Source organism: Methylophilus sp., from assembly GCF_035460085.1.
Lineage (GTDB): Bacteria > Pseudomonadota > Gammaproteobacteria > Burkholderiales > Methylophilaceae > Methylophilus.
The window spans coordinates 1-97768 of sequence record NZ_DATHWZ010000019.1; the positions used below are offsets into that span (position 1 = coordinate 1).

General features: G+C 49.7%; 82 protein-coding genes and 1 pseudogene. 48 read left to right on the forward strand and 35 right to left on the reverse strand.

The features are described from left to right. Nucleotides 1–297: 297 nt before the first annotated feature. From VK958_RS02675 to VK958_RS02685, 3 genes are read right to left on the reverse strand one after another with little or no spacing between them, the layout of a single operon-like run. Nucleotides 298–1692: an efflux transporter outer membrane subunit gene (locus VK958_RS02675; RefSeq protein WP_325238804.1), complete on the reverse strand. Its 1395-nt coding sequence runs from the start codon at nucleotides 1690–1692 to the stop codon at nucleotides 298–300. Then, nucleotides 1682–4792 carry a multidrug efflux RND transporter permease subunit gene (locus tag VK958_RS02680; RefSeq protein ID WP_325238806.1) on the reverse strand — a complete coding sequence of 1037 codons (3111 nt, stop codon included), beginning with the start codon at nucleotides 4790–4792 and terminating at the stop codon, nucleotides 1682–1684. Before VK958_RS02680 ends, VK958_RS02675 begins: the two co-directional genes overlap by 11 nt. Continuing rightward, complete coding sequence (locus VK958_RS02685; protein ID WP_325238807.1) at nucleotides 4789–5985, reverse strand: efflux RND transporter periplasmic adaptor subunit; 1197 nt, start codon at nucleotides 5983–5985, stop codon at nucleotides 4789–4791. The genes VK958_RS02680 and VK958_RS02685 overlap by 4 nt, the downstream gene beginning before the upstream one ends. Nucleotides 5986–6107: 122 nt before the next feature. On the opposite strand from VK958_RS02685, the gene VK958_RS02690 reads away from it, so the two are divergent. From VK958_RS02690 to VK958_RS02765, 16 genes and pseudogenes are all read left to right on the forward strand, one after another. Beyond that, nucleotides 6108–6704, forward strand: coding sequence for a TetR/AcrR family transcriptional regulator (locus VK958_RS02690; protein WP_325238808.1), 597 nt, complete (start codon nucleotides 6108–6110; stop codon nucleotides 6702–6704). A gap of 201 nt (nucleotides 6705–6905) precedes the next feature. Continuing rightward, nucleotides 6906–8603 carry a cation:proton antiporter gene (locus tag VK958_RS02695; protein ID WP_325238809.1) on the forward strand — a complete coding sequence of 566 codons (1698 nt, stop codon included), beginning with the start codon at nucleotides 6906–6908 and terminating at the stop codon, nucleotides 8601–8603. Between the two features lie 288 nt (nucleotides 8604–8891). After that, nucleotides 8892–10049 carry an efflux RND transporter periplasmic adaptor subunit gene (locus tag VK958_RS02700; protein ID WP_325238811.1) on the forward strand — a complete coding sequence of 386 codons (1158 nt, stop codon included), beginning with the start codon at nucleotides 8892–8894 and terminating at the stop codon, nucleotides 10047–10049. 52 nt (nucleotides 10050–10101) lie between these two features. After that, a complete protein-coding gene (locus VK958_RS02705) occupies nucleotides 10102–13266 on the forward strand; it encodes an efflux RND transporter permease subunit (RefSeq protein WP_325238812.1) in 3165 nt (1054 codons plus the stop codon). Continuing rightward, on the forward strand, nucleotides 13259–14713 hold the full coding sequence (locus tag VK958_RS02710; protein ID WP_325238814.1) for an efflux transporter outer membrane subunit: 1455 nt from the start codon (nucleotides 13259–13261) through the stop codon (nucleotides 14711–14713). The genes VK958_RS02705 and VK958_RS02710 overlap by 8 nt, the downstream gene beginning before the upstream one ends. A gap of 130 nt (nucleotides 14714–14843) precedes the next feature. Continuing rightward, nucleotides 14844–16112, forward strand: coding sequence for a nitrate- and nitrite sensing domain-containing protein (locus VK958_RS02715; RefSeq protein WP_325238815.1), 1269 nt, complete (start codon nucleotides 14844–14846; stop codon nucleotides 16110–16112). Between the two features lie 356 nt (nucleotides 16113–16468). Then, on the forward strand, nucleotides 16469–17773 hold the full coding sequence (locus tag VK958_RS02720; protein WP_325238817.1) for a CmpA/NrtA family ABC transporter substrate-binding protein: 1305 nt from the start codon (nucleotides 16469–16471) through the stop codon (nucleotides 17771–17773). Nucleotides 17774–17794: 21 nt separating this feature from the next. Next, nucleotides 17795–18709 carry a nitrate ABC transporter permease gene (gene ntrB, locus VK958_RS02725; RefSeq protein ID WP_325238819.1) on the forward strand — a complete coding sequence of 305 codons (915 nt, stop codon included), beginning with the start codon at nucleotides 17795–17797 and terminating at the stop codon, nucleotides 18707–18709. A 15-nt stretch (nucleotides 18710–18724) separates the two neighbouring features. Beyond that, nucleotides 18725–19534, forward strand: a complete 810-nt coding sequence (locus VK958_RS02730; RefSeq protein ID WP_414683829.1) for an ABC transporter ATP-binding protein — start codon at nucleotides 18725–18727, stop codon at nucleotides 19532–19534. Nucleotides 19535–19617: 83 nt separating this feature from the next. Beyond that, nucleotides 19618–21063, forward strand: coding sequence for an alginate export family protein (locus VK958_RS02735; RefSeq protein ID WP_325238821.1), 1446 nt, complete (start codon nucleotides 19618–19620; stop codon nucleotides 21061–21063). Nucleotides 21064–21095: 32 nt separating this feature from the next. Continuing rightward, nucleotides 21096–21866, forward strand: a pseudogene (gene cobA, locus VK958_RS02740) (uroporphyrinogen-III C-methyltransferase); the annotation flags it as partial. 57 nt (nucleotides 21867–21923) lie between these two features. Continuing rightward, complete coding sequence (locus tag VK958_RS02745) at nucleotides 21924–23135, forward strand: nitrate/nitrite transporter (protein ID WP_325238825.1); 1212 nt, start codon at nucleotides 21924–21926, stop codon at nucleotides 23133–23135. Between the two features lie 46 nt (nucleotides 23136–23181). Continuing rightward, complete coding sequence (locus tag VK958_RS02750; protein ID WP_325238826.1) at nucleotides 23182–24870, forward strand: bifunctional protein-serine/threonine kinase/phosphatase; 1689 nt, start codon at nucleotides 23182–23184, stop codon at nucleotides 24868–24870. A gap of 462 nt (nucleotides 24871–25332) precedes the next feature. Then, nucleotides 25333–27915 (forward strand): nitrite reductase large subunit NirB, encoded by a 2583-nt coding sequence (gene nirB, locus VK958_RS02755; RefSeq protein WP_325238827.1) that lies wholly within the window; start codon nucleotides 25333–25335, stop codon nucleotides 27913–27915. Between the two features lie 16 nt (nucleotides 27916–27931). Next, on the forward strand, nucleotides 27932–28318 hold the full coding sequence (nirD, locus tag VK958_RS02760) for a nitrite reductase small subunit NirD (protein WP_325238828.1): 387 nt from the start codon (nucleotides 27932–27934) through the stop codon (nucleotides 28316–28318). A 42-nt stretch (nucleotides 28319–28360) separates the two neighbouring features. After that, nucleotides 28361–32509, forward strand: a complete 4149-nt coding sequence (locus VK958_RS02765; RefSeq protein WP_325238829.1) for a bifunctional nitrate reductase/sulfite reductase flavoprotein subunit alpha — start codon at nucleotides 28361–28363, stop codon at nucleotides 32507–32509. Nucleotides 32510–32520: 11 nt separating this feature from the next. Here the strand turns inward: VK958_RS02765 and msrA are convergent, their stop codons facing one another. From msrA to VK958_RS02790, 5 genes are all read right to left on the reverse strand, one after another. Continuing rightward, nucleotides 32521–33795 carry a peptide-methionine (S)-S-oxide reductase MsrA gene (gene msrA / locus VK958_RS02770; RefSeq protein WP_325238831.1) on the reverse strand — a complete coding sequence of 425 codons (1275 nt, stop codon included), beginning with the start codon at nucleotides 33793–33795 and terminating at the stop codon, nucleotides 32521–32523. A gap of 309 nt (nucleotides 33796–34104) precedes the next feature. Further along, complete coding sequence (locus VK958_RS02775) at nucleotides 34105–36504, reverse strand: TonB-dependent receptor (protein WP_325238832.1); 2400 nt, start codon at nucleotides 36502–36504, stop codon at nucleotides 34105–34107. Nucleotides 36505–36580: 76 nt separating this feature from the next. Then, nucleotides 36581–37441: a FecR family protein gene (locus tag VK958_RS02780; RefSeq protein ID WP_325238833.1), complete on the reverse strand. Its 861-nt coding sequence runs from the start codon at nucleotides 37439–37441 to the stop codon at nucleotides 36581–36583. Nucleotides 37442–37477: 36 nt separating this feature from the next. Continuing rightward, complete coding sequence (locus tag VK958_RS02785; RefSeq protein ID WP_325238834.1) at nucleotides 37478–37951, reverse strand: RNA polymerase sigma factor; 474 nt, start codon at nucleotides 37949–37951, stop codon at nucleotides 37478–37480. A 259-nt stretch (nucleotides 37952–38210) separates the two neighbouring features. Beyond that, on the reverse strand, nucleotides 38211–38867 hold the full coding sequence (locus VK958_RS02790) for an SDR family NAD(P)-dependent oxidoreductase (RefSeq protein ID WP_325238835.1): 657 nt from the start codon (nucleotides 38865–38867) through the stop codon (nucleotides 38211–38213). 275 nt (nucleotides 38868–39142) lie between these two features. Here VK958_RS02790 and VK958_RS02795 point away from each other — a divergent pair, with 275 nt between their 5' ends. Next, entirely contained in the window at nucleotides 39143–40006 is an 864-nt protein-coding gene (locus tag VK958_RS02795) for a LysR family transcriptional regulator (RefSeq protein WP_325238836.1), read from the forward strand. 1 nt (nucleotide 40007) lies between these two features. Here VK958_RS02795 and VK958_RS02800 read toward each other — a convergent pair whose 3' ends face one another. Continuing rightward, nucleotides 40008–40331 (reverse strand): ArsR/SmtB family transcription factor, encoded by a 324-nt coding sequence (locus VK958_RS02800; RefSeq protein ID WP_325238837.1) that lies wholly within the window; start codon nucleotides 40329–40331, stop codon nucleotides 40008–40010. Between the two features lie 91 nt (nucleotides 40332–40422). Here VK958_RS02800 and VK958_RS02805 point away from each other — a divergent pair, with 91 nt between their 5' ends. Together VK958_RS02805 and VK958_RS02810 are read left to right on the forward strand one after the other, a co-directional pair. Further along, a complete protein-coding gene (locus VK958_RS02805) occupies nucleotides 40423–41613 on the forward strand; it encodes an MFS transporter (RefSeq protein WP_325238839.1) in 1191 nt (396 codons plus the stop codon). 32 nt (nucleotides 41614–41645) lie between these two features. Further along, on the forward strand, nucleotides 41646–42752 hold the full coding sequence (locus VK958_RS02810; RefSeq protein ID WP_325238840.1) for an NADH:flavin oxidoreductase/NADH oxidase: 1107 nt from the start codon (nucleotides 41646–41648) through the stop codon (nucleotides 42750–42752). A 98-nt stretch (nucleotides 42753–42850) separates the two neighbouring features. On the opposite strand, the gene VK958_RS02815 is transcribed toward VK958_RS02810, so the two are convergent. Next, a complete protein-coding gene (locus tag VK958_RS02815; protein ID WP_325238841.1) occupies nucleotides 42851–43459 on the reverse strand; it encodes a TetR/AcrR family transcriptional regulator in 609 nt (202 codons plus the stop codon). Between the two features lie 142 nt (nucleotides 43460–43601). Between VK958_RS02815 and VK958_RS02820 the strand changes: the two genes are divergently transcribed. The 4 genes from VK958_RS02820 to VK958_RS02835 all read left to right on the forward strand — a co-directional run bounded on the left by VK958_RS02820 (nucleotide 43602) and on the right by VK958_RS02835 (nucleotide 48202). Beyond that, nucleotides 43602–44507 (forward strand): alpha/beta fold hydrolase, encoded by a 906-nt coding sequence (locus tag VK958_RS02820; RefSeq protein WP_325238843.1) that lies wholly within the window; start codon nucleotides 43602–43604, stop codon nucleotides 44505–44507. Between the two features lie 61 nt (nucleotides 44508–44568). Then, nucleotides 44569–45993, forward strand: a complete 1425-nt coding sequence (locus VK958_RS02825) for an MFS transporter (protein ID WP_325238844.1) — start codon at nucleotides 44569–44571, stop codon at nucleotides 45991–45993. A 24-nt stretch (nucleotides 45994–46017) separates the two neighbouring features. Then, complete coding sequence (gene fabF, locus VK958_RS02830) at nucleotides 46018–47286, forward strand: beta-ketoacyl-ACP synthase II (protein ID WP_325238845.1); 1269 nt, start codon at nucleotides 46018–46020, stop codon at nucleotides 47284–47286. Between the two features lie 58 nt (nucleotides 47287–47344). Continuing rightward, the gene (locus tag VK958_RS02835) at nucleotides 47345–48202 is read left to right on the forward strand and encodes an alpha/beta fold hydrolase (RefSeq protein WP_325238846.1); all 858 of its coding nucleotides are present in this window, start codon (nucleotides 47345–47347) and stop codon (nucleotides 48200–48202) included. An 11-nt stretch (nucleotides 48203–48213) separates the two neighbouring features. On the opposite strand, the gene VK958_RS02840 is transcribed toward VK958_RS02835, so the two are convergent. Then, the gene (locus VK958_RS02840; protein ID WP_325238847.1) at nucleotides 48214–48867 is read right to left on the reverse strand and encodes an HAD family hydrolase; all 654 of its coding nucleotides are present in this window, start codon (nucleotides 48865–48867) and stop codon (nucleotides 48214–48216) included. A gap of 276 nt (nucleotides 48868–49143) precedes the next feature. Here VK958_RS02840 and VK958_RS02845 point away from each other — a divergent pair, with 276 nt between their 5' ends. After that, nucleotides 49144–49602: a CBS domain-containing protein gene (locus tag VK958_RS02845; RefSeq protein WP_325238849.1), complete on the forward strand. Its 459-nt coding sequence runs from the start codon at nucleotides 49144–49146 to the stop codon at nucleotides 49600–49602. A 34-nt stretch (nucleotides 49603–49636) separates the two neighbouring features. Beyond that, a complete protein-coding gene (locus VK958_RS02850; RefSeq protein ID WP_325238851.1) occupies nucleotides 49637–50116 on the forward strand; it encodes an acyloxyacyl hydrolase in 480 nt (159 codons plus the stop codon). Nucleotides 50117–50366: 250 nt separating this feature from the next. Here VK958_RS02850 and VK958_RS02855 read toward each other — a convergent pair whose 3' ends face one another. From VK958_RS02855 to VK958_RS02875, 5 genes are all read right to left on the reverse strand, one after another. Next, nucleotides 50367–51644, reverse strand: coding sequence for a cytochrome c (locus VK958_RS02855; protein WP_325238853.1), 1278 nt, complete (start codon nucleotides 51642–51644; stop codon nucleotides 50367–50369). An 8-nt stretch (nucleotides 51645–51652) separates the two neighbouring features. Then, on the reverse strand, nucleotides 51653–53869 hold the full coding sequence (locus VK958_RS02860) for a xanthine dehydrogenase family protein molybdopterin-binding subunit (protein ID WP_325238855.1): 2217 nt from the start codon (nucleotides 53867–53869) through the stop codon (nucleotides 51653–51655). A gap of 2 nt (nucleotides 53870–53871) precedes the next feature. Further along, on the reverse strand, nucleotides 53872–54330 hold the full coding sequence (locus VK958_RS02865) for a (2Fe-2S)-binding protein (protein WP_325238857.1): 459 nt from the start codon (nucleotides 54328–54330) through the stop codon (nucleotides 53872–53874). Between the two features lie 271 nt (nucleotides 54331–54601). Beyond that, nucleotides 54602–55792 carry an ammonium transporter gene (locus VK958_RS02870; protein WP_325238859.1) on the reverse strand — a complete coding sequence of 397 codons (1191 nt, stop codon included), beginning with the start codon at nucleotides 55790–55792 and terminating at the stop codon, nucleotides 54602–54604. Nucleotides 55793–55991: 199 nt separating this feature from the next. Further along, the gene (locus VK958_RS02875; RefSeq protein WP_325238861.1) at nucleotides 55992–56666 is read right to left on the reverse strand and encodes a hypothetical protein; all 675 of its coding nucleotides are present in this window, start codon (nucleotides 56664–56666) and stop codon (nucleotides 55992–55994) included. A 100-nt stretch (nucleotides 56667–56766) separates the two neighbouring features. Here VK958_RS02875 and VK958_RS02880 point away from each other — a divergent pair, with 100 nt between their 5' ends. The 4 genes from VK958_RS02880 to hslO all read left to right on the forward strand — a co-directional run bounded on the left by VK958_RS02880 (nucleotide 56767) and on the right by hslO (nucleotide 61167). Beyond that, complete coding sequence (locus VK958_RS02880; protein ID WP_325238863.1) at nucleotides 56767–57075, forward strand: DUF3301 domain-containing protein; 309 nt, start codon at nucleotides 56767–56769, stop codon at nucleotides 57073–57075. Beyond that, on the forward strand, nucleotides 57075–57944 hold the full coding sequence (gene gluQRS, locus VK958_RS02885; protein WP_325238865.1) for a tRNA glutamyl-Q(34) synthetase GluQRS: 870 nt from the start codon (nucleotides 57075–57077) through the stop codon (nucleotides 57942–57944). Before VK958_RS02880 ends, gluQRS begins: the two co-directional genes overlap by 1 nt. A gap of 102 nt (nucleotides 57945–58046) precedes the next feature. Continuing rightward, nucleotides 58047–60221 carry a TonB-dependent receptor gene (locus tag VK958_RS02890; RefSeq protein WP_325238867.1) on the forward strand — a complete coding sequence of 725 codons (2175 nt, stop codon included), beginning with the start codon at nucleotides 58047–58049 and terminating at the stop codon, nucleotides 60219–60221. Between the two features lie 85 nt (nucleotides 60222–60306). Further along, on the forward strand, nucleotides 60307–61167 hold the full coding sequence (hslO, locus tag VK958_RS02895) for an Hsp33 family molecular chaperone HslO (RefSeq protein ID WP_325238869.1): 861 nt from the start codon (nucleotides 60307–60309) through the stop codon (nucleotides 61165–61167). Between the two features lie 22 nt (nucleotides 61168–61189). Here the strand turns inward: hslO and VK958_RS02900 are convergent, their stop codons facing one another. Further along, entirely contained in the window at nucleotides 61190–61981 is a 792-nt protein-coding gene (locus tag VK958_RS02900; protein ID WP_325238871.1) for a TrmH family RNA methyltransferase, read from the reverse strand. 90 nt (nucleotides 61982–62071) lie between these two features. On the opposite strand from VK958_RS02900, the gene VK958_RS02905 reads away from it, so the two are divergent. Continuing rightward, nucleotides 62072–62785, forward strand: a complete 714-nt coding sequence (locus tag VK958_RS02905; RefSeq protein WP_325238873.1) for a pseudouridine synthase — start codon at nucleotides 62072–62074, stop codon at nucleotides 62783–62785. Between the two features lie 48 nt (nucleotides 62786–62833). Then, a complete protein-coding gene (gene sugE / locus VK958_RS02910; protein WP_325238875.1) occupies nucleotides 62834–63148 on the forward strand; it encodes a quaternary ammonium compound efflux SMR transporter SugE in 315 nt (104 codons plus the stop codon). Between the two features lie 60 nt (nucleotides 63149–63208). On the opposite strand, the gene VK958_RS02915 is transcribed toward sugE, so the two are convergent. After that, nucleotides 63209–63649 carry a glycine zipper domain-containing protein gene (locus tag VK958_RS02915; RefSeq protein WP_325238877.1) on the reverse strand — a complete coding sequence of 147 codons (441 nt, stop codon included), beginning with the start codon at nucleotides 63647–63649 and terminating at the stop codon, nucleotides 63209–63211. A gap of 148 nt (nucleotides 63650–63797) precedes the next feature. Between VK958_RS02915 and VK958_RS02920 the strand changes: the two genes are divergently transcribed. Next, on the forward strand, nucleotides 63798–64325 hold the full coding sequence (locus tag VK958_RS02920; RefSeq protein WP_325238948.1) for a lipocalin family protein: 528 nt from the start codon (nucleotides 63798–63800) through the stop codon (nucleotides 64323–64325). A 45-nt stretch (nucleotides 64326–64370) separates the two neighbouring features. On the opposite strand, the gene VK958_RS02925 is transcribed toward VK958_RS02920, so the two are convergent. From VK958_RS02925 to VK958_RS02935, 3 genes are all read right to left on the reverse strand, one after another. Next, entirely contained in the window at nucleotides 64371–64772 is a 402-nt protein-coding gene (locus VK958_RS02925; RefSeq protein WP_325238879.1) for a BON domain-containing protein, read from the reverse strand. A 141-nt stretch (nucleotides 64773–64913) separates the two neighbouring features. Further along, nucleotides 64914–65432 (reverse strand): BON domain-containing protein, encoded by a 519-nt coding sequence (locus VK958_RS02930; RefSeq protein WP_325238881.1) that lies wholly within the window; start codon nucleotides 65430–65432, stop codon nucleotides 64914–64916. Nucleotides 65433–65564: 132 nt separating this feature from the next. After that, nucleotides 65565–67004 (reverse strand): CHASE3 domain-containing protein, encoded by a 1440-nt coding sequence (locus tag VK958_RS02935; RefSeq protein WP_325238883.1) that lies wholly within the window; start codon nucleotides 67002–67004, stop codon nucleotides 65565–65567. 385 nt (nucleotides 67005–67389) lie between these two features. Here VK958_RS02935 and VK958_RS02940 point away from each other — a divergent pair, with 385 nt between their 5' ends. The 6 genes from VK958_RS02940 (at nucleotide 67390) to VK958_RS02965 (ending at nucleotide 71510) form a co-directional block, all read left to right on the forward strand. After that, the gene (locus tag VK958_RS02940) at nucleotides 67390–67806 is read left to right on the forward strand and encodes a glycine zipper domain-containing protein (RefSeq protein ID WP_325238885.1); all 417 of its coding nucleotides are present in this window, start codon (nucleotides 67390–67392) and stop codon (nucleotides 67804–67806) included. Nucleotides 67807–67889: 83 nt separating this feature from the next. Then, nucleotides 67890–68333, forward strand: coding sequence for a hypothetical protein (locus tag VK958_RS02945; protein ID WP_325238887.1), 444 nt, complete (start codon nucleotides 67890–67892; stop codon nucleotides 68331–68333). 11 nt (nucleotides 68334–68344) lie between these two features. After that, nucleotides 68345–68977 carry a response regulator transcription factor gene (locus VK958_RS02950; protein ID WP_325238889.1) on the forward strand — a complete coding sequence of 211 codons (633 nt, stop codon included), beginning with the start codon at nucleotides 68345–68347 and terminating at the stop codon, nucleotides 68975–68977. Between the two features lie 158 nt (nucleotides 68978–69135). After that, nucleotides 69136–69516: a response regulator gene (locus tag VK958_RS02955; RefSeq protein WP_325238891.1), complete on the forward strand. Its 381-nt coding sequence runs from the start codon at nucleotides 69136–69138 to the stop codon at nucleotides 69514–69516. A 122-nt stretch (nucleotides 69517–69638) separates the two neighbouring features. Next, a complete protein-coding gene (locus VK958_RS02960; protein WP_325238893.1) occupies nucleotides 69639–71012 on the forward strand; it encodes a phospholipase D-like domain-containing protein in 1374 nt (457 codons plus the stop codon). Between the two features lie 18 nt (nucleotides 71013–71030). Beyond that, complete coding sequence (locus VK958_RS02965; RefSeq protein WP_325238895.1) at nucleotides 71031–71510, forward strand: hypothetical protein; 480 nt, start codon at nucleotides 71031–71033, stop codon at nucleotides 71508–71510. Between the two features lie 15 nt (nucleotides 71511–71525). Here the strand turns inward: VK958_RS02965 and VK958_RS02970 are convergent, their stop codons facing one another. Continuing rightward, a complete protein-coding gene (locus tag VK958_RS02970) occupies nucleotides 71526–72374 on the reverse strand; it encodes a TraB/GumN family protein (RefSeq protein WP_325238897.1) in 849 nt (282 codons plus the stop codon). Between the two features lie 301 nt (nucleotides 72375–72675). On the opposite strand from VK958_RS02970, the gene VK958_RS02975 reads away from it, so the two are divergent. Next, nucleotides 72676–73719, forward strand: coding sequence for a DUF2235 domain-containing protein (locus tag VK958_RS02975; RefSeq protein WP_325238899.1), 1044 nt, complete (start codon nucleotides 72676–72678; stop codon nucleotides 73717–73719). Nucleotides 73720–73747: 28 nt separating this feature from the next. Here VK958_RS02975 and VK958_RS02980 read toward each other — a convergent pair whose 3' ends face one another. After that, nucleotides 73748–75937: a YgiQ family radical SAM protein gene (locus VK958_RS02980; RefSeq protein ID WP_325238950.1), complete on the reverse strand. Its 2190-nt coding sequence runs from the start codon at nucleotides 75935–75937 to the stop codon at nucleotides 73748–73750. Between the two features lie 239 nt (nucleotides 75938–76176). Between VK958_RS02980 and VK958_RS02985 the strand changes: the two genes are divergently transcribed. The 5 genes from VK958_RS02985 (at nucleotide 76177) to VK958_RS03005 (ending at nucleotide 81669) form a co-directional block, all read left to right on the forward strand. Continuing rightward, nucleotides 76177–78960: a bifunctional diguanylate cyclase/phosphodiesterase gene (locus VK958_RS02985; RefSeq protein ID WP_325238901.1), complete on the forward strand. Its 2784-nt coding sequence runs from the start codon at nucleotides 76177–76179 to the stop codon at nucleotides 78958–78960. A gap of 5 nt (nucleotides 78961–78965) precedes the next feature. Further along, nucleotides 78966–79685 (forward strand): leucyl/phenylalanyl-tRNA--protein transferase, encoded by a 720-nt coding sequence (gene aat, locus VK958_RS02990; protein WP_325238903.1) that lies wholly within the window; start codon nucleotides 78966–78968, stop codon nucleotides 79683–79685. Beyond that, nucleotides 79682–80413: an arginyltransferase gene (locus VK958_RS02995; protein WP_325238905.1), complete on the forward strand. Its 732-nt coding sequence runs from the start codon at nucleotides 79682–79684 to the stop codon at nucleotides 80411–80413. Before aat ends, VK958_RS02995 begins: the two co-directional genes overlap by 4 nt. Before the next feature lie 26 nt (nucleotides 80414–80439). Further along, entirely contained in the window at nucleotides 80440–80961 is a 522-nt protein-coding gene (locus VK958_RS03000) for a GNAT family N-acetyltransferase (RefSeq protein ID WP_325238907.1), read from the forward strand. Nucleotides 80962–81153: 192 nt separating this feature from the next. Next, on the forward strand, nucleotides 81154–81669 hold the full coding sequence (locus VK958_RS03005; RefSeq protein WP_325238909.1) for a hypothetical protein: 516 nt from the start codon (nucleotides 81154–81156) through the stop codon (nucleotides 81667–81669). Between the two features lie 61 nt (nucleotides 81670–81730). Here VK958_RS03005 and VK958_RS03010 read toward each other — a convergent pair whose 3' ends face one another. The 8 genes from VK958_RS03010 to VK958_RS03045 all read right to left on the reverse strand — a co-directional run bounded on the left by VK958_RS03010 (nucleotide 81731) and on the right by VK958_RS03045 (nucleotide 90357). Then, nucleotides 81731–82372 (reverse strand): class II aldolase/adducin family protein, encoded by a 642-nt coding sequence (locus VK958_RS03010; protein WP_325238911.1) that lies wholly within the window; start codon nucleotides 82370–82372, stop codon nucleotides 81731–81733. A 28-nt stretch (nucleotides 82373–82400) separates the two neighbouring features. Next, a complete protein-coding gene (gene mtnA / locus VK958_RS03015; RefSeq protein ID WP_325238913.1) occupies nucleotides 82401–83471 on the reverse strand; it encodes an S-methyl-5-thioribose-1-phosphate isomerase in 1071 nt (356 codons plus the stop codon). Between the two features lie 273 nt (nucleotides 83472–83744). Beyond that, a complete protein-coding gene (locus VK958_RS03020) occupies nucleotides 83745–84545 on the reverse strand; it encodes a TatD family hydrolase (protein ID WP_325238915.1) in 801 nt (266 codons plus the stop codon). 35 nt (nucleotides 84546–84580) lie between these two features. Beyond that, on the reverse strand, nucleotides 84581–85678 hold the full coding sequence (ribD, locus tag VK958_RS03025) for a bifunctional diaminohydroxyphosphoribosylaminopyrimidine deaminase/5-amino-6-(5-phosphoribosylamino)uracil reductase RibD (RefSeq protein ID WP_325238917.1): 1098 nt from the start codon (nucleotides 85676–85678) through the stop codon (nucleotides 84581–84583). A gap of 54 nt (nucleotides 85679–85732) precedes the next feature. Beyond that, entirely contained in the window at nucleotides 85733–86110 is a 378-nt protein-coding gene (locus VK958_RS03030) for a hypothetical protein (RefSeq protein ID WP_325238920.1), read from the reverse strand. 31 nt (nucleotides 86111–86141) lie between these two features. Next, a complete protein-coding gene (gene nrdR, locus VK958_RS03035) occupies nucleotides 86142–86591 on the reverse strand; it encodes a transcriptional regulator NrdR (protein ID WP_055870676.1) in 450 nt (149 codons plus the stop codon). A gap of 19 nt (nucleotides 86592–86610) precedes the next feature. Further along, nucleotides 86611–87858 (reverse strand): serine hydroxymethyltransferase, encoded by a 1248-nt coding sequence (gene glyA, locus VK958_RS03040; protein ID WP_325238926.1) that lies wholly within the window; start codon nucleotides 87856–87858, stop codon nucleotides 86611–86613. 408 nt (nucleotides 87859–88266) lie between these two features. Beyond that, nucleotides 88267–90357, reverse strand: a complete 2091-nt coding sequence (locus VK958_RS03045) for an AsmA family protein (protein WP_325238928.1) — start codon at nucleotides 90355–90357, stop codon at nucleotides 88267–88269. Nucleotides 90358–90522: 165 nt separating this feature from the next. Here VK958_RS03045 and iscX point away from each other — a divergent pair, with 165 nt between their 5' ends. From iscX to VK958_RS03060, 3 genes are read left to right on the forward strand one after another with little or no spacing between them, the layout of a single operon-like run. Then, complete coding sequence (gene iscX, locus VK958_RS03050) at nucleotides 90523–90717, forward strand: Fe-S cluster assembly protein IscX (RefSeq protein ID WP_325238930.1); 195 nt, start codon at nucleotides 90523–90525, stop codon at nucleotides 90715–90717. Next, nucleotides 90717–92126 (forward strand): phosphomannomutase/phosphoglucomutase, encoded by a 1410-nt coding sequence (locus VK958_RS03055; RefSeq protein WP_325238932.1) that lies wholly within the window; start codon nucleotides 90717–90719, stop codon nucleotides 92124–92126. Before iscX ends, VK958_RS03055 begins: the two co-directional genes overlap by 1 nt. Nucleotides 92127–92143: 17 nt before the next feature. Further along, the gene (locus VK958_RS03060; protein WP_325238934.1) at nucleotides 92144–92659 is read left to right on the forward strand and encodes a retropepsin-like aspartic protease family protein; all 516 of its coding nucleotides are present in this window, start codon (nucleotides 92144–92146) and stop codon (nucleotides 92657–92659) included. Nucleotides 92660–93205: 546 nt separating this feature from the next. Here VK958_RS03060 and VK958_RS03065 read toward each other — a convergent pair. From VK958_RS03065 to VK958_RS03075, 3 genes are all read right to left on the reverse strand, one after another. Continuing rightward, a complete protein-coding gene (locus tag VK958_RS03065; RefSeq protein WP_325238936.1) occupies nucleotides 93206–93568 on the reverse strand; it encodes a putative quinol monooxygenase in 363 nt (120 codons plus the stop codon). 14 nt (nucleotides 93569–93582) lie between these two features. Continuing rightward, a complete protein-coding gene (locus tag VK958_RS03070) occupies nucleotides 93583–95136 on the reverse strand; it encodes a M48 family metalloprotease (protein ID WP_325238939.1) in 1554 nt (517 codons plus the stop codon). A 182-nt stretch (nucleotides 95137–95318) separates the two neighbouring features. Continuing rightward, nucleotides 95319–96953, reverse strand: coding sequence for an alpha-D-glucose phosphate-specific phosphoglucomutase (locus VK958_RS03075; RefSeq protein ID WP_325238942.1), 1635 nt, complete (start codon nucleotides 96951–96953; stop codon nucleotides 95319–95321). A 242-nt stretch (nucleotides 96954–97195) separates the two neighbouring features. Between VK958_RS03075 and pqqA the strand changes: the two genes are divergently transcribed. After that, nucleotides 97196–97267, forward strand: a complete 72-nt coding sequence (pqqA, locus tag VK958_RS03080; protein ID WP_081624291.1) for a pyrroloquinoline quinone precursor peptide PqqA — start codon at nucleotides 97196–97198, stop codon at nucleotides 97265–97267. A 79-nt stretch (nucleotides 97268–97346) separates the two neighbouring features. On the opposite strand, the gene VK958_RS03085 is transcribed toward pqqA, so the two are convergent. Next, nucleotides 97347–97768: sulfite exporter TauE/SafE family protein (locus VK958_RS03085; protein ID WP_325238944.1), on the reverse strand; the 422-nt coding region annotated here is incomplete at its 5' end.

Here is a 97768-nt window from a genome sequence, read left to right on the forward strand (position 1 = left end):
AAAATTGATGCCGCAGCAAAGGCTTGTGTGCATCCGAATGCCAAACTTAAGGCAACTGCAAATTTACTAAGTTGTTTCATGTGGGTCTCCTCAATTAAAAAATAATCACTTCAAAAAACGCTTAAAACCGGGATATCGCCCCTGAAACATTTTCATCTTATTTTAGTAGTGAATTGACTATTACATTTACATACAAAATATGCAATTAGCTTGTGCTTTCGGGCGTGAATTCAAGGTGAAAATTTTTGTAAATTCAACACTTTAGGCAAGTTGTTCGATTCGGTGATATTCCAGTTTTCAATTGCCCCCAAGCGCCTTGTACAGGCTTACCTGGTTCTGCAACGCCTGCTGTTTGATTTGCAGTGCTTGTGCTTGTGCATCCAACACACTACGCTGGGCATCCAGCAGTTCCAGATAATTGACCAGACCTTGATCGAGTTTGCGTTTCACCAGTTGCAAGCGGCTGCTTTCCAGTTCACTTAATCGCGTTCTGGCAGCGGCTTCTTCTGCGATGGCAGTGCGGGTTGACAGTACGTCCATCACCTCTTTAAAAGCGGTTTGTATGGTTTTTTCGTAATTGACAATTTCTATATGCTGGCGCGTTTCTGCCAGGTTGAGATTGGCTTTATTTCTGCCGTAGTTAAAAATCGGGATCACCAGCTGTGGGCTGAAAGCCCAGTAATTACTGCCGGTCTGGGTAAACAGTTTGGAAAAGTCTGAGTTGACCAGGCCGACATTGGTGGTAAGTTGCAAGCGCGGGTAAAAGGCGGCTCTCGCTGCGCCAATATTGGCATTGGCAGCTTTCAGCTGATGCTCGGCAGCGCGGATATCGGCTCTTCTGGTGAGTAGGGTTGAAGGTAATCCAATAGTGGTTGTGCCAAGTTTTAGATCTTCCAGTGGTTTCACTGTCAACGCCGTGCGCTGTGTAGGTTCACCGAGTAATAAATACAGCGCATTTTTTGTTGTTTCCAGCTGGCGTTGCCACTGTGCATATTGTGCTTGTACCTGCTCGACCTGGATTTGGGCAGCTTTGACATCGAGTATCTGGTCTATGCCAGCCTCAAAACGGCGCTGAGTGCGCTGCAGGGTCTGTTTCCTGTCCTCCAGGGTTTGCTGTGCCAGTTTTAGCTGTGCATGTATGGCCAGCAGGTTGACATATTGGGTGGCGATTTCAGTAACCAGTGTTGCCTGTATCACCTGGCGGTTCTCAGCAACAGACAGGTATTGTTCGAGCGCCGACTGGGACAAACTTTTGACGCGGCCAAAAATATCAATCTCGTAATCCGTGATGCCGACTCCAGCCCGGAACAGCTCGGCTTCAAATGCCTGACTGGAGCTGAACACCGTGCGGCTACGATCATAACCGATGTTGCCTTGTATAGTTGGCAAGCGGTCTGCCTTCTGCACGCCATAGGTCGCCTTGGCTTCATCCATGCGCAGCACTGCTGTTTTCAGGTCACGGTTATGTTCAAGGCCAACCTGTATCAGCTTCTGCAAATCTGCATCCGGGAAATAGCTTTGCCAGGTCAGCGGCGGTGCTTCAGTCACTGATTCACTGGCTGGTTGGCCAGGATAAGCTTCAGGAACCGGTGCGGCAGGCCTGAAATACTCAGGCACCAGCGAGCAACTGCTGACGGCGAATGCCAGCGTGACCATGATGGCTAATTTGGCCTGAATACGGCTACACTTCATGGGACATCCTTTGTGTGGATGCTGGTTTGCGCATCCAGCGCCCCACCACAATAAAAAATAACGGTACAAAAAAGATCGCCAGCAAGGTCGCGGTGATAATGCCGCCTAACACACTGGTACCGATCGCCACCTGGGCACCGGAAGCAGCGCCAGTAGAGAACGCGAGCGGGATGACACCGACACCGAAGGCCAGTGACGTCATGACAATCGGGCGCAAACGTTCTTTGGCTGCCAGCAGGCTGGCTTCTATCAAGGGCATGCCTTGCAGCACGTGCTCACGCGCAAATTCTACAATCAGGATGGCGTTTTTGGCAGACAGGCCTATGGTAGCGATCAGGCCCACTTTGAAATAAATATCATTCGGCAATCCACGGATGGTCACACCTAATACGGCGCCTAGCACGCCCAATGGCACTACCAGCATCACGGCGAATGGAATCGCCCAGCTTTCATACAATGCGGCCAGTACCAGGAACACCACCAGGATAGACAAGCCAAACAACAAAGCAGCCTGGCTGCCGGATTGCTTTTCTTCCAGCGATTGGCCGGCCCATTCAAAACCGATGCCTTTACCCAACCCCTGCACGACTGCTTCGATTTTTTTCATGGCGTCGCCGCTGCTGTAGCCAGGCGCTGGTCCACCATTGATATTAAATGAAGGGAAACCATTAAAGCGTGTGCGTTGCGGCGTGCCCATGGCCCAATCCAGCGTCATGATCGAAGACAATGGCACCAGGCTGCCATCTGACGCTTTCAGGCGGATCTTCCTGATATCTTCCAGCGTCTGGCGCTGCTTGCCATCTGCCTGTATCAGCACCCTGCGCACCTGGTTGCCGTAGACAAAATCGCCCAGGTAATTCGAACCGAGCAGGGTCGCCAGGGTGTCATTGATCTCATCCACAGAAACACCCAGCGCATTGGCCTTGCTGCGATTCAGATGCATATTCACAACCGGGGTATCGTAGAGGCCGGCGAACAACACATTGGCCAGTTCAGGATGTTTGGCCGACTCGGCAATCAACTGGTCACGCGCTTTCATCAGCGTGTCTATGCCGACACTCGCCCGGTCCACCAGCTTGAGGTCAAATCCGCCTACGCTACCCAATTCAGGCAACGGTGGCGCATTCATGGCAAAAATAGTTAAATTCGGACGACCATAAAAGTGCTGGTTAACGCGATTCACAATCGCCGATACCTGCTGCTCTGCCTCAGGACGTTCGGTCCAGTCTTTGAGCGTGATAAACAGCATGCCGCTATTGGTACTGGTACCGTAAAAGCTAAAACCGCTGACTTCAAAAATAATATCCACCGGTTCGTTTTTCTGGATATAACTGCTCATATCGCCAAGCACTTGTGCAGTTTCCGCCAGGGTGGCGCCCTGTGGCAATGACACCATGACCATAAAGTTACCCTGATCTTCTTCCGGCAGGAAAGCGCCTGGCAACCGCATGAATAGCCAGCCTACCAGCGTGACTATCAGTGCGAATATGACCAGCCAGCGCAATGGCTTATTAAGCAAACCTCCGGTCAGCCTGGTATATCGCTCGGTCATGCATTTAAAGCTTTGGTTAAACCAGACAAAGAAACGGGCTTTATTACCGGATTCATGGCGTAGCAATGTGGAGCACAACGCCGGTGTCAGCGACAACGCAAGAAATGCCGAGAAGCTGATCGAGACCGAAAGTGCCAGTGAGAACTGACGGTAGATATTGCCCACCGCACCACTGAAAAATGCCATCGGGATAAACACCGATACCAGCACCGCGGTGATGCCGACCACGGCGCCGCTGATCTGAGACATGGCTTTTACGGTCGCATCATAAGCCGACAAGCCTTCCTCAACGATGAGGCGTTCGACATTCTCCACCACGACAATCGCATCATCGACCAGGATACCGATCGCCAGTACGACACCAAACATAGTGAGTACATTGATCGAATAACCTAGCCAGTACATCACCGCGAACGTACCCATTAGGGCGATAGGTACTACGATGGTCGGGATCAGCGTCGCACGCAGGTTTTGCATAAACAGGTACATGACCAGGAACACCAGTACCACCGCTTCAATCAGGGTCTGGATCACTTTCTTGATCGAAATAGACACAAACGCGGAGGAGTCATAAGACAACTGGAACACGACATTCGGCGGAAAGTATGGCTGCATCTGCTCCATGGCGACCTTAACGCGCTTGATGGTTTCTACCGCGTTAGAGCCGGGTGATAGCTTGATCGCCATACCGGCGGCATTCTTGCCGTTCACTTTCGAACTATAGGTATAGTCACTGCTGCCCATTTCGACACGGGCTACGTCCTTGATCAGCAACGCTGAGCCGTCAGGCTGGGTACGGATAGGCACGCTGGCGAAATCTTCCACGGTCTTGAGAGTAGCTTCTGCCTCCAGCGACACGCTCAGCGGCGAGCCTTCAGGCACACCGCTGGCACCGACCTGGCCCAGCGTCAGGCGGGTATTGTAGCTACGCAAGGCATTTGAAATCTCTGTCACGCTGACATTCAGGCCAGCCATTTTCTGCGGGTCGGGCCAGATGCGCATCGCATATTCCGGGCTGAACGACTGCACTTTACCAACACCCTGCACACGTTTCAGTGTCGGCATGACGGTGGCAGAAGACAACTCGCCGAGGTCAATTTCACTGTAGCGGTTATCTTCAGAGGTCAGTGACACGATCAGCTGGAAACTATCTGCCGATTTTTCTACCGTAATGCCGCTACGGCGGACGATTTCAGGCAAACGCACTTCTACGCTTTTGAGTCGGTTCTGCACATCCACCGCCGCCAGGTCAGGGTTAGTACCCTGTCGGAAAGTCACGCTGATAGAAGCCATGCCGACGTTGCTGGTCGCGGAAACATACATCAGGCCAGGCATACCGTTCATCTCGCGCTCGATAATCGACGTCACGGTTTCTTCTACCACTTTGGCTGACGCCCCAGGATAAGTCGCGGCGATATTCACCACCGGGGGCGCGATGTCAGGATATTGCGCAATCGGTAATTGTTTGATGGCGAGGACACCTGCCAGCACAATCAGGATCGCGATCACCCAGGCAAATATCGGGCGATCAATAAAGAATCGGCTCATGAAGCGGCTTTCGTTGTTTTTTCGGCGGTATCGCTTGTGCTAGCGTCTTTATCATTTACGCCGACCACTTTCGGCGTCACTTTAGTACCCGCCACTTGTGTAGCCGCATTGGTGATCACTACCTTTTCGCCTGGTTGCAAGCCCTGCTCAATCACCCACTGTTTGCCGGACAGGCTGCCGGTTTGCACTTCACGTGATTCAAGCACTTGCTGTGCATTCACCACCCAAACTCTTGCTGAGAACTGGTCGCGCAGCAAAGCATCACGTGGTATCAGAATGGCTTTCGGATTTGTTGCCTGGCGTATCTTCAGGCGCACATAGGCACCTGGCATCAACTCTTGCTGCGGGTTTTCAAAAATGGCGCGCATCACCACTGAGTCTGTGGTCTGGTTGACAGACACATCTGAGAATGACAGTTTTCCGGCACTTGGGTAAGCTGATCCGTCTGGAAGGATCAATTCGATTTTAAACTTGCCGTCGCTGCCCTTGAGTTGTCCATCACGCAGTGCTTTGCGCAAGGCAAACACTTCAGAAGAAGATTGTGCGAAGTTGACATACACCGGATTCACCTGCTCTACCGTGGTCATATGTGTGGCTTCATCCTTACCCACCAGCGCACCTTCAGTCACCAGCGCACGCCGGGCCACGCCATCAATCGGCGCCTGTACATTGGCGTAGCCTACGTCAAGTTTGGCGCGGTTCAATTTAGCCTGTGCGGCCGCCACTTCGGCTTTTGCAAGTTGCACTTCTGCCTGCGCAGCACGGTAATCGCGCTGGCTCACAGACTGATCGCTGACCAGGGCCTGGTAGCGCTGTAATTTATCATTGGCATTGACCAGGTTGGCCTCTGTCCTGGCCAACTCGGCTTCGGCTTCCAGCCTGGAAGCCTGTAACTGTTCAGGATTCAGTGCGAACAAGGTAGTTCCGGCTTTGACTACCTGCCCTTCCTGATAAAGGCGCTTGGCGACTATCCCAGTCACCCGCGCCCTCACTTCGGCAATGCGGAACGCTTCCACACGACCTGGCAACTCTACTTCGCTCGGAATTTCTGTATATTGCACCTGCACCACCTCAACTTCAGCTGCGCCAGCAGGACCGACGGCAGCCTCTTCAGTTTTGCTGCAGGCAGCCAATAACAATAGTAGACCCAGAGAAAGTGATAGCGAAATGGAGTGAGAACGGAATAGCGACATACACATGCCTCAAATGCGAATGGCTACTATTCTATCCGCAGTTTTTTAATTAATCAATCGTGACTGATTAATTATTTCTTGCTATGATGGTGTCATTCATTTCTTAATGCATGTCATTTGCCATGGCCAGAAAAACCAAAGAGGATGCCCAGAAAACCCGCGATCAGATCATGGACGCTGCGGAATCCGTTTTTTACGACAAGGGCTTTACGCTGACGACCATGTCGGACATTGCAGAAGCCGCCAAATTGTCGCGCGGGGCGGTGTATGGCCATTACAAAAGCAAGCTTGAATTGGCCACCGCCATGGCTGAGCGTGTGATTGACCAGGTGGCGCCCTTTCAAGGAGATGCAGGCATTAGCCCGCTGCTCAACCTGAAACAGTATTGCCTGCAGGAAATCCGCAGTTACATTGAACCAAGCTCGATCCAGAAAGTATTATTTTTTCTGTATATCGGCATTGATGATTCGCCTGAATTACTGCAACTTCGCTATGCGTGGGAAAAAAAGCGTATTGCCCAGATTGATGCTTTGCTCAAACAATCGATCAGCGTGGGCGAATTGAAACCCGATGCGGATTTTGAACTGATCAGCCTGTATTGCCAATCCATTATTGAAGGCGTGTTCAGCATTGTGCATTTTGGCAATTTGCCGGAAAACCAGTGCTGGCAGAAAGCCGAACAGTTATGTGAATATGGCCTGCAACGGCTACCTACCTGAGATATACGCGCAACTGTCTGAAAAGTTATTTGCCAGAGTTAGTCTGGTAAAACATTGACGAGTTGCCTTGGCATGGGTCAAGATAATAGCGGATTAAATTGATACCAATAAAACTTGTTCAACTTTTTTGAGTGAGCGAGGTCAATGATTCAAACCAATAAAAAAGCCTTTACATTTAGCCAATAGAAAAAACCAAGCCTTATGGATCACAACCTTTCCCTGATTACCACCATCGCTGCAGCGTTCGCTTTATCACTAGTTTTTGGATTGATTGCCGAAAAATTGAAACTTCCGGCGCTGATTGGCTATTTATTTGCCGGGATATTGATCGGACCGGCCACACCTGGCTTCGTGGCAGATATTGAAATCGCCTCTCAACTGTCAGAGATTGGCGTCATGCTGCTGATGTTTGGCGTCGGTTTGCATTTCTCAATACAGGATTTGATGTCCGTCAAACGGATTGCCTTACCCGGCGCACTCGTACAAATGGCATTGGCCACCCTGCTGGGCATGTTAGTCGCCCATTATTGGGGATGGAGTATGGGGCATGGCCTTGTGTTCGGCTTATCCCTTTCCTGCGCCAGTACCGTGGTATTACTGAAAGCATTGGAATCCAGACGCATCCTCGAAAGCATGAATGGCAAAATTGCCGTTGGCTGGTTAGTGGTGGAGGACATGATCACGGTGTTGGTACTGGTGCTGATGCCGGCACTGGCAGGCGCATTAGGTGGTCAGGGTGAGGTCGCCAATGCCGGTGCTATCTGGGAAACCATAGGCATGACCATGCTGGAAATTGCCGGTTTTGTCGCCGTGATGCTGGTGGTGGGCCGGCGTGTACTGCCATGGCTGTTGTGGTACGTCGCAGGCACAGGTTCACGTGAACTATTTACACTTACCGTGATTGCAGTCGCGATCGGCGTCGCCTTTTTTGCATCTTCACTGTTTAACGTATCCTTTGCGCTGGGGGCGTTCTTCGCCGGCATGATCATGCGCGAATCAGAATACAGCCATAGAGCGGCAGAAGACTCCCTGCCGTTCCGCGATGCGTTTGCAGTGTTGTTCTTTGTTGCTGTAGGGATGCTGTTTGACCCGAGTATCCTGATCAAGCAACCCTACCAGGTGCTGGCCGTAGTGGGCATTATTGTGGTCGGCAAATCGCTGGCTGCCGTCGCTATCGTACTGGCGCTGCGCTACCCGCTGAATACCGCATTAACCGTTGCGGCCAGCCTGGCGCAAATCGGTGAGTTTTCATTCATTCTGGCAGGCCTGGGGGTTTCGCTGGGCTTGCTGTCACAGGACGCCATGAGCCTGGTACTGGCCGGGGCATTGATTTCAATCGCACTTAATCCGTTAGTGTTTGCCTCGATTAAACCTTTTGCCAGCTGGGTTGTAAATAAATCTGATGTGGCGCGGCGGTTGTCGCAGCGCATGGACCCTTACGGCGAATTACCCATGACCACTGAAAGAAAATTCCTTGAGGGCCAGGTGGTATTGGTGGGTTATGGCCGCGTGGGTAAACGCATTGCCATGTCACTGGAAGCTTCCAGTATTCCGTTTGTGGTCGCCGAGCAGAACCGTGAATTGGTGGAAAAACTGCGTAAGAAAGGCCAGCCAGCGGTTTCCGGGAACGCGGCTGACCCGATGGTATTGATACAGGCGCATATCGCCAATGCCGCCATGCTGATTATCGCCACCCCGGATTCAATGGATATCCGCAAGATTGTCGATATCGCCAAACAGTTGAAGCCAGATATTGAAGTGGTGATCCGCACCCATCATGAAGACGAATACCAGCGTTTGCAAAAAGAAGTCGGCGATACGGTATTTTTTGGTGAGGAAGAACTGGCCAAAGGGATGTCTGCCCATGTACTGCAGCGGTTTGAACGGCATATCCTTTAAAGCAGTTTATTATCTTTAAAAAATCCCCATCCGGGCCATGCCATGGCCCGGTTTCCTCATGTCTGTTGCCATCACCACGAATCCTGCTGAATTTATCCGTCTATTTCACGCTCAGATACGTATCGTTACATTTCAATGTAATAAAAAACCTTAGAATCTTGTCACAGCAACATAACCATTGAATACAAACGATTGAAAACGGTTTCCATGTACGCCTTCGCGCCCACTGCTCCATTACCAGTATATTTACCTCATGCATTTCCCCTTCGGATATTTTTATCTATCCCTTTGGCGCTGATATGCCTGGCGCTGGCTGGGTGTTCCGCTGATGACAAATCCAAAAATCCCAATACCAAGATACCTGAAGTCGGGGTAATCACCGTGCAGCAGGTTACCCAACCTATCGTGGCAGACCTGCCGGGCCGCACTACTCCCTACCTGATTTCAGAGATCAGGCCCCAGGTCAGCGGTATTATCCGCCAGCGTAACTTTACCGAAGGCGCTTTGGTGAGAGCAGGCGACCTGCTTTACCAGATTGAGCCTGCGCCCTACCTGGCCAGTTACCAAAGTGCCGCAGCCGCGCTGCAAAAAACCGAAGCCACCCTGGTCACCCTGAAACTCAAAGCCGACCGTTATAAAGAGCTGGTGAAGATCAACGCCATCAGCAGGCAGGATAATGACGATACCCAGGCCGCCCTGCAGCAAGGCGAAGCGGATGTCGCGGCAGCCAGGGCCATGTTGAGTACGGCCAGGATCAACCTGGATTTCACCAAGCTGGTTTCTCCAATCACCGGTTTTGTTTCTACTTCAACCTTTACCCCAGGCGCGCTGGTGACTGCCAATCAGGAAGCGGCACTCACGACCGTGCAACAACTGGACCCTATTTATGTTGATGTGATTCAATCCAGTAGCGACCTGTTAACACTGAGACGGGATATTGCGGCCGGGAAACTGACCGGCAACACGCAAAAAGAAGTGCCGGTGCGGGTAGTGCTGGAAGACGGCTCGACCTATGCACATGCAGGTAAACTCAAATTCAGTGGCGTCAGTGTGAATACGGCTTCCGGTGCGGTGACTTTACGTGCAGTGGTGCCTAACCCGGAAGGCGTATTGCTGCCTGGCATGTATGTGCATGCCCTGATCGATGTGGCAATGGATAAAGAGGCCATCCTGGTGCCGCAACGCGCAGTGACCCGGAATACACGGGGTGAACCCACAGTGCTGGTAGTGGATGCAGCGCAAAAAGTGCAACAGAAAATCATAGAAACCAATGGCACTAACGGCGACGCATGGCGGGTCAGCAAAGGCCTGCAGGCCGGTGAGCGTGTGGTGATGGATGGTGTGCAGAAGGCCAGCGTCGGCAGTGTCGTCAAGCCGGTGCCTTTTGTGCCTCCCGCGACGGCTTCAGCGAACAACCCACAGCCTCAACAAGCACCCAAACAATAATGCCGGGCGCTTGGACCAGATACTGAACATCCCACACTAAAAGACTTTATTCATGGCCGCCTTTTTTATACAACGTCCGATTTTTGCCTGGGTGATTGCGATTGTCATCATGCTGGCCGGGATAGGCGCGATTGAGTGGCTGCCACTGGAACAGTATCCAGACATCGCCCCGCCGCGTGTGTCCATCAATGCGACTTATACAGGCGCTGCTGCCGATACGATTGAAAACTCGGTCACCCAGGTGATCGAACAGTATATGAAGGGGATTGATAACCTCACCTATATGTCGGCCAGCAGCACTTCTTCAGGTACTGCGAGCATCAGCCTGACGTTTGACGCCGGCACCAACCCCGATGTGGCGCAGATGCAGGTGCAGAACAAATTGCAGCAAGCCATGCCACGTTTGCCGCAGATCGTACAAAGCCAGGGCGTGACGGTTGCAAAAACCGGTATTGATTTCCTGATGGTGGTGTCGCTGATGTCTGATAACCCCAGCGTTCGGGCAATTGATATCGGCGATTATATTTCCAGCAACCTGATAGACCAGATCAGCCGCCTGGATGGGGTGGGTGATGTGCAAACGCTGGGCTCGGGCTACGCCATGCGTATATGGCTGGATCCGGCCAAACTGCAAAAATACAATCTGATCCCTTCGGATATTTCTGCGGCTGTACAGGCACAGAACACTGAAGTCTCCTCCGGCCAGCTGGGCGCATTACCTGCCGTCAACAGCCAGGAACTGAACGCGCCGATCACCGCACGCAGCAAATTACAGACGGTAGACCAGTTCAAGCAGATCATCGTCAAATCCGGGGCTGACGGTTTCCTGGTGCATTTATCTGATGTTGCCAGAGTAGAGCTGGGCGCTGAGAGTTATACGCCGGTCGCCAGGCTCAATGGTAAAACCTCGGCCGCTTTTGGGGTACGGCTGGCTTCCGGTGCCAATGCGCTGGCGACTGCGCAGGCAGTGAAAGACAAATTGGTCGAACTTGAACCCTACTTTCCTGCTGAGTTGAAGCTTAGCGTGTATATCCCTTATGACACCACGCCATTCGTGCGGCTTTCGATCAAGGAGGTGGTGAAATCGCTGGTGGAAGCGATTTTACTGGTGGTGATCATCATGTACGTGTTCCTGCAGAACCTGCGTGCGACCCTGATTCCGGCGATTGCGGTGCCGGTGGTCTTACTCGGTACTTTCGGCGTGCTGGCAGCATTTGGCTTCTCCATTAACACGTTGACCATGTTTGGCCTGGTACTCGCGATTGGCCTGCTGGTGGATGACGCCATCGTAGTGGTCGAAAACGTGGAGCGTATCATGCGTGAAGAAGGCCTGAGTCCCAAGGAGGCCACCCGCAAATCCATGAGCGAGATCACCAGCGCGCTGGTCGGTATTTCACTGGTATTGTCTGCGGTATTTATCCCGATGGCATTCTTTGGTGGTGCCACCGGCGTGATTTACCGCCAGTTTTCCATCACCATCGTCTCAGCCATGCTGTTGTCCGTGCTGGTCGCATTAACGCTGACACCAGCGCTGTGTGCAACCTTGCTCAAACCGGTGTCGCATGAAAAATCGACCTCGGGAGGCATGTTTGGCTGGTTCTTCCGCTGGTTTAACCCGGCGTTCGATACGATGTCAGCCCGATACCAAGCCTCGGTAGAAACGATACTGCGTAGAAAAATGCTGACCATGCTGGTATATGGCGGCATCATCATAGTGCTGGCAGTGTTATTCGCGCGCCTGCCCAGCTCCTTTCTACCGACCGAAGACCAGGGCACACTGAGCGCACAGATCCAGCTGCCGGTAGGTGCGACTGATGCTCGTATGCAACAGGTGCTGAAACAGGTTGAAAAATACCTGAATAGCCAGGATGCAGTGATAGACCAGTTTTTAACGATTGCCGGACAGGGACAAGGTGGTGGTGGCAGCCAGAACTCGGGGCGCGCATTTATCCGCCTGAAAGACTGGTCGGTACGTGGCGAAGGCGAGGATGCCGCGTCACTGGCCGACAAGGCGACCAAAGCCTTATCCGGGATACGCGATGCTAAGCTATTTGTGACGCAGCCAGCACCGGTGCGCGGTCTGGGCCAGGGCTCCGGCTTTACGCTGGAATTGAAAGATGTAGGTGGTTTGGGCCATGATGGCTTAATGGCGGCCAGAAACCACTTTATTGAACTGGCATCACAAAACCCCAAATTGAACCGGGTGCGCCCGAGCGGGCTGGATGATACGCCTATGTTCAGGGTGAACATCGATGACCAGAAAACCGGTATTTACAATCTGACGACCGCCAGCATTAACTCCACCCTCTCGATTGCCATGGGTGGTACTTATGTCAATGATTTCATTAATAAAGGTCGCGTAAAAAGAGTCTACCTGCAGGGTGATGCGCCGTTCCGCATGCAGCCTGAGGATATCGAACGCTGGTATGTGCGCAACACGACCAATGACATGGTGCCCTTCTCCGCTTTCTCAAATACCAAGTGGGTATCCGGCTCGCCCCTGCTCGAACGCTTTAATGGTATCTCGTCCATGGAGATTGTCGGTGAACCGGCCAAAGGCATCAGTACCGGTGAAGCCATGCTGATCGTCGAGGACATTATCAAGCAATTGCCGACAGGCATAGGCTATGAATGGAGCGCGCAATCTTACCAGGAACGTTTATCCGGATCCCAAGCGCCGTTGCTATACGCGGTGTCTATCATTTTCGTTTTCCTCTGCCTGGCGGCATTATACGAAAGCTGGGCGGTGCCTTTCTCGGTGATCCTGGTGGTGCCGCTTGGCATTCTGGGCGCAGTGCTGGCCACCACCTTGCGTGGGCTGACAGCCGATGTGTACTTCCAGGTCGGCTTGCTGACCACCATAGGCCTGGCGGCCAAGAACGCCATCCTGATTGTTGAATTTGCCAAGCACCTGCAGGAACAGGGCAAGCCGCTGATTGAAGCGACACTGGAAGCCGTACAACTGCGCTTGCGCCCTATCCTGATGACTTCTCTGGCGTTTATTTTCGGCGTATTACCGCTAGCGTTCAGTGAAGGGGCTGGCGCGGTCAGCCGCCAGGCGATAGGCACGGGGGTGTTGGGTGGTATGCTGACGGCCACTTTCCTCGGCATATTCTTTGTACCGCTGTTTTATGTGTTGATACGCTCGCTGTTTCCTTACCAGGCTGAGAATGCTTCACCTGAAACACATCCACAAATCAAAGCTGGCCATGAATAAGTTGCACTTCATACTCAATCCTCTAAAACTGGCCACATTACTCGCCGGCGCACTCGCGTTGACAGCCTGCATCAATCTTGCGCCCTTTTACAGCCGGCCTGAAGCGCCAGTGCCTGCCACACTTGGCGATGTCGCTAATGAACAGAAAGCGCTGGCTGAAATTAAATGGCAGTCTTTCGTCACCAATAAAAGACTGCAGCAGGTAATCGATCTTTCCCTCAAAAATAACCGTGACTTGCGGGTGGCCACCCTGAATATCGAAAGAGCCAGGGCGCAATACCAGGTACAGCGCGCAGACTTGTTTCCTACCGTTGCCGCCACTTTGTCAGAAACTGCCTCTAAAGGGCTTTCTAACGTTGGCAATAATGGCAATGTGGCTGCTGGCACCGTGGCAGCGAGCAATAATAACAGCGGCAACGTATCCCATGTATATCGTGCCACCGTAGGGTTCAGTGCCTATGAGCTGGATTTGTTTGGCCGTATCCGTAATTTAAATGCCCAGGCTTTACAGACATTTTATTCGGAAGAAGAAAACCGCAAAACCACGCAAATCAGCCTGGTGGCTGAAATCTCTACCGCATGGCTGACGCTGGCTGCCGATAAAAAGCGGCTGGCTATCGCGCAGCAGACACTGAAAAGTCAGCAGAATACTTACGATATCAATCAAAAGATGTTTGACCTGGGTGTCGCCAATGCGCTCACTTTAAAACAATTGCAAACCAGTGTGGATAATGCACGCGTCGCCGTCGCAACTTACAATATCCAGATCCAGCAGGATATCAATGCACTTAACCTGCTGGCTGGGAGCATAGTACCGGCGGCCTGGTTGCCGGATAGCGCGTTGTCCAGCGTAGCGCTTTTCACAGCCTTGCCACGCGGTGTGACTTCAAAAACCTTGCAGCAACGTCCTGATGTGCGTGCTGCCGAACACCTGCTGGAAGGTGCCAATGCCAATATTGGTGCACTCCGTGCTGCGTTCTTTCCTACCATCAGCCTGACCACCACAGTAGGCAGTGCAAGCACCGAGCTGAATGGCCTGTTTGGTCCAGGTTCCCGCATATGGACTTTTGTGCCGCAGATCAGCCTGCCTATCTTCAATGGTGGCCGTAACCGCGCCAACCTCACCATTGGTGAAAAGAACCAGCAAATCCTGCTCGCGCAATATGAAAAAACCGTACAAACCGCCTTCAGGGAAGTGGCTGATGTGTTGGTGCAACGCGAGGGAATACAGACACAAATAGAGGCGCAAAAGTCATTGACCGATGCGGCTTCAGCGGCGTTTCAACTGGCTGATGCCCGCTTTAAAAATGGTGTGGATAGTTATCTGGTCGTTCTCGATGCGCAAAGAACACTTTATACTGCCGAGCAATCACTGGTGACCTTGGAATTAAACGATGCCGCCAGCCAATTAACCTTGTATAAAGTGTTAGGCGGCGGCTGGCAATAGACTCTGCATCGCCTGCGCCAGTAAACCCTTAATCTGCATCAGGCTACTTTCCAGGCAGTTTTTTCTATTTTCGTCATCAAAAAAACATGTGCCTGTTTAGTGTGCACATTTTTTGCTTAGTAATTAATTAATGCGTACTGATATCTCTCCCGAACAAACCATCATCCTGGCAAAAATCAGGCATATCGAAGAGCTCGAGCGCCTCGATACCTGTATTCAGTTTGTTGAAAGCATAGGTCAGATGGTGCACCAGATGCAGGCTGAACGGGGGGCAAGCTCCCTGTACCTGGCTTCATCCGGCAAGCGCTTTGCGTCAGAACGCGCTGAGATCATCAGTACGAGCCTTGCGTTGGAATCGCGCTTCAGGCAAGCATTAACACAGCATCTGAATCAAAACGCGCTTGCAGATGCCAAGCAACTGACCTTGATTTCCTGGATACTGCTGGGCCTGGACCAGCAAACATCGTTGCGCCACCAGGTGACCCTGCATAAGATTTCTTTTACCAATTGTATTGAATCATTCAGCCGCCTGATTGCCAGCCTGATCTCGCTGATTTTTGAGATCACGGACAGCTCGGTGAACAATAAAATCTCCACATGCCTGCTCACGCTGTACAACCTGATTCAAGGCAAGGAGTTCGCAGGTCAGGAGCGCGCGGTCGGCTCTTACATCTTTGGTTCAGGCAGCTTGCAATTGCCGCACCAGCAAAAACTGCTGGAACTGGTCGCTCAGCAAGAACGACACTTTGAATTATTCAGCCAGCTGGGCGGTGAAGAATTAAGACAGGCATGGGCCACCTTGCAGGCTACCAGCCAACATCAACAGCACCTGAGATACCGCCACAAACTGACTTCTGCCAAAGACCAGCAGCCACTGAAACCCAGTGATGCACACATCTGGTTTGAGTTATGTACACAGCAGCAAACCGAAATATGGCAGATCCAATGCCAGTTGATTGAGAAAATGCACCGCATGCTGAAAGTGCTGGCGCATCAAGCCAAGCACGATCTTGAACAAACGCAGGAGTATTTGAATACAATTGCGGCCAAGCGATCTTCCGCCTTGGACAGCACATTTTTCAACCTGGCTATTCCTGTGGAAAGTGCGTTGAATTTCCAGGCGAACGACACCCTGAAAACTTACCCGATCGCCTCGATGATCAGCCTGTTGCAGCAGCAATCACAGCAGATCGCTGATATGGAAAGTGAACTGTCGGATACCCGCAAGGCGCTGGTCGAACGCAAGCAGATTGAACGTGCCAAAGGGGTGCTCATGAGCACACTCGGCATCAATGAAATGGAAGCTTACAAGTCTCTGCGCAGCACAGCGATGGAACAAAACCGTAAGGTGATTGATGTCGCTGAGAACATCCTCGCCCTGCACAAAAACACCGGTTAATCACCGTCTACTTGGTGCATCCGCACTTGTATGGTGCGATGCATACTGCTGACAGCTTCCAAAAGAATATCAAAAAACCTCACCAGAACAACCACTTAAACACTACCACATTTCTGGCATAACAATTGCTGAACTGGTTTTAAGTACTCAGCTAACGGCGGTTGGATACGAGTGAAGTAAGTTGAAATTGCGAGCTTGATAAAAATCAGGCCACTCATCGTAAGCAGTTTTTAAAAGATTGAGGACAAAGGCGTCCTGAGTGTAAACGAACCCTCGTTTGCACTCAGGACGCCTTTTTTCGTTTTTACGTTTCCCAAATTCATCATTATCCAGATTCATCATATCAAGGAGCAGCAATGAGCAGTTCAGATAAGAAAACAGTCATTCTTCCTGCAGCAGAGAAACAGGCTGAGCAGGTAGATAGCCAGCGCCGCCATTTCTTCATGCATACCCTGGCCGGTGCCTTTGGCGCCGCCGCCATGATGAACATGGTGCCTTCTGCTATCCGAAGCCAGGCCTGGGCCGCCGGTTCAGACGCCCCTGAAATCACAGAAGTGAAGGTCGGTTTTATTCCGTTAACTGACTGTGCGCCTATCGTGGTCGCCGCGCAAATGGGCTTCGATAAAAAATACGGCATCAAGATTGTGCCTTCCAAAGAAGCCTCCTGGGCTGGCGTGCGCGACAAGCTGGTGAATGGTGAACTGCATGCTGCACATGTTCTGTATGGCCTTATTTATGGTGTGCAATTGGGCATAGGCGGTCAACAGAAAGACATGAATGTGCTGATGACGCTGAACCACAATGGCCAAGGCATCACGCTGGCCAACCAGTTGAAAGAAAAAGGCGTCACCAGCGGCGGTACCCTGAAAAGGCTGCTGGATAACGAAAACCGTGACTTCACGTTTGCGCAGACTTTCCCGACCGGCACCCACGCCATGTGGCTGTATTACTGGCTGGCCAACTACGGCATCAACCCGATGAAAGACGTGAAAACCATCGTCGTGCCACCACCACAAATGGTGGCCAATATGCGTATCGGCAATATGGATGGTTACTGTGTCGGCGAACCATGGAACGCGCGCGCCATTTACGACAAGATCGGTTTCACGGTGACCACCAGCCAGGATATCTGGACTGACCACCCGGAAAAAGTGCTGGGGACTACCGCAGAGTTTATCGCTAAGAACCCGAATACCGCACTGGCATTGACCAAAGCTATCCTCGAAGCCTGCCGCTATATCGACGCCACCAAAAACCGCCCTGAAGTGGCCAAGCTGATCGCTGGCAAAGCCTATGTCAACGCCCCCGAAGAAGTGATCGAAGGACGCTTCCTCGGCCATTACGACAATGGCATCGGCAAAAAATGGGAAGACCCGAACTACATGAAGTTCTTCAACGATGGCAAGGTCAATTTCCCTTACCTGTCTGACGGCATGTGGTTCCTGACGCAGCATAAACGCTGGGGCTTGCTGAAGTCTGACCCGGATTACCTGGGCGTGGCAAAAAAGGTAAACCGTATTGATATCTACACCGAAGCTGCCAAATCGCTGGGCATCTCGGTGCCCACCGATGTGATGCGCAGCAGCAAGCTGATGGATGGTGTGGTGTGGGATGGCAAGGATCCGAAAGCCTATGCCAACAGTTTCAAAGTTAAAGCTTAATTCTTAAACAGGAGAATGACTATGAGTGTCGTCAGCTTTAACAAGGAAGAAATCATGCAGGCAAGCGTAGAGGCTCCTGCGAAACCGGTTGTGGCTGTGGTGAACCCTCTCTCGACCACAGCAACAGCAGCCACCCCGTCGTTGCAGCGGCGGGGCGCATGGGCGGCAGCCGCCAAAGTGGTCGTTGAATGGCTACTGCCGCCCATGATCGGCTTGCTGGTATTTGGCGCTATCTGGGCCACCGTCGCGGCGTTGACACAGGGCGTGCCCGGCCCGGTAAAAACCTGGCTGTCAGCAGTGGAGTTGTTCGGTGATCCCTTCTATATCAACAACCCCAACGATATGGGCATAGGCTGGAACATCCTCAATTCGCTTAAGCGTGTTGCCACCGGTTTTGCACTGGCCGCTATTGTCGGGATCCCGATGGGCTTTGTGATTGGCCGCTACACCTTTATGTCAAGGATGGCGGCACCGATCATCAGCCTGCTGAAACCGGTATCCCCACTTGCCTGGTTACCGATTGGCTTGCTGGTATTCAAAGCGGCTGACCCGGCTGCAATCTGGGTGATCTTCATCACCGCTGTCTGGCCAATGATCATCAACACCGCAGTCGGTGTCAGCAAGGTGCCTGAAGATTACCTGAATGTGGCAAAAGTGCTCAACCTGTCCGAGTGGAAAGTGGTCACCAAAATCCTGCTGCCTTATGTCATGCCTTACATGATGACCGGTGTGCGTTTGTCGATCGGGGCTGCCTGGCTGGTGATTGTCGCTGCAGAAATGCTGACCGGCGGCGTGGGCATCGGTTTCTGGGTATGGGATGAGTGGAACAACCTGAATGTGGAACACATCATCATCGCCATCTTCATTGTCGGCATTGTCGGTTTATTGCTGGAACAGTTGCTGGTTCTGGTGGCTAAACGCTACAGCTACGAATAAACCATAAAGGAATCCATGATGACAACCGTAACGCAAGACCGTTATGTCCTGATTGAAAACGTCAATATGACGTTTCAAACCAAAAAAGGCAGTTTCCAGGCACTGAAAGATATCAACCTGTCTATCCGCGAAGGCGAGTTCATCTCCATCATCGGCCACTCAGGCTGCGGAAAATCTACTGTACTCAACCTGATTGCCGGCTTGTTACAACCAACCGATGGCTATTTATTCTGTGCCGGTCGCGAAATATCCAAACCTGGTCCTGAGCGTGCCGTGGTGTTCCAGAACCACTCTTTGCTGCCGTGGTTGACCTGTTTTGAAAACGTATACCTGGCAGTAGAACGCGTTTTCGGAGACAGCGAAAGTAAAACGCAACTGGCTGATCGCACAACCGCCGCACTGGAACTGGTAGGCCTCAGCCATGCCATCGAAAAACGTCCGAATGAAATCTCAGGCGGCATGAAACAACGGGTAGGCATTGCCCGCGCACTGGCGATGGAACCCAAAGTATTGCTGCTGGATGAACCGTTTGGTGCACTGGATGCATTGACCCGTGCCGGCTTGCAGGATGAGTTGATGAGCATTATGGCGCGCTCGGGCTGTACCGCGGTGATGGTCACGCACGATGTAGATGAAGCCGTGCTGCTGTCTGACCGCATCGTCATGATGACCAATGGCCCGGCGGCGACCATCGGCGAGATCCTGGAAGTGGATCTACCCCGTCCGCGCAATCGACTGCAACTGGTCGAAGACCAGGCCTACACGCGGCTGCGCAGTGAAGTATTGAAGTTTTTGTATGAAAGACACGCCAAAAAAGCGGCATAAAAGTGGTGCTGACGGGCGGCAACCCGCCAGCACCGCATACCTCATCGAAGTATGGTTACCCACTTAAGCAAAGGAGCAACAACATGAAAGCTAACTCTTACCAACGATTGCGTCAAGCCTCATTGGCTGTATTGATGGCAGCAATGAGCATGCAAGTGGTGGCTGAAGAAGAAGTTTTACCTGAATACACATTTATGGATGCGATTAAAACCGGCAAGAATATGACCAGTTTCAGATTACGTTATGAACATGTAGACCAGGATGGCCTGCAGCCAGCCACCTTTGCCAATGGCTCGGCCAACCCGACCGCTAACCGGGAGCTGGACAATGCCAATGCCGTCACCTTACGCAGCCTGATTGGCTGGCAAACCGCGCCATACCATAACTGGAGTTTTGCCGCGCAAATCACCAATGTCAGCAAACTCAAGGATGACTTTAATGACGGAACCAACACCGTCAGAACAAATGGCGCTTCTAACGAAAGCGACAGCATCAACTACGCTAAAGTAGTAGACGCTGACTACACCGATATCAACCAGCTGTTTGTCGATTGGACCGGTATCAAGAACACACGTATCCGTGCAGGTCGCCAGGCGGTCAACCTGGATAATGTGCGTTTTATCGGCGACATTGCCTTCCGCCAGAACACCCAGGTGTTTGATGGTATTTCGGTGTTTAACAAAACCATCCCTGATACAGAAATCTTTTTAGCGCACTTTGACCGTGTCAGGCAGATTTTCACCTCGCACCGCAGTGGCGACCTGGAAATCGCCAATGCCCGCTATCGTATCTCGCCTACCGAATTCCTGGTCGGTTATGGCTATTTTTCAAACTTTGAAAACCTGGGCCTGGGCAACGCGTGGTTTGGTGCTGCTGCACTTAACAATACGTTCAATAATTTGCTGGCGGATCAATCCAACAAGATCATAGGCGTGCGCCTGGATGGCACCCACCCGTTCACGCCTAATTATCGTGCGCATTACACGGCCGAATATGCCAAACAAACAGATTACAAGGGTGGCGACAACCGGATTGATGCCCACTATTACAAACTGGGTGGCGGGTTTGCCATAGACAATTTCAACCTGCGTGTGGACCAGGAACTGCTCTCCAGCAACGATGGCCAGTATGCCTTCCAGACGCCTTTTGGTACCAACCACTTGTTCCAGGGCTGGGTAGACAAGTTTTTGGTGACACCACGCCAGGGCATTAAAGACTCATTCATCACAGCCACTTATAAATATGGCGATTTCCTGTTTTTTGTCGATTACCACGACATCCGTTCAGATGAGGATTTCTTTACCGTGAATGGTGGCGCAACCGCTAATGGCAACCGCTATGGCCATGAATGGAATGCCGCCGTGACCTGGAATATCGACAAAAACTGGATGACCAAATTCGAATACGGCAAATATACCGAAGACGACCAATATGCTGGCGCGGCCAATGCTGTGACAAATGCTTTGACCAACCGCGGACGCATACAGGATACCGAGAAATTATGGTTAACCGCCATGTACACCTTTTGATTGTTTAATGTAAGGAAGACGTTATGACGACAGCCGGAAAAGTTTTTTTAGTAGGTGCCGGACCTGGTGACCCAGACCTGATCACGCTCAAGGCCGTCAAGGCATTGCAGCAAGCCGAAGTCGTGCTGGTCGATGACCTGGTCAACCCGGACCTGCTCACGCATTGCCCGCAGGCACGTATCGTGCACGTGGGTAAGCGTGGCGGCTGCAAGTCTACCCCGCAGCACTTTATCAACCGCATGATGATCGCGCTGGCCGAGCAAGGACAGGTAGTGGTGCGTCTCAAGGGCGGCGACCCGTTCGTGTTTGGCCGTGGCGGTGAAGAAATGCTGGCTTTGCGCGCAGCGGGTGTCAGCTACGAGATTATTCCCGGGATGACTAGCGGCCTGAGCGCTTGCGCCAGTATGGATGTACCGGTCACGCATCGCGGCCTCAACCATGGTGTAACCCTGGTCACCGGCCATACGCAGGATGGCGGGCCATTACCCTGGCGGGCCCTGGTAGAAAGCAATACCACCCTGGTGATTTACATGGGCATGCAGCACCTGGCCGATATCAGCCGCGAATTGATCGCTGCCGGTATGTCAAAAAACATGCCGTGCATGATTGTGGAAAGCGCTACCCGCGTCGATGAACGCGCACTGGTGAGCACCATTGAAGCCATGCCCATGCTGAGTCACCAGCACCAGATGAAGAGCCCGGCCATGATCGTGGTGGGTGAAGTAGTCAACATGGCAAATAGTGCCAAGACCCTAGAAATGCTGGGGCAATTTGAATATTTACAAGCGGTGAATGGCAATTAAAAAAATGCATTCACAAGCATGACAAATACAATGTTTTGAAATACACGGAGATTTAACATGAAAAAAAGTTTTTGGGAGGTAGGCCACAAACCTACACTGTTTTCAGCGTTCTTTTATTTTGACCTGAGCTTTATGGTGTGGGTCATGCTGGGGCCGCTGGCAGTGCAAATTGCCGCTGACCTGCAATTAAACCCGGCACAAAAAGGCCTGATGGTCGCCACGCCGGTACTGACCGGTGCGCTGTTGCGCATCGTGATGGGCGTACTGGTAGACCAGCTCAAGCCTAAAAAAGCCGGCCTGATCGGCCAGGTGATCGTACTGGCTGCCTTGCTCATCGCTTGGTTACATGGCATACATACGTATCAGCAAGCTTTGCTGCTCGGTGTGTTTCTCGGTTTCGCCGGTGCTGCATTTGCTGTGGCGCTGCCGCTGGCTTCACGCTGGTATCCGCCTGAACATCAAGGCACGGCGCTGGGCATTGCGGGTGCGGGCAACTCTGGCACAGCCCTGGCGGCGTTATTTGCGCCCGGACTGGCAGTGGCTTTCGGCTGGAACAATGTGTTTGGCCTGGCCCTGATCCCATTATTGCTGGCCCTGATTGTCTATACCGTGTTTGCCAAAGATGCGCCGGATACACCGGCACCGAAATCATTGTCCCAGTATATGGCTGTACTGAAAGACAAAGATGCCTGGTGGTTTATGCTGTTCTATTGCGTGACTTTCGGTGGCTTTGTCGGCATGGCTTCTTCGCTGACGATTTACTTCCATGACCAGTATGGCCTGGATCCTGTGCATGCCGGTTACTTCACCGCTGCCTGTGTGTTCGCCGGTTCACTGGTACGTCCGTTTGGCGGACTGTTGGCTGACCGTATTGGCGGCATCCGCACGCTGAGTACCATGTATGCGCTGGCCGCTGTGTTCCTGTTCACATTGAGTTTTGGTATGAGCACCCAGCTGACTGGCCTGGGCGTAGTCATCCTGGCAATGGCGGCACTCGGTATGGGTAATGGCGCGGTGTTCCAATTGGTGCCACAGCGCTTCCGTAAGGAAATTGGCGTGATGACCGGCCTGGTCGGCATGGCAGGCGGCATTGGTGGTTTCTACCTGGCGTCCAGCCTGGGGTATTCAAAACAGATCACCGGCAGCTACCAGGTAGGCTTGATTATTTTTGCCGGATTAGCGCTCCTGGCGCTGGTAGGGCTGACGGGTGTGAAAAATCGCTGGCGGACTACCTGGGGCGCCGCGAGCGTGACTGCGGCCAAGGTATAAGAAAACCATATCCGCCAATCCATCATAACCATTAAAATAGCCGCTTATGAGTCTTGTATTTAAAGTGGGTGAACATAGTGTGATCGGCCCCAGGCCGCGTAACGAGGATTACGTCACTGTGGTCACGCCTTCCGAGTCACAACTGGCGATCAAAGGCGCGCTCATGCTGGTGGCAGATGGGGTCAGTGGCGGTGCAGGCGGGGCTGAAGCGTCTGAAATGACGGCCAGGAGCATCTCGGCTGATTACTATGCCACCCCGGAAACCTGGACCATCCAGCATGCCCTGGACAAAGTCGTACAAGCAGCCAACCTGTGGGTACTCTCGCAAGCGCGCAAGGATAGCAAGATGGCTGGCATGGCGACGACGTTGTCCGCCATGGTTTTGCGCGGTCAGCGTTATGTGCTGGCGCATGTGGGAGATACCCGTATCTACCGCCTGCGTGAACAATCATTGCAATGTCTGACTACTGACCATGTATGGGACAGGCCGGATATGCGCCATGTACTCAAACGTGCGGTCGGGCTTGATGACCAGCTCACGGTAGATTATGCCGAAGGCCTGCTGCAACCCGGTGATGTGTATGCCATCCTCAGCGATGGCGTGTGGGATGCCGTCGGCGATGCCGACATACACCGGGCACTGATGCTCTACCACTCACCGCAAATGGTGGCTGAATACCTGACTGCGCTGGCGGTAGAAAAAGGCGGCCAGGATAATGCTTCCGCCGTCATCGTAAACATTGAAAGTGTCGGCCAGGATCATCTGACCGATATGCTGGCCGATGCCCTCAGCCTGCCCCTGCCTCCCAGGTTAGCGGTCGGCAGCCAGATTGACGGTTTTACCGTGACCAGGGTGATTCACGACTCCCGCCTGAGCATCCTCTACCAGGTGAAAAATACCGCCGGGCAACTGTTTGTATTAAAAACCCTGCAACCATCACGGGCAGATGACAAGGAAAGTTGCGAAGCCTTATTGAATGAAGAATGGCTGGCCAAGCGCGTCGTGTCGCAGTGTGTACCGCAAATACTGCCGCTGACGCTGGATCAGCGCAGCGCGCTATATTATGTGATGACCTGGCATGAAGGCTCTACCTTGCAGCAACGTCTGGATGCCGGGCACCATTTCACCATGAATGGGGTTGCCAATATCGGCCAGGATTTATTACGCGGTTTAAGCATGTTGCACCGCCTGAATATCGTGCACCGCGATATCAAGCCGGCCAATATTCATATCGGCAGCGATACCCGCCTGCGAATCCTGGACTTGGGTGTCGCATTGAACCCTACCCTGCCCATGCCTGAGCAAATGGAGAATCCGGGGACGCCGAGTTTTATGGCACCGGAACTGTTTGATGGCAAGGTGGCGGACAGGCAGGCCGATATCTATGCTGCCGGCGTTACGCTTTATCATTTGCTGACCCGTAAATACCCTTATGGCGAGATCGAGCCTTTCCAGTCACCCCGTTTCGGCGAACCGATCAAGCCCAGCCGCTACCGTCCTGAAATTCCGGCCTGGCTTGAAAATGTGATTCTGAAAGCGATTGCCAAGAAACCGTACGACCGGTTTGAAACCGCAGAAGAAATGTTGCTGGCAATAGAACATGGCGAATTGAAAACCCTGGTAATTCCACGCACGCCTTTGATTGGCCGCGCCAGGCTGGTCAAATGGCAGTGGCTCGCTATTTGCTCTTTGCTTGCCAATCTTATCCTGATCTACTTGTTGTTTATTACCTGACCAGGTAACCCTTCCCCTAAAGAACTAAAACATCTCTGAGTTCAGCGTCAAAACTTATCCTTCAATCAAGACCCATTCTGGTGCAAACGCTCTAATTTGCATCATTCCCGTGCGCTCAGCTGGTTTTACAAGCCATGCCACCCCTTACAAAAATATATCCAAACGCTTAACCAACCTGAATTAAACACCAATAAAACAATCACTTAAAAAATTTTCAGGTGTTATCAATACTGCATATCCCAGATTGGCATGTCGCTTGCTAATTGCTCAATAGATATTAAACCTCGTTTTATTAACGATTAGTTTTTATGGACAACGGCGTCCATAGCTTGTTTTTCGAACTGCCATCGGTAGTCGCTAGATAAGCTATGGACGCCTTTTTTCGTTTTTAGCTTAGCAAACCGCAATGCATGTTTTGGAAACAATACCGAGCGCATGCTTGCACCTGATGGGGAACATACGATGAATCAACACACCCGCATAGTAGTCGTCGGCAACGGCATGGTGGGGCATTATTTTATGCAGGAACTGGTTAAACGCCATCCTGACCTGGCCGCCGCCAACCTGCAAGTCACGGTATTGGGCGAAGAACCACGCCCTGCTTATGACCGTGTGCATCTTTCCAGCTTTTTCTCCGGCAGCACGGCTGAAGACCTGTCCCTGGTCGAGCCTGGTTTCTATGACCGCCCCGGACTGGAATTGCGCCTGAATGCCCGTGTGAGCCATATTGATCGCCATCAACATCTCATCACCCTGACAGATAACACCACCCTGTCATATGACAAACTGGTCTTGGCGACCGGTTCGGTGCCCTTCGTGCCTTCAGTTGCAGGGCGTGACCGCGAAAACTGCTTTGTGTACCGCACGATTGAAGACCTGGAAGCCATGACCGCCGCTGGCAAAACTGCCAAGAGCGGCGTGGTGGTCGGCGGTGGCCTGCTGGGCCTGGAATGCGCCAAAGCATTACGAGATATGGGCCTGGATACCCACGTCGTCGAATTCGCGCCGCGCCTGATGGCGGTTCAAGTGGATGAAGCCGGTGGCCGCGTACTGCGTAGCCAGATCGAAAACCTCGGTGTACACGTACACACCAGCCGCAACACTACTGCAATTGTGGATGGTGCGACTGCGCGCCACCGCATGGTATTTTTTGACGAGACCTGGCTGGAAACCGACATGATCGTGTTCTCTGCCGGTATCCGCCCGCGTGATGAACTGGCACGCGAGTCTGGATTAGCGATAGGCGCCCGTGGCGGTATCGCGATTGATGACTTCTCCCGCTCCAGCGACCATGACATTTATGCCATCGGCGAGTGCGCCAGCTGGAACGACGAGATGTTCGGCCTGGTCGCTCCTGGCTACGATATGGCCCGCACGGCCTGCGCACACCTGGCTGGCGAAACCGCGTCAACTTTCCAGGGCGCAGACATGAGCACCAAGCTCAAACTGATGGGCGTAGACGTCGCCAGCGTCGGCGATGCGCATGGCAAGACTCATGGCTGCCGTAGCTACCAGTACACAGATGAAGTACGCAATATCTATAAAAAAATCGTCGTCAGCGAAGATGGCAAAAAACTGCTGGGTGCGGTGCTGATCGGCAATGCCGACGAATACGGCACCTTGCAGCAGATGACCGTCAATGACATGGCATTGCCGGAAAACCCCGAGTTCCTGATTCTGCCTGCCAGCGATGGCAAGGCAAAACCTGGCCTGGGTGTGGATGCGTTACCGGATACCGCCGTACTCTGCTCGTGCAACAACGTCAGCAAAGGTGCCATTGGAGAAGCGGTGGCTGCCGGCAATTGCAGCATAGGTGCCATCAAGTCCTGCACCAAAGCGGGCACTGCCTGCGGCGGTTGTGTGCCGTTAGTGACGCAAGTCATGAAGGCGCAGATGGTAAAGCTGGGCATGACCGTCAACAACCACTTGTGCGAACACTTTCCCTATTCTCGCCAGGAGCTATACCACCTGGTGCGCGTGGGTGAGATCAGGACTTTCAGTGACCTGCTGCACAAGCACGGCAAAGGCCTGGGCTGCGATATCTGCAAACCGACTGCTGCCAGTATATTGGCTTCAGTCTGGAACGATTTCATCCTTAAGAAAGACCTGGCTTCGCTGCAGGATTCCAACGACTACTTCCTCGGCAATATCCAGAAGGATGGCAGTTACTCCGTGGTACCACGCATGCCGGGCGGTGAAGTGACGCCGGATGGCCTGATTGCGATTGGCCAGATCGCCAAGAAATACCAGCTATATACCAAAGTCACCGGTGGTGCGCGTGTGGACATGTTCGGTGCCCGCGTCGAGCAATTACCCAATATCTGGGAAGAGCTGATCGCTGCCGGTTTTGAATCCGGCCATGCCTATGGCAAATCGTTGCGTACCGTGAAAAGCTGCGTCGGTTCCACCTGGTGCCGTTATGGCGTGGACGACAGTGTCGGCCTGGCCGTGCAACTGGAGAACCGTTACAAAGGCCTGCGCGCACCGCACAAAATCAAGTTTGGTGTATCCGGTTGTACCCGTGAATGTGCCGAAGCACAGGGCAAAGATGTGGGGCTGATTGCTACCGAAAGTGGCTGGAACTTGTATGTATGTGGTAACGGCGGCATGAAGCCACGTCATGCAGAATTGATTGCGAGTGACCTCAGTAAAGAAGATGCAATCCGCATGATAGACCGCTTCCTGATGTTCTACATCCGCACTGCCGACCGCCTTCAACGCACCAGCACCTGGCGCGACAACCTGGAAGGCGGCCTCGATTACCTTAAAGACGTAGTTATCCATGACTCGCTGGGCCTGGGTGCAGAACTGGAAGCACAGATGCAACATGTGGTGAATAACTACCAGGATGAATGGAAGACCGCCGTCAACGACCCTGAAGTGCGAAAACGCTTCCGCAGCTTTGTTAACAGCATGGCTGGTGACACGAATATCGTATTCGTGAAAGAACGCGACCAGCTAAGGCCAGCCACGGTAGAAGAAAAACAGCAGGCACAGGAAAAGCAGGCAGCGAAAGTCATTCCTATCCTGGCTGCAACTGAGTAATCCACGGAGTAGAACCATGAGTCAATTACAACAAACAGCTTCATCTGATAGTACAACCACGCAACCCGCCACATCCACTGACGGCGTATGGCAACTGGTGTGTGCACTGGATGACATCTGGCCAAACATGGGCGTGTGCGCCCTGGTGGAAGATCGCCAGGTCGCCATTTTCCGCATGCAGGATGACCTGCTGTATGCCATCGACAACTACGATCCGCACAGTGATGCCAATGTCATTTCGCGCGGCATCATCGGTGACCTGGGCGGTGAACATGTGGTCGCCTCCCCGATCTACAAACACCATTACCAGCTGCGTACCGGCATCTGCGTGGAAGATGCCGATACTTGCCTGCGCACCTACCCGGTGGAAGTGCGGGATGGCGTAGTCTGGGTTCAGGTATAGGTTATCTGGATAGAAGCGAGACCAGCAACAATGGTGAAGCAGGTGAAATCAGTTTGCCCGTATTGTGGCGTAGGTTGCGGCATCGTCATGGAAGTGGAGGATGACTTAGCAACCAAGACCCGGCGCGTGATCAAAGTCTACGGTGACAAGCAGCATCCGACCAACTATGGCCGTCTGTGTACCAAAGGTAGCACCTGTATCCAGGCTATTGCTGAATCCGGGCGGCTGGAATATGCCTATGTACGCCCAGGTCGTGGACAGGAGTCGGTGCGCACCGGCATGGATGAAGCCATTAAGGAAACCGCGCGCCGCTTGCGTGGCATTCTCGATGAGCATGGCCCGGATGCCATTGCCTTGTATGTTTCCGGCCAGATGTCGATTGAGTCCCAGTACCTCGCTAACAAGCTGGTCAAAGGCTATCTCGGTAGCAATAACATCGAGTCAAACTCACGCCTGTGTATGGCCAGTGCCGGTAGCGGCTATAAGTTGTCACTGGGCGCAGATGGTCCGCCGGGCTCTTACCAGGACTTTGACCAGACTGACCTGTTTTTTGTGACCGGCGCCAATATGGCCGATTGCCATCCCATCCTGTTCCTGCGCATGATGGACAGAGTCAAAGCCGGTGCCAAGTTGATCGTGGTCGATCCTCGCCGTAATACCACTGCCGATAAAGCCAGCTTGTTCATGCAGATCAAGCCGGGCACCGACCTCGCTTTACTGAATGGACTGCTGCACCTGCTGGTGAAAAACGGTCATACCGATAACGAATTCATCGCCGAATTTACCGAAGGCTGGGAAGCAATGCCGGCTTTCCTGGAAGACTATACGCCGGAAAAAGTGGCGGCGATTACCGGCCTGAATATTTCGGATATCCGCCAGGCTGCTGAATGGATAGGCACCAGCAAGAACTGGTTAAGCTGCTGGACCATGGGCTTGAACCAAAGCACGCATGGCACCTGGAACACCAACGCGATTTGTAATCTGCATCTGGCCACGGGCGCAATTTGCCGACCCGGTAGCGGCCCGTTTTCTCTGACCGGGCAACCGAATGCCATGGGCGGTCGTGAAATGGGTTATATGGGCCCTGGCCTGCCGGGTCAACGTTCAGTATTGGTAGAGCAAGACCGCCAGTTTATCGAACAATTGTGGCAAGTGCCGGAAGGCACGCTGCATACGCGACTGGGTGGCGGCACCGTCGCCATGTTCGAGCAGATGATCGCAGGCAACATCAAAGCCTGCTGGGTGATCTGTACCAATCCGGTCGCCAGCATGGCTAACCGCAAGAATGTGATTGCCGGGTTTGAGAAAGCTGAACTGGTCATCGCTCAGGATGCCTTCCTCGATACCGAGACCAATCGCTATGCCGATATTTTGCTACCCGGCGCTTTATGGGCCGAAGCAGAAGGCGTAATGATCAACTCCGAACGCAATATGACATTGACCCAGCAGGCAGTGGATGCGCCTGGCGAAGCCATGGCTGACTGGGAGATCATTGCCAGGGTCGCTTGCGAGATGGGCTTTGCGGATGGTTTTCGTTACAACAGTGCCGCCGAAGTGTTTGAAGAAATCACACGCACGACCAACCTCAACACCGGGTATGACATCCGCGGTGCCAGCCATGCCCGCTTGCGCGAAACGCCACTGCAATGGCCTTGCTCACCTGATAGCCAGGCTGACCGGCACCCGATTCGCTACCTAAACGATGGTGTCAATCAAGTATTAAAAGTGCGTGAAGACGGCAGCCAGCCACGCATTGCTTTTGCGACGGCGAGTGGTAAAGCGGTTTTCTTTGCCCGGCCACATATGGAGCCTGCCGAATTACCGGATCACGATTTTCCGTTTGTGCTGAATACAGGCCGCCTGCAACACCAATGGCACACCATGACCAAGACCGGCAAGATCCCTACATTGAACAAACTTAATCCTGGGCCATTTGTAGAACTGCACCCTGAAGATGCCGCTGCACTAGGGATACGCGACAAAGATCAGGTCGAGATTCTTTCACGCAGAGGCAAAGCGATACTACCCTCCATCGTGACTGACCGTGTCCGCGCGGGAAATTGCTTCGTACCCTTCCACTGGAATGATGTCTATGGTGACGATCTCACCATCAATGCGGTGACCAGTGATGCGATTGACCCGATCTCGCAGCAACCGGAATTTAAATTCTGTGCTGTGACGATGAAACGCGTAGCAAGTGCGCCACCTGCACACCAGAAAAATAACAATCTGGCAAACACCGGCACAGGTGAAGCAGTAAGCAATAACAAGGAACTCGACATGAAAGATATCGATGCTTTAGCCAGGTTGCTAGGCCTGGACAAGTCACCGGAAATAACTCTGGAAGCTGAGGAACAACTTTACCTGCAAGGATTTTTAACCGGCTTGCGCACCCAGGAATCACGTCAACATGGTGGCGTTCCGGTACTGCCTGATAACTCCCCGCTTGCCCCGGAAAAACAGGTATTGGTGAACGGTATCCTGGCCGGGCTGTTTGCACGCATCAGGCTGCCAAATAGCGTCACCCCTCCCGCGGGTTTGCCAGAATCTGAGACTGCCGTCACCATTCTTTGGGCTTCACAGACTGGCAATGCCGAGGGCTATGCAGAACAATGTGCCAAGCGATTAAAGGCCAGCGGCCTGAATGCCAGGGTCATGGCGATGGATGATATCAACATGGCAGACTTGGCCAAGGCGTCACAAGTTTTACTACTCACCAGCACATTCGGGGACGGTGACCCGCCGGACAATGGCAATCAATTCTGGAACGGCCTACAGGCGGAAAATGCGCTCCGTTTGGAAAACATCCGCTTTGCCGTGCTGGCATTTGGCGATTCGAACTATGACCAGTTTTGTGGCTTTGGCCGCAAGCTAGATGCAAGACTGGAAGCCATGGGCGCACAACGCCTGCTTGAGCGCGCAGACTGCGAACCGGAATTTGAAGATACCGCCAATGCATGGCTCGATAAAGCTGTTTCAGTGCTGGCGAATGTCGCTGCTCCCGTCAGCCAACCGGCGCTGGCGATGACTGATGTGATGGATGAAACTGCGAGTGACCTTGCAGAACTGCCAGTAGTCCCTGCATACACCCGTCAACATCCATTGAAAACCAGATTGATCATCAACCAACGCCTGAACGCGGATGGTGCAGAAAAAGAGATCCGCCAGTTTGGCTTTGATTTGAGCAACAGCGGTTTCAAATATGAAGCGGGCGATGCCCTGGGGGTGTGGCCAACAAACAACCCGGAGTTAGTAGGTGAAATGTTGCGCGCATTAAAGCTTTCTGCTTCGACCATGGTGACAGTCAAAGAGCATGGCGAGCTTGCATTAGGCGATGCCTTGTTACATCACTACGAAATCGCGCGTATTACCCCGGATATGGTGAAATTTGTGCAAGAACATAGCGCCAGCCCGGCCCTTGCATTATTGATGGAAGATGAAGAACGCCTTAAAGACTGGCTGTGGGGGAAACAGATGATTGATCTGTTACTGGCTTTCCCCTTTAAAGTCGAAGCCTGCAAATGGCTAGGCGCATTAAAACGCTTGCAGCCACGCTTGTACTCCATTTCGTCCAGTCCAAAAATTTATCCGGACCAGGTGCATTTAACGGTATCAACCGTGCGTTACGGCAAAGACCTGGCGCGCGGAGGCATTTGCTCAACGTTTATGGCGGATCGCGCACAAGATAATGACGTATCCATCTTCCTGCAACGCTCAGCGCATTTCCGTCCGCCAAAAAATCAGGATGCACCGCTGATCATGGTGGGCCCAGGCACCGGCATCGCCCCATTCATCGCCTTTTTACAGGAACGCAAGGCGACAGGGGCCAAAGGTAAAAACTGGCTGTTCTTTGGTGAGCAGCATGCCGCCACAGATTTTTACTATAAAGAAGAGCTGGATTCTCTGCAAAAAACAGGTGTGCTGCACAAGCTGGATACTGCTTTCTCACGCGACCAGAAAGAAAAGATCTATGTGCAACATCGCATGCTGGAGCAAGGTGCAGAGTTGTGGCAATGGCTGCAACAGGGCGCGCACTTCTGCGTATGTGGTGATGCCAGCCGTATGGCGAAAGATGTGGATGCCGCTTTGAAAACCATTATCCAGACGCATGGCAACATGACCGCAGAACAAGCAGCTGACTATGTATCGGCCATGGCTACAGAAAAACGCTATGTACGCGATGTGTACTAATGAGACGTGTACTAATGAATTGTGTTTTTATCCGGCACAAACTTCAATACAGCACTATTGATGCAGTAACGCTTGCCAGTGGGTGGTGGGCCATCGTCAAACACATGGCCTAAATGGATACCGGAACTGGCACTGAGTACCTCAGTACGACGCATACCGTGGTCACCATCCTCTTTCATCACTAGCGCGCCTGGCAACGGGTCAAAAAAACTGGGCCAGCCAGTGTTGCTGTTAAATTTCTTGTCGCTTCGGAACAGCCTCTCGCCGGAAACCGGGTCTACATAATAGCCCGAGGCATGGTTATCGAGTAGCGAACCGCTAAACGGCATCTCGGTAGCTTTTTCAAACGCGATCTTCCTCTGCTGAGCGCTCAGTGTCTGTACCCCGAGCCAACGCCAAAAGCGTTGTTTGTTACCGTCATACCCGGTGTAGCGCGACGCTTCTTTGCCATCTTCAAACAAGACGATAGTAGGGGTTGCCCACAAAGACTCTTTCAGCGCCCAACCAGCAGGTGCCTGGGTGGAATAGGTTTTAGCGATACTGGTCCCAGACTTCCACTGACTCATAATGTCTTTTTCAAACATTTTGCAGAAATGGCAGGTTTCAGACTCGAAAACCACTAATTGCTTGTTTGAAAGTTTGCTGCCATCCAGTGGCGCAGTCATCACTGACGTTGCCTGCGTGCTACCAGGAAACGCAACCCCTGTCCCGCCCAACCCGCAATAACCGTTGGGATTTTTCTTCAGGTATTGCTGGTGATAACCTTCAGCCGGGTAAAACGTTTTCAGCGGCGTAATTTCAGTGGTGATTTTCCCCAAACCAGCCTTAGTCAGCGCTTGCTGATAGATTTCCATGGTTTGCAGAGCGGCTTGCTGCTGGCTATCAGAACTATAAAAAATAGCACTGCGATAATTTGAGCCGACATCATTGCCCTGCCGGTTACCCTGGGTTGGGTTATGGTTTTGCCAGAACGCAGCCAGCACTTTCTCAAGCGTACCAGGACTTTTATCGTAGGTAACCTTAACAACTTCTGCGTGGGTATCCGCTTTGTTACCGTGCCCTTCTCTGGAAACGGTTTCATAGGTTGGAGACTTGGTATTGCCACCGGCATAGCCCACTTCAGTGCGAATCACACCAGGGATCTCTGCTATCCGTTTTTCTGCACCCCAAAAGCAACCCATGCCTAAAACAATAGTGTCAGATGCCGTCGTGTTTCCTGCACTTGCAGACATAGCAAAACATGCAAGCAGACATAGCGCTGCTGCCTGAATTCTTTTGATTAACATAGTCATCACTCCTTATGTTTTCACGTCTTTGCCTGTGTAGCAAAACAACAGACGCTTGCGTCGTACCCAGTTTGATTGATGTGCAACGTTAGTATTGCCTCTGATTTTTACAGGCAATATGCACAACCTTTTCTTGCTAGTACGCTGCTGCGCTCTGATTAGTTACAGATGGTGAAAAAATGACTGATTATTTCTGCTAGGTTCTTCGCTACTTGAGTACATCCATATTTTGCGCATTTCACCCAAGAAAAAGGGAAGGCATTCCGCCTTCCCTATCCATTACATACCTGTTTTAGATCAGATTTCCACTTAGAAGTCAGCCGTCACAGAGAGCAGGACAGTTCTCGGCGCCCCTACTGACAACCCTTCACGTGCAGCAGAAAGCCAGTAGTTTTTATCAAACAGGTTCTCGATAGCCCCTCTCACCGTGACAGGTACTTTCCCTGTGGTAAACGCATAACGTGCACCCAAGTCATAGCGATTCCATGACGGGATTTTTTGCGTGTTACCGGCGTCCAGATACTGTTCACCGGTATGCAACATACGGGCGGTTAGGGTAAGACCCGGTAGCATAGGCGCATCCCATTCGGCTGCCAGATTGAATTGCTGTCGTGGTACAGCTGGTGCTGTATTACCATCCGTGTTTCCGCCTTCTGTCTTGACCAGCTTACCCTCAGTCAACGCCAACCCACCCAATAACCGCACATGCTCGACCACTTCCCCTTGTGTTAAAAACTCAATGCCACGGTTACGTTGTTTTCCATTGACTGAAAAAATACCGGTGGAAGGATCCGTGATGCCACTTGGACGTTCAATTTCAAACACACTTACCGTGGTTGCAAAGCGGCCAAAGTCGTACTTCACACCAGCCTCTTTTTGCTTGGACACTTCTGGCGGAAAGACCTTTCCTCTATTAATTGGATCATTGGGCGCAATCTGACCTTGATTAAGCCCCTCAATATAATTCGCGTATAAAGACAACTGTTCTGTCGGGCGAATTACCAAGGCCACAACTGGTGTGAATTTAGATTCATCATAATGTTGTTCAACTACCCTGTTACCTGTTGCCGAGTCAAAGTTATTACTGATGACCTCTTGATGCCTCACGCCCAGCGTGAGTTGCACTTTTTTATCCAGCACGGACAGGGTATCGGCCAGGGCAATACTGCGTAATCTGGTTTCGGCACTTTTCGGGACATTCCCAACCAGTGAAATAGCTGGCTTAGTTAAGTCTGGCGAGGCGTACAGATTTGAAAAACCAAATGCGCTTGTCCGGTTTGATAAAAATCCAGACTCCATAAAATAACTGGTCACACTCAACACTGGCTCGTGATTCAAGGCACCCGTGGCGAATTTACCTCTGACACCCACTTCTCCAGACAGGGTTTTAACATATTGTTTTGTACGGGTTGGTCTGGTTCTCATATCTCCCTGCTGACTCAGCAACTGCCAACTTGTCTGCAAACTGCTGAAATCATATTCAGAGCCACCTAAAGCACCATATACCATCCAATTCGGTGTCAGATCAAATTCCGCACGTCCTGAGCCTGAAATCTGGTTACTATCCCAGTAAGTCCAGCTGGGGAAATAGTTTCTCCGGGCATCCGGCGCTGATCCAATCTGAACGCCACTTGCTACAAACAGCAGGCCACTTCGCGCGTAAGTGAGGCGGTTCTGATAATTCAGGTCACCTTCCAGACGAAATCCATCGCCTTGAAAATCGACTCCGATGGCAATGGCATCCAGCCTTTCCTTGGAGCCATCCATAGGCGTATCTCCAGAACTTTTAATCGCATTCACACGCACACCCAATTGCTGATCTGCGCCAAATCGTCTTGCCACATCCGCATGGGCCGCCAGTTGGCTATCGTCAATATAAGAAAGAGTCATGCGGTTGAGTGGTTGATAGCCGGCACGCTTAGGCACCAGATTAATCGCCCCGCCTACCGAACCGCCAGGCGCGATCCCGTTCAACAGGGCATTCGGCCCTCTGAGCACTTCAACACGCTCGATACCTATCATGGAGCTGGAATCACGCGGTGAAATGCCGTACAAGCCATTGAACATGGCGTCGTAGTTGAACAGCGTAAAACCGCGAATATTGAATTCGTCGCGACCTGAGCCACGTGCATAGGTATTGCGGATGGAGGGATCATTCACCAGCACATCACCAAGATTCTGTGCCTGCTGGTCTTCGATCAGTTTGGAAGTATATTGTGTGGCGCTGAAAGGGGTATCCATCAAATCCTTATTGCCCAGCAAACCCACTTTACCGCCACGGGCAACCTGGCCACCGGCATATTCGGCAGGGATATCTTTAATCGCCTGGTCTTTCACTTGTACTTCAGGCAGTGTTTCAGCTTTACCCTCGATTTGTTTGACCACAGAATAACCAGCCGGTGTCTTTTGGGTGGTTAAGCCAGACCCTTTTAAAAGAATCTCCAGGACTTGCTGAACACTGTAATTACCTTTAACAGCGGGGGCTTTAAGTTTGCTGGCCAGGTCTGAGGGGAAGGCAATATTCTCACCGCTTTGCTTGCCTAGCGTCAAAAGCGCCTGGTCTAGCGATTGCGCGGCGATATCGATATTAGCCGACGCTGCATGGACATGGATGCTCATTGAAAGTAATACGGTCAAAAGTAATGCTGCGATGGATAACTGCCTCAACTTAATACGATGGCTAAGTTGAACATTGGGTCGTGCTGTCATGGTTTCCCTTAATAATATTTGCGGCTGCATTTGCCGCTATACCGTTAAGGCGATTAACACCAATGAAACTAGCACGTCAGGAATGCATTTTTTGAATATTTATTTCGCCGTCATTAGCGCGGGTCACTATTACTGGGAACATGGTATCCATGCTATCCAGTAATTGCTCAACCTTGCTTATGTCATAAATACCGGTGATCAGCAACTCTTCTACGCGTGGGTCCAGCTTTATAGGCGCTTTTCTATAGCGCTGTATGCTGGCAATCGCATCTTTCAGCGGCGTTTTATTAAACAGAATTTTCCCCGAATACCAGGCAGTGACCATCTCCATCTCTGCAAGGTACGGAGCTCCTGCTGCCTGATCAGTCACATGAATAGACTGACCCGCAGTTAACCTGTTTTTTTGCTCTCCGGTTTGCAACTCCACTTCACCTTCGAGCACCGTGGTGACAAAGGATTGCTGCCATTTCGAGATATTAAATACTGTACCTATATCCAGCACTGTGGAATTATTTACTGCGACCATGAATGGCCGTAATTCATGCTTGACCGTAAAAGCGGCCTCCCCTTTGTCCAGCATTATTTCGCGGGAACGCAGCCTGAGTTTGGTGACCAACGTAGTGTTGGAATTTAAATGCACTTTACTCCCATCATGCAATGTGTACTGGGCATTCTCAGCATACCGGGTGGAGTAAGTATCCGTTGAAATGGCCGGATTGACCGTCCACACACCTAAAGCACAAAAGACCAGAACCGCTGTATATTGCACCGTTTTAATGACTTTTTTGCGGTTATCCCTGTCGCGGTTTACCTCGGCAAACAATTCCTCTTTCGAGGGGAATTTACCCTTGGCCGCTTTGATATACGGCATCAAATCCGAAATATTCGATTCGGTTTCTGGTGGCTGTTGCCGCTGGGGCTGCTTGGAAGTATTCATCTGGTTGAAGTGGTGGTGTGTGACAGCTTATTTATTCTAAATGGATAGCTGTTTCCTGGCTACGGTGATATTTACCAGCGCTTTATTGAAATGCCGCGACACCATGTTGGTGGATATGCCCATTTCTACCGCTATTTCATGCTGCGAAATTTCGTATAACTGATGCAATAAAAACACCTGTCTTTGCTTTTTCGGCAAGGCATCAATCATCTGCCTGATTTGCTCTATTTTCTGCGCAAACTCTAAAGCGGCCGCGCCATCATAAAAATGGCTATCGCCATCTGGCGCCAAATTTGCAAGGTAATTTGCGCCCACCTTTTCATGCCGGGTGCGGTCCAGTGCCCGGTTCATGCTTATTTTTCTAAGGTAACTCAGTGGCGTCCTGATCTCGCTGGCAGGCGGGTTCTCCATCAGCTCGATGCAGACATCGTGCACGACATCCTCTGCAAAATGGCGGCTGCCAAAATGATGATTAACGTGATTGACTAACTCACCATAATGCAAGACCAATGATGACAGCAGCCTACTTTTTGTGAGATCAATCTGCAAAGGAAAACTTCTGTGAGCAAGGCGGTTGAAAGACAATGGATTATATTGATAATGATTCTCATTGGCAACCTGCTAGGGATTAACTCTACAAATTTTAACTTTGCTTTCGCTTGGGCAAGCGATGTGGAAAATACAAAATGAGATGCTTGTACCACCTGGCACAAGCAATCTTAAAAAGCCCCGGCAGTCACTATTCAAAGGACCTGAGGGCTATCTGAAATTAGTTTTGCGGATACATTACTTCAGCAGTCCATGCACTCTTGGGTTGTGAATATAACTTCCAGAACTCCTCGCCAATATCAGTCGCTTCTTTGGAATCCGGATTGACGAAAGTGCCGACCGTCACGCTTGCAATATGGATACCCTGCTCTTTCAAAGCGTCGAACAATGCCAGCGCCTGTGCACGAATGCCTGCTTTACCGATGCTTATAGAAAGATAATCAGGATGTGGCGAAAGCGCAAAACCACCACCGGTCAATAACACAGTGCCTGAGCCATTTTTGACCATGGCTTGTGCTACTGCTTGCGTAGCGGCCAGCGAGCCACCAATGTTCACTGCCAGATCGGTATTGAAGGATTCGATAGGTTGCGAAGCAATAGTAGCCTGGCGGACAAAGGCAGCGTTGTAATGCAGTACCTCAATCGCGCCATGCTGCTTTTCAACGGCGGCAACCAGGTTACTCACACTTGCCGGATTTCCTGCATCTACCGTTTTCGCTTCTGCTGAGTATCCTTTAGCAGTCAATTGATCGACCAGGCGTTTGGTTTTTTCCGCAGTACGCGCGCTCAGCACCACATGAAATCCTTCTTTAGCGAAACGTTCTGCGGTAGCGAAACCAATGCCTGGGCCAGACCCGATACTTAAAAATGTTTTCATCATCACTCCAATCAAAGCATATAAATTAAATGGTTGAATTCAAAATAATCTTTCAGGTTCTGAAGAATTCAATCTGCTATTGCATGCCAATTTTCCAGTTTTCAGGTATCGACATCCTGGCTTAAAAGGATGTTCCAAAGGTGGCTTTAAGCTAACTGATTCATCACACTTTCAGATGTGTGATGGCATTTTGATTTATTCACCAAAAGTAATAAATAGCATATTATTAAAAATATTATTTACCATTAGTGTTTAATATGGATCGATTCGAAAGCATGGAAGTATTTACAAAAGTAGTCGAGCTAAGAAGCTTCACTGCAGCCGCTAACGCCTGTCGGCTATCACCATCCATGGTTAGCAAACACATTAATGCTTTAGAAAAACGGCTTGGTTCGACTTTGCTTAAAAGAACCACGCGCACATTACAGCTCACTGAAATTGGTCATAACTATTACGGGAATTGCAAAGAGATTCTCAAACAAATCAATGAGGCGGAAGCTGGGGCAGAAATATTGCGAGGTAGCCCGAGAGGCCAGCTCAGGGTCAGCGCACCGATCTGGTTCGGCTCGATTACGCTGACACCCATCATTGCCGATTTCCTGTTTGAATATCCTGAAGTATCGATTGAGTTGACATTGGCCGACCGCTTTGTGGATATTATTGACGAGGGATTCGATGTCGCAATCAGGATAGGTGCGCTAAATGACTCGACTTATGTTGCGAGAAAATTGACTGAGTTTGAAGTCGCCACTTGTGCATCGCCCGCTTACCTGGAGAAACATGGAACGCCAAAGCACCCGGATGAGTTGCGAAAATTTCAGTGCCTGAATTTCACCAACTGGAAACCTGATGGCGGATGGAAAGAATTGAGCAAACATCTGGAAAGTACCATGCCTGGCAATTCACGATTCGATGCCAATCATGCGCAATCATTACGTACCGTTGCCATGAAAGGATTGGGTTTGATTCTTGCGCCCAAGCTATTGCTGGATCAGGATATCCAGAGCGGCGCTTTGGTAGAAGTGCTACAGGATTTCAAACCACCTCCGCGGCCCGTAAATGCCATTTATCCGAAAGAACGACAAACGACACCTAAATTAGCATCGTTTGTAGATTACCTGATAGAACATCTTGAATAACTTAAACCTGAGTATTCGCAGGCACCAGGGCACGCAGTACCGATTGCAGCACACCGGGGAATTTCTGCTCGATCTCATCCACCCGAAGCGTATTTAAATGCTCAGTGCCTTCAATTAAGGTTTCAACCAAGCCTGCAGCGCGCAGAATTTTAAAGTGATGTGACATACTGGATTTCGGGCGATTGAGGTCAAATTCACCACAGGTCATTTTACGGCCCGTACCTGCCAGCATCCCCACAATTTCAAGACGTGTCGGGTCCGACAGCGCATACATAATGTCTGTCAGTTCTACCTGGTCTATGCTCGGGTGCTTAATTTGCCGCATGTTTAAAATTTATCACAATGCTTGATATTATTCCATAGTTCGATTATATTCGAACTATGGAAGTTAACCTAAGCGTTTTTAAACAAGCTCTATGAAAAAAGAAAATTCATCACCAGGCATTCCACTCGCCTTATATGCGCTGATGGCTGGCGCGTTTGGTATAGGGACCACCGAATTCGTCATTATGGGTTTATTGCCGGAAGTCAGCCGTGACCTGCAGGTAAGCATCCCGATGGCCGGTTTACTGATCACCGGCTATGCACTTGGTGTGGCCGTTGGCGCGCCGATCATGTCTATCCTGATGGCAAAATTCTCGCGCAAGAACTCCCTGCTCTGGCTGATGGGCATATTTACATTAGGCAACCTGATCTGCGCCATCGCACCTGATTACACCACGTTAATGATCGCCAGAGTGGTGACCTCATTCGCGCACGGCACATTCTTTGGCATAGGCGCCATAGTGGCGACTGACCTCGTCCCCAAAGAAAAGCGTGCCTTTGCATTGGCTTTGATGTTCACCGGCCTCACGGTGGCCAATGTGGTTGGCGTGCCTGCGGGTACCTGGTTAGGCCAAATGCTGGGCTGGCGATCCACTTTCTGGGCCGTGACCATGATAGGCCCGGTCGCACTCGCCGCGCTGTATTACCTTGTGCCAAAAGATCATCATGCCGAAAAGGTAAACGTTAAATCTGAAATTACCACCTTGCTGCAACCGCAAGTGATTGCCGGTTTATTGTTGACCATCATTGCAGATACCGGCCTGTTCGCGGTGCTCACTTACCTGGCACCTATATTGACCGATGTAGCTCTTTTTTCACCCGCAGCCATCTCACCCGTGTTCCTGTTATTCGGCGTCGGCATGGTGATCGGCAATATCCTAGGTGCCAAGCTTGCCGATATTCACCTCGACAACACGCTGATAGGGGCATTGATTTTCATCATAGCCATACTGGTCTCGTTTTCATTATTTGCGCACAACCAGATTGCAGTCGTCAGCCTGGTCGGTCTGCTCGGTGTGGCCGGTTTTGCTGCGGTGCCTTCATTGCAGATCAAGATACTGGAAAAAGCCAGCGGCGCGCCAACTCTCGCTTCAGCCATGAATATCGGTGCATTTAATATCGGCAACGCCGCCGGCGCATGGGTCGGCGGGCTTGTGATTTCACATGGTTTGGGCCTGACCTCCATCGGCTGGATTGCCGCCAGCATCGTATTTGTTGGACTATTATTGGCAGTGGTCGAAATGCAATTAGTTTCAGGCAAGACGCATTCAACACCTGCATAAAACTCATTTAACACTGATTGAAAAGGACCACTATGGCTGACTTATTTTCTAGCTACCAATTAAAAGATGTCACTCTCAGAAACCGCATTGCGATTCCGCCCATGTGCCAATACATGGCAGAAGACGGCGTGGTCAACGACTGGCACCTCGCCCATTACACCAGCCTGGCGCGTGGCGGCAGCGGCCTGGTCATTGTCGAAGCCACCGGCGTGGCGCCCGAAGGCCGCATCACCCCGGGATGCCTGGGCATATGGAACGATGCACAGGCAGAAAAACTGCGCGAGATCGCGGCAGCGATTAAAGCGTCTGGCGCAGTGCCGGGCATCCAGATCGCGCATGCCGGCCGCAAAGCCAGCGCCAATAAACCCTGGGAAGGCGATGACCATATGCCTGAAAATGACCCACGTGCATGGCAACCGATTGGCCCTTCGCCGATTGCTTTTGGCGGTGACCTGCCGCGCGTACCTAAGGAAATGACCATTGATGACATCGCTCGCATAAAAGGTGACTTTGTCGCTGCCGCTAAACGCGCGCTGGATGCCGGGTTCGAATGGCTGGAAATCCACTTTGCCCATGGTTACCTCGGTCAAAGTTTTACTTCTGCACACTCCAACCAGCGCACTGATATTTACGGTGGCAGTTTTGAAAACCGCTCGCGTTTTACGATAGAAACACTGGAAGCGATCCGCGAGGTCTGGCCGGAAAACCTGCCACTCACCGCGCGCTTCGGTGTGATTGAATACGATGGCAAAGATGAAGAAACCTTGAGCGAATCGATTCAATTAGTGAAAGCATGGAAACAGCGCGGCCTGGATATGCTGAGCGTCAGTGTCGGCTTCACGATTCCCGAAACCAACATCCCCTGGGGTCCTGCATTCCTGGCGCCTGTTGCACAACGCGTGCGTAATGAAGCGGGTATCCCGGTGTCATCCGCCTGGGGTTTTGGTGCGCCTGCGCTGGCAGATAACGCGATTCGTAACGAAGAACTGGATTTAGCCATGATAGGCCGTGCACATCTGGAAAATCCTCACTGGCCTTACTTCGCCGCTAAGCAACTTCAAAAAGAAAACGCGGCCTGGTTATTGCCAGCCCCGTATGCGCATTGGTTGGCAAGGTATCGCAGTCCGACGGACGATTGATCTCAATAGCGGCTAAATAAAAAAAACCTGCTTTACGCAGGTTTTTTTAAAGTTAACTCGTTTGACTCTCATTAATCTCAATCCAGAAAGCTAGATTTCTATGCTTTAGGCCATCCATTCAAGGCCAGGTCAGCAATCGCCAAAAGATCCTCCTTGCTGGCGCCACTGGTCGCTTGCACTGACATGCCTTGATGCAGCGTTGCCAGGTATTTCGCCAAAGACTCCGGGTTTGTATCGCTGGATAAATCTCCGTCATTCCTGGCTTGCTCAAAACGTTTGGTCAGCACTTTCTCATACGCGGTTCGATATTGGATGAGTACGCTTTTGATCATTTCGGCACTTTCTCCGCCCGACAAAGCGCCCTGCACCACCATGCAGCCCTTGGGATGTGAAGGTTCGGTTAAAAATTCTGCTGCCTTATATAAAAAGGTTTGCGCCACATCACGCGCGGTCGGTTCGTTGACGACCTCCCTGACAAAGGCGACCGGACCAGCCACATATTTTGACAGCGCTTTCATGAACAATTCTTCTTTGTTGCCGAAAGCAGCATACAAACTGGGTTTATTCACGCCTAGCGTCTCTGTAAGCTCGGCCAGCGAAGCCCCTTCATAGCCTCTTTTCCAGAAAATCTGCAGGGCTTTTTCCAGCGCTTCATCCATATCAAACACCCGGGGGCGGCCACGTATTTTTTTGGTTTCGGTTGTCATCAAGATACTTTCAATTAAATAATATACCAATTGTTACAAAAAAAGATTGACAAGGCAAGCATTGATGAATATTATTTATTTACCGATTGGTATTAAATATGTTGAGGCCAATTAAAACCCCATTAAACCCTAGGAGATATTCGTGCATAGATTCATCAAATCGTTACTGTTCATCGCTACCACATTTTCCATTGTAGAGCCTGGTATCGCTGCTGCCGCAGATAAACTCGAGACTGCGCCTACACAATATGTAGAGGCGAATGGTGTCAAATTCTCCTATCGTGCGTTGGGTGTAAAAACTGGCACACCATTAGTGTTTCTGCAGCATTTCACCGGCACTATGGATGCGTGGGATCCCGCCTTGGTGAACACCATGGCTAAAACTCGCCCGGTAGTGGTATTCAATAATAGAGGCGTTGGCGCAACCAATGGCATCGTTGCCGATAATGTCGCGCAAATGACGGCAGACGCTTATGCTTTTATCCAGGCACTCGGCTACAAGAAAGTCGACCTGTTAGGGTTTTCATTGGGTGGATTTGTTGCGCAAGAGCTCGCTGCCCAGCATCCGGAATTAATCCACAAAGTCATTCTTGCGGGAACGACACATCAAGGCGGTGGTAACAATCTCATGAAGGTGCTGAACGAGGCATTTTCGAGAACCAACGCACCGGACCCACGTGACTACCTGTTTTTCTCGCAAACCGATGCTGGCAAAAAAGCTGCCGCTGAATTTTTATCACGTGTATACGCCAGGACCAAATACCGTGATCCTGAAAGCGGTAAAGATATCGCCGATGCGCATGGCAAAGCGCTGATCGTATGGACCAGCACGCCGGACCCTGAATACAAAACCCTCCAGGCTATCCATCAGCCGGTACTGGTTGTGACGGGAAACAATGACACCATGCTGGACACTGAAGGCTCAATCACACTGTACAAGCACCTTAAAAATGCACAATTGGTGTTGTATCCAGACGCTAACCATGGTTCGATCTTTCAGTATCACGATAGCTTCGTCAACACCGCTAATTATTTCTTGAACCATTAATAAATAACCAGCCATCACTGCAAAGTGATGGCATTCCATCCATTCGTTATCCGGGAAAAACATGACACCAGTAGAAGCCACATACGGTCAACTTGAAAAAGCGCAGCCAAATGCTTGGCGTGTGTTTGCGATTGCCTGCATTGCCATTTTCATGGTGTCACTCGACACCACGATTCTGTATGCAGGCTTCAACAATATCCTGCATAGTTTTCCTGGCTCAACCGCTGCAGACTTATCCTGGGCAATGAATGCCTATTCAATTGTCTATGCCGCGATGCTGATTCCGGCAGGTGGCATTGCAGATAAGTATGGCAGAAAAAAAGTGTTCATCCTTGGCGTATTGCTGTTTGTCAGTGCGTCATTCGCCTGCGGCGCTTCACCCAGCGTGGGCTGGCTGATTGTGGCCCGGATCATTCAATCAATAGGTGCGTGTTTACTATCGCCAGCTGCCTTAGCAATTGTACTTGAAGCTTTTCCCCGGGAAAAACGCATGATAGTGATGGGTGCGTGGGGGGCCGTTGGCGCATTGGCGGCAGCCTTAGGTCCGGGCATAGGTTCCCTGATTATTGATATGGGTGGTTGGCAATGGGCATTCTTTATCAACATTCCAATCGGTTTGTTTTGTATCTGGCAAAGCGTAGCTATATTGCAGGAATCCATCCAGCCCAGGGATAAATTACGCCTGGATTGGGTAGGCATATTGCAGCTGGTGACAGGCGTTGGCGCCATTGCCTTCGGCATCGTGGAATTAAATTCTGCCCACTGGTCGGCTTTGGAACTGGTCAGCATCGTCCTTGTTGGGCTAGCCTTATTGCTCAGTTATATCCCATGGGCAAAATCAAATCCAGAACCATTGTTTGAATTAAGCCTGTTCAAAAGCAACACGTTTTTATTCGCCAATGTCGCCGGATTTGTGTTTGCGATTGCGTTTGCCATCATGTTTTTTTCTTTCTTTTTCTGGATGAAGAATATCTGGCACTTTAGCCAATCCATGGCGGGGACTGCCATTATGCCGGGGCCATTAACCGTGGTGCCGACGGCCATCCTTTCCGGCAAGCTTGCCTCAAAGATCGGCCATAGACCGTTACTGATCACCGGCACCATCACCTACGCCTTAAGCAGCCTGTGGTTTATGTTGATGCCGGATGCCAGCCCTGATTACCTCACAGAGTGGCTGCCAGGATTATTTTTGAGCGGCTTATCCGTTGGCCTGGTCATTCCTTCATTATCAGCCGCTTCGGTTTTTGGGCTACCGACCAAAGATTATGCTGTAGGTAGCGCCATCAATCATGCAGTACGCCAGGTGGGCACGGTAATCGGTGTGTCATTGACAGTGTTGTTACTAGCCAAAACGGATTTACAGATTGCCGACTTTCACCACATTTATGCCATCCATATCACGCTAGCCCTGATCACCGGCCTGTTGTGTTTACCGATCAATACGCATCCCAAACAGTTATTGACGAAAACAACCGGCACCATTTGATAAGTTATTAAGGTCATCATTACTATGAAAAGAATTGTTGTCACCGGAATGGGCGTGGTCAGCCCGCTAGGCACAGGTGTTGAATTAGCCTGGAAGCATTTACTGGAAGGCAAATCCGGCATCTCAAAGTTGCCCGATACCTTGGCAGAAGGCAGCCCAGTCAAGATTGCCGGCTGGATAAAACCATTCGAGACTGATCCGGTTTACGGGCTGGATTTATCACAGCATATCAGCGCCAAGGAATTGCGCAGGATAGACAGGTTTATCCAGTTTGCCCTGATTGCGGCAGAAGAAGCCATCAATCAGGCACAGTGGCATCCAAAAAATGATGCTGAAAGCGAACGCACCGCCACTATTATCGCCTCCGGCATTGGCGGCTTTCCGGCCATCGCCCAGGCTGTCCGCAAAGGTGAGCAGGAAGGCGTAGAGCGCTTATCGCCTTTTACCATTCCGTCATTCCTGGTGAACCTCGCCGCTGGCCAGGTGGCGCTAAAACATCAATTCAAGGGGCCGCTGGGCGCGCCGGTCACCGCATGTGCAGCAGGCGTACAGGCAATTGGCGATGCTGCCAGGTTAATCCATGCGAATGAAGCTGACATTGTCATTTGCGGTGGCGCCGAAGCCTGTATAGACAAAGTAAGCCTGGGCGGCTTTGCTGCTGCCAAAGCACTGAGTAGCCGATATGCTGATACCCCCGAGCGGGCTTCAAGGCCATTTGATCAGGACCGCGATGGATTTGTCATGGGCGAAGGCGCCGGTATTCTGGTGATCGAGTCTTATGAACATGCTATCGCAAGGGGCGCAACCCCTATTGCTGAACTGGTTGGCTATGGCACCACTTCGGATGCCTACCACATCACCTCCAGCCCGGAAGATGGTTCCGGTGCGGCGCGGGCAATGTCGATAGCCTTGAATCAGGCAGAATTAGCTCCCGCTGCGATAGATCATATCAATGCGCATGCCACTTCTACCCCTGTGGGTGATGCGGGTGAATTGGCGGCGATCAAGCGGGTATTCGGAACCCAGAATGCCCCCGCTATCAGTGCCACAAAATCTTCTACCGGCCATCTACTGGGGGCAGCGGGCGGGCTGGAAGCTATATTCACCATTAAAGCGATTCAAGCCCAATACTGTCCGCCCACCATTAATCTTGAACAAGCTGACGAACGTGTCAATGGCCTTACCATTGTCGGCAAACAACCGCTGGTTAAAAAGATTGATTACGCCTTATCCAATGGTTTTGGATTCGGCGGCGTGAATGCATCAGTGATTTTCAAACGCTTCTATTTTTGACAGTGGCTCAGCTTTACAAACAACCTGGCAATGAATACCAACTGATAAGGGAAACGAAATGAACTATGCACCAAAAGACTTGAAATTCAATGGTGAAGAACACTTCATCAAACTGGCCAATGGAGAAACTGTCCGCGTGATTAAAACCGGTCAAGGTGCGCCGCTTTTACTGATGCATACCATCAGGACGCAGATTGAGTTTTTTAGCGAGATGATTCCTTTTTATGCAAAGAACTATACTGTTTACGCCGTCGACTTGCCCGGGCACGGCCTGTCATCCATCAACAAAACCATCAATTATGACGAACCTTATCTGAGGGGAGCAATGATTGAGGTTATCAATCAGCTATCGTTAGATAACCTCACGCTGGTTGGCGAGTCCATCGGTGCAACGCTCGCACTCACCATCGCAGCTTCACTGCCGGATAAAATCAAGCAGGTGTTTGCCGTAAACACTTATGACTATGAAACCCGCTATGCCGACGGCATTCGTCGTGGCAATTTCATTGCTAACTTCATGTTATGGAATTATTCGATTCCTGTGCATGGTGCCATCTTCGCTGCACTGGAAAATCGCTTTTTCTTAAGCCTGGTGATGAATGGCGGCGTGACTAATATCAAGAAAATACCAACTTGGCTAATGAAGCTTTTCGACAAGACAGGTCACAGGCCAGGATATGCGTTTCTAGGCAGGAATATCCTGAAAAACTGGCGGAGCTGGTCTAAAGCACCTGCGCTTTATCCGCAGGTTAAATGCCCTGTTATCCTGGTCTATGGCGAGTTTGATTGGTCAAACCAGCAGGAGAGAATGCGTACATTGAATCAATTACCTGCTGCCACATTGGAAACCATTGCCGGCGCTGGTCATTTTCTCAGTATAGATAATCCAGAAGCACTTAAATTGGTTTTCAAATAGGCCTTATTTTTTCAGCCATAAGCTTTTTTCATTAATCCCATTAAATCACGCATATCGCTGAATGTATTCGAGGCACCGGCATCGATTAATCTCTGTGCCGGAAAAGTGCCCGTATAGCCAAACACCTGCATGCCAGCCGCCACTGCCGCGGTGATGCCAATATGAGTGTCCTCTATGACCAAAACTTTGTCTGGGGAGACGCCATTGGCTTGGGCCGCGTGCAAGTAAATATCGGGAGCGGGTTTGGGCGCAGCCACCAGGTTAGAGGTAAAAATCTTCCCTTCAAACCTTTCAAAAAGCTGCGTTTTTTTTAGCATCAAGCGTACCTTTTCAGGCGAGCTGTTTGAAGCCAGGCAGTATGGCACGGTCAGATCATCAATCGCTTTCTCAACATTAGGTATTGGTTTGAGATCCCTTTGCAAGGCCTCCAGACTCAAAGCGTTAAAGATACCGAAAAAATCATCAGGAAGCGTGAAGTGGTGATGGGTATACAAAAGTGACTTAACCACACTCATGCCGCTGCCAACATATTTGGCGACAAACTCTTCATGTGGAATTGAAAGGCCATAACTTTTCAAGATATCTAAAAATAGTTGATTGGTGATGGGCTCGCTATCCACCAGGACACCATCACAATCAAAAATGACTAATTTCAAATCTTTCATTGCTATGTTTACCTGTCTGCGCGTTAAAAGTGTATCCAAGGGTTTGAATCCCTTTAGCTCATTACGTTCGGGATAGATGAAGTCCGATAAATCCTACAGCAATAACAGCATATATCTGATAAAGGTCGTTGCGAAAGTTGATTAATCTACGGTCGTTGGTACCAAAAATGGAAACTTTAAATGCTCCCGTGTTTGGTCATCGACACTACGGTGGTTCCTGAGGGGGCCACCGTATTTATGTCCATCGTATGACCAAGATTAATAAGGGGACTTAAAATGATTATTAGCCGCTCAATGAACCCTCACGTAATGACTGCCTCTCCCTTTGACTCCCTTAAGTCAGCTGCTCAAATCATGGAGGAAAATGATTTTGATGCATTACCTATTTGTAAAAATGGCCGTTTAATCGGCATGTTGACGATTAAGGATATTGCCCTCAAGGCGGTAGCATATGGTCTTTCTCTAGAGGAAACCAGGGTTTCTCACTGCATGGCATTTGAAGCTAAATATGTATTTGCAGACCAAACGATTGCTTATGTGGTCGACTTCATGACAGATCAGCAGTTGAGAAGTGTATTGGTTTTGGACCGGGATTATGAATTAGTGGGCGCGGTGTCACTGGCTGATTTGGTGAACAAATGCGATATCCCAGCTAATACTGGCCAGCCAGTTGAATCCACTGAATGGCGAAGCCATCGCCAGCCACAATATACTTATCATGACCTGGCAGCTTGATTGCATTTATTATCTTACTCTTAAAGTTAAAACAATGAAAAAAATTACTTTTGCTGCACTGGCGTTTGCAATCACGGCTTCTTTAAATACATATGCAGATACCATTGGCTTTGCCGTGGGTAGCTATGATTTCGATGGCCCTCACTCTGCTGCCGATTTCCGCTTTGATTATGTGTATGACAACTCGGTATTGTTAGACAATCTCAAGCCTTGGCTGGGTGCTGAAGCAACTACTGACGGATCGATCTGGTTAGGGGGAGGTTTATTGTATGACTGGCAGTTTGCGGATACCTGGCACCTGAAACCTAGCCTGGGAGCAGGCTATTACAGTCGTGGCAGCAGTGCCATTGACCTGGGTCACCCTATTGAATTTCGTTCACAGGTGGAGATTGCCAAGGACTTGAATGCACAGAATAGCCTGGGGTTGGCAGTAAGCCACTTATCAAATGCTGATTTAGACAACGTGAATCCAGGCGTCGAAGTGTTAAGTGTTTACTGGCACTACAAATTCTAGGACTAAGCTTTCAATACTTAAGCTATACAATGCTTGGCTATATAAGCTTGCTTTATAAACACAAAAAACCTGCCAGATCTGGCAGGTTTTTTTATGCGCACTTAATACCATCGTGTTCTATACACAGTCATGATCGCAGATGTACTAAGCACCTCTACGCAACAGCAACGACTATAGAGCTTACAACGCCATGTTCATGAAAAGACAGCTAACTTATCTAAAACACCAAAACATGAATGCCGGCACATCATCAATGTGCAGATGGTGGCATTTTACGAATTTTGGCGACGTCCTTGGTATCAGTGGCTTCCAGATTGTGATTCCAACTCTTTTGCATAAAAGTCACCAATTGGGCAACCTCAATATCATTCAGGATATGGCGGAATTTCGGCATATTGAATGGGGCTGCGACTCCCTGCGGTTTTAGCTGGGGCGAGCCATTCAAGATCACATTGATCAATGAGGATGGGTCCGGATCCATCACTGCCGGATTTCCGGCAAGCGGTGATAAATAAGGAGCGACTCCCTGACCATTCTGGCTATGACAGGCAGCACAATATTGTTGATATAACTTGGCGCCGGGATACTTTTCCGGCGCTTTAAATTGCGCTAGCGTAGCGGTGGCATCGTATTTATAAGGCTTTTGGCCTTTATCATCTGACCCTTTTATTGTTTTCAAATAGCTAGAGATACCGGTTAAGTCTTGCAGGGTCATGCCTTCTGTACTGTTATTGATCACGGTAGTCATGGTGCCGAAAGAAGAGCTATGTTGATTAGCGCCCGATTTGAGGTAAACAACAATGTCGCTTTCGGACCATCGGCCCAAACCGGTATTATGGTCGCCGCGCAAGTTGGTAGCAGACCAGCCTTCGAGTGTTTCACCACTTAAAAACTTACCTGATTCTTGCGTGAGTCCTTTTTCCTGAAATGCCAATCCGCGGGGAGTATGGCAAGCGCCGCAATGCCCCAGCCCTTGCACGAGATAAGCACCACGATTCCAGTTAGCATCCTTTTTTGGATCAGGTTTGTATGTATCTTTATCGAGGAAAACTGCATTCCAGATAGCTAATGGGAACCTGTAATTCAAGGGCCATGGAATTTCACTGGCTTTGTTTGCCTGCCGCACAGGTTTGACGCCATGCTTGAAATACACATACAGGTAATGAATGTCAGTATCGCTGACTTTGGCATAGGAAGGATATGGCATGGCCGGATAAAGATGGTGGCCATCTTTTGCCACTCCGCGACGTAGCGCTTTGGCAAACTCGGATTCGGTATATTTACCGATGCCGGTTTCAGGGTCTGGAGTGATATTCGTGGTGTAAATGGCACCCACCGGGGTAAGCATGGGTAGCCCGCCGGCAAAGTCTTTGCCATGTGGGGCCGTGTGACAGGATACACAATCACCCACCCGGGCCAGATATTCTCCTTTTTTAATGTCTGCCGGACTGATGGCAAACACTTTCAGGGAGAAAGTGAAAGCGATGATGGTGGCGCATATGTTCATCAAACCTGATGTTATCTTCATCATGGCTCCTATGCTTGTAGTTGATTGCCAATTGGCAGCTTGCGTATGCGTTTTCCCGTTGCCGAGAACACGGCATTTGCCAAGGCAGCGCCAATGGCCGCCGTGCCTGGCTCACCGATGCCTCCGGGCGCTTCGGCACTTTTAATCAAATGGATATCAAACACGGGCGCTTCATTGATGCGCATCACGCGATAATCATTGAAGTTGGTTTGTTCTACACGTCCATTTTTGATGGTGATTTCGTTGTAGAGCACAGCACTGAGACCAAATATAACGCCGCCTTCAATTTGGGCTAATACCGTGTTGGGATTGACTGTCAACCCGCAATCTACCGCACATACCACTTTATCTACTTTCACTTCACCCTGTGGGTTCACAGTGATATCCACAATCATCGCCAGAAAGCTGCCGAAGGCGTGCATGACTGAAACGCCACGGCCTTTCCCTTTTGCCAGCGGCTTGCCCCAGTCACTTTTACTGGCCGCTATTTGCAGGGCATTTTTGAGTCTTGGAGTTTTATTTAACAGATCAAGACGGTATTTCACCGGGTCTACTTTTGCCAGGGCTGCCAGTTCATCGATAAAACTCTCGACCACAAACGTCCCCCGGGTAGGGCCTACGCCACGCCAGAATGCAGTGGGTACATCGCGGGGTTCAACACGCACATAATCGACATACAGATTAGGCAATTCATAAGGAGGGTCAGCTGACACTTCTACGGCATCAGGGTCTACGCCATTTTTGACTGCTGGTGGCGCAAATCTCGCCATGATTGAAGAACCCACAATCCGGTGCGACCAGGAAACAGGTTTGCCTTTCGCATCCAGCCCCGCTGAAATACGATCAAAATAATAGGGCCGGAACATATCATGCTGGATATCCTCTTCCCGAGTCCAGATAACCTTGACAGGCCCTTTGACTTGTTTAGCGATTTTGACAGCTTGTACGACACCATCGAACTCCAGCCTTCTGCCAAAACCGCCACCAATCAGGAAGTTATGCAGCCTGACTTTTTCAACGGGAATACCCAGCGTTTTTGCAGCCATCCCCTGCGCAAAAGTCGGTATCTGGGTGCCTACCCAGATGTCGCAACCTGAAGCGCCGACTTCAACCGTGCAGTTCATGGGCTCCATCGTGGCATGTGCCAGAAATGGCTGCTCATATTCCACACTCAGTGTTTTATCGGCTTTTTTAAATGCACTGGCGGCATTACCTTCTTTTTTGGCGACCGCGCCTGGTTTTTTGGATGCATCCCGCAAATCCTGGATCAGATCACCCGTTTTCACTGCAGTGCTTTTACCTTCATCCCATTTGATTTCTAGCGCACCTAACCCGCGCTTGGCCGCCCAGGTATGAATGCCAATCACGGCAACAGCATTATCCACCTTGACCACCTGAAGGACTCCAGGCATCTTCAAGGCACGACTATCATCCACGCTAATCAACTTTCCACCGAAAACCGGGCTGGTGGCGATCACCGCGAACTTGACTTTATCCGGGTGCGCATCAATACCAAATTTGGCCAAACCGTTTACTTTATCGGGGGTATCTAATCTTTTGGCCGAAGTCCCGATGACTTTGAAATCTTTGGGGTCTTTGAGAGCGACTTTAGTGGGGACAGGTAATGCACTGGCCACTTTCACCAACTCACCATAACCCAATTTTCGACCAGACGCTTCATGATAGACCACCCCTGACCTGGCTTGGCAGGTGGATTCATCTACTTTCCATTTCTGGGCAGCTGCAGTCACCAGCAGTGAGCGGCATACAGCCCCAGCCTGGCGCAGCGGATCCCACATTGCACGGATAGAGGTTGATCCACCTGTGACTTGGGCACCCAGCATCGCATCTGCATACAACTTGTCATTCGGGGGTGCATGTTCCAGCTTCACCGTTTGTACATCTACTTCAAGCTCCTCAGCCAGCAACATAGGAATTGAGGTATAGACGCCCTGGCCCATTTCAACCTTGGGCATGATCATGGTGACTTCACCATTCGTATCAATCTTTATGAAGGCATTAGGCGCTAACACATTCTTGCCGGCTTCGAGCTCATCATAGGACTGCGCTTGTTTGCCCTGGCTTAGGGCTGGCATACTGATACTGAGCACCATCCCCCCCGCAGTGGTGGCACTTAGCGAGGCGGCGAACTTAAGGAAATTTCTGCGTGGAGGATTGGCAACGATATGTTTTTCGGCCAGGCCCTGAATTAAACCTTGCGACATAATCAGGCTCCTTCCTTGGCGGCAATTTTAATAGCGGCACGTATGCGTGGATAAGTCCCGCATCGGCAAATGTTGCCTGCCATCGCGGTGTCGATCTGTTCATCATTGGGATGAGGATGTTGGCCAAGTAAAGCGCATGCCGACATGATCTGGCCGGACTGGCAATAACCACACTGCATGACTTCATGGTCGAGCCAGGCTTTCTGGATCGACTTACCAGCTGAAGTTTCACCCACCGCTTCAATGGTGGTGATTTTCTTATCACCGATTGCCGAGATCGGGAGTACACAGGAACGGGCTGCCTGACCATCAATATGCACGGTGCATGCGCCACATTGCGCGATACCACATCCAAACTTGGTCCCTGTCAGCCCGATGATATCCCTGATCACCCAAAGGAGAGGCATATCGTCTGGAGCATCCACCTGGTGGGGGGTGCCGTTAATATTCAGTGTCGCCATAGTCGGATCTTCCTTGAAAGAAGTGCATCACTGAGTGATGTCTTTATATTAAATCTGATTTTATTTACAACATTAGAGTGGATGAATTCAAACTTCTAATCAAGCAGAAATTTATTAAATCATTGCCTAAAACAATATTCCTGCCTCTATCAATTTGAAATGATAGAGGCAGGAATTCGAATGAAGTTTGAATTATCTCCACTTTGCGGGAGATATAGATGGGTGAAAAGAGGAGTTCAGTCCGTTACGGATCTGGACAATTGTCGGTAAGCTAATCCGCTGAGACTGATGGAATTTTATGGATACTTAAATCTGCACCATCAAACTCTGACTCGGCATCCAGGCGAATGCCGACCAGTTTTTTCAATACCCCATATACGATTCCGCCGCCTATCAGTGCTACGACCACACCGGTCAGGGTGCCAACTAACTGGCTCATAAAGCTGACGCCACCCATCCCGCCTAAACTGGCACTGCCGAAAATACCGGCAGCAATACCACCCCAGGCACCACACAATCCGTGTAGTGGCCAGACACCCAACACATCATCAATTTTCAGGCGGTTTTGCGTCACGGTAAACGCCCAGACGAAAATAACACCAGCTACGCCACCAGTGACTAATGCACCTAGTGGATGCATCACATCAGAACCGGCACAGACGGCGACCAGGCCAGCCAAAGGGCCGTTGTGCACAAAGCCAGGGTCATTTTTACCTAATACGAGTGCAGCCAGGGTACCTCCGGCCAAGGCCATCAGGGAGTTGACGGCAACCAGACCTGAAATGTTTTGGATAGCTTGCGCGGACATGACATTAAAGCCAAACCAGCCGACGGTCAGTATCCATGCGCCTAATGCGAGGAAAGGAATATTGGAAGGGGGATAGGCGTGCAATCTGCCTTCTTTAGTGTAGCGCCCAGTGCGGGCGCCTAGCAGCATCACCGCTGCTAAAGCAATCCAGCCGCCCATCGCATGTACCACAATCGAACCGGCAAAGTCATGGAAGCTGGCGCCAAAGCTGGACTTTAACCAATCCTGGAAACCAAAATGGTTGTTCCAGGCGATCCCTTCAAAAAAGGGATAGACGAAACCGACAATCAGGAAGGTCGCTGCCATTTGCGGATTAAACTTGGCGCGTTCGGCAATGCCACCGGAAACAATCGCGGGAATGGCTGCGGCAAAGGTTAACAAGAAAAAGAATTTAACGAGGTCATAACCACTTTTAGCTGCCAGGACATCAGCACCATTGAAGAAATTGATGCCATAGGCAATGCTGTACCCAATGAAAAAATAGGCAATGGTGGATACACAAAAATCCACCATAATTTTGACTAATGCGTTGACCTGGTTTTTTTGACGCACTGTACCGACTTCCAAAAATGCAAAACCAGCATGCATCGCCAGCACCATAATGGCCCCCAGTAATACAAACAAGACGTCATTAGCGGACACTAATGCTTCCATTTTCGCTCTCCGAATTTAATTATATAAAGATGACGTTTTGCCTTCAGGCACGCCTTTTTTAAAAATTCGCAGTGAATAAGCAATTATCAGACCATTATCACCTTATTGATTTTAAAGGATAAAGTTTTAGATGTGCCCGTAAAATGCACCAATACTGAACCTTATAAAGTGCATTGCACTTTTTTAGTGCAATTATGGATCACATGATTTCGGAGGGCTGAAGCTGCCTGAACATCTCTTCTGCATCTGGATGTGCGGCCCAAAAATAGTAGAACTCACGCACCGCATTCAAAAATAAATGCCGGGTATGTTTGAGGTTAAATAAGGGCAAAGTGGCATCCGCGGTAATCCGGAACGCATTTTTCTCCGACAGCGGCGCATCACGCAACCTCAGCAACATTAACTTGGCCATACGTGTACGTACTTCAATATCCATATCCTGTTTCTGATCCATGGATTTAAGCGCTTTAACGTAACCATTCAGTGCCCATAGTTCTGAAGTGGCGAATTTTTCAGCTTGCAAAGCCGGCCATACCGATTGCAGATCAATGACGGCAGGTTGCCAGCCGATAAGATGTAACTCAAAGCCGACAGTATCCGCATATTGCATGACCGCTTTGACATCGCCACGCCAGAAAGGATAAAACTCGCGGATAATGGTCAGCAGCTCAGGCCAACGTTGTGCAGGTTGGTCTTCGAGATAGTCATCCACCGCTTTACGGTAAACTGCACTGGTTGACTCTTGATTTTCCAGCATTGGGCACAATTCACTCAATATGGCATCGCGCTGTGCCATGATGGCTTCATCCGCTCCCTTGGCATGCAATAAATTATAATAAGCCTGGATAGCGTCTGTTTCGCGTGATGAACTCATAGCAAACTGTAGTGAATTTGAGGATAAGGAATGAAGATTTTGGAACGGACTCACTTGTATCATACACCCAAATGCGGCTCCGGCTCACAGGAGAAATCGAATGGCTGAATGGTCACTGCTGGCACTCATGATCGCTGGCGCCTGGTTCTGGATGGACTCTGTTTCCAAACGGGAAATCGCCCTGAAAATCGGCCGCCAACTGGCTGATCGCTGCAACTTGCAATTTCTCGATGAAACCGTTGCCTGCTCTCGTGTTGGCTTCGCGCGCGATACCAATGGCCGCGTGCAGATATTACGCACTTATACTTTTGATGTCTCCAGCCATGGTATTGAGCGCATGGCCTGTCATTTGCAATTACGTGGCGGGCAGCTGGTAGCCTGGCATATTCCGCCTTACGCGACCCAATAATGCGAATTGGACGGTTTGCCCCCTCACCTACCGGCCCCTTGCATTTAGGCTCGCTGGTCGCAGCGGCCGCGAGCTATTGCGATGCCAAAAGCCATGACGGGAAATGGCTGTTGCGGATTGAGGATGTAGATCAAACCCGCAAAATGGCAGGTGCCAGTGAAGAGATCATCCATACCCTGGAACATTATGGGTTTGTATGGGATGACGAAGTCATCTACCAAAGCCAGCGAACCGCATTATATGAAGAAGCGCTCACCCGGCTTCGTCACAAAGACCTGGCTTACCGCTGCACCTGTTCCCGCAAGGAAATCGCAGATTCCAGCACCATGCATGGTATTGAAGGAGCCATTTATCCCGGCACCTGCTTAGCACACCCGATAAAACATGACTCTATGGCAGCATGGCGCCTGAAAACAACTGAATCACTGATCAGCTTTCAAGACCTTGTTCAAGGCAGAATTCAGCACAATATGGCGTGGGAAATTGGCGACTTTGTCATCAAACGTTCCGATGGTTTATACAGCTACCAGCTTGCCGTCGTAGTCGATGATGCACTGCAAGGTGTTACGCATGTGGTACGCGGTGCTGATCTTCTCAACTCCACCACCCGTCAGATTTATCTGCAACAACTGTTAGGCTATTCAACACCAGTGTACGCGCATATCCCGCTGGTATTGAATGCAGATGGGCAAAAATTGAGCAAGCAGACGCTCGCTAGATCACTGCCTAAAGATGAAGTCATTCCGACGTTACTGGAGGCTTTCAGTTTTTTACCTTATCTGCCCACGCCTCCGCGAGCCTTTAAAACCCTCCCCGAGTTGTGGCAATGGGCACTGGAGAACTGGCAACCTTTTGATAGCGTTGAGTGACTTAGATTACCAACCATTTACTAATGATTGATACCTGTTATCAATTTAATTATTATTGCGATAAATTTTAAAACGATTACACCAATGAAAACTCTCTCATCCATGAAGTTAACCTCTCAGCCAATCCTCAACGCATTAGGTTTGCTTTTAAGCTCCTCTATTCTGTCAATATCAAGCCTGGCCGCAGCGGAAAGTAGCCCACAGGAATTAAAAGAAGTGGAAGTCACTGCAGAAAAGGAAAGTGATACTAAACCGGTTAAAGGTTACCAGGCCAAACGCTCTACAACTGCAACCCGTACCGATTCCGAGCTTGTAAACGTCCCTCAAGCCATTACCGTCATCACACGTGATTTTATCCAGGACCAGTCGATGCAGAGCATTGCGGATGCTGTACGTTATGTTCCTGGCGTGCAGGCGGCACAAGGGGAGGGAAACCGCGACCAGTTGGTACTGCGCGGCAACCAGACCACGGGCGACCTGTTCGTTGATGGCTTGAGAGATGACATTCAGACATATCGCGACCTTTACAACACAGACCGCATCGAAGTACTCAAAGGCGCGAACGGCATGATTTTCGGACGCGGCGGTGCAGGTGGCGTGGTTAACCGTGTCAGCAAAAAAGCTGGTTGGGACCCTGTCAGGGATATCAGTGTAAGTTACGGCAGTTTTGAGCATCGCCGCATTGCAGCAGATTATGGACAAGGCCTTTCCGATGAACTGGCGTTCAGGCTGAATGCAGTCTACGAAAATTCAAACTCTTACCGCGATGGGGTTGAACTCAGACGCTACGGTTTCACGCCGACCTTTACCATCAGACCTGGCGACAAGACACAGATTGAACTGAGTGCCGAATACTTTAAAGACGAGCGGATTGCAGATCGTGGCGTGGCTTCTTTCATTGGCACTGATGGCAGCAACTTGAATAATCGACCCTATCGCATCAGCGACTATGATAAGTTTTTTGGCAATGCAAGATTAAGCCCGACCGAAACTGAAACTGTCGCATTTAATGCCGCCATCACACATGCTTTTGACAATGGTGTACAGGTTAAAAACAGCACCCGCCTGGCTTATTATGACAAGTATTATCAAAACGTATATGCCAGAAGTAGTGTGACTACCGCGGGTACCGTCCAGTTAGGGGCTTACCGGGATAATACAAAACGTGAGAACCTGATCAATCAGACCGATATTACTTATTCTGCGCACACCGGTAATGTTGAACACAAATTATTGGCAGGGGCAGAGTTAGCCGCACAAAATACAGACAATAAGCGCCTGACTCCTGCTGGGGGTGAAAATCTACCCGGAAATTTCGCAGTAGCTAACCCAACTACATCCAATGTTGCATTTACTACAACCTCCAGGAACCAGACTAGCGATTTCACGGTAGCTGCGTTCTACCTGCAAGACCAGATTGTATTCAACCCTCATTGGCAAGCCATCGTGGGATTACGCCACGACCACCTTGAGACACGTTACTCGGACTTGAGGACTGGCACCAATATAGAGGTATCAAATAATTTGTTATCTCCACGCGCAGGACTGATTTACAAGCCAACCGAAAACAGCTCAGTTTATGCCAATTACAGTATTTCTTACGTGCCACGGGCTGGCGATCAGCTGATTGGGCTGACTATACCGGCCGGGGCCTCGCAACCTTTCAAACCAGAAAAATTCATCAATAAAGAAATCGGTGCGAAATGGGATGCGACCCAAAATCTTTCTTTGACAGCTGCTGTATACAAATTGGAAAGAGAAAATGTACAGGCCGCTGATCCTAGTAATACTGGAAACTCGATTTTGCTGGACGGTCAGGAAACTATCGGTCTGGAACTGGGTGCTTCAGGCCGGATTACCGACCAATGGCTAATCATGGGCGGGTTCACTTTGCAGGATGGAGAGATCACCGAGACACTGCCCAATACGCCAGCTACCAGCGTCATCAATAAAGGCGCACAACTCGCCATGACGCCAACGCGTACTTTCTCCCTATGGAACAAATACCAGATCAATGACATATGGTCAGTCGCTTTGGGTGTAGTAAGCCGCTCCGAAATGTATGCAGCGACGCCTACAGCTGGCAGCAGCACCCTCCTGCCGGGCTATACACGTTTTGACGCTGCCATTTTTGCAAAAATCAGCCCCCGGTGGGATGCGCAAATCAATATTGAGAACCTGACCAACAAAGACTATGCGCTTTTTGCACACAACAACAATAACATTACTCCTGGCGCGCCCTTGAACGCACGGGCGGCACTCAACTACCACTTCTGATCAAATCTATCTTTTCAGCCCGCTTCGAGCGGGCTTTTTAATTTACAGCATGGAATGGCCTGGCTTCAATGTTAAAATAAGCGACATGACTGAAGACCTATTACATCCTTTTATTTTTGAAAACTCCGCGGTGCGCGGCAACGCTGTACACTTGAATCAAAGCCTGTTTAACGCACTTGAACACCAGCCATTACCGCCTGCTTTGAAAAAAGTCATGGGTGAGTTCATGGCTGCCAGCGTCCTATTAACTTCTACGCTTAAAATGCAGGGCAAGTTGATTTTACAACTGCAAAGCCAGGGTGCATTGCAGTTACTGGTGGTTGAATGTACTTCTGAACTTGATATCCGTGCTACGGCTAAAGTGCACGAAGAGTTACACGGCGACACATTGAGCGACTGGCTTGAACAAGGACATTTAGTGATTACGCTGATGCCGGAGGAAGGCGAGCCTTATCAGGGTATTGTGCCAATTGAAGGTGACAGCATTGCCAGCATGCTTGAAAACTACATGCTCCGTTCCCAGCAAATCGACACCAAATTGTGGCTGACGGCCGAAGGTGATAGAGCCGCTGGTTTACTGGTGCAAAAACTGCCGCAACAACAAGAGCACGATCTGGATCACTGGAATCGGGTGCAGCATTTGGCTAACACGGTGTCCGATCACGAGTTGCTCGATTTAGACACCGAAACATTATTACAGCGCCTGTTTGTTGAAGAAGATATACGATTGTTTGAAGCGCGTGATATCCGTGCTTTTTGCAGCTGCTCACAAGCCAATGTGGCTAATATGCTGCAGCTATTAGGCCTGGCTGAAGTACGCAGCGTTCTCGACGAGCAAGGCAGCATTCAAATCCAATGCGATTTTTGTAACAAGCAGTATGTAGTTGATGAGCAGGAAGCGCTGGCTCTATTTGATGACAACGATGACCATGCAGTGACACATTAATCAGCGCACCAGGTGGGTTAGCTTAACCTGGTAAACGCTGACGTTGGCATTCGAACAAGGCAACTGCCGTCGCCGCTGCGGCATTCAGGGACTCTAGCGCTAATACACCTTCGTGCGCCATCGGGATGCTGACACACACATTCACCGCATTCTGCAATACGTCCGAGATACCGGCACCTTCGTTACCCACCGCGAATAACACCGGGCCGTTTAAAGCCTGGTTGTAGAGGCTCTCTCCCTGCATCGTCAACGCCAGAGTTTTACCAGCGAACTGCCGTACAATATCAACGGCATCCACATTTTCGACTAACGGCAATACCAGTTGCGCACCTTGGCCGCCACGTAACGCTTTTGGTGACCATGCATCGGTACAGCCTTTTGTCAGATAAGCAACCTGCACCCCGGCAGCGGCAGCCGTACGTAATATGCTGCCTAGATTACCGGGATCCTGAATATTCTCAATCAACAAGGCGAAATCTATGGTTTCCGGCAACGCCATCTGAGGCACAGGCACTAGTGCCATGATGCCACTGCTGCTGGAAACCGGCGTCAGATCAGCGAACATCAGCGTCGGCAGCATGATGGTATCCACATCCACCAGGTGCTGCATCAGGTGGGACGCCTCCAGGCTGCTTTTACCCTCAGGAATAATCATCAGCTGTGGCTCGCCTTGCGTTTGCAGGTAGCCTTCGATCAAATGCACGCCTTCCAGCAATGTTAAGCCACTGCTTTTACGTTCGCGGGCATTATCGGCCAGCTTACGCAAGTGTTTGTAGACGGGGTTATCGCGTGAAGTGATATGTTTAAATGCCATGCCAGCATTGTACGTGAGTCAGGCATCCAGTGACAGGCTCAGGCCTGACTGCAAGGAAAGTCGCCTCTGGATTCGCGTATAATTCAGACTATGACCAAGAAACTTGATTTAGAACGTATTCTGCAACGACAAGGCTTCGGCACACGTAAAATGTGTCGCATCCTGATTACTAATGAAGAAGTGACCGTGAACGGAGAATTGTGTAATGACCCGGACGCCACTTTTGCACTTGAAAACCTGCAATTCACCATCGCAGGCCAACCGTGGGAATACCGCGAGCATAGCTACCTGATGATGCACAAACCGGCACATTATGAGTGCTCGCACAAAACGCAATTTCACCCTACCATCTACTCTTTACTGCCGCCGCCACTGGTTGAACGTGGCATTCAATGCATTGGCCGGCTGGACGAAGATACCACTGGTTTGATTTTACTTTCGGATGACGGCCAGTTTATTCATAAGGTCAGTTCACCTAAGCACCATGTCCCAAAAGTCTATGAAGTGAATTGCAAACACCCAATCAGTGACGAGGATCTGCAAGGCTTGCTAGCCGGCGTAAAGCTGATAGACGAAGACCAAACGATTGCGGCCCTCGAAATTGCACGCGTCACGGAATCGATTATTCAGATGACTTTGACAGAAGGTAAGTATCACCAGGTTAAACGTATGATTGCTGCGATTGGCAATCGTGTTGAGTACCTGAAGCGTATCAAAATCGGACGCCTTGAATTACCACCGGATCTGCAGCCTGGCGAATGGCGCTGGTTAACTGAACAAGATCTGGCAGCCCTTAAGCCTTAATCTATAAAGAAATTCAGCAAATTAAAATTAACTATCAGAAAGCGCTTTATGACCTGGTTGATATTGGTAATTGCCGGTTTATTTGAAACTGCCTGGGCGATCGGATTGAAATATACCGATGGCTTTTCACGTTTTTGGCCATCGTTCTGGACCATAGTCGCAATGGTCATTAGCGTATGGTTATTAGGGCTTTGCGTAAAAACTTTACCGGTAGGCACTGCCTACGCTATCTGGGTTGGCATAGGTGCGGTCGGCACGGTCATCTTAGGTATTTTTCTATTTAACGAGCCAGTCTCTGCTTTGCGTATCACAAGCCTACTATTGATCATTGCAGGGATGGTCGGCCTTAAACTCGCTAGCTGACAAGATAGCCAGAGTGATAGGCCGCCGTGATTTGGCGGCCTTGCTTGCGCAAATTGAATCTTAATCGTGCTTGTGACCACGGCCATGATGCCCGTGTCTCTTGCCTTTTTTACCACGATAGCGTTTCCCATGAGGCTCAGGTTCATCGATCTCTTTTCCAATCACCGCACCACCCGCGCCACCTAAACCTGCCCCCACCACTGCGCCTGTCGTAGTTCCACTCACAGTACGCCCAACCGCAGCTCCGGTTGCACCGCCTGCCGCACCGCCAATGATAGCGCCAGTTTTACCACCGCGCCTGGTAGTGACGGCACCCCCTAACCCACCGCCAACAGCACCACCGACGATCTCACCAGTGCTACCGCCAAGTACACTGCCTACTGCGGTTCCCGCCGCAGCACCTAATCCGCCACCGAGACCCGTTTCCACGTTACCAGCCATGGCTGTTGCTGACAACAATGCCATGACTCCTGACATCATGCACGCGGTTGTAAATTTCATTTTTTAATCCCTTATCGCCTGTTTCAATGTGTGTTATTTTAAACTGTAATTTATTTTCAATTATTGGTTTTTATAATGCTTTATGACTGTTAACAACCTTTTAGCTGGTTTATTTATACTGATCAATTTGAGCGGTTGCTCAGAACCCATGCCGCCGCAAGCGTCACAAACTATTGTGCGAAGTTTTGACCCAGCCCAGTATTTGGGTACATGGTACGAAATTGCGAGATTAGATAATAGATTCGAAAAAGGCCTCGAACAGGTCACCGCAAATTACAGCTTGCAGGCTGATGGCGCAATTAAAGTGGTGAATCGTGGATTTGACCCACAGAAGGGAGACTGGAGCGAAGCAGTCGGCAAAGCCAAGTTTGTCGATCCTGTCAATGCAGATGGCAGCCGAACTGGCCGCTTGAAAGTATCTTTCTTTGGGCCGTTTTATGGCGATTACAATATTCTTATCGTAGATAAGCCATATTACAACTATGCGTTGGTAAGTAGCGGCAAGGACTATCTATGGATTTTGTCACGCACACCCCAACTCACTTACCCGATCAAACAACATTTAATCGCCACAGCAAAAGAGCTTGGGTTTGCGACTAACAAATTATTGTTCATCAGACAAGCCAACCAGGTCGAGTACGAAACCGGTCGACATGTGATGCCCAAGGAGCATTAACTCCTGTTTGGATGAACTTCGGGAGGGTTGCCCCTCCCGATCTGTTCATTGCTGTGATTCTACAGAGTCGCTGGCAGGTGCTGACTTTTCCATCATCGCTGCATCTGAATCTACTGGCACAGCGGCTAACTCATAACGCCATTGACCCAGCACGGCATAGACACCATCTGATTCCTTGGCAATCTGTGTAGCCACTTCAGCGTCTTGTTTAGAACCTACCAATCCTGACAATTGCACTACACCTTTAGCATCAGAATCTACTTGTAAAGTTGAGGTGTCAATACCATGGGTTTGCAAGTTATTTTTAACATTCTGCACCACTGTATCGCTTGGCAAGAAGTTATACATAGGTGTGTTCACTACATCTACAGCCATTGCATTAGCGCTAGCGCCTAGTAATGCTGCAACCAATACGCCACTGCTTAGATAATAATTAGTTTTTTTCATGATGTGTCCTTTCGTTATTTTGTAAATTGTCCATGCAATCAGAAATAAATCGTCAGCACATGTTATTTATACAATTCACCGAAAAAAAAGTGCAAGCTATTTCTTTGGGAGAGGATACATAGCTTGCAAAGGGTGTTTACATTAACCTTCTTTAACTACGATAGCGTTTTTAACGGATTTCACACCTTCTACACCTGATACCAATTCTTCGGCTTTGGCTTTAAGGCTGGCATCAGATACAAAACCACTCAGCAACACTTGACCTTTATGCGTTTCTACGCTAATTTTCAGTGATTTCAGGGCTTCTTCTTCCAGCAGGCGTGCTTTTACTTTGGTAGTGATCCAGCTATCTGACATAGCAGATTTAATCGCTTTTTGACCTGTTTTGGTTTTCAAGTCTGCATACTCGTCATAAGTCAGACTACCGTCACTATCACCATCGAAAGTTTTAAAATCTTTTTGCTTTACACCTTTGTCTGCTTTTGCTTCAGACCAGGTAAGCGTTTCGTTGGCATTTTTATCCAGACTGTTGAACTGTTGCAAATAAGGTTTATCACCGTTTTGAACTTCGTCCAAATCAAATGCAAACGCATTCAATGTAATCGTTGTAGCCAATAAGCCACCAAAAATAACCGCCTGTTTAAGTGTTGTTATAGACATCTTGTCTCCAATTTTACTTTCTAATTCTAGTTAAGTTAACCACAAAAATATGTGATTTGTTGTATAGCTATGGTAGAGAACTGGAGATATTTGGTCAGTCGTCTGATGACTGAAATGGATGTCAGAATATGACTACAATTGAGGCCTGAGCAGGAAGGAATCTCTGAGATACGGCAATAGCACACGCGTGCTTGCGCCTTGCAAAGGGGAACTGAAAATTTCGTAATGGCCGCCAATAGACTCTACGCGATTACGTAAACCGCTGATGCCAGTTGAAGCACTTTTCAACTTACTGGTGTCAAAACCAACGCCGTTATCTGCGATTTCAACTTTGATGTATTGATCATCATTGAGCACATGCACCGAAACCTTTGTTGCCTCGGCATATTTACTACAATTATTCAGGCTCTCCTGTACAAGCCGGTAAATAATCAGGCTCAACGTCTCATTGATCTCCAGGTCTTGCTCTGGCAGGATAATATCCATTTGCCACTGATTTCTGCTCTCTGCTTCATTCAGCAAATTCTGCAGGGAGGCATTCAAGCCAAAGGTTTTTATCATGGATGGATGCAGGTTTTGCACAATCTCACGTTTGAAATTAATACTGCGATCAAGATATTGATTGGTTTTTTTAAGTTTTTCGGTCACTTGCGGCAAGTCATCCTTAAGATGCTTAACCGCCCAGGAAATATCCATTTTGATAGCAGTCAGCAGTGAGCCAAGCTCGTCATGCAACTCCCTGGAGAGCTTGTAGCGTTCACGCTCAACATTGGTTTGCGCTTGCAATGCTTCACCCTGCAGCTTATCGCGCAATGTTTGGACATTAAGTTCGTACTCGGTATTTTCATCGGTAAGGCGTTTATGCAGTTTTGCTTTCTCTGCCAGTTCGCGTAACAAGCGTTTGATCACGAGCACCACGAGCGAAACAAAAATAAGCGGACAAGCCATCACGAACCAGCGCATCATGCGCCGCGTGTTGTTTCGTGCTTCGGCCAACTCAACCCGGTACTCCATCACCTGCTTTTCAAACTGATGTGCCAGCTTCTCTATATTGCGGCTTTCCTTCATCCCTGAATCCAGCTTGATGACAGCTAATGCCTTGTCAAATTGGCGTTTTTTGGCTAAATCAATGGTGACGCTCATCTCGGCTGACTTTTTGGCAATACTATTGATCATTTCAGTCATGATGGTGCGGATCGCCGGATGCTGGGTCAGATTCGTGCGATCCAGCAATTTATTGATATTACGCAAATGCGCAGTGATTTGGCCTGTAGCTGCATCATAAGGTTGAAAGTAAGTGTCTGAGCGGGTAAGCAGATAACCCCGTTGCGCGCTTTCAGCAATCGCAAGATGCGCACGCGTCTGCCAGGTTTCCATGATTAATCGGTCGAGTGTGGTTAACGCATCGGTTTTTTCACTGGTGTTAACGATCAGGCGGTCATTGAATACCAGCATTGCGGCAGCCAGAATTAAGCTGACGGTTAACAGGGCAACAGTATTACCGCCAAAGGTTTCACCAACCTTTTCCATTCGATCCAGCACTGCAAGAAGATACGTTCTAAGATTTTGCATGGTGTGATGATTGCCGATATTGAAGTCAGCAATAAACGGAGCCTGTATTTATGTAGGGAACATATTAAAAACTATTAACCGCATCATAGCGGTGTTATCGGATATCAGCAATGCATAGATGTGCCCTAGCAAGCATTCAGGCGCTTTGTAAGACGATTCTGACTTTCATATAGGTGTCTAACCGATAGGGATGTCCTACAGCCATGGGTACTATTGTTCCATGCTGAAAACACATGGTGCTGATTGGATAGTCAAAATCAGTTAGCATGAATCTGAAACCTTGTATATGCTTGGCTTTCTAACATTTAGCGTTTAGCAGGTTTTATACAACGCTTTTGGTAACAATGTGTTTTTAATTTCCGATCAATATCAATAGGAGTTAATAATGTTTAATTTTTCAAAAGACAATGTTGAACAAACAACCGACCGTTTAGCACAGCAATCTGACCAGGCGATTGAAGAAATCGCGGCACAGGTAAAGACAACGGCAAATGATTTGCTTGATGCGGTACAAGATACTGCGGATACCACACAAGACAAAGCCAAAAATTTAATCCGTACATTGAAAACCAACATTGATCGTTTGACCAATGAAGAGACAGCAGCTTCGATCGCATCTAAAATCACCTCTGGCGCCAGCCGTGTGAAAAACCAGGTGCAGGAAGAGCTCAGCCAGACTTATGACACAGTGAAAGAAAGAACTTCAGATACGGTGCATGAGCATCCACTGGGTACAGTATTGGCAGCCGCTGGTGTAGGTTTGTTGTTAGGTTACCTGCTAGGCAACAAGCGCCGCGATTAACTCAGGGCTAACAAGGGATATCTATGTGGGTTAACCTCCTTAAATTTACAGCTATGTTATTTTTCAATCGCAAAATAACCTCATTGACAGATAATTTGCTGACCATGCGTCATCAGGTTGCCGACTATACAGAAGAGCGTGCAACTCAGATCAAGCAGGATTTTTTGGGGGAAACCGAGCGTATAGCCACCAGTGTCATCGGGATTCTGGTGGTTTTCTCCATGTTTATTTTTACCGGTCTATTAGGTCTGATGTGGCTGTTCTCCTTACTGTGGGAACATCCTAACCGTACTTTGATATTAGGTGTTGCGATGTCCATTCCTGTATTGATAGGCGTGATCGCTTTTTTTGCTGTCCGTAAGGTTTGGAAAAAAAAGAGTCTGTTTGCAGATTCAATTTCCATGATCAGTAGCGATTGGAATTTATTCAGGACTGAAATGGTAAACGAGCAGCCTACAGAGGATCAACCAGCGCCAGCTTCGAATCCTTCACCAAATACTGATACCATACGCTCTGCAACCCGATAACGAGAAATATAATGAAAAGAATTCTTCTGGTCGATGATCACAGTATCGTGCGCGATGGATTGCGCAACTTGATTGAATTGGAATCTGATTTACAAGTGACTGGCGAAGCCAGTTCTGGGGCTGAAGCAATCCAACTGGTACGTGAAAAAGAATTTGATGCCATGGTGCTGGACATTTCGATGCCGGACAAAAATGGTGTCGATACCCTCCATGAATTAAAGCATGTCTCCCCTACCTTACCTGTGCTTGTGTTGAGCGGCTATGCTGAAGACCAGTATGCATTAAACCTGATGCGCAACGGTTGCAAGGGCTATCTCTCAAAAAATGCGGATTCTGATGAAATCATCCAGGCTATCCGTACGGTTGCAGCTGGCAAACGCTATATTTCAGCGGAACTGGCTGAATTGATGACCAATGAACTCAGTCATCCCTCTGAAAAACAATTGCATGAAACACTATCTGACCGCGAATTCCAGGTATTTGTAAAACTGGCGGCCGGACAGACTCCTACAGCTATCGCAGACGAACTATTTATCAGTATCAAAACGGTGAGCACCTACCGTAGCCGCATCTTGGAAAAGATGGCGATGAAGTCAAATGCTGATTTAACTTACTATGCGATTAAATATGGTTTACTCAACTAAAGCCTCATTAAGGGTTTTCACCGTTGAGGCTCCGGCTTTAAAAAATGACTTACCGTCTATCCATCAACATCATCAGGTAGGGCAATGTAGGAGCAGTCTCTACAGTCAGACAGCAAAACTTTTTATACAATATTTCGGGGTAGTGATTGGTTATAATCATGTATAAATTATTGTTAGTTGAAGACTCTGCACTGATTCGTGATGTCATCCTTGAGATGTTGCACGACTGTGACCAATTAGAAATTCAAGATATTGCCACCACGAGTGATGAAGCAATCGAATTCCTGAATTCATCCGAATATGACATGATTGTTCTGGACATTGAACTTGCCGAGGGCACCGGGTTCGATGTTGTTCGTCACGCCAAACAAAAAAATTATCCTTTCAAGAACCCTGATATTGTGATGCTGACTAATCACGGTAATAACTATTATCGCAATCTGGCCAAAGATATGGGCGTTGAGTACTTTTTTGACAAGTCATTGCAGTTTGATGAATGTATGGATGTCATACAAAAACACGCAAGCCAACCTTCCTGAGTCTCACTTTAAAAGATTGTGTAGTGGACAACATGCCCACGATCATCTGTATGCGCCTGCAGTCTTGGGCAAGAATCCACCATAAAAATCCGCTTCATCTTTTTTGCCATCCGTCAGCATTGGTGTGTATATTATTTCTATCAATATTGATCACGGGCTGTGCTTCCATCCCTGATTCAAAGCAAGTGCTTGATGAGCTCAATCCACAAACAAAGACCATAGAAGTTGTTGGCGCAAAGAAACCCCTGCCCCAGCAAAAAATCAACAAAGTATTAAAAAATCTCTCACAGGATGAAAGCATTCGCGCATCACTGGCCGAGCATCTTCACATTGAGCAAGCCATTGCCGGCAATAGTCTATATGCCGACAACAAAGTTACTTTACTGTTTAATGGCGAGGTGACTTTCAGCAGTATGCGTAGTGCCCTGGAAAGCGCGCAACACCATATCAATCTTGAGTATTTTACGTTTGAAGATGTAGATCTTGGCGGGGTCACACTCAAGGCCCTGCTTTTGGGCAAGCTGTCAAAAGGTGTCAGCGTGCACATTATCTATGATGCAATCGGTTCAATGAGTACCCCGCCTGAACTATTTGAGACCCTGAAAAAAGCAGGTGCCAAAATCACCGTTTTTCATCCTGTGCAAGCTGACACCATCATTTTGATTAATCAGCGGGATCATCGAAAAATAATGGTCATCGATGGCAAGGTTGCCATTTTGGGCGGAGTGAATTTAAGCAAAACCTACCAAAGCAAAGGTTCGCTACGTTTCTTCAGCAAGCAAAAATTACCTGAGCTTAACCAGGCCGACTGGCGCGACACCGATATCATGGTGGAAGGCCCGGTGGTGGCCAATATTCAACAGGTTTTTCTAGACCATTGGGACGCGACACAGCCATTGGATGAGTCCAGCTTCTTCCCAACGCTTTCCAAAATGGGCGTACAGTTTGTGCGCGTCATTGCTACCCCTGCCAGTAAGCGAAAAAATACAGATTCACCGTATTACCTTACCCTGATCGCTGCGATTGAGAATGCAGAAAGCCACATTATCCTGAACTCGGCTTACTTTGTGCCTACCGAAGCACAGGAAGATGTGCTGATCGCCGCGGCTGAACGTGGCGTGAAGATATCGTTACTAGTGCCCAGCCTGAGTGATTCAATACTGGCGATCAATGTGCAGCGTTCGCACTATACGCGCCTGTTAAAACATAGCATTGAAATTTACGAGATGCGAGATCAGATATTACATGCCAAAATGATATCGATTGATGGCGTATGGTCTGTGATTGGCAGTTCGAATTTTGATTATCGCAGCGCGGGCATCAATGCTGAAATTGACGTGGTGATTCTGGATAACCAGATAGCCCAAACCCTTGAAAGCCGCTTTCAGGAAGATTTGAAAAGTGCTAAAAAGATCACATTGCAAGAGTGGCAAAAACGCTCTTTATGGCAAATACTCAAGCAGCAATCATCGCGTATTTTTGAGGACATTCTTTAATGATCGGTAAAGACAAAAATGATGAGTAAAGACACATGGGAATTACTCAGTTACGTTGTCACGGTCGTTGGCCTGCCACTGGCGATCATGACCTTCATGCTTGAGCAACGTAAAGAGCGCGAGAATGAAGACGAAGAAGTCTATCAACTGCTTGCCGACAACTATACCGATTTTCTGAAACTGGTCATGGCTCACCCTGATTTGCAACTGCGTTCGCACAGTGGGCCATTAACCATGTCAGCAGAGCAGGAAGAGCGCAAACTGGTATTGTTCGAGATACTTATCTCCTTATTTGAACGCGCATATTTGCTGGCTTATGATCCGGACATGCGTGGAAAGCGCCTGCGTCGCTGGATGTCATGGGAGGATTACATGCGCGAGTGGTGCCTGCGCGAAGATTTCCGCCAGCATTTGCCCAGGCTGCTTGTGGGAGAAGATGCAGACTTTGTTACACACATTACCCGCATCGCCCATGAGGTCAATCAAGTGCGTGTTTGATACTTTTCTAATGCATTACTTTTTTAATGGTGTCACTTTAAAGCCAGCCTGTTTAAACGCCTGAATCAATCCATTATTGCCTGCAAGATGAGCAGCGCCAACGGCTATAAACACCCTACCCTGTTTTGCCTGCTCAAGACCTCGCTCAGCCATTTTCAGATTACGCTCGTCCAGTAATTTAACGCGCATGCGCTGCCATACTGCAGCAGGTAACACACCACGCGTCATCTCATCGTCCATGTTTGCTACCTGGTCAGGATTCCCCGCCAGGTATGCTTTCAACAACTGCTCAAAATCCTTTTCTTTTTGTTTTTGGCTACGCTTAAGTACCGCATGTAACATTAACAACTGCTCGTCCACGGTCAGGCTGTCCATCACGCCGAAATGCTCTTCCGCGCTCTCCAGCCCTATGATGCGTTTATCAAGCTCCTCTGCTTTGGCCTTCAACAAGAAATCTTGCGCAAAAGGTGTCTGCGGTTTCGGCAGGTCAAACAGCACCGCCAATAACCAGGGTTTCATTTTCAGCACCATTTCCAACGGCATGACATGTATATCCGCCAGCTGCGCGACTTGGTCGAGTTCAGCCTCAGATAAATATTGCTTTAAGTCCCCCTGGGGCAATTGCAGTAACCTTGCTGGCGGCGCATCTGCAACCTCCAGCATGAACGTATCTACATTCTTTAATGCTTGCAATACCTTAGGCGAAAAGTCAGTCACACGATTATCATCGGTATGTATAGTGCCAAACAGGTAACTGATCTGGCCGCCCGGCGATTCCAGTTGCCAGAATAAACTCTTTTCAGCAGTGCTACCGTGCTGGCTGAACAACAAAAATATTGTGGCTATCAGCCATAAATATCGCATCACATTCCTCATTTCCAGTGATAGGCAACGATCAACCAGCATCGGCCCAAACGAGCTGACATCCTCTCACACATTCCGTATCAAATCATATGTTTGTATACCTGGATGGTGACTGTTTCTCTTATGAGCACATTGAAGTTGTCACATAAATGATACAGCGCTACCATGTGTTAAATAATATCAACGACAAATTCAGAAAGGCTGCCATGCCAAACCCTCATCGAAATACATCCGGGCAAACATGCCTCAGGCGGTGTGTTGCACACTGCTTCTCATATTTATTCACATTGGAGGAAGTGTGATGAGAAAAAAAGAAAGATTGATTGTGCTGTTTGATGGCACCTGGAATGACCCCTCTGACCTGACCAATGTATTCCAGCTATCGACTTTGATAGAAGAATACGACGGCGAGATCAAACAGCCTTTCTTTTACGAGCCCGGCGTAGGCACGGCACCTGGCGACAAATTACGTGGCGGCCTGTTTGGTTATGGCCTCAGCGAAAACTTGCTTAAGGGGTATGACTGGCTGGTAAGGCATTACAAGGAAGGTGATGAGATATGGGTATTTGGTTTTAGCCGTGGTGCATATACCGCCAGGAGTATGGTCGGGCTGATCCGCAAATGTGGTTTGCTCAAAACTAGTACGCCAAATTTATTGCAACGTGCAGAAGATTTATATCGAGACAAATCGGCGCACCCTGATAGCGATCAATGCCAGGCATTCAGGCACACATATAGCCTTGAGGTTAATGTGCATTTTCTTGGTGTATGGGACACGGTAGGCGCACTGGGTATTCCAGGTACCATGATTTCCGAAAAGGCACTTTATTCCTGGCATGACACCGAACTATCGAAAATCGTCTCCTATGCCTATCACGCCATGGCACTGGATGAAAACCGAGAAGCTTACAACGTTGCCATGTGGACCAATGAACATGGCACCAAAAAACCTGAAAACACCGATGTGGAGCAACGCTGGTTTATTGGTGCGCATGCCAATGTCGGTGGCGGCTATGGCAAGGATCCGTTATCGACGCTGGCACTAGCCTGGATGCTTGAGAAAGCGCGCAATGCCAATTTAAAACTGAAACCTTATGTGGCGCCGACCAATGCCTATTTAACCAAACCGACTGATTCTTATAAAGAGTTTGCTTATGGTATCTATGGCTTTTTCAAAGGTTTGTTCGTAAAAGGCGATGGCCGCTTTTTCCGGCCTTATGAAGTCATACAAAACAATATGCGTTCAGTGAATGTCACTGTGGATACATCAGTAAAGTCAAAATGGGTGGCACAGGCTGATTACCGCCCCCCCACTTTAACTAACGCCAAGATTGATTATCCGTAAGATGAAACCAGCATGGCTGAGCTTAAGATTAATGTTTGCGGCTACCGGGGCCTTTTTTAGGACTGGCATAGCTTTTGGTCTGGTTAAACCCTTTAGGCATCGCTTTCGGTACAAACCGGCTACCATCTGATTGTACAATTTTGGAGAGTACGGCCGGTTGATAGGCAGGTATCAAATGCTTTTTACCATTGCCGATCAAATCTGCCCTGCCCATCTTCTTCAAGGCTTCGCGCAACATCGGCCAGTTTTGCGGGTCATGGTAGCGAATAAAGGCTTTATGCAATTTGCGCACATTGCCTGCTTTGGGTACCGGCACCATTTCTGAATCCTGCGTCACTTTGCGTAACGGATTCTTGCCACTGTGGTACATGGCGGTGGCCATCGCCATCGGCGTCGGTGTAAAGGTCTGCACCTGGTCCAGCCGGAAGTCATTACGCTTCAGCCACAGCGCCAGATTTAAGACGTCTTCATCAGTAGAGCCGGGGTGCGCCGCAATAAAATACGGGATAAGGTACTGTTTCTTGCCGGCTTCGGCACTGAACTTATCAAACATGCGCTTGAATTCATCATAGGCACCCATACCCGGCTTCATCATTTTACTCAGCACATTTTCTTCTGAATGTTCTGGCGCGATTTTCAGGTAACCGCCGACATGGTGCTGCACCAATTCTTTGACGTATTCCGGCGACTTGACCGCCAGGTCGTAACGCAGACCCGATCCGATCAGGATTTTTTTCACGCCGCGCAAGTTGCGCGCCTTACGGTAGAGCTGGATCAAGGCCGAATGATCTGTATTCAGGTTTTCACACACACCAGGATAAACACAGGATAATTTGCGGCAGCTTTTTTCAATCTCTTCCGATTTACATGAAAGCCTGTACATATTAGCGGTCGGCCCGCCAAGGTCAGAGATCACACCGGTGAAACCCTCTACCTTGTCACGGATTTCTTCAATCTCGCGCAGGATGGAATCCTCCGAACGGCTCTGGATAATGCGGCCTTCATGTTCGGTGATCGAACAGAATGTGCAGCCGCCAAAACAGCCGCGCATGATGTTGACTGAAAAACGGATCATCTCCCAAGCCGGAATATTAGCGCCGTTGTAAGCAGGATGCGGTTTACGTGCATATGGCAAATCGTAAACATGGTCCATTTCTTTGGTCGTTAGCGGTATCGGCGGCGGGTTCAGCCACACTTCGCGGTTACCGTGTTTTTGCACCAGCGCACGCGCATTCCCAGGGTTTGCTTCCAGATGCAGCACGCGCGAAGCATGCGCATACATCACAGGGTCGCTGACCACTTCTTCATACGAAGGCATGCGAATCACCTGGCGGTCACGCGGCACCTTGGCGGCTTTGAGTGGCAGCGGCATGCTGATGGTTGGCGCCGCAGCTGCTGCATCGTTACTCTTTTCATCGGTGGCACAACTGGCGTCACTTTTGCCCATTTTCATGGCATAAGGATCTTCATGCTTATCGACAACGCCAGGGCGGTCCAGGCGTGTGGATGGCACCTCAACAAATTCATCCGGCACCTGTTTGCGAATATAGGCGGTACCGCGGATATCCTGGATATCGGCAATGTCTTCGCCACGACCAAGCCTGTGGGACAGTTCAATAATCGCGCGCTCGGCATTGCCATATAGCAACAGGTCAGCCTTGGAATCAATCAGTATCGAGCGACGGACTTTATCTGACCAGTAATCGTAATGTGCTATGCGGCGCAGGCTGGCTTCAATACTACCGATCACCAGTGGCGCAGACGGGTAGGCCTCTTTACAACGCTGCGAATATACCAGCACAGCGCGGTCCGGCCGTTTATCAGAGGCGGCATTAGGTGTGTAAGCATCGTCCGAACGGATTTTACGGTCAGCGGTATAGCGGTTGACCATGCTATCCATATTGCCTGCCGTGACCCCAAAATAAAGATTAGGTTTACCCAAAGCCTTGAATGGTTCGGCAGTTTGCCAGTCCGGCTGGGCAATGATGCCAACCCGGAAACCCTGGGCTTCGAGTAAACGTCCGATCAGCGCTGCGCCGAAACTGGGGTGATCAATATAGGCATCGCCGCTGACCAGGATGATGTCGCAACTATCCCAACCAAGCGCATCCATTTCGGCGCGGCTCATCGGCAGCACAGGCGCAGTACCGAAGCGTTTCGCCCAATAAGGACGATAGCTGCTGACAGGTTTGGCGGTAAGGGAGGTGTAGGTTTCCACGCGAGTGTTCGACAAAAGCTTGAGAACTGCGCATTTTACGCGTTAATCAATTGATTTGAAATAATTTTTTTCAGAAATTCTGTTAAATTCCTCATTAGAGTTTCCTTGTACAACACCTATCTATAGCATCACTATTTACATCATCAAGAGCACATATTTGTATTGCAGCATCCAGGAAAGGCCTGTATAAACGTGTGGATTAAGGAGGGTTTGTTAAATAATATTTACACAAATATACAATGAAACACTACGCACTTTTTAAAAAAATCCTGTTGCCACTGGCTGCGATCAGCCTGACTATCGGACTGATTTCATTTGCCTATATCTTCAATCAGCACCTGGCCAAGATAGAAGCCGAGGCAAATGAAGAAACGCAAAAACTCTCGAACCTGCTGATTACCGCCAGAACCCTGGTGAGTGAACACGTGCTCTCCAGCATGGCATTACTACAGCAATATGCCTCGGTTGAAGGGCAGCCTTCGATTAGTGGCATGACCACCCTGGAAGATAAACAGGTACCCAACCTGTTATTTGGCAATACTCCCCAAACCGGCAAAAGTATCCTGGTCGATTCCGTGACACGGATTGGCAGTGGTACAGCCACCATTTTTGTGAAACGCGACCAGCATTTTTTCCGCATTGCCACCAATGTCAAAAAAGCCGATGGCAGTAATGCGTTTGGCACTGAGCTCGATACCAAAGGCAAAGCAATCACGCAACTGCTCAACAATCAAACCTTTTACGGCGTAGTGGATATTTTGGGAGAAGCTTACCTCTCCCGTTATGAACCCATGCATGACAACAAAGGCCAACTGATTGGCGCCTGGTATGTCGGCTATAAACTGAATTTCAATGCGATCGATCAGGCGATCAGGCAATGGGGGTTTCTGGAAAAGGGCTTTGTCGCCATTACCGATCATCAGGGGAGCATACGTTTCCTGACCGCAGGGGTTAGCCGCCAGCGCGCAATCGGTGCTTTGAATAACACGCATGATGAATGGAAAAAGGTCACGCGCGAAGTCCCTGAATGGGATTTCACTATCAATATCCTTTACCCCGCCAGTGAAGCCTACTGGTCAGCGCTCGGCGCCCTTTCACCCGTTCTGATCATCACACTGGTGGTTGCACTGGTTGCATTGATTGCATTGATCAGCGGCTTGCGTCGCTTTGTCTTAAATCCACTGGGAGGTGAGCCTGAAACTGCCAAGCAACTGCTCATGCGTATCGAAAGTGGGGATTTTGCTGAGGACAACACGACTGCCGAGCCAGGCACATTAATTGCCAATATGGTGAAAATGCGGCGGCGTCTACGGGAAATGCTGAGCCAGATCCAGGCGAATGCCAATCGCCTGAAAATATCCTCCAGCGTTTTTGAGCATGCCACCGATGCCATCTTTATTACGGATGCTCATGGCCTGATTGTGCAATGCAACCCGTCTTTTAGTGCCATCACCGGTTATAGCCAAAACGAGGTCATCGGCAAACCACCGCAGGCGTTTGGCCTGGCTTGTCATGAGCCAGATTTTTTTGAGTCTTTTTATAAACCTAAAACGGTGCAGGAATGGAGAGGCGAAGTATGGAACCAGCATAGACACGGGCAGGAATACTTGACCGAGTTTGAGCTATCTCCTGTGATGAACGAGTCTGGCATTTTTGAGCATTATGTGGGCCTGTTTTCAGATATTACCCATGCCAAGGAACAGCAGAATAAACTCGAACACCTGGCTTACCATGACGCACTGACGCAGCTCCCGAACCGCATATTATTTTCCAGGCGTTTGCAGCATGCCTTGATTGAGGCAGAACGTGAGCAATCTTTAATCGCGATCTGCTACATTGATCTGGACGATTTCAAGATCGTGAACGACCAGTATGGTCATGAGTATGGTGACAAGCTGCTGACACAATTAGCCAGCAGACTCACCGGCATGCTGCGGCCTACTGACACCATTGCCCGCCTCGGCGGCGATGAATTTGCGATGCTGTTATGCGGTTGCCACACCCAAGCGGAGTACACCCGTTTACTCAAGCGGTTATTGACGGCAATAGAAAAACCATTCGCGATCGATAAATTCAAGTTTTCTATTTCTGCCAGTATCGGTTATACCTTATATCCATTTGACCATCATCCGCCCGATACCTTGCTCAGGCATGCGGACCATGCCATGTATCATGCCAAAACACATGGCGGGCACCAATACCACCTCTTTGATCTGGCTTCAGCACAACAGTCGCAACAACAACAAACCTTATTAAAAGACCTGCTGGTTGCCATTCAGCATAATCACATCAGGTTAGCTTACCAGCCGCAAGCCTCCATGCAAACGGGAGAGATTTTCTGTTTCGAAGCACTGCTCAGATGGCAACACCCCGTGCGCGGATTACTCTATCCCAATGACTTTCTTGCATCCGTTGAACATACCACCCTGATTATTGATATCGGTTACTGGGTGATCGAAGAAGGCTTGCGCCAGCTTAGTGAATGGCAGAAACAAGGATTTAACACGCAAGTGTCGGTCAATATCGCAGCCCAGCATTTGATGCACAAACAGTTTACCGAGCAAATCACCAGCCTGCTGCAGAAATACCCGGAAATCCAACCGCAACAACTGCACATTGAAATTACCGAAAGTGCAGCAATCACAGACTTTGCCCGCGTGAATCGTGTGATCCAGCAGTGCCATGCATTAGGCGTCTCTTTTTCGATTGATGATTTTGGTACCGGCTATTCTTCGCTCATTTACTTGCGCCGTTTGCCGGTAGACATCATTAAAATTGATCAATCGTTTGTACACAACATGCTGATCAACCAGGAAGACATGGCAGTGATCAGGAGTGTGATTACACTATGCCGCGAGTTCGGTCGCAAAGTAATAGCTGAAGGGGTTGAAAAAGCCGAGCAGGCCCGTATTTTGCGGTCACTGGGTTGTGACTATGCGCAAGGTTATGGCATCGCGCGCGCCATGCCTGGCAACAAGGTTGTAGAATGGATGAGCAAGCATTCTCCGTATCAATTTGATTGACGCTTATGCAAGAAAGTTATTATCCGCTCCCCGGCGGGCCAGTATTAATCCTTGATCAACACACGCCCTTCCCGGCATTGGATCACGCCCTCAAAGACCCTAACGGGCTGATTGCCATTGGCGGTGACCTGACAGCGGAGCGATTATTGGCAGCTTACCAACATGGTATTTTTCCGTGGTTCAGCCCCGGTGAACCTATATTGTGGTGGAGTCCGGATCCGCGCATGGTGTTATTTCCGGCACAGGTCAATATCAGCCGCTCGCTACGCAAAGTCATTCAGCAACAGCTGTTTGAGATCCGTATCAATACCGCATTTGAGCATGTGATCGAGGGATGTGCAAACACCGCCCGCCCCGGCCAGGACGGCACCTGGATTTCTGACCAGATGGCTCAAGCTTATTCTGAATTGCATAGACAGGGTTTTGCACATAGTGTGGAAGCCTGGCAAGACGACATTTTGGTCGGTGGATGTTATGGGGTGAAGATCGGGCGCATGTTTTATGGTGAAAGCATGTTCCACCATGTCAGCAATGCCTCCAAAGTGGCTTTTGCCCACATGGTGCAATGGCTAAATACGCAACAAGTCGGTATGATTGATTGTCAGATGCATACGCCCTTGCTGGCTGGTTTTGGCGCCTATGAAATCGCCAGAGACCGCTTTATTGACATACTAGATGATCTCGTGAATCAGGATATTACCAATCATAATATGGCTCAAGAATGACGCTGCCTAACGATGCCTCGCTGCAGAAATTGCAGTTTTATGTGACCACGGCTTACCCGTGTGGCTACTTGCCAAAAAAACTGGCGCAGAGCCTGATTGCCACGCCGCAAAACCTGGTGGATGCAAATGTATATAGTGGGTTAATCCAGCAGGGTTTCCGTCGCAGTGGCAAGTTCGCATACCGGCCGCATTGCGAACATTGTAATGCCTGCATTTCGGTGCGTTTGCCAGTGAACGAATTCACGCCCACCCGCAGCCAGCAACGCGCATTTAAAAAACACGCAGGTTTGCAGATCAACATCCTCGAAACCAGCTACCAGCCGGAACATTTTGCTTTGTATCACGCCTACCAGAAGCAGCGCCACGGCAACGGCCCAGATCATGTCGGCGAGTTAGAGGACGAAGCCTCGCAGTACCAGCAGTTTTTATGTCAGACCAATGTCGAAAGTATCATGATCGAATTTCGGGATGACAACAATACGCTCAAGATGGTGAGTGTGATTGACCTGGTGGCAGATGGCCTGTCAGCGGTATATACCTTTTACGACACTACCGACAGAGCCAGCTACGGCACTTACAGTATCCTGTGGCAGATCGACTGGGCCAGGCAGCTTGGTTTACCTTATCTGTATTTAGGTTACTGGATTGCCGATAGCGATAAAATGACTTACAAGCAACAGTTCCAGCCACAGGAGAAACTGATTGATGGCGAATGGGTGAACCTTTAATCTGCAGCATATCCCGGGAAACTGACTTGCAATTCATCCACTGTGATTTTGAAAGACACGCACAAGCCATATTAAACATACTGAATGACGCCATCCTCAATTCCACGGCACTTTATGATTACAAAGCCCGCAGTTTTGAATCCATGCGGACCTGGTTCCAGGCCAAACAAGATCACCACTTCCCGGTCATAGGCGTAGTAGACAAAGAGGGTACATTACTAGGCTTTGCCAGCTATGGCACTTTCCGCGCCTGGCCTGCCTACCAATACACCGTCGAACATTCTGTCTATGTGCACAAACATCATCGAGGTAAAGGGCTGGGCTTGCAACTGATGCAACATTTGATCGAAGCTGCCAGGATAAACCAGGTACATGTCATGGTAGGCGGTATAGATATTGCGAATACTGGCAGCGTGCTGCTACACGAAAAGCTTGGCTTTACACATGCCGGCACTATAAAACAGGCCGCATACAAATTTGGCCGCTGGCTGGATTTAGGCTTTTACCAACTGACACTGGACACCCCGGAGAGGCCAGTGGAAGATTAAACGGTTGCCTTGCAATATCCTGGCATCCACTTTTAAAAAAGTGTCATACTTTTATTATACTTGACACGCTCCAAGCGTAGCCGCATTAAGAATATACCTTGGGAATTACCTATACCTAGCAATCCACGCATGTTTAGAAATCGTGAGGCTGCCACTGGATAAGTTAAAATTGAATTCATTTGTATTAACTCAATGATAGTCACGCCTCAATCACTCGCCCGGCAGTTTTGCAACGGTACTTATGTGAACGCCACCGATGCCTCACTCTGGCGCGACACATTCACCTACCTCGCCAGTGTCGATGACGATTCCATCTTCGTGAAAGAAAAGATCCAGTCTTTGTGGCTGATTTATGGCGGAGACCTGCGCGCCAAAATCAAGGATGACACCTTAATCATTCAGGTGCTGAGAAAAGCCTTGCCAGGTCACAGCGGTGACGGCACCACCCTGTACCGCGGCGAGAGCTGGTTTTTATTTGACCAGGATAAAATTGGATTTAGCTGGACAGTGTCTGAAGAGCTTGCCACTACTTATGCCAAAGGCTTGAATGCAGTGGAATCAGGTGGCGTGTTATTGAAGTGTTATGCGCCGGCAGAAGCCATTTTAGCGGCACCAGAACCTGGACAGCCTTCAACAGGCAACGTATATATTTGTGATCCAGGTAAATTATTGCGCCTAACCACACAAGGGCTTTTCCCTAAACTATAAGCTGATTTTAAAAGGGCTGAGAATTCAGAAAGTAAAATAATCGGCTCTGACATCGAGGCCCTTATTTCGCCCATTGCCCATAACCTGTGAACTGGGCGTGCACTTCCTGCATTTGCTCTACACTCAGCAGTTTAGGTTCGCCTAATTGCAACAAGCGCCAATACTGCTCACATAAGTTTTCCACCTCCACGGCAATGGCCAGGGCCTGCGATAGATCCTTGCCTAGGGAGAGCATGCCATGATGTGCCAGCAAACACGCCTTACGGCCCTGCAACGCAGAAACCGCAGTATCAGACAATAATTGGGTACCAAACAGTGCATACGGTGCGCAGCGAATATGGTCGCCGCCTACCGCTGCGATCATGTAATTAAACGGCGGCACATCCCGGCCCATGCAGGCAATCGTGGTAGCAAACATGCTATGGCAATGGACAACCGCATTCACTTCAGGCCTTGCCTTTAAAATATCCATATGCACACGCCACTCACTGGAAGGTTTTTTACCGGCTTCAGGTTTGCCATCCCATTGCATGTACACCATACTGCTTTCGGATAACTGCTCGGCTGGCATCCCGGAAGGGGTGATCAGGAAACCATCCGAAAGGCGTATGCTGGCGTTGCCAGAAGTGCCTTTATTCAAACCCAGCAAAGACAGGTTACGGGCGGCGGTTAACAGTTGTAGTGAAGGTGCGGGAGTAGTCATGCAGGGTTTCTCATTACTGGGTATTTTATTACCTGGCTGCCAAAGACAGTAATTGTTCAGGCCGGAAAACGCCGTGTTCGGTAATAATACCGGTCACCAGGCGCGCTGGCGTGACATCAAAAGCCGGATTCAATGCCTTGCTTTCGTAGGGAATAACGCGAATTTGGCAAACTTGTCCGCTCGCATTTTGCCCTTGCATGTAAGCCACCTCATCCGCATCGCGCATTTCAATTTCGATATCCGTTCCCTGCAGTAACTGCCAGTCTATTGTGGGGGTTGGGACCGCCGCGTAAAAAGGCACCTGCTGGTCATAAGCTGCCAGCGCTTTGAGGTAAGTGCCTATTTTGTTGCACACATCGCCATTGCTGGTTACGCGGTCAGCACCGACGATCACCATATCCACTTGCCCATGTTGCATCAGATAACCACCGGCATTATCGCTGATGACGGTATGCGGCACGCCATGTTGAGCAAGCTCCCACGCGGTTAAACTTGCACCCTGGTTACGCGGCCTGGTTTCATCGACCCACACATGCACATTCAGTCCGGCATCATGGGCGGCATAAATAGGTGCCAGCGCGGTACCGCCATCCACCGTAGCCAGCCAGCCTGCATTGCAATGCGTGAGGATATTGATGACGCGCATGGGCTTTGCTGCCGCTTTTGCTGCAATCAACGAATGACCATGTTGGCCAATCGCATGGTTTTGCGCCACATCTTCATCAGCAATAGCTTGCGCAAACTCCCATGCGGCCTGCACCCTTTGCGCATCAGGTACAGACAACAGTTGTTGCGTCATCCGTTGTACTGCCCAGGCCAGGTTCACAGCGGTAGGCCTGGTGGCAATCAATTCGCTGGCAACCTTATGCACAGTTTGGTCATCAGGATTGTGCTGTATTCCCAATCCGACGCCATAGGCAGCAGCGGCGCCGATTAATGGCGCACCACGCACCTGCATGGTCTTGATGGCATGGCACATTTGGGTATGCGTGTTGATACGCTCAATCACCAAAGCAAATGGCAATTGGGTTTGATCGATGATGCAAACGGATGGTGCATCACGCCAAATTGTCCGGTAATGTTGGTTCTGGATTTTCATACATTTCAAAAACAGTATGGTTTATTTTTCTTTACAAAAATATGTGTAAAACCGCTTGCATTTTTTTATCGGACTTGCTCAAATTTTCCATCCACAAAATCTGTGGATAACTTTGTGGATTGCTGTGTCTTAAAAGCGTAACTTACCAATTTATAAGGGTTTTTTCCAAAAGTTCATTTTTTAATCTATTTTTTTATCTTTTAAAATCAACAACTTAAATAGCATCACTATAATTGAAACACTTTGGACACATTCTTAATGTGTCACTTTAAGTCATGTGCATAAATGCGCTAATTTAGGCAAAACTTGCAAAGAATTTTTACCTGTCATTTCAATGAGTTGCGAAACTTCAATGCGCCGTATTGAGGCTATTTCTTCCGCTATCTTTTTTAATTGATCGGGACTGTTGCGCGCATGATGGCCAATCCACACAGGTTGAATATCCGGCGCATCTGTCTCTAGAACGATATGTTCCAAAGGTAATTCTTCTGCCAGTTTCCGTATCCTTAAAGCGCGAGGCCAAGTCAAGGCTCCGCCAAATCCCATTTTTAACCCCTGTGCGGCCATCGCATCTGCCTGCTGACGGCTACCATTAAATGCATGGGCGATGCCCTGGTGAATATCATGCTTGCGTAAATATTTAAGTATGGTATCAATAGAACTGCGCACATGCAGGATGACCGGCAAATCAAATTGCTTGGCGATGTTTAGCTGGCCTTCCAGCATCGCGATCTGGTGTGCTTCATTTTCGCGCGTGATATAAAAATCCAGGCCAATTTCACCAATAGCCAGTAATTGATGTGCCTGCGGGCCTTGCAATACCGCTGCCACGGTCTGTTGCAAATGCTGTAAGGCATCATCAGTGGCCTGATCGACAAACAATGGATGCCAGCCTAAAGCAAACCCTGCTTGCGGGTGTTCCGCACACCACGCCATGATTGGCGCAAATGTTTCTGCGATCACTCCCGGGATCACAACCGAGCGCACACCGGCATCAAGCGCGGCTTGCCATACGGCTTCACGGTCGGCATCAAAGTCTGGTGCATCCAGGTGGCAGTGGGTATCAATCAGCATGCGTTTTTAAGTGAACAAATAGCACTATGAAAGAATCAATGTGATGACCGTAGTGTGGCTTGAATGCGGATATCCTGACCGAATTGGCGGACGTCCTTCAGGTCCAGATCCATTGATTGCGACATTTCAGTGAAGGCAGGTAATGTGAACATCCCGGTGCCCGTTGTGCCCATCAGTTTAGGGGCGTAGTAAAGTAACAGCTCATCCACCAGCCCGGTTTGCAACAGAGCCCCATTCAACCCGGCACCCGCCTCTACCAATATTTCATTCAACTGCTGCTGTGCCAGCTGTTGCAGCAAGCCTGCAATATCCACCTGCCCAGCCGCATCCGGCAACGCCAAGGTTTGGACACCCAGCGCCTGTAAACGTGCAATTTTATCTTCTGGCGCCTGCGCAAATGCGATGATGGCATGACCTTGTTCAAGCACTTTAGCATTCAAGGGAATACGTAACTGGCTATCAACAATCACCCGCACTGGTTGCCTGGAAGTGTCGACATCACGCACGGTGAGCGACGGATTATCATGCAGGATCGTGCCTATGCCGGTCAGCATGGCACAACTGCGGGCACGCCAGTGATGCACATCTCGCCTTGATGCCGGTGAAGTAATCCATTGACTCACGCCATTCGCCAGCGCTGTTTTACCATCGAGGCTGGCCGCCACTTTTAAACGCACATAAGGGCGCTGCTGTGCCATGCGTAAGACAAAACCGGGATTAAGTGCTTGCGCCTGAGCTTCCAGCAAACCTGCGTGCACTTCAATACCGTGGTCTTGCAAATACGCGATGCCTTGTCCGGCCACCAGCGGATTCGGGTCTTGCATGGCCACATACACGCGACGTATACCGGCTTCGACAAGTGCATGCGCACAAGGTGGGGTGCGGCCATAATGGCTACACGGCTCTAATGTGACATAAGCGGTCGCGCCTTTGACATCTGTGCCTGCCTGGCGCAAAGCATGCACTTCTGCATGTGGCTCGCCAGCCTTGAGATGCGCGCCTTCGCCGATTAACTTACCATCTTTCACGATCACACAACCGACATGCGGATTGGGTGAGGTTGTGTACAAGCCACGCTCAGCCTGCCTGAGCGCCAGTGCCATCCATTGAATCTCTTGTGTTGTCCATTGCATACCCAGATGATACAAAAAAACCCGCACAGGCGGGCTTTTGTTTTATGCGTATGGTTAATGCGAGGAGATCTGGCTATGTGTCAGCCGGCCATCCTGGTCGAAATAAATACGCAACGCATGATAGACATGCATGCATTTGCCGAGGTCATACTCAAGTGCATTCGCATCTTCCAGGCTGGGGCGGCCCAACAAAGCCATCACGGCTTCTTTTTTGGCACCCCGGATCAGGATATGATTTTTAAGGTCGTAAGCCATGTCACCGCGCCGACAATCCTTCTGCACCGTATTCGCCAACGATATCCAGCGGGACTGGTCAAAATTTTCACTGCCAAATACTGCCTGGTCTTTAAACGCCCACCAGGTAAAAAATACAATGGTGAGAATGACCGTAAATACCGCCAGCACAATCGCAGATATCCTGATCAGTTTCATGCGCTTACCTTTCGGAGTGTAACGTTACCGGTTAGTTGTCCAGGTCACGGATTGCATTATGGAAATCATCCACATCGGAAAAGCTCCGGTAGACGGAAGCAAAACGGATATAGGCAACCTGGTCCATTTGTTTTAACTCTTGCATCACTGTCTCACCGAGCAACCGTGCAGGCACCTCACGCGCACCCAGGCCTAATATTTTCTGCACAATTCTATCCAGCGCTTTATCAACATACTCGGTTGGCACCGGGCGTTTGTGTAAGGCCCGGGTAAAGGATACCCGCAGTTTTTCCCGCTTGAACTCTTCACGCGTGCCATTCTGTTTAACCACTTGCGGCAGGTGCAACTCTGCCGTTTCATAGGTGGTAAAACGCTTGTCACACACTTGGCAACGACGACGACGACGGATGGAATTCCCTTCTTCATTGAGACGGGAATCCACTACCTGTGTATCATCAGCACCGCAAAACGGACACTTCATGGCTAGATAATCTTGAAGATTACTTGCCGTATACCGGGAACTGATCTGTCAGGGCATGCACTTTTGCTTTGACCGCAGCAATCACTTCAGCACTTTCAGGGTTATCCAGCACGTCTGCAATTAAATTCGCTACTTGCACAGCTTCAGCTTCTTTAAAGCCACGTGTCGTAATCGCTGGTGAACCGATACGGATACCGGAAGTGACGAATGGGCTTTCCGGATCATTAGGAATTGCATTCTTATTGACAGTGATATGCGCCTGGCCCAGGTAAGCATCCGCGGCTTTACCAGTCAGGTTTTTAGGGCGCAAATCGACCAGGAATACATGCGACTCTGTGCGGCCGGAAATGATGCGTAAGCCACGCTCGGCTAATGTTTTAGCCATCGCGCTGGCATTTTTCAATACCTGTTCCTGGTAAACCTTGAACTCAGGTTGCGCAGCTTCCAGGAAAGCGGTCGCTTTACCGGCGATCACATGCATCAATGGGCCACCTTGCAAGCTTGGGAACACATTGGAATTGATTGATTTCTCAAATTCAGCTTTAGCCAAAATGATACCGCCTCGAGGACCACGCAATGTTTTGTGGGTAGTAGAAGTCACGAAGTCCGCATGCGGCACAGGATTAGGATACACGCCAGCAGCGATCAGGCCTGAATAATGCGCCATATCAACCATGAAATAGGCACCGACTTTTTTGGCTATTTCAGCCATGCGTGCCCAGTCAAAACGCAGGGCGTAAGCAGATGCACCACCGATCAGCAATTTTGGCTTGCACTCGATAGCAATACGCTCCATCTCGTCATAATCGATTTCTTCTTTATCGTTCAAACCATATGGCACGATATTGAATAATTTACCGGACAAGTTAGCCGGTGAGCCGTGGGTCAAGTGACCGCCGTGACCAAGGTTCATCCCCATCACGGTATCGCCCGGTTTCAGGATAGAGAAATACACCGCCTGGTTGGCTTGAGAACCTGAATGCGGTTGCACATTGGCATACTCGGCACCATATAGCGCTTTCAAGCGATCAATCGCCAGTTGTTCAACCTGATCGACAAACTCACAGCCACCGTAAAAACGTTTACCAGGATAACCCTCGGCATATTTGTTAGTCAGCTGTGAACCTTGCGTTTCCATCACTGCCGGGCTGGTGTAGTTTTCTGAAGCAATCAATTCAATATGCTGATGCTGGCGTTCGACTTCAGACGAAATCATTTGCGCTAACGCCGGGTCGGCAACATTTAAGTTTCTTGAAAAGCTAAACATGACGATCAAGTTTCCGTATTCATAAAAATAAAGCCGGATTTTAACATGATGCGACTACGGCTTGCATTGTTGGCTTATTTTTTTCCGACTAAATTACTCAGTCTTTCAAACTACAAGTCAGCAAGAACACCGATTTTGAATTGCCCGTTGATTAACGTCTATGCGCCAGCAATGCCCAATGCGCACCAAATATGTGCACACCTACAGGCGATTGTTTGATTGGCAACAATATAATTAACCAGAAATCAACTTAACCCTATGATTCACATGGCATTTAAGAATCTGGCACAAGTTATGCTAAATATAATCCGTAAGCGTATCTCCAAAATCGCTCCCTAAGCCCAACTTCGGTTGGGCTCTTTTTTTTGCTGATGTAAAGTTGGAATCAGGAGCAATGTGTGAAACAGGCTAATGTTTGCCCTTTGATTTCAATTCCTGCAACGTTTGCTGACAACCTTCATTTGCAGGTTGATCACCACTGCCAGGGTCCAGGAATGGTAGAATCGCTGCAAACGGTGTCACGATGGCCAGCAAAACGCTACCAGCGACGCGGGCTGCGATAGGGCCAGGGCTGATGGATACGTTTGGATTGACAAATGGACCGGTCACTAAAATCGGCGAGCGCACTGTGAATGGCGAGAAGTTTTTCGGATTAGCCTGCAGCTTGAGGTTAAATTGTTCTTCACCCAAATCCATCTGACCATGAATGTAGACAGTGGTTACAGGCGTATCGATCAAAGCAGCGTCTGGCGTTAATACACCCTGCTTGGCATTCCAGCCCATTGCCGCACATTGCATGGGGATAGAATGGTCCCCACTTAATAACAAGCCCACACTTTGGGCGATATCCAGGCCGGCCGCTTCAACGACCAGATGCGAGATTTCACCATCACGCACCATCAGCGCCAATTGGCCATCCAATGATTTCAGCAATGCAGCAGTTGATTTTCCTTCGCCTTTTAGCTTGGCTTTCGCATTTAATTGGCCAGTAATATAAGCAGGCGCATCTTTGTCCGCATCCTTTTTATCTTTTGACTTGTCTATAGCGGGCTGATCTTTAGGTGTTTGATCCTCAGGCTTAACCTTTAACCACTTTTCTAATTGAATATTTTTCAATGCAAATTGAATATCCCACTTCGGTGCCGGAGGATTATCACTCTCTGCTTTATTTTTAGCTTCTGGTGCATCAATCAGCAATGAGCCTGAGAGGCTTCCCTGTGCGGTACCCGCGTGTAACTTGGCTACCGTCAGTTTGCGGTCCTGCAATGTTAATTGAAAATCCAGCGGTGCAATGCGCTCTTTGAATATGCTACCCAGATCAACTGCATCAAAATGGATGTTTATATTGGCATTCATCCTGTCATAAGTAGCAAAATCCAGCGACTCGTCAGGGAATATCTTGGTGGGCGTTTTATTACTGGATACAGTAGCAGCGGGTGCACCAAATGCTGGTGCCAAATCTGCCAACACTAACAGCGGGCCTGTTACATCGCCAGTCAGCATTGGTTTTAAATCCCCGTAATCATAAATGAATTTTCCGGCCAGGCGGCTATGCCCTACTTCTGCATCTGAGACATTGACCTTCCATTGATCTGTATTTTTTTCGATTTCGGCAGCGATCTTGAAGGGCGGGGTACGCGGGAAAGCCAAATCCAGCAGATCACCTACGTCAGCTAATGAAGGGCCGTTAGCATTGAGCTTGCCTTTTACCCGCTGGGTGCCGAATAAATCATACACTGCGCCGTCGAATTTAAGGCTCACTGCACCATACTTCAGCCACCCCTTTGAATTGATAGGAGGTGAGTCTTTGCCTTGCGTTGCTACGGGCAGAAAGCCCTGAGTGACTAATTCGCCTTCCAAGGGACGCTTGTCGAACTCGCCCTTAACCTTCACGCTGGATTCCGGAGTCTTCAGGTGCGCGCCTTCTTCGGTATAAAAGCTGGCAGTCAGGTGCGCTTTGGACATAGCGTCATCAATGCGTGCCTGACCTTTGTTCACGGATAACTCTTCAATAAACGGAAAAGGACGTGAAGGGCCACTATCATCCAGCTCAAAATCCCAGCTGGCTTTGTTGCTGCCATCTCGCTTCAGGTAAGCATCAAGCTGTTCTGCACGGATGGCTTTAATACGATAGGCCTGGCCCTCTTCTAGCTGCAGCAAATCGCGATAGCGAAGTTTGAGGTCCAGCCCATGTGCATCCACCAGATATGGCACTTTGAACGCTTCAGGCGCTGAAATCTGCAGGTGTCCGACTTGCAGGTGTATGCCACCTAGCAACTGCAGGTGAAACGGACGCTCGATCACAACATTCCTGTGCAATGTCTTGCTGGTGAAGTCTTGCATAGGCTGACGTAAAAAAGGCCAGCCTGCGAGTTCACAGCAGACGATAATGACTACCAGCACCAATAAAATCCCACCAAGCCAACGCAATATTCTAATAGCAGTGTTTGACGCAGATGACTTGTTGACCACGGTCTTGTTAGTGACTTCGTTATTCATGCTCACATCTTGCCACGCTGAACTGACATGACCAGTCCTGCATGTCTGACAAGGCTGTAGGAGAATTCTGTCAAAGGCACTATTTACCAGGCTTGACCGCCGTCAAGCCATTAGTCCTCAGTTATAATCAAATTATGTGTAATCCCGTAAACAGGAAGTGATTAAATGAAATGGACCGATAGCCAACGCATTGCCGAAGAACTGTATGACAAATATCCTGAGGTTGATCCCAAAACCATACGTTTCACCGACTTAATGCAATGGGTCATGGCACTGGATGGTTTTGATGATGATATTTCTCGATGCGGGGAAAAAGTACTCGAAGGCATACAACTGGCCTGGATAGAAGAAGCAGAGTAATGACCGCAACTGCATTGCCCGGCTCGATTTTTAAAGCTTATGATATCCGTGGCATTGTTGATCAAACGCTGACCACTGAGATTGTCCGGCTGATAGGCCTTGCGCTAGGCACACAAGTGCAGGCGCGCGGCGAGCTATCAATCTGTGTCGGCTATGATGGTCGTTTATCCAGCCCGGCACTTGCAGCTGCCTTAAGCGAAGGCATATTACAAACGGGCGTTGACGTTATTTCCCTTGGCTTAGTCACAACGCCTATGTTGTATTTTGCCACCCACCATTTGCCGCAAAGCACGAGCGGCGTGATGATCACAGGCAGCCATAACCCGCCGCAATATAATGGCTTGAAAATCGTACTTGCCGGCGAGACACTGAGCAGTGAAGCCATCCAGGCGCTTAGGCAGCAGATAGACCAGCAGCAGTTTCATTCAAGTAGCCGCCCTGGTAAACCCTCTACTTACGATATTTACCCAGCCTATCAGCGAACGATTGTTGAAGACATTACACTGACGCGACCGATGCGCGTGGTAGTTGATTGCGGCAATGGCGTGGCGGGGGCCTATGCGCAAGCTTTGTTTGAAGCTCTGGGATGTAGTGTTGACCCTTTGTTTTGTGATGTTGATGGCAATTTCCCCAACCATCATCCCGACCCGGTAGAAGCCAAAAACCTGCAGGATGTGATTGCAAGATTGCAAACCGGCAATGCCGAACTTGGCCTGGCGTTTGATGGCGATGGCGACCGCCTGGGTGTTGTGACAAAGTCTGGGCAGATCATACGCAGCGACCGCCAGTTGATGCTGTTTATAGAAGATGTCTTGAAACATCAACCCGGTAGCAGCGTAGTGTTTGATGTGAAATCAAGCCGCTATTTGAGCCAATGGATACAAACACATGGCGGTATACCAGTGATGTGGAAAACAGGGCATTCCCTGATGAAAGCGAAGATTCGTGAAACCAATGCTGCCATTGGTGGCGAATTATCCGGGCACCTGTTTTTCAATGACCAGAAAAACGATAAGCAACGCTGGTACGGCTTTGATGATGGCCTGTATAGTGCCGCACGTTTACTCGAGATTGTAAGCCGCGTGAGTGATGCCAGCACGCTGCTGGAAGCCTTGCCCGACAGCGTCAATACGCCTGAATTACAGATTACCATGGCTGAAGGTCAGGCACATGCCTTGATTTCACAGTTGCAACAAGCTGCCCGGTTCCCAGACGCCATTGAAGTGATTCAAATAGATGGCTTGCGGGTAGAATATGCAGATGGCTTCGGTTTAATGCGTGCTTCTAACACGACCCCGATATTGGTGCTCCGCTTTGAAGCAGACGATGAATCTTCATTGATACGTATAAAAAATATTTTCAGGGATTTATTGCTGAATGCCCGCCCTGACTTGAAAATCCCTTTTTAGGTCACCATTGAAAGAGCATGCCTAACCACCCTCGCTTATCTCAACGATTGTTCTCCCGAGGCCAGAGCCTGCTTTATACAGTGCTCTGGTTGGGTTTGGCTGCACTGGTCTGGTTATTGGTAGACCGGGTGCAGCATCCAAACACACTGGAACAAGTCGGAAAACTCAATGTAGCCACCCTCAAACGTGGACCGGATGGTCATTACAGTGCTGAAGCGTTGATCAATGGCGAACGCGTGCGTGTACTGGTGGATACCGGTGCTACCGGCGTGGCCGTCTCGCAGCATGTGGCAGACCGCCTGGGACTGGCCAGCACAGATGCAATCAACACGCATACGGCCAATGGCAACTCGGTTTCTTACCTGGTGAGATTAAAAACAGTGCAACTCGGCGGTATCGTGGCTAATGACGTGGCCGCAACTATCACGCCTGGCTTGGAAGGGGATGCGTTGCTGGGCATGAGCTTTTTGGGTAGGATGGATGTGCGGTTATATAAAGGGACAATGACGATTAAGGATGGTGAGTCGCATTAGCACCTGAGTACAATTAAAGAATAGGCATTCAAAATCATACTGCACTCCAATAACAAGGTTGCTAATCATGATGACCAAGAAACACATTTTCGGAGATCAGCACTACTCGCGTATAACTCACTTCCAGAATCCATTCTCATGATAGAAACCATCTGAGTGAATGCTGCAAGCTGTTCTTTTGAGGCCATGGATGCCCCAGGCACTTCAAATCTCGGAAATGCTGACACTGCTTAAACCATAAAGGCAAATTCTCGCTTTTGCGTCGCCTATTCGCGAAAACATTTCTTTCTATTCATGCGTTCCTGTTTTGGGCTAAACCGTGCTTGATCACATACGCACTTTAAATAATCCATATATGCTTCAGAGCGAAAAGTTCTGAGATGTCGCTGAATTTCGATATGACTTGTAAAAGATATTGGAGACTGGCTCCAGTAGCTCCGCCCAAGAATGAATAAATCACGTTAGCAAAATTTACTCCCCTCTCATGCAAAATGCGCATCAAAGGTACAGTCTAGTGGGTTGACATGATGCCCACGCGAAAAACGCTTATTTTCTATATCCGAACGCCAACTCAAACCACTGCGGATTTAACCCAGCCAAAGGCTCTTTTAACTTGGTCAACGCCTGCGCCGGCCCATGCACTTCAATACGCAATAATTGAGAAAACTCACCCATTTCATGCAGAATCGGCCGCAGGTTTTCAATGTGGGCGAGCAAGGCGTCGGCATCGACAAAACCTTCGCGGCAGTGCGCGAGTTCTCCATCAAAACTAAAACCGTAATACAGGCAACCCGGTTCGCGGGCTGACCATGCCACGTATTTTTCGCAAACAGCACGAAAAGCCGCAGACTGACCTGGGTGGATTTGAAAGTAGGGAGAAACGGAGACGCAGGTATCAGTGGTAGTCATGAGTAAATCGTGTTTTATTTGGCAAGCTCAGCACCTTCCACCACTACCTTAAAAAACTGTAACGCAGCCTGGTCCTGGATACGTATACCCGTTGCAACAGAACCATGATTACCCGGTGCAATGCCGCCGGTAATCAGCATGGACCGGCTCTGGTTCACCAGGCGGCCACGGTTATCGTACTGCAGCATCCTGACCTGCACGCGACCGACCGTGACATTACTATTGTTCTGCACGGCGGCATATACAAGGCCAGTATTATCCGCGATCGGGCCAGAAGGCAGGTAACGGGCCGGGTTACGCGGCAAATCGATACGGATGGCGCGGGCAGCAGAATCTTTACCTATATCTGAATCTGAACTAGCTGCCAATTGATAATGCTGCAAAGCCACGCCGGTCTCACCACGGCCTTCGGCAATCTGACCGAGCAAGGCATAGCCAGGCGCAGTTGGCAGCAACGTATTGGCTTTTTTCAGGAAGGGTTCCGCCTGTTCCTTCTTGCCTGCATTAAACAGGGCAATGCCGCTCTGCACATACGGTTTGAAATAATCCGGTTGCAGCTTGATAGCCTTGTCATACAAAGCCAGGGCTTCGGTGGTATTTTTCTGCGTCAGCGCAATATCGCCCAACAACTCCTGGAAGCGGGCTTCCTTGGGCTCTATGCTGAGCGCTTTTTTGGCCAGTGTTTTGGCTTTGTCTGCATCACCTTTTTGCAAAGCGGCCTTGCCATCGTCATAAGCTTTATAGGCTTCGCGTGTCGCCATCAGTTTCGTGACCTTTTCGGCATACACCTCTTTACCCATTTCTCCGCCAGGGCCAAGTTCAACCAGCGTTTTCTTGTTTTCATCGACCCGCTCTTGCGATGGCGGGTGACTGGCAAACAAGCCGCTGATAAAGTCCTGCCGCTTATTTTCACTTAACCGGACAAAGGTTTCCTGCAAAGTCACGGCTGCGGCAGGATCATACCCGGCCAGTTTCATGTATTTCATGCCATAAGTGTCAGCTTCTGACTCGGCATCGCGGCCGTATTTACTGGTGATCAACTGGCCGCCCAATTGCGCCCCGCCGACCACCAAGTTGGCATAATTTGAATCGCGGGTAGCCAGGCCAACGGCCAGCATCGCGCCTTGCATAAACATGCCGCGCTCCATACCTTGCGCGCCATGGCGTGCAGCCGCATGCACAATCTCGTGCCCCAGCACTGCCGCCAGCTCAGCCTCACTATGCAACTCGTAAAGCAGGCCGCGGTTAAACGCGATCTTGCCACCCGGCATCGCCCAGGCATTCGGCACAGAGTCATTCAATACGACAAACTCATACGGTAAATCCGGACGGTCCGATACCGCAGCAAGCTTTTGCCCCACTTGCTGCACATAACGCGTTAATTCTGCATCCAGTATGTAATCACCGCCTTGCGACTGGCGGGCAGGACTGTAATTCTGCTGGCCGATCTGGATTTCCTTGTCCTGCGAGACAAACTGGAACTCACGCTGCTTGGTCACGGGATTGATGCCGCAGGCAACCAGTGCAACAGACAATAATACCGGCCAAAGAATGCTTTTTTTAATCATTTTTTATTAACCCCAACAATAATGCGGGCGGGATAAAGTACAAGGCGAGCAGCACACAGAAACCGCAATGTAGATCTAGTACATGAGGATTTCAAAATGAAGTTTCCATGTAGGCTAACCTTAAGGTTATGCTGAAAATAAAAGACTGATCAACAAAGCAGTTTGCCAGCCTATCCATTATTCTACGTAATCACAGTGGGTTGTTGCCTGCCGGTTAACGCTGGCAATTGCGAAATCTGGTTAGAGACAGAAATCAACTCGGCCAATGCATCCTGAGCATCCAGTTGTTGCTGTGCCGGGTCTTCGGTATATGCTTCCAGATAGACGCGTATGGTCGCACCTTCGGTACCCGTACCGGACAACCGAATCACGACGCGTGAGCCGCACACGAACAAAATACGCAAGCCTTGCCCGGTGCTGATAGAACTATCGATGGGATCGGTGTAACTGAAATCATCGACCGTGTGGACGGTATAGCTGCCAAACACCTGGCCTGGCAGGGTTTCAAACTGTTGTTTGACATGATTCATCACGGCCTGTGCAGGCGCACTGGGCACGTTTTCATAATCATGGCGTGAATACACGTTACGCCCATATTGCTGCCAGTGCTTACGCACCAGCGATTCTACGCTTTCGCCGGTCGCCGCCAGCAAATTCAACCAGCATAGCACGGCCCACAAGCCATCTTTTTCGCGCACATGGTCGCTGCCAGTGCCGAAGCTTTCCTCTCCGCATAAGGTGACTTTGCCCGCATCCATCAGGTTGCCGAAAAATTTCCAGCCAGTGGGTGTTTCATAACAATCAATGCCAAGTTTTGCGGCGACGCGGTCAACCGCGCCGCTGGTAGGCATGGAACGCGCCACCCCTGACAATCCGCCGGCATACGCAGGAATCAATTTGGCATTAGCCGCAATCAGTGCAAGGCTGTCAGAAGGCGTGACGAAGAAACGCTTACCGAGAATCATATTGCGGTCGCCATCCCCGTCGGAAGCGGCAGAAAAATCAGGCGCTTGATCGCCATAGGCGATGTTTACCAGCTCTTCAGCATAGGTAAGGTTAGGGTCCGGGTGACCACCACCAAAATTCTCGGAGACTTCGCAGTTCATCAGACTATCTTCCGGCGCTCCCAGGCGATTGACAAAGACTTCTTTGGCGTAAGGGCCGGTCACCGCATGCATAGCATCAAACTTGATGCTATGCCCCGCCGCCAGCCAGCGTTTGATAGCATCAAAGTCAAACATGCTTTGCATTAAGTCTGCATGATCACTGACCGAATCAATCACTTGTACCTCGTAACCATCCAGTGTGGTGGTGCCAATCGAGGACAAATCCACTTCAGGTAAATCATCGACTATCTTGTATGACTGAATCTGTTTGCTGTTGGCAAAAATGGCATCGGTGATTTTTTCCGGAGCCGGGCCGCCGTTGCTGGTGTTGTACTTGATACCAAAATCATCATCCGGGCCACCGGGATTATGGCTGGCAGACAAAATAATACCGCCGAAGGTCTCATATTTGCGGATAACATGCGACGCCGCGGGCGTAGACAGAATACCGTTTTGCCCGACCAGCACTTTGGCAAAGCCATTGGCCGCGGCCATTTTGATAATCACCTGGATCGCTTCCTTGTTGTAGAAACGCCCATCACCACCTAGTGTCAGGATCGCCCCTGCCGGGATTTCCAATGTATCAAAAATACTCTGCACAAAGTTTTGCAGGTAATGCGGTTGCTGGAATACACGTACTTTTTTACGTAACCCAGAGGTTCCGGGTTTCTGGTCAGAAAATGGCTGGGTAGGGACAATGTTAATCGGCATACAAACACTCTGATTGATTAAGGACTGGATTGATTGTATTACAGATTGATGTCAGTTTTTTTGCTATTCGGCTGATAAAGTCACTCTTTTATTATCGTGATAGCAAATAAACTACGTAAAATCATGAGCCGATTTTACGTGATCGCATCAGGGCTATTCTGAAACAACAAAGTATAGTGAGAGTCATACAAGTACATCAGCAATATTGATGCACTTACATCAACAACTAAAAGGAGATCATCATGTGGACTAAACCAGCTGCTACTGAAATGCGTTTTGGCTTTGAAGTGACTATGTATGTCATGAACAAATAATCAGCCAACGCTGAATTATAAAAAACCCGCTTAACGGCGGGTTTTTTTATTGCCTGATCAAATAGATCAAACATATAGATCAAACAAGTTGTGACCAAATCAAGTTCACACTGACGCCGATTAAAAATATAGCAAAGATCCGCTTTAATACCTTTACCGGCAAACGCGTGGTTAAGGCCACGCCGAACGGGGCAAACAGCACACTCAGCGGTGTGATCAGCATAATGGCCGGCAAGTAAAGCAGGCCGAAAGTATCCGGTGCATGTTCAGACTGACGGAGCGCATCTTGCAGATAACTCACCGTACTTGCCAATGCAATGGGAAAACCCAGCACAGCTGACGTGCCTATCGCCTGCTTTACCGACACATTACGCATCGCCAGATACGGCACCGTGAGTGTCCCGCCGCCAATCGACACCAGGGCAGAAATCACACCTATCACTAATGACACCAGGCTGATTTCGACTTTACCGGGCACTTTGTGCTGCGTAGGCTTACGGT

Coding starts and splice junctions, on each gene's coding strand:
- VK958_RS02930 (WP_325238881.1), bottom strand. CDS start 65,432: ATGTCTATAACAACACTTAAACAGGCGGTTATTTTTGGTGGCTTATTG.
- aat (WP_325238903.1), top strand. CDS start 78,966: ATGCAAGAAAGTTATTATCCGCTCCCCGGCGGGCCAGTATTAATCCTT.
- VK958_RS02780 (WP_325238833.1), bottom strand. CDS start 37,441: ATGAATACTTCCAAGCAGCCCCAGCGGCAACAGCCACCAGAAACCGAA.
- VK958_RS03075 (WP_325238942.1), bottom strand. CDS start 96,953: ATGCCGATTAACATTGTCCCTACCCAGCCATTTTCTGACCAGAAACCC.
- VK958_RS03065 (WP_325238936.1), bottom strand. CDS start 93,568: ATGACTACCACTGATACCTGCGTCTCCGTTTCTCCCTACTTTCAAATC.
- hslO (WP_325238869.1), top strand. CDS start 60,307: ATGACTGAAGACCTATTACATCCTTTTATTTTTGAAAACTCCGCGGTG.
- VK958_RS03045 (WP_325238928.1), bottom strand. CDS start 90,357: ATGAATAACGAAGTCACTAACAAGACCGTGGTCAACAAGTCATCTGCG.
- VK958_RS02900 (WP_325238871.1), bottom strand. CDS start 61,981: ATGGCATTTAAACATATCACTTCACGCGATAACCCCGTCTACAAACAC.
- VK958_RS02920 (WP_325238948.1), top strand. CDS start 63,798: ATGCCGCCGCAAGCGTCACAAACTATTGTGCGAAGTTTTGACCCAGCC.
- nrdR (WP_055870676.1), bottom strand. CDS start 86,591: ATGAAGTGTCCGTTTTGCGGTGCTGATGATACACAGGTAGTGGATTCC.
- VK958_RS02925 (WP_325238879.1), bottom strand. CDS start 64,772: ATGAAAAAAACTAATTATTATCTAAGCAGTGGCGTATTGGTTGCAGCA.
- VK958_RS02815 (WP_325238841.1), bottom strand. CDS start 43,459: ATGACAACCGAAACCAAAAAAATACGTGGCCGCCCCCGGGTGTTTGAT.
- ntrB (WP_325238819.1), top strand. CDS start 17,795: ATGAGTGTCGTCAGCTTTAACAAGGAAGAAATCATGCAGGCAAGCGTA.
- VK958_RS02685 (WP_325238807.1), bottom strand. CDS start 5,985: ATGTCGCTATTCCGTTCTCACTCCATTTCGCTATCACTTTCTCTGGGT.
- VK958_RS02675 (WP_325238804.1), bottom strand. CDS start 1,692: ATGAAGTGTAGCCGTATTCAGGCCAAATTAGCCATCATGGTCACGCTG.
- VK958_RS02865 (WP_325238857.1), bottom strand. CDS start 54,330: ATGGCGACACTGAATATTAACGGCACCCCCCACCAGGTGGATGCTCCA.
- VK958_RS02810 (WP_325238840.1), top strand. CDS start 41,646: ATGGCTGACTTATTTTCTAGCTACCAATTAAAAGATGTCACTCTCAGA.
- nirB (WP_325238827.1), top strand. CDS start 25,333: ATGAATCAACACACCCGCATAGTAGTCGTCGGCAACGGCATGGTGGGG.
- VK958_RS02995 (WP_325238905.1), top strand. CDS start 79,682: ATGACGCTGCCTAACGATGCCTCGCTGCAGAAATTGCAGTTTTATGTG.
- ribD (WP_325238917.1), bottom strand. CDS start 85,678: ATGCAATGGACAACACAAGAGATTCAATGGATGGCACTGGCGCTCAGG.
- fabF (WP_325238845.1), top strand. CDS start 46,018: ATGAAAAGAATTGTTGTCACCGGAATGGGCGTGGTCAGCCCGCTAGGC.
- VK958_RS02730 (WP_414683829.1), top strand. CDS start 18,725: ATGATGACAACCGTAACGCAAGACCGTTATGTCCTGATTGAAAACGTC.
- VK958_RS02690 (WP_325238808.1), top strand. CDS start 6,108: ATGGCCAGAAAAACCAAAGAGGATGCCCAGAAAACCCGCGATCAGATC.
- VK958_RS02915 (WP_325238877.1), bottom strand. CDS start 63,649: ATGAAATTTACAACCGCGTGCATGATGTCAGGAGTCATGGCATTGTTG.
- VK958_RS02720 (WP_325238817.1), top strand. CDS start 16,469: ATGAGCAGTTCAGATAAGAAAACAGTCATTCTTCCTGCAGCAGAGAAA.
- gluQRS (WP_325238865.1), top strand. CDS start 57,075: ATGCGAATTGGACGGTTTGCCCCCTCACCTACCGGCCCCTTGCATTTA.
- VK958_RS02840 (WP_325238847.1), bottom strand. CDS start 48,867: ATGAAAGATTTGAAATTAGTCATTTTTGATTGTGATGGTGTCCTGGTG.
- VK958_RS03055 (WP_325238932.1), top strand. CDS start 90,717: ATGACCGCAACTGCATTGCCCGGCTCGATTTTTAAAGCTTATGATATC.
- VK958_RS03005 (WP_325238909.1), top strand. CDS start 81,154: ATGATAGTCACGCCTCAATCACTCGCCCGGCAGTTTTGCAACGGTACT.
- VK958_RS02790 (WP_325238835.1), bottom strand. CDS start 38,867: ATGAAAACATTTTTAAGTATCGGGTCTGGCCCAGGCATTGGTTTCGCT.
- VK958_RS02870 (WP_325238859.1), bottom strand. CDS start 55,792: ATGGAAGCATTAGTGTCCGCTAATGACGTCTTGTTTGTATTACTGGGG.
- nirD (WP_325238828.1), top strand. CDS start 27,932: ATGAGTCAATTACAACAAACAGCTTCATCTGATAGTACAACCACGCAA.
- VK958_RS02905 (WP_325238873.1), top strand. CDS start 62,072: ATGACCAAGAAACTTGATTTAGAACGTATTCTGCAACGACAAGGCTTC.
- VK958_RS02835 (WP_325238846.1), top strand. CDS start 47,345: ATGAACTATGCACCAAAAGACTTGAAATTCAATGGTGAAGAACACTTC.
- VK958_RS02890 (WP_325238867.1), top strand. CDS start 58,047: ATGAAGTTAACCTCTCAGCCAATCCTCAACGCATTAGGTTTGCTTTTA.
- VK958_RS02680 (WP_325238806.1), bottom strand. CDS start 4,792: ATGAGCCGATTCTTTATTGATCGCCCGATATTTGCCTGGGTGATCGCG.
- msrA (WP_325238831.1), bottom strand. CDS start 33,795: ATGTTAATCAAAAGAATTCAGGCAGCAGCGCTATGTCTGCTTGCATGT.
- VK958_RS03060 (WP_325238934.1), top strand. CDS start 92,144: ATGCCTAACCACCCTCGCTTATCTCAACGATTGTTCTCCCGAGGCCAG.
- VK958_RS02955 (WP_325238891.1), top strand. CDS start 69,136: ATGTATAAATTATTGTTAGTTGAAGACTCTGCACTGATTCGTGATGTC.
- VK958_RS02935 (WP_325238883.1), bottom strand. CDS start 67,004: ATGCAAAATCTTAGAACGTATCTTCTTGCAGTGCTGGATCGAATGGAA.
- VK958_RS02705 (WP_325238812.1), top strand. CDS start 10,102: ATGGCCGCCTTTTTTATACAACGTCCGATTTTTGCCTGGGTGATTGCG.
- glyA (WP_325238926.1), bottom strand. CDS start 87,858: ATGTTTAGCTTTTCAAGAAACTTAAATGTTGCCGACCCGGCGTTAGCG.
- sugE (WP_325238875.1), top strand. CDS start 62,834: ATGACCTGGTTGATATTGGTAATTGCCGGTTTATTTGAAACTGCCTGG.
- VK958_RS02985 (WP_325238901.1), top strand. CDS start 76,177: ATGAAACACTACGCACTTTTTAAAAAAATCCTGTTGCCACTGGCTGCG.
- VK958_RS03070 (WP_325238939.1), bottom strand. CDS start 95,136: ATGATTAAAAAAAGCATTCTTTGGCCGGTATTATTGTCTGTTGCACTG.
- VK958_RS02880 (WP_325238863.1), top strand. CDS start 56,767: ATGGCTGAATGGTCACTGCTGGCACTCATGATCGCTGGCGCCTGGTTC.
- VK958_RS02845 (WP_325238849.1), top strand. CDS start 49,144: ATGATTATTAGCCGCTCAATGAACCCTCACGTAATGACTGCCTCTCCC.
- VK958_RS02940 (WP_325238885.1), top strand. CDS start 67,390: ATGTTTAATTTTTCAAAAGACAATGTTGAACAAACAACCGACCGTTTA.
- VK958_RS02750 (WP_325238826.1), top strand. CDS start 23,182: ATGAGTCTTGTATTTAAAGTGGGTGAACATAGTGTGATCGGCCCCAGG.
- VK958_RS02710 (WP_325238814.1), top strand. CDS start 13,259: ATGAATAAGTTGCACTTCATACTCAATCCTCTAAAACTGGCCACATTA.
- VK958_RS02950 (WP_325238889.1), top strand. CDS start 68,345: ATGAAAAGAATTCTTCTGGTCGATGATCACAGTATCGTGCGCGATGGA.
- VK958_RS02975 (WP_325238899.1), top strand. CDS start 72,676: ATGAGAAAAAAAGAAAGATTGATTGTGCTGTTTGATGGCACCTGGAAT.
- VK958_RS02715 (WP_325238815.1), top strand. CDS start 14,844: ATGCGTACTGATATCTCTCCCGAACAAACCATCATCCTGGCAAAAATC.
- VK958_RS02805 (WP_325238839.1), top strand. CDS start 40,423: ATGAAAAAAGAAAATTCATCACCAGGCATTCCACTCGCCTTATATGCG.
- VK958_RS03030 (WP_325238920.1), bottom strand. CDS start 86,110: ATGAAACTGATCAGGATATCTGCGATTGTGCTGGCGGTATTTACGGTC.
- VK958_RS02695 (WP_325238809.1), top strand. CDS start 6,906: ATGGATCACAACCTTTCCCTGATTACCACCATCGCTGCAGCGTTCGCT.
- VK958_RS02965 (WP_325238895.1), top strand. CDS start 71,031: ATGATGAGTAAAGACACATGGGAATTACTCAGTTACGTTGTCACGGTC.
- VK958_RS02855 (WP_325238853.1), bottom strand. CDS start 51,644: ATGAAGATAACATCAGGTTTGATGAACATATGCGCCACCATCATCGCT.
- mtnA (WP_325238913.1), bottom strand. CDS start 83,471: ATGAAAATCCAGAACCAACATTACCGGACAATTTGGCGTGATGCACCA.
- VK958_RS02970 (WP_325238897.1), bottom strand. CDS start 72,374: ATGCGATATTTATGGCTGATAGCCACAATATTTTTGTTGTTCAGCCAG.
- VK958_RS02775 (WP_325238832.1), bottom strand. CDS start 36,504: ATGACAGCACGACCCAATGTTCAACTTAGCCATCGTATTAAGTTGAGG.
- iscX (WP_325238930.1), top strand. CDS start 90,523: ATGAAATGGACCGATAGCCAACGCATTGCCGAAGAACTGTATGACAAA.
- VK958_RS02745 (WP_325238825.1), top strand. CDS start 21,924: ATGAAAAAAAGTTTTTGGGAGGTAGGCCACAAACCTACACTGTTTTCA.
- VK958_RS02825 (WP_325238844.1), top strand. CDS start 44,569: ATGACACCAGTAGAAGCCACATACGGTCAACTTGAAAAAGCGCAGCCA.
- VK958_RS02875 (WP_325238861.1), bottom strand. CDS start 56,666: ATGAGTTCATCACGCGAAACAGACGCTATCCAGGCTTATTATAATTTA.
- VK958_RS02795 (WP_325238836.1), top strand. CDS start 39,143: ATGGAAGTATTTACAAAAGTAGTCGAGCTAAGAAGCTTCACTGCAGCC.
- VK958_RS02850 (WP_325238851.1), top strand. CDS start 49,637: ATGAAAAAAATTACTTTTGCTGCACTGGCGTTTGCAATCACGGCTTCT.
- VK958_RS02860 (WP_325238855.1), bottom strand. CDS start 53,869: ATGTCGCAAGGTTTAATTCAGGGCCTGGCCGAAAAACATATCGTTGCC.
- VK958_RS03020 (WP_325238915.1), bottom strand. CDS start 84,545: ATGCTGATTGATACCCACTGCCACCTGGATGCACCAGACTTTGATGCC.
- VK958_RS02800 (WP_325238837.1), bottom strand. CDS start 40,331: ATGCGGCAAATTAAGCACCCGAGCATAGACCAGGTAGAACTGACAGAC.
- VK958_RS03010 (WP_325238911.1), bottom strand. CDS start 82,372: ATGACTACTCCCGCACCTTCACTACAACTGTTAACCGCCGCCCGTAAC.
- VK958_RS02735 (WP_325238821.1), top strand. CDS start 19,618: ATGAAAGCTAACTCTTACCAACGATTGCGTCAAGCCTCATTGGCTGTA.